This is a genomic window from Streptomyces sp. NPDC048644 (genome assembly GCF_043199105.1).
Taxonomy (GTDB): Bacteria; Actinomycetota; Actinomycetes; order Streptomycetales; family Streptomycetaceae; genus Streptomyces.
Genome location: NZ_JBICVO010000004.1, coordinates 289,718 through 401,742 on the forward strand (window position 1 = coordinate 289,718; position 112,025 = coordinate 401,742).

100 protein-coding genes, 2 tRNA genes, 1 pseudogene and 1 riboswitch (1 of these 104 cut by a window edge) are annotated in these 112,025 nt (G+C 72.1%); of the genes and pseudogenes, 44 read left to right on the forward strand and 59 right to left on the reverse strand.

What is annotated here, in order from left to right:
* On the forward strand, positions 1-517 hold the 3' portion of the coding sequence (locus ACGFNI_RS10915) for a CGNR zinc finger domain-containing protein (protein ID WP_393682556.1). The gene continues 113 nt to the left of window position 1, outside the view; the window shows 517 of its 630 coding nt (coding positions 114-630); its start codon lies off the left edge, out of view; it ends in the stop codon at positions 515-517.
* Here the strand turns inward: ACGFNI_RS10915 and sodX are convergent.
* Positions 421-867, reverse strand: a complete 447-nt coding sequence (gene sodX / locus ACGFNI_RS10920; protein ID WP_393683028.1) for a nickel-type superoxide dismutase maturation protease — start codon at positions 865-867, stop codon at positions 421-423. The genes ACGFNI_RS10915 and sodX overlap by 97 nt on opposite strands.
* Positions 868-1,047: 180 nt before the next feature.
* On the opposite strand from sodX, the gene sodN reads away from it, so the two are divergent.
* The 4 genes from sodN (at position 1,048) to ACGFNI_RS10940 (ending at position 4,609) form a co-directional block, all read left to right on the forward strand.
* Positions 1,048-1,443: a superoxide dismutase, Ni gene (gene sodN / locus ACGFNI_RS10925; RefSeq protein WP_393682557.1), complete on the forward strand. Its 396-nt coding sequence runs from the start codon at positions 1,048-1,050 to the stop codon at positions 1,441-1,443.
* A gap of 323 nt (positions 1,444-1,766) precedes the next feature.
* Positions 1,767-2,048 carry a hypothetical protein gene (locus tag ACGFNI_RS10930; RefSeq protein ID WP_393682559.1) on the forward strand — a complete coding sequence of 94 codons (282 nt, stop codon included), beginning with the start codon at positions 1,767-1,769 and terminating at the stop codon, positions 2,046-2,048.
* Positions 2,049-2,063: 15 nt separating this feature from the next.
* The gene (locus tag ACGFNI_RS10935; protein ID WP_393682560.1) at positions 2,064-2,294 is read left to right on the forward strand and encodes a hypothetical protein; all 231 of its coding nucleotides are present in this window, start codon (positions 2,064-2,066) and stop codon (positions 2,292-2,294) included.
* A gap of 92 nt (positions 2,295-2,386) precedes the next feature.
* Positions 2,387-4,609 (forward strand): HAD-IIB family hydrolase, encoded by a 2,223-nt coding sequence (locus tag ACGFNI_RS10940; RefSeq protein WP_393682561.1) that lies wholly within the window; start codon positions 2,387-2,389, stop codon positions 4,607-4,609.
* A gap of 72 nt (positions 4,610-4,681) precedes the next feature.
* Here ACGFNI_RS10940 and ACGFNI_RS10945 read toward each other — a convergent pair whose 3' ends face one another.
* Entirely contained in the window at positions 4,682-5,641 is a 960-nt protein-coding gene (locus ACGFNI_RS10945) for a LysR family transcriptional regulator (protein ID WP_393682563.1), read from the reverse strand.
* 214 nt (positions 5,642-5,855) lie between these two features.
* Between ACGFNI_RS10945 and snpA the strand changes: the two genes are divergently transcribed.
* The 3 genes from snpA (at position 5,856) to ACGFNI_RS10960 (ending at position 8,724) form a co-directional block, all read left to right on the forward strand.
* Positions 5,856-6,515 (forward strand): snapalysin, encoded by a 660-nt coding sequence (gene snpA / locus ACGFNI_RS10950; protein ID WP_393682565.1) that lies wholly within the window; start codon positions 5,856-5,858, stop codon positions 6,513-6,515.
* A gap of 189 nt (positions 6,516-6,704) precedes the next feature.
* Complete coding sequence (locus ACGFNI_RS10955; RefSeq protein WP_393682566.1) at positions 6,705-7,463, forward strand: FadR/GntR family transcriptional regulator; 759 nt, start codon at positions 6,705-6,707, stop codon at positions 7,461-7,463.
* A complete protein-coding gene (locus tag ACGFNI_RS10960) occupies positions 7,456-8,724 on the forward strand; it encodes a CynX/NimT family MFS transporter (RefSeq protein ID WP_393682568.1) in 1,269 nt (422 codons plus the stop codon). The genes ACGFNI_RS10955 and ACGFNI_RS10960 overlap by 8 nt, the downstream gene beginning before the upstream one ends.
* Positions 8,725-8,765: 41 nt before the next feature.
* On the opposite strand, the gene ACGFNI_RS10965 is transcribed toward ACGFNI_RS10960, so the two are convergent.
* Positions 8,766-9,854, reverse strand: a complete 1,089-nt coding sequence (locus ACGFNI_RS10965; RefSeq protein ID WP_393683030.1) for a magnesium and cobalt transport protein CorA — start codon at positions 9,852-9,854, stop codon at positions 8,766-8,768.
* A gap of 137 nt (positions 9,855-9,991) precedes the next feature.
* Here ACGFNI_RS10965 and ACGFNI_RS10970 point away from each other — a divergent pair, with 137 nt between their 5' ends.
* The 5 genes from ACGFNI_RS10970 to ACGFNI_RS10990 all read left to right on the forward strand — a co-directional run bounded on the left by ACGFNI_RS10970 (position 9,992) and on the right by ACGFNI_RS10990 (position 15,243).
* Positions 9,992-11,011: a helix-turn-helix transcriptional regulator gene (locus ACGFNI_RS10970; protein ID WP_393682569.1), complete on the forward strand. Its 1,020-nt coding sequence runs from the start codon at positions 9,992-9,994 to the stop codon at positions 11,009-11,011.
* A 103-nt stretch (positions 11,012-11,114) separates the two neighbouring features.
* Positions 11,115-11,300, forward strand: coding sequence for a hypothetical protein (locus tag ACGFNI_RS10975; RefSeq protein ID WP_393682570.1), 186 nt, complete (start codon positions 11,115-11,117; stop codon positions 11,298-11,300).
* Positions 11,297-13,645 (forward strand): heavy metal translocating P-type ATPase, encoded by a 2,349-nt coding sequence (locus tag ACGFNI_RS10980; protein WP_393682571.1) that lies wholly within the window; start codon positions 11,297-11,299, stop codon positions 13,643-13,645. The genes ACGFNI_RS10975 and ACGFNI_RS10980 overlap by 4 nt, the downstream gene beginning before the upstream one ends.
* Positions 13,646-13,805: 160 nt before the next feature.
* The gene (locus ACGFNI_RS10985) at positions 13,806-14,744 is read left to right on the forward strand and encodes a beta-ketoacyl-ACP synthase III (RefSeq protein ID WP_393682572.1); all 939 of its coding nucleotides are present in this window, start codon (positions 13,806-13,808) and stop codon (positions 14,742-14,744) included.
* Between the two features lie 94 nt (positions 14,745-14,838).
* Positions 14,839-15,243, forward strand: a complete 405-nt coding sequence (locus tag ACGFNI_RS10990; RefSeq protein WP_393682573.1) for a VOC family protein — start codon at positions 14,839-14,841, stop codon at positions 15,241-15,243.
* A gap of 45 nt (positions 15,244-15,288) precedes the next feature.
* On the opposite strand, the gene ACGFNI_RS10995 is transcribed toward ACGFNI_RS10990, so the two are convergent.
* The 3 genes from ACGFNI_RS10995 to ACGFNI_RS11005 form a co-directional block, all read right to left on the reverse strand.
* Complete coding sequence (locus ACGFNI_RS10995; protein ID WP_393682575.1) at positions 15,289-15,510, reverse strand: hypothetical protein; 222 nt, start codon at positions 15,508-15,510, stop codon at positions 15,289-15,291.
* Positions 15,511-15,598: 88 nt separating this feature from the next.
* Complete coding sequence (locus tag ACGFNI_RS11000) at positions 15,599-16,516, reverse strand: glutaminase (RefSeq protein ID WP_393682577.1); 918 nt, start codon at positions 16,514-16,516, stop codon at positions 15,599-15,601.
* A 10-nt stretch (positions 16,517-16,526) separates the two neighbouring features.
* Complete coding sequence (locus ACGFNI_RS11005; RefSeq protein WP_393682578.1) at positions 16,527-17,273, reverse strand: helix-turn-helix domain-containing protein; 747 nt, start codon at positions 17,271-17,273, stop codon at positions 16,527-16,529.
* A gap of 78 nt (positions 17,274-17,351) precedes the next feature.
* Between ACGFNI_RS11005 and ACGFNI_RS11010 the strand changes: the two genes are divergently transcribed.
* The 3 genes from ACGFNI_RS11010 to ACGFNI_RS11020 all read left to right on the forward strand — a co-directional run bounded on the left by ACGFNI_RS11010 (position 17,352) and on the right by ACGFNI_RS11020 (position 19,329).
* Positions 17,352-17,585 (forward strand): hypothetical protein, encoded by a 234-nt coding sequence (locus ACGFNI_RS11010; protein WP_393682580.1) that lies wholly within the window; start codon positions 17,352-17,354, stop codon positions 17,583-17,585.
* A gap of 182 nt (positions 17,586-17,767) precedes the next feature.
* On the forward strand, positions 17,768-18,358 hold the full coding sequence (locus ACGFNI_RS11015; RefSeq protein WP_393682581.1) for an N-acetylmuramoyl-L-alanine amidase: 591 nt from the start codon (positions 17,768-17,770) through the stop codon (positions 18,356-18,358).
* Between the two features lie 50 nt (positions 18,359-18,408).
* Entirely contained in the window at positions 18,409-19,329 is a 921-nt protein-coding gene (locus ACGFNI_RS11020) for a 1-aminocyclopropane-1-carboxylate deaminase/D-cysteine desulfhydrase (protein WP_393683032.1), read from the forward strand.
* 39 nt (positions 19,330-19,368) lie between these two features.
* Here ACGFNI_RS11020 and ACGFNI_RS11025 read toward each other — a convergent pair whose 3' ends face one another.
* Complete coding sequence (locus ACGFNI_RS11025) at positions 19,369-20,967, reverse strand: Na+/H+ antiporter (RefSeq protein ID WP_393682582.1); 1,599 nt, start codon at positions 20,965-20,967, stop codon at positions 19,369-19,371.
* 77 nt (positions 20,968-21,044) lie between these two features.
* On the opposite strand from ACGFNI_RS11025, the gene ACGFNI_RS11030 reads away from it, so the two are divergent.
* The 4 genes from ACGFNI_RS11030 (at position 21,045) to ACGFNI_RS11045 (ending at position 23,568) form a co-directional block, all read left to right on the forward strand.
* Positions 21,045-21,305, forward strand: a complete 261-nt coding sequence (locus tag ACGFNI_RS11030) for a UBP-type zinc finger domain-containing protein (protein WP_393682583.1) — start codon at positions 21,045-21,047, stop codon at positions 21,303-21,305.
* 43 nt (positions 21,306-21,348) lie between these two features.
* Positions 21,349-21,822, forward strand: coding sequence for a GNAT family N-acetyltransferase (locus tag ACGFNI_RS11035; protein ID WP_393682585.1), 474 nt, complete (start codon positions 21,349-21,351; stop codon positions 21,820-21,822).
* A 308-nt stretch (positions 21,823-22,130) separates the two neighbouring features.
* Positions 22,131-22,544 carry an anti-sigma regulatory factor gene (locus ACGFNI_RS11040; protein WP_052860744.1) on the forward strand — a complete coding sequence of 138 codons (414 nt, stop codon included), beginning with the start codon at positions 22,131-22,133 and terminating at the stop codon, positions 22,542-22,544.
* A 43-nt stretch (positions 22,545-22,587) separates the two neighbouring features.
* The gene (locus tag ACGFNI_RS11045; RefSeq protein WP_393683034.1) at positions 22,588-23,568 is read left to right on the forward strand and encodes an RNA polymerase sigma factor SigF; all 981 of its coding nucleotides are present in this window, start codon (positions 22,588-22,590) and stop codon (positions 23,566-23,568) included.
* Positions 23,569-23,635: 67 nt separating this feature from the next.
* Here ACGFNI_RS11045 and ACGFNI_RS11050 read toward each other — a convergent pair whose 3' ends face one another.
* Positions 23,636-24,100: a hypothetical protein gene (locus tag ACGFNI_RS11050; RefSeq protein WP_393682587.1), complete on the reverse strand. Its 465-nt coding sequence runs from the start codon at positions 24,098-24,100 to the stop codon at positions 23,636-23,638.
* 118 nt (positions 24,101-24,218) lie between these two features.
* Between ACGFNI_RS11050 and ACGFNI_RS11055 the strand changes: the two genes are divergently transcribed.
* Both ACGFNI_RS11055 and ACGFNI_RS11060 read left to right on the forward strand, forming a co-directional pair.
* Positions 24,219-25,202 (forward strand): diacylglycerol/lipid kinase family protein, encoded by a 984-nt coding sequence (locus ACGFNI_RS11055; protein ID WP_393682589.1) that lies wholly within the window; start codon positions 24,219-24,221, stop codon positions 25,200-25,202.
* Positions 25,203-25,523: 321 nt separating this feature from the next.
* Positions 25,524-25,781, forward strand: coding sequence for a WhiB family transcriptional regulator (locus ACGFNI_RS11060; RefSeq protein WP_003983230.1), 258 nt, complete (start codon positions 25,524-25,526; stop codon positions 25,779-25,781).
* A 128-nt stretch (positions 25,782-25,909) separates the two neighbouring features.
* Here ACGFNI_RS11060 and ACGFNI_RS11065 read toward each other — a convergent pair whose 3' ends face one another.
* Both ACGFNI_RS11065 and ACGFNI_RS11070 read right to left on the reverse strand, forming a co-directional pair.
* On the reverse strand, positions 25,910-27,379 hold the full coding sequence (locus tag ACGFNI_RS11065; RefSeq protein ID WP_393683036.1) for a sensor histidine kinase: 1,470 nt from the start codon (positions 27,377-27,379) through the stop codon (positions 25,910-25,912).
* Positions 27,380-27,727: 348 nt separating this feature from the next.
* A complete protein-coding gene (locus ACGFNI_RS11070; protein ID WP_393682591.1) occupies positions 27,728-28,342 on the reverse strand; it encodes a TetR/AcrR family transcriptional regulator in 615 nt (204 codons plus the stop codon).
* A gap of 156 nt (positions 28,343-28,498) precedes the next feature.
* Here ACGFNI_RS11070 and ACGFNI_RS11075 point away from each other — a divergent pair, with 156 nt between their 5' ends.
* Together ACGFNI_RS11075 and nagB are read left to right on the forward strand one after the other, a co-directional pair.
* The gene (locus tag ACGFNI_RS11075; RefSeq protein ID WP_393682593.1) at positions 28,499-29,260 is read left to right on the forward strand and encodes an SDR family oxidoreductase; all 762 of its coding nucleotides are present in this window, start codon (positions 28,499-28,501) and stop codon (positions 29,258-29,260) included.
* A gap of 163 nt (positions 29,261-29,423) precedes the next feature.
* Positions 29,424-30,206: a glucosamine-6-phosphate deaminase gene (gene nagB / locus ACGFNI_RS11080; RefSeq protein WP_393682595.1), complete on the forward strand. Its 783-nt coding sequence runs from the start codon at positions 29,424-29,426 to the stop codon at positions 30,204-30,206.
* A gap of 165 nt (positions 30,207-30,371) precedes the next feature.
* Here nagB and ACGFNI_RS11085 read toward each other — a convergent pair whose 3' ends face one another.
* The 4 genes from ACGFNI_RS11085 to ACGFNI_RS11100 form a co-directional block, all read right to left on the reverse strand.
* Positions 30,372-31,925, reverse strand: a complete 1,554-nt coding sequence (locus ACGFNI_RS11085; protein WP_393682597.1) for a glycoside hydrolase family 3 protein — start codon at positions 31,923-31,925, stop codon at positions 30,372-30,374.
* An 8-nt stretch (positions 31,926-31,933) separates the two neighbouring features.
* Complete coding sequence (locus tag ACGFNI_RS11090; protein WP_393682599.1) at positions 31,934-32,764, reverse strand: carbohydrate ABC transporter permease; 831 nt, start codon at positions 32,762-32,764, stop codon at positions 31,934-31,936.
* The gene (locus ACGFNI_RS11095; RefSeq protein ID WP_393682601.1) at positions 32,761-33,750 is read right to left on the reverse strand and encodes a carbohydrate ABC transporter permease; all 990 of its coding nucleotides are present in this window, start codon (positions 33,748-33,750) and stop codon (positions 32,761-32,763) included. The genes ACGFNI_RS11090 and ACGFNI_RS11095 overlap by 4 nt, the downstream gene beginning before the upstream one ends.
* Before the next feature lie 90 nt (positions 33,751-33,840).
* Positions 33,841-35,109: an extracellular solute-binding protein gene (locus ACGFNI_RS11100; RefSeq protein WP_393682603.1), complete on the reverse strand. Its 1,269-nt coding sequence runs from the start codon at positions 35,107-35,109 to the stop codon at positions 33,841-33,843.
* Between the two features lie 241 nt (positions 35,110-35,350).
* On the opposite strand from ACGFNI_RS11100, the gene ACGFNI_RS11105 reads away from it, so the two are divergent.
* The 3 genes from ACGFNI_RS11105 (at position 35,351) to mctP (ending at position 38,309) form a co-directional block, all read left to right on the forward strand.
* A complete protein-coding gene (locus tag ACGFNI_RS11105; RefSeq protein WP_393682605.1) occupies positions 35,351-36,112 on the forward strand; it encodes a GntR family transcriptional regulator in 762 nt (253 codons plus the stop codon).
* A gap of 269 nt (positions 36,113-36,381) precedes the next feature.
* The gene (locus tag ACGFNI_RS11110; RefSeq protein ID WP_393682607.1) at positions 36,382-36,642 is read left to right on the forward strand and encodes a DUF3311 domain-containing protein; all 261 of its coding nucleotides are present in this window, start codon (positions 36,382-36,384) and stop codon (positions 36,640-36,642) included.
* Complete coding sequence (mctP, locus tag ACGFNI_RS11115) at positions 36,639-38,309, forward strand: monocarboxylate uptake permease MctP (RefSeq protein WP_393682609.1); 1,671 nt, start codon at positions 36,639-36,641, stop codon at positions 38,307-38,309. The genes ACGFNI_RS11110 and mctP overlap by 4 nt, the downstream gene beginning before the upstream one ends.
* A gap of 30 nt (positions 38,310-38,339) precedes the next feature.
* On the opposite strand, the gene ACGFNI_RS11120 is transcribed toward mctP, so the two are convergent.
* Positions 38,340-38,528: a hypothetical protein gene (locus tag ACGFNI_RS11120; protein ID WP_393682610.1), complete on the reverse strand. Its 189-nt coding sequence runs from the start codon at positions 38,526-38,528 to the stop codon at positions 38,340-38,342.
* Positions 38,529-38,644: 116 nt separating this feature from the next.
* Positions 38,645-38,805: riboswitch (cobalamin riboswitch) on the forward strand.
* Between the two features lie 157 nt (positions 38,806-38,962).
* Between ACGFNI_RS11120 and ACGFNI_RS11125 the strand changes: the two genes are divergently transcribed.
* A complete protein-coding gene (locus ACGFNI_RS11125; protein WP_393682612.1) occupies positions 38,963-41,401 on the forward strand; it encodes a ribonucleoside-diphosphate reductase subunit alpha in 2,439 nt (812 codons plus the stop codon).
* Positions 41,401-42,522: a ribonucleotide-diphosphate reductase subunit beta gene (locus ACGFNI_RS11130; protein ID WP_393682614.1), complete on the forward strand. Its 1,122-nt coding sequence runs from the start codon at positions 41,401-41,403 to the stop codon at positions 42,520-42,522. The genes ACGFNI_RS11125 and ACGFNI_RS11130 overlap by 1 nt, the downstream gene beginning before the upstream one ends.
* A gap of 72 nt (positions 42,523-42,594) precedes the next feature.
* Here ACGFNI_RS11130 and def read toward each other — a convergent pair whose 3' ends face one another.
* The 6 genes and pseudogenes from def to ACGFNI_RS11160 form a co-directional block, all read right to left on the reverse strand.
* On the reverse strand, positions 42,595-43,239 hold the full coding sequence (def, locus tag ACGFNI_RS11135; protein ID WP_393682616.1) for a peptide deformylase: 645 nt from the start codon (positions 43,237-43,239) through the stop codon (positions 42,595-42,597).
* 111 nt (positions 43,240-43,350) lie between these two features.
* Entirely contained in the window at positions 43,351-44,337 is a 987-nt protein-coding gene (locus tag ACGFNI_RS11140) for a tetratricopeptide repeat protein (protein WP_393683038.1), read from the reverse strand.
* Between the two features lie 322 nt (positions 44,338-44,659).
* Entirely contained in the window at positions 44,660-45,922 is a 1,263-nt protein-coding gene (locus ACGFNI_RS11145) for an HD-GYP domain-containing protein (RefSeq protein WP_393683040.1), read from the reverse strand.
* A gap of 305 nt (positions 45,923-46,227) precedes the next feature.
* A pseudogene (locus tag ACGFNI_RS11150) lies at positions 46,228-47,598 on the reverse strand (HD-GYP domain-containing protein); the annotation flags it as partial.
* Between the two features lie 160 nt (positions 47,599-47,758).
* Positions 47,759-48,199, reverse strand: a complete 441-nt coding sequence (gene rsrA, locus ACGFNI_RS11155) for a mycothiol system anti-sigma-R factor (RefSeq protein ID WP_393682617.1) — start codon at positions 48,197-48,199, stop codon at positions 47,759-47,761.
* A complete protein-coding gene (locus ACGFNI_RS11160) occupies positions 48,196-48,888 on the reverse strand; it encodes a sigma-70 family RNA polymerase sigma factor (protein WP_227047275.1) in 693 nt (230 codons plus the stop codon). The genes rsrA and ACGFNI_RS11160 overlap by 4 nt, the downstream gene beginning before the upstream one ends.
* A gap of 410 nt (positions 48,889-49,298) precedes the next feature.
* Here ACGFNI_RS11160 and ACGFNI_RS11165 point away from each other — a divergent pair, with 410 nt between their 5' ends.
* Positions 49,299-49,886 carry a helix-turn-helix domain-containing protein gene (locus ACGFNI_RS11165; RefSeq protein WP_393682619.1) on the forward strand — a complete coding sequence of 196 codons (588 nt, stop codon included), beginning with the start codon at positions 49,299-49,301 and terminating at the stop codon, positions 49,884-49,886.
* A gap of 13 nt (positions 49,887-49,899) precedes the next feature.
* On the opposite strand, the gene ACGFNI_RS11170 is transcribed toward ACGFNI_RS11165, so the two are convergent.
* Both ACGFNI_RS11170 and ACGFNI_RS11175 read right to left on the reverse strand, forming a co-directional pair.
* Positions 49,900-50,547 (reverse strand): alpha/beta family hydrolase, encoded by a 648-nt coding sequence (locus ACGFNI_RS11170; RefSeq protein ID WP_393682621.1) that lies wholly within the window; start codon positions 50,545-50,547, stop codon positions 49,900-49,902.
* Positions 50,548-50,592: 45 nt separating this feature from the next.
* Positions 50,593-51,426: an SOS response-associated peptidase gene (locus tag ACGFNI_RS11175; protein ID WP_393682623.1), complete on the reverse strand. Its 834-nt coding sequence runs from the start codon at positions 51,424-51,426 to the stop codon at positions 50,593-50,595.
* A gap of 35 nt (positions 51,427-51,461) precedes the next feature.
* Here ACGFNI_RS11175 and ACGFNI_RS11180 point away from each other — a divergent pair, with 35 nt between their 5' ends.
* The 4 genes from ACGFNI_RS11180 (at position 51,462) to ACGFNI_RS11195 (ending at position 55,205) form a co-directional block, all read left to right on the forward strand.
* On the forward strand, positions 51,462-52,220 hold the full coding sequence (locus tag ACGFNI_RS11180; protein WP_393682625.1) for a M50 family metallopeptidase: 759 nt from the start codon (positions 51,462-51,464) through the stop codon (positions 52,218-52,220).
* A 182-nt stretch (positions 52,221-52,402) separates the two neighbouring features.
* Positions 52,403-53,770, forward strand: a complete 1,368-nt coding sequence (aroA, locus tag ACGFNI_RS11185) for a 3-phosphoshikimate 1-carboxyvinyltransferase (protein WP_393682627.1) — start codon at positions 52,403-52,405, stop codon at positions 53,768-53,770.
* 14 nt (positions 53,771-53,784) lie between these two features.
* Positions 53,785-54,792, forward strand: coding sequence for a ribosome small subunit-dependent GTPase A (gene rsgA / locus ACGFNI_RS11190; protein ID WP_393682629.1), 1,008 nt, complete (start codon positions 53,785-53,787; stop codon positions 54,790-54,792).
* Between the two features lie 89 nt (positions 54,793-54,881).
* Positions 54,882-55,205 carry a DMT family transporter gene (locus ACGFNI_RS11195; RefSeq protein WP_393682631.1) on the forward strand — a complete coding sequence of 108 codons (324 nt, stop codon included), beginning with the start codon at positions 54,882-54,884 and terminating at the stop codon, positions 55,203-55,205.
* 78 nt (positions 55,206-55,283) lie between these two features.
* Here the strand turns inward: ACGFNI_RS11195 and ACGFNI_RS11200 are convergent, their stop codons facing one another.
* Positions 55,284-56,045 (reverse strand): TetR/AcrR family transcriptional regulator, encoded by a 762-nt coding sequence (locus ACGFNI_RS11200; RefSeq protein WP_393682633.1) that lies wholly within the window; start codon positions 56,043-56,045, stop codon positions 55,284-55,286.
* Between the two features lie 164 nt (positions 56,046-56,209).
* Here ACGFNI_RS11200 and hisN point away from each other — a divergent pair, with 164 nt between their 5' ends.
* Positions 56,210-57,016, forward strand: a complete 807-nt coding sequence (hisN, locus tag ACGFNI_RS11205) for a histidinol-phosphatase (protein WP_393682634.1) — start codon at positions 56,210-56,212, stop codon at positions 57,014-57,016.
* Between the two features lie 152 nt (positions 57,017-57,168).
* Positions 57,169-57,570 carry a cyclic nucleotide-binding/CBS domain-containing protein gene (locus tag ACGFNI_RS11210; protein ID WP_393683041.1) on the forward strand — a complete coding sequence of 134 codons (402 nt, stop codon included), beginning with the start codon at positions 57,169-57,171 and terminating at the stop codon, positions 57,568-57,570.
* Positions 57,571-57,709: 139 nt separating this feature from the next.
* On the opposite strand, the gene ACGFNI_RS11215 is transcribed toward ACGFNI_RS11210, so the two are convergent.
* Complete coding sequence (locus tag ACGFNI_RS11215; RefSeq protein ID WP_393682636.1) at positions 57,710-59,173, reverse strand: catalase; 1,464 nt, start codon at positions 59,171-59,173, stop codon at positions 57,710-57,712.
* A gap of 158 nt (positions 59,174-59,331) precedes the next feature.
* Between ACGFNI_RS11215 and ACGFNI_RS11220 the strand changes: the two genes are divergently transcribed.
* On the forward strand, positions 59,332-59,751 hold the full coding sequence (locus ACGFNI_RS11220) for a Fur family transcriptional regulator (RefSeq protein WP_393682638.1): 420 nt from the start codon (positions 59,332-59,334) through the stop codon (positions 59,749-59,751).
* Between the two features lie 261 nt (positions 59,752-60,012).
* On the opposite strand, the gene ACGFNI_RS11225 is transcribed toward ACGFNI_RS11220, so the two are convergent.
* The 4 genes from ACGFNI_RS11225 to ACGFNI_RS11240 all read right to left on the reverse strand — a co-directional run bounded on the left by ACGFNI_RS11225 (position 60,013) and on the right by ACGFNI_RS11240 (position 65,276).
* Positions 60,013-60,086, reverse strand: a tRNA-Met gene (locus ACGFNI_RS11225).
* A 117-nt stretch (positions 60,087-60,203) separates the two neighbouring features.
* A complete protein-coding gene (locus tag ACGFNI_RS11230) occupies positions 60,204-62,057 on the reverse strand; it encodes a sel1 repeat family protein (RefSeq protein ID WP_393682640.1) in 1,854 nt (617 codons plus the stop codon).
* A 223-nt stretch (positions 62,058-62,280) separates the two neighbouring features.
* Positions 62,281-62,354: transfer RNA gene (locus tag ACGFNI_RS11235), tRNA-Met, on the reverse strand.
* A 105-nt stretch (positions 62,355-62,459) separates the two neighbouring features.
* Positions 62,460-65,276: a UPF0182 family protein gene (locus ACGFNI_RS11240; protein ID WP_393682642.1), complete on the reverse strand. Its 2,817-nt coding sequence runs from the start codon at positions 65,274-65,276 to the stop codon at positions 62,460-62,462.
* Between the two features lie 214 nt (positions 65,277-65,490).
* Between ACGFNI_RS11240 and ACGFNI_RS11245 the strand changes: the two genes are divergently transcribed.
* Positions 65,491-66,045: a PPA1309 family protein gene (locus ACGFNI_RS11245; protein WP_393682644.1), complete on the forward strand. Its 555-nt coding sequence runs from the start codon at positions 65,491-65,493 to the stop codon at positions 66,043-66,045.
* Between the two features lie 95 nt (positions 66,046-66,140).
* On the opposite strand, the gene ACGFNI_RS11250 is transcribed toward ACGFNI_RS11245, so the two are convergent.
* The 4 genes from ACGFNI_RS11250 to ACGFNI_RS11265 all read right to left on the reverse strand — a co-directional run bounded on the left by ACGFNI_RS11250 (position 66,141) and on the right by ACGFNI_RS11265 (position 69,419).
* The gene (locus ACGFNI_RS11250) at positions 66,141-67,226 is read right to left on the reverse strand and encodes a PDZ domain-containing protein (protein WP_393682646.1); all 1,086 of its coding nucleotides are present in this window, start codon (positions 67,224-67,226) and stop codon (positions 66,141-66,143) included.
* 84 nt (positions 67,227-67,310) lie between these two features.
* Positions 67,311-67,481, reverse strand: a complete 171-nt coding sequence (locus ACGFNI_RS11255; protein ID WP_393682647.1) for a hypothetical protein — start codon at positions 67,479-67,481, stop codon at positions 67,311-67,313.
* A 191-nt stretch (positions 67,482-67,672) separates the two neighbouring features.
* Positions 67,673-68,155 carry a molybdenum cofactor biosynthesis protein MoaE gene (locus tag ACGFNI_RS11260; RefSeq protein ID WP_393682649.1) on the reverse strand — a complete coding sequence of 161 codons (483 nt, stop codon included), beginning with the start codon at positions 68,153-68,155 and terminating at the stop codon, positions 67,673-67,675.
* 112 nt (positions 68,156-68,267) lie between these two features.
* On the reverse strand, positions 68,268-69,419 hold the full coding sequence (locus ACGFNI_RS11265) for an SDR family oxidoreductase (RefSeq protein WP_393682651.1): 1,152 nt from the start codon (positions 69,417-69,419) through the stop codon (positions 68,268-68,270).
* A gap of 191 nt (positions 69,420-69,610) precedes the next feature.
* Here ACGFNI_RS11265 and ACGFNI_RS11270 point away from each other — a divergent pair, with 191 nt between their 5' ends.
* Both ACGFNI_RS11270 and ACGFNI_RS11275 read left to right on the forward strand, forming a co-directional pair.
* Positions 69,611-71,113, forward strand: a complete 1,503-nt coding sequence (locus tag ACGFNI_RS11270) for a zinc-dependent metalloprotease (protein ID WP_393682653.1) — start codon at positions 69,611-69,613, stop codon at positions 71,111-71,113.
* Positions 71,110-71,640 carry an NUDIX hydrolase gene (locus ACGFNI_RS11275; protein ID WP_393682655.1) on the forward strand — a complete coding sequence of 177 codons (531 nt, stop codon included), beginning with the start codon at positions 71,110-71,112 and terminating at the stop codon, positions 71,638-71,640. The genes ACGFNI_RS11270 and ACGFNI_RS11275 overlap by 4 nt, the downstream gene beginning before the upstream one ends.
* Before the next feature lie 40 nt (positions 71,641-71,680).
* On the opposite strand, the gene ACGFNI_RS11280 is transcribed toward ACGFNI_RS11275, so the two are convergent.
* From ACGFNI_RS11280 to ACGFNI_RS11295, 4 genes are all read right to left on the reverse strand, one after another.
* The gene (locus tag ACGFNI_RS11280; RefSeq protein WP_393682657.1) at positions 71,681-72,439 is read right to left on the reverse strand and encodes an AIM24 family protein; all 759 of its coding nucleotides are present in this window, start codon (positions 72,437-72,439) and stop codon (positions 71,681-71,683) included.
* A gap of 20 nt (positions 72,440-72,459) precedes the next feature.
* On the reverse strand, positions 72,460-73,143 hold the full coding sequence (locus ACGFNI_RS11285) for an AIM24 family protein (protein WP_393682659.1): 684 nt from the start codon (positions 73,141-73,143) through the stop codon (positions 72,460-72,462).
* A gap of 13 nt (positions 73,144-73,156) precedes the next feature.
* Complete coding sequence (locus tag ACGFNI_RS11290; protein WP_393682660.1) at positions 73,157-74,833, reverse strand: TerD family protein; 1,677 nt, start codon at positions 74,831-74,833, stop codon at positions 73,157-73,159.
* Positions 74,834-74,945: 112 nt separating this feature from the next.
* Positions 74,946-75,572 carry a M48 family metallopeptidase gene (locus tag ACGFNI_RS11295; RefSeq protein ID WP_393682662.1) on the reverse strand — a complete coding sequence of 209 codons (627 nt, stop codon included), beginning with the start codon at positions 75,570-75,572 and terminating at the stop codon, positions 74,946-74,948.
* Positions 75,573-75,793: 221 nt separating this feature from the next.
* Here ACGFNI_RS11295 and ACGFNI_RS11300 point away from each other — a divergent pair, with 221 nt between their 5' ends.
* Together ACGFNI_RS11300 and ACGFNI_RS11305 are read left to right on the forward strand one after the other, a co-directional pair.
* Positions 75,794-76,930: a ThiF family adenylyltransferase gene (locus ACGFNI_RS11300; RefSeq protein WP_393682664.1), complete on the forward strand. Its 1,137-nt coding sequence runs from the start codon at positions 75,794-75,796 to the stop codon at positions 76,928-76,930.
* Positions 76,931-76,964: 34 nt separating this feature from the next.
* Positions 76,965-78,341 carry an ABC1 kinase family protein gene (locus ACGFNI_RS11305; protein WP_393682666.1) on the forward strand — a complete coding sequence of 459 codons (1,377 nt, stop codon included), beginning with the start codon at positions 76,965-76,967 and terminating at the stop codon, positions 78,339-78,341.
* 80 nt (positions 78,342-78,421) lie between these two features.
* Here ACGFNI_RS11305 and ACGFNI_RS11310 read toward each other — a convergent pair whose 3' ends face one another.
* The 5 genes from ACGFNI_RS11310 to ACGFNI_RS11330 all read right to left on the reverse strand — a co-directional run bounded on the left by ACGFNI_RS11310 (position 78,422) and on the right by ACGFNI_RS11330 (position 82,226).
* On the reverse strand, positions 78,422-78,631 hold the full coding sequence (locus tag ACGFNI_RS11310) for a hypothetical protein (RefSeq protein WP_393682668.1): 210 nt from the start codon (positions 78,629-78,631) through the stop codon (positions 78,422-78,424).
* Between the two features lie 102 nt (positions 78,632-78,733).
* Positions 78,734-79,051 (reverse strand): hypothetical protein, encoded by a 318-nt coding sequence (locus ACGFNI_RS11315; RefSeq protein WP_393682670.1) that lies wholly within the window; start codon positions 79,049-79,051, stop codon positions 78,734-78,736.
* Positions 79,048-79,401 carry a WhiB family transcriptional regulator gene (locus ACGFNI_RS11320; RefSeq protein ID WP_393682671.1) on the reverse strand — a complete coding sequence of 118 codons (354 nt, stop codon included), beginning with the start codon at positions 79,399-79,401 and terminating at the stop codon, positions 79,048-79,050. Before ACGFNI_RS11320 ends, ACGFNI_RS11315 begins: the two co-directional genes overlap by 4 nt.
* Positions 79,402-79,521: 120 nt before the next feature.
* Positions 79,522-79,842, reverse strand: a complete 321-nt coding sequence (locus ACGFNI_RS11325; protein WP_393682672.1) for a hypothetical protein — start codon at positions 79,840-79,842, stop codon at positions 79,522-79,524.
* Positions 79,843-79,985: 143 nt separating this feature from the next.
* Positions 79,986-82,226 carry an ATP-dependent DNA helicase UvrD2 gene (locus ACGFNI_RS11330; protein WP_393682673.1) on the reverse strand — a complete coding sequence of 747 codons (2,241 nt, stop codon included), beginning with the start codon at positions 82,224-82,226 and terminating at the stop codon, positions 79,986-79,988.
* A gap of 449 nt (positions 82,227-82,675) precedes the next feature.
* Between ACGFNI_RS11330 and ACGFNI_RS11335 the strand changes: the two genes are divergently transcribed.
* Positions 82,676-82,933, forward strand: a complete 258-nt coding sequence (locus tag ACGFNI_RS11335; protein ID WP_393682674.1) for a glutaredoxin family protein — start codon at positions 82,676-82,678, stop codon at positions 82,931-82,933.
* A gap of 97 nt (positions 82,934-83,030) precedes the next feature.
* Here the strand turns inward: ACGFNI_RS11335 and nudC are convergent, their stop codons facing one another.
* The 5 genes from nudC to ACGFNI_RS11360 form a co-directional block, all read right to left on the reverse strand.
* Positions 83,031-83,966, reverse strand: a complete 936-nt coding sequence (gene nudC, locus ACGFNI_RS11340) for an NAD(+) diphosphatase (protein WP_393682676.1) — start codon at positions 83,964-83,966, stop codon at positions 83,031-83,033.
* A 77-nt stretch (positions 83,967-84,043) separates the two neighbouring features.
* Positions 84,044-85,444, reverse strand: coding sequence for a dipeptidase (locus ACGFNI_RS11345; RefSeq protein ID WP_393682677.1), 1,401 nt, complete (start codon positions 85,442-85,444; stop codon positions 84,044-84,046).
* Between the two features lie 10 nt (positions 85,445-85,454).
* Positions 85,455-89,159 (reverse strand): UvrD-helicase domain-containing protein, encoded by a 3,705-nt coding sequence (locus ACGFNI_RS11350; protein WP_393682679.1) that lies wholly within the window; start codon positions 89,157-89,159, stop codon positions 85,455-85,457.
* 99 nt (positions 89,160-89,258) lie between these two features.
* The gene (locus ACGFNI_RS11355; RefSeq protein WP_393682680.1) at positions 89,259-92,648 is read right to left on the reverse strand and encodes an ATP-dependent helicase; all 3,390 of its coding nucleotides are present in this window, start codon (positions 92,646-92,648) and stop codon (positions 89,259-89,261) included.
* Between the two features lie 290 nt (positions 92,649-92,938).
* Positions 92,939-93,463, reverse strand: a complete 525-nt coding sequence (locus ACGFNI_RS11360; RefSeq protein ID WP_393682682.1) for an MGMT family protein — start codon at positions 93,461-93,463, stop codon at positions 92,939-92,941.
* A 305-nt stretch (positions 93,464-93,768) separates the two neighbouring features.
* Here ACGFNI_RS11360 and ACGFNI_RS11365 point away from each other — a divergent pair, with 305 nt between their 5' ends.
* Positions 93,769-96,708 carry a lysylphosphatidylglycerol synthase domain-containing protein gene (locus tag ACGFNI_RS11365; protein WP_393682684.1) on the forward strand — a complete coding sequence of 980 codons (2,940 nt, stop codon included), beginning with the start codon at positions 93,769-93,771 and terminating at the stop codon, positions 96,706-96,708.
* 116 nt (positions 96,709-96,824) lie between these two features.
* On the opposite strand, the gene moeZ is transcribed toward ACGFNI_RS11365, so the two are convergent.
* The 12 genes from moeZ to ACGFNI_RS11425 all read right to left on the reverse strand — a co-directional run bounded on the left by moeZ (position 96,825) and on the right by ACGFNI_RS11425 (position 112,010).
* On the reverse strand, positions 96,825-98,003 hold the full coding sequence (gene moeZ, locus ACGFNI_RS11370; RefSeq protein ID WP_393682686.1) for an adenylyltransferase/sulfurtransferase MoeZ: 1,179 nt from the start codon (positions 98,001-98,003) through the stop codon (positions 96,825-96,827).
* 73 nt (positions 98,004-98,076) lie between these two features.
* Positions 98,077-98,871, reverse strand: a complete 795-nt coding sequence (locus tag ACGFNI_RS11375) for a spherulation-specific family 4 protein (protein ID WP_393682688.1) — start codon at positions 98,869-98,871, stop codon at positions 98,077-98,079.
* Entirely contained in the window at positions 98,859-99,809 is a 951-nt protein-coding gene (locus ACGFNI_RS11380; protein ID WP_227050743.1) for an NAD(P)-dependent oxidoreductase, read from the reverse strand. Before ACGFNI_RS11380 ends, ACGFNI_RS11375 begins: the two co-directional genes overlap by 13 nt.
* Positions 99,810-100,254: 445 nt before the next feature.
* On the reverse strand, positions 100,255-101,460 hold the full coding sequence (locus ACGFNI_RS11385) for a hypothetical protein (protein WP_393682689.1): 1,206 nt from the start codon (positions 101,458-101,460) through the stop codon (positions 100,255-100,257).
* Entirely contained in the window at positions 101,457-103,214 is a 1,758-nt protein-coding gene (locus ACGFNI_RS11390) for a DUF3492 domain-containing protein (protein WP_393682690.1), read from the reverse strand. The genes ACGFNI_RS11385 and ACGFNI_RS11390 overlap by 4 nt, the downstream gene beginning before the upstream one ends.
* A gap of 240 nt (positions 103,215-103,454) precedes the next feature.
* Positions 103,455-105,182 carry a dipeptide ABC transporter ATP-binding protein gene (locus ACGFNI_RS11395; RefSeq protein ID WP_393682691.1) on the reverse strand — a complete coding sequence of 576 codons (1,728 nt, stop codon included), beginning with the start codon at positions 105,180-105,182 and terminating at the stop codon, positions 103,455-103,457.
* The gene (locus ACGFNI_RS11400) at positions 105,179-106,168 is read right to left on the reverse strand and encodes an ABC transporter permease (protein WP_393682693.1); all 990 of its coding nucleotides are present in this window, start codon (positions 106,166-106,168) and stop codon (positions 105,179-105,181) included. The genes ACGFNI_RS11395 and ACGFNI_RS11400 overlap by 4 nt, the downstream gene beginning before the upstream one ends.
* A complete protein-coding gene (locus ACGFNI_RS11405) occupies positions 106,165-107,157 on the reverse strand; it encodes an ABC transporter permease (RefSeq protein ID WP_393682697.1) in 993 nt (330 codons plus the stop codon). Before ACGFNI_RS11405 ends, ACGFNI_RS11400 begins: the two co-directional genes overlap by 4 nt.
* A 16-nt stretch (positions 107,158-107,173) precedes the next feature.
* On the reverse strand, positions 107,174-108,922 hold the full coding sequence (locus tag ACGFNI_RS11410; RefSeq protein ID WP_393682699.1) for an ABC transporter substrate-binding protein: 1,749 nt from the start codon (positions 108,920-108,922) through the stop codon (positions 107,174-107,176).
* Positions 108,923-109,121: 199 nt separating this feature from the next.
* Positions 109,122-109,214 (reverse strand): Ms4533A family Cys-rich leader peptide, encoded by a 93-nt coding sequence (locus ACGFNI_RS11415; protein WP_393682701.1) that lies wholly within the window; start codon positions 109,212-109,214, stop codon positions 109,122-109,124.
* Between the two features lie 148 nt (positions 109,215-109,362).
* Complete coding sequence (locus ACGFNI_RS11420) at positions 109,363-110,988, reverse strand: DUF3152 domain-containing protein (protein WP_393682703.1); 1,626 nt, start codon at positions 110,986-110,988, stop codon at positions 109,363-109,365.
* An 8-nt stretch (positions 110,989-110,996) separates the two neighbouring features.
* Positions 110,997-112,010 (reverse strand): alpha/beta fold hydrolase, encoded by a 1,014-nt coding sequence (locus ACGFNI_RS11425; protein ID WP_393682705.1) that lies wholly within the window; start codon positions 112,008-112,010, stop codon positions 110,997-110,999.
* Positions 112,011-112,025 lie beyond the last annotated feature (15 nt).

A 112,025-nucleotide genomic window follows, 5' to 3' on the forward strand; every position in this document is an offset into this window, starting at 1 on the left:
GGCCCAGGGCGCCGCCCGCCGCGCCACCGACAGCGACGTCACCCGGCTGCGGGCGGTCCGCGCCCGGCTGCGCGCCGTCTTCGAGGCGGCCGACTCCGGGGACGAAGTGCTGGCCGTGGACCTGCTCAACGCCCTGATGATGGAATTCCCGGTCAGCCCGCAGATCTCAGGACACGAGTACCGGGACGAGGACGGCCGCCCCGACTGGCACATGCACATCGCCGACCAGGCCGCCAACGCCACCGCCGGCTTCACCGCGACCGCCTGCATGGGCCTGGCCTTCCACCTCACCGAACTCGGCGTCGACCGGCTCGGCATCTGCGAGGCGCGGCCCTGCCGCAACGTCTACCTCGACACCTCGACCAACCGCTCCCGGCGCTACTGCTCCGACCGCTGCGCGACCCGCGCCAACGTCGCCGCCTACCGCGCCCGCAAGCGCCTGGAGACCGAACGGTCCGCCCGCAGCGGTCGCACCGCCGACAGCGCCCAGGCGACCACGCCGAGCGGCGAGCGCTGAATCCCGCGCGGTGACCGCACCCGCACCCGGGCGCGCGCGATGACCAGCTCGTCAGGCACCGCGCCGAACTCCCGGCTGTCGTTGACGACATACGGGTTGTCGCCCCGCACCCACCAGCCGCCGTCGCGACGCTCCACGGCCCGCTTCACGATCAGCAGGTCCTGCCGGAACGGGTGCCGCACCACCACCACGTCACCCGGCCGCACCGCGGCGCCGTACTGCACCACCAGGTGGTCACCCGGCCGGAGGGTCGGCACCATCGACGGGTTGTAGACCTCGGCGAGCCCGAACTTTCCCACCGGCCCGCGGCGCCCGCGCCCCGCCCCGCGCTCCCGCACCGCTTCCGGCACCCGTGCCTCCCGCCCCGGCCCGTTCACGGGCCCGTCGTTCCGCCAGCTCACCGTTCCATCCTCCATCAGTCCCGGCCGCGTACCGGACTTTCGCCCTAAGCCCCCCGGGCCGCCCGAGAAATCCCTTCCCGCACCGAGTAATCTCGCACCTGAGAAGACGATCACGAGGAAGGACTGAACATGCTTTCCCGCCTGTTCGCCCCCAAGGTGAAGGTCAGCGCCCACTGCGACCTGCCCTGCGGCGTGTACGACCCCGCCCAGGCCCGCATCGAGGCCGAGTCCGTCAAGGCTGTCCAGGAGAAGTACCAGGGCAACGAGGACGCGGACTTCCGCACCCGCGCCGTCCTGATCAAGGAGCAGCGCGCCGAGCTGGCCAAGCACCACGTTTCGGTGCTGTGGAGCGACTACTTCAAGCCGCCGCACTTCGAGAAGTACCCGGAGCTGCACCAGCTGGTCAACGACACCCTCAAGGCCCTCAGCGCCGCCAAGGGTTCGAACGACCCGGCCACCGGCCAGAAGGCCCTGGACTACATCGCCCAGATCGACAAGATCTTCTGGGAGACCAAGAAGGCCTGATCTCCGGCCAGGCCGTCCGCCCGCGGTTTCGCGGGCCGGATCGCCTCCCTGTCCGCACCCGGTCCACCGGTCGCCGAGCACGGCGTCCGTCGTGGACCGGGTGCGGTCGTCTCCGCCGCCTGTAGCACCCGGCAAGCGCATTCCACTCACCCTTCCAGCGACGGCAGTTGAGGGTCTCGCCCTCCTCCCTCGTGAAGAGCCACTCCTTCCCCTCTCTCCGGGTGCCTGAAGTTGCGCCCCGTGATAGGGGGTGCAGACTGGATAGGGGAAATACTTCGGAACATGGCACGAAGACCGAGCCGAAATGCAAAGAAGCGTGCGTCATGTCAGATGTCTACCGCGTCAGCTACCCGAACCTCTTTCTCGCCAACAACGCTACGAGTTGGTTCATCTACGAATGGAAGGACGCCGGTGCCCAGCCCAGCCATTGGGCGCGCCCTTCCGTCGGCCACACTCCGTTCAGCTCACGGCAGGCGCAACTGCGGGTCGTGGAAGAACGCTACTTCTGGGACTGGGATGCGGCCAGGCCACCGGCGTGGGGCCTCTTGCTCCAGTCTCTCGGGGATTCGCAATTCGCCTTCACCATAACCTTGGTGACGAACTGACAGAAAGGCAAGCACGTGCGAGTCTATGCAGCATACGAGCCGGACGGCCGCATTGTGGCCTTGGCGGAGATATCCGAGTCCAGCGCCGACGGTGAACCCACGATGCGCATCCTTCCCTACGAGCAGCAAAAGGTGGCCGAACTCGAAGTTCCGCAGGGTTTCGAGGAAAGGCCACTCGCCGAAATTGCGGCGCAATATACCGTGGACAGCAGTTCGGGGGAGGCTCGGCTCGTCCCGTCTTCGTGATTCCTGGCCGCATCCGGAGGTGGAGCGAAACGTTTCGGCCAAGTGCCGTTCCCACGGCGGCCGTTCGCGCGTTGCCCCCTTAAAGTCACGTTATGGAAACATGTGGTGACGCGCCTTCTCGTCCAGGGGCGGACGCGGAGCCGGTCCGCCGATGGCAGGACGCGGGCCACGGCGCGCTGCGGGCCGACGGGCGCCGCACCACGGGGGCCGCGCCGGGGGACGGCGAAAGCCGGGTGCTGGTGACCGACCTGGACGGCACGCTGCTGGGCGGCACCGCGGCGGACCGCCGTCGGCTGCGTGAGGCGCTGGAGCGGCATCCCGAGATCACCCTCGTCTTCGCGACCGGCCGCGGCCTGCCGTCCGTCCAGCAACTCCTGGCGGACGACCCGTTGGTCCCCGCGCCGCGGTGGATCATCTCCGACGTCGGGGCGAGCGTGGTGGACGCCACCGACCTGGCCCACGTCGACGCGCTGGAGAGCCGGCTGCGCAACGGCTGGCCGGGGGCGGCGCGCGTCCGGGCGGCCCTGGCCCGTTTTCCCGGCCTCGTCCACCAGAGCGAGGTGGTCCAGAGCGGTCGCTGCTCGTTCTACCTCAGGCCCCAGGACCTCACGCGGGACCTCACCGACGCGGTGACCGAACTCGGCTGCGCCTGGGGGTACTCGGCCGACCGCTACTTCGATGTGCTGCCGCCCGCCGCGGACAAGGGCAACGCCGTGCGGCTGCTGGCCGACGCACTCCGGTGGCCGATGGCCTCGATCCTGGTGGCGGGCGACTCGCTGAACGACCTCTCGCTCTTCGGGATCGGCGCCCACGGTGTGGTGATGGGCAACGCAGAACCGGCGCTGGAGGCGCAGGTCGCGCACCGTCCCGGCGTCCACGCGCCCCGCCTGGAGGGGGCGGCGGCGATCCTGGACGCGCTGCACCGCCTGGGCTGGGTGATGCGCCGCTCCCCGGTCGTGATCGGCTATCACCGCCCGCCCGTGCGCTGGGCCGACGGGCGGTGGCAGCAGCCGCTGAGCCCCAACGGGATACTGCCCACCCTGTGCGGCCTGTTCGCCGCTGACACCGATCCGCTGGATGCCGTCTGGGCCACCGCGCTCGTCGGCGACGAGGGCAGCGGACCCCGTCCCACGGCGCAGCCGTCCGCGGTCCCGCTGGCGTTCCTGCCCGTCCCGCCCGACCGGTGGGCCCGCTATTTCCACTCCGCCTGCAAGGAAACCCTGTGGCCCGTGCTGATGTCCCAGCCAGGACGGATGCGCGACGATCCGGGGGCCTGGGCCGACTACGAGGCGGTCAACGCGGCGTTCGCGCAGCACATCGGCGTCCACGCGGAGCAGGGGGCGACGGTCTGGCTGCACGACTACAACCTGTGGCTCGTCCCCGGCATCCTGCGCGCCGTGCGGCCCGACCTGCGCGTGGGCCTCTTCCACCACACGCCCTTCCCGCCGCCCGCCACGTTCGCCCTCCTCCCCCACGCCGCGCAGCTGCGCGCCTCGCTCGCCTGCCTGGACTGGGCCGGCTTCCACACCGCCGAGTTCGCCCGGCACTTCGAGCAGACCCTCGCCCCCGGCGGACGCGTCCCCCGCACCGGCGTCCACCCGCTGGGCGTCGACCGCCGCGCCATCGCGGACCTCGCCCGCTCCCGTCCCCGGCCGGCCCCGCGCGACGACGGATCGCTGCTGGTGCTGTCCGTGGAACGGCTCGACTACGCCAAGGCACCGCTCCAGAAGATCCACGCCCTGAACGCCCTGTTCGCCGGCCATCCCGGCATGCGGGGGCGGGTGCGCTTCCGTCTCGTGTGCCCGGCGCCCGAACCGGGGCTCCGCGCCCACGACGGCACCCGCGCCCGCCTCGAAGACGCCGTCGCCGAGCTGAACCACGCCTGGCGCACGCCCGGTTGGGAACCCGTCGAATTCCTTCCCCGGTGCCTCCCGTTCCCCGACGTCGTCGACCACTACCTGGCGGCCGACGTGTTCTGGGTGACCTCACTGGCCGACGGCATGAACCTCACCGCCAAGGAATTCATCGCCGCCCAGGACGCCACCGGGCGGCACGGCGTCCTGGTCCTGTCCCGGCACGCCGGGGCCGCCCGCCAACTCGGCCCCGCCGCCCTGCTCACCGACCCCCGCTCCCCTCAGGACCTCACCCGCACGCTCCACCGGGCGCTCACCATGACGGCGGAGCAGCGCGCGTCCCACATGGCGCGGCTCGCCGGTCTCCTCGACCCGGAGGAGCCCGACCGGTGGGCCCGGCGGATCATCACCGCCATCCATGCCGCCGCCGTCCGGGAGCCGTCGCCGGGCGACGCCCGCTGAGCCGACGTGGCTCGCCCGGCGCGGCGCGGTGGCTCCAACAGGGGTGATCCGGCGGGGAGTTGACGCCCCGCGTCAGGTGGCGACCGGCAGCGGCCCGTCGTGCCGGCCGAGCCAGGCGCGGTAGGCCGCGCTCGCCCAGGCGATCTCCATGTACGAGGCGGTGAGGTCGGCGAAGAGGGCTTCGGCGGGGGCGGCGAGCACGGCGTCCCGGCGGCAGGCCATGAACAGCCGGACGGCCAGCGGGTCGCCGCGCAGCGGGCGGATGTCCATGCCGTGCCGGGGGCGGGAGGTCGGCTGGCAGGGGGTGACCACCTCGCCGGCGGCGACCAGGTCGGCCGCGGTGAGGTAATCGCCGTGCACCACCCGGGGGTTGACGCCGGCCGCCGCCCAGATGCGGCGCAGTCCGGCCCATTCACCGTCCACGGTCGGGTCGACCATCCACGGGTCGCCGGCCAGATCGGTCAGCTCGACGATCTGCTTCGCGGTGGCCGGATGAGTCTCCGGCAGGGCGATGAACTGCGGTTCCCTGGCGATCAGTTCGTGTTCGACCAGGTTCGGCGGGACGCGCAGCGGGGCGCCCTCGACCTCGTGGACGAAGGCGACGTCGAGCTGCCCCGCCGCGACCATCTGCAGCAGCGCGTTGGCCGAGACGTCGGTCCGTATGGTGGGTTCGGTGCCGGGCAGCCGCAGCCGCAGGCGGCGCAGCCAGCCGGCCACCGCGCGGCTGCTGGTGCTGCCGATGTGCAGCCGGGCGCCGCGGTCGCTGACGGATGCCGAGGCGATCTCGTCGACCAGGGCCCGCATGTCGGCCACTATCGGGCGCGCCCTGGAGAGCACCACGTGCCCCAGCGGCGTCGGCCTGCTGCCGGTCGACTCGCGGAAGAACAGCTGGCCGCCCAGGGCCTTTTCGATCCGGTGGAGCTGGGTGGTCAGGGAAGGCTGGGTCATGCCCAGCTGCCGGGCGGCTTTCCGTACGCTGCCGTGGTCGGCGACGGCGCACACTGCGCGAAGGTGCCTCACCTCAAGCTCCACGCCGGGAGCATAACGATGCATGGACGCGTCACACCAGCCTTCCAAAACGGCAGGAACTCCCCTATTCCCCAGGGGTATTGACCGGCGCTATCGCCACCTGGCATCTCCGCCCCGTGGGTGAACTGCCCCCAGACTCAGCGGCACCAAGAAATCCGGGGCCCCGGCCGCCGCCCCACACGGCGGCCGTAGCCCTCGGAAATTAAGGAGCCCCCACATGAGATCTCCCAAGACGGCGCTGTCGGCAGCGCTCGGCCTGGGCCTCGCCGCCGCACTCACCGCCGCGGTGCCGGCAGCGGCGACCACCGCCTCCCCCTCCTCCCACAGCACCCGCGCCTCGATCGCGGCCTACACCGGCTCGGCCGCGGAGAAGGCCGACACCAAGGCGTTCTTCGATGCCGTCATGAAGTCGGCCAAGGCCAAGATGAAGGCGCACCCGAACGCGGCGTCGGTGACCGTCACTTATGACGCGAGCGCCGCCCCGACGTTCAAGGGCCAGATAGGCGAGGCCGCGCAGATCTGGAACAGCGCGGTGAGCAACGTGAAGCTCCAGGAAGGCAGCGGCGGCGACTTCCAGTACAAGGAGGGCAACGACCCGCGCGGCTCGTACGCCAGCACCGACGGCCACGGCAGCGGCTTCGTCTTCCTGGACTACCAGCAGAACCAGGAGTACAACTCCACCCGCGTCGTGGCGCACGAGACCGGCCACGTGCTGGGCCTGCCGGACCACTACGAGGGTCCGTGCAGCGAGCTGATGTCCGGCGGCGGCCCCGGCCCGTCCTGCACGAACACCCAGCCGGACGAGAACGAGCGCGCCCAGGTGAACCAGCTCTGGGCGAACGGCCTGGCCGGCCTGCACTTCGGCAAGGCCGCCTGACCTACCGCGCAGAAGCACGCGGCGGGGCGCTTCCCGGGCCCCGCCGCGTACGCGTGCGCCGAGTTCCGGGGCAGGTCGCGGGAGCCCGGGTCGTTTGACAGCCGCAAACATGGGATGTTCCCATCTTCGGGAGAATTCGGTGAGCGTCCGCTGATCCGTGGGGCGCCGTGACACGGAGGACGGCGATCCATGCCCCTGCGCAGCACCGCCAGGACCAACCTGGTGGATCTCGTCATCGAGCAGATGGAGACGCTGATCGCCGACGGCGAATGGCAGGTCGGGACGAAGATCCCGCCGGAGCCCGCCCTGGTCGAGCAGCTCGACGTCGGCCGCAACACCGTCCGCGAGGCGGTCCGCGCGCTGGTCCACACCGGGATGCTGGAGCCGCGCCAGGGCGACGGGACCTACGTCCGCGCCAGCAGCGACTTCGGCGCCGCCGTCCAGCGCAGGCTGCGCAGGGCGGAGAGCCTGGAGGCGTACGAGGTGCGCGCCAGCCTGGAGCGGGACGCGGCGCGGCATGCCGCCCGGCGCCGCACGGACGAGGATCTCGCCGCGCTGCGCGCCGTGCTGGACGAGCGCCTGGTGGCCTGGCGCGGCGGCGACACCGCCGCCTTCATCGACGCCGATGTCCGCTTCCACCAGACGATCGCGCAGGCCGCGCACAACACCGTGCTGGCCGAGCTGTACGCCCATCTCACCGATGCGCTGCGCGGCACGCTGGAGGCGGTGCTCGGCGCGCATCTGCCCGACGCGGTGCACTACCAACTCGACGCGCACACCGCCCTCGTCGACGCGATCGAGGCGGGCGACGCCGAGGCCGCCGAGCGGGTGGCGCTGGCGCATCTCACCGAAGCGATGGACGCGCTGCGGGGCGCGGCGGGCGGCGCCGATGCCGCGCCCGGCGCCCCGCGGACACCGCACGACACAGGAGACGACGACCATGCCTGATCCGGGCCCGACGGCCACCGAAGGACCGATAGCCACCGCCGCGGAAGCACCCGCGGCGCCTGCCACGCCCGCGCCCGGCGTCACCGGCAGGCGCGCCCTGTACGTCGCCGTCGGCGTCGTGCTGCTGGCGCTCAACCTCCGCCCGGCGCTGGTGGCGGTCTCCCCGCTGGCCGGGACGATCCGCGAGGACAGCGGGATGTCGGCCGCGGCCACCAGCCTGCTCACCGCGCTCCCGCTGCTGTGCTTCGGCCTGCTGGCGCCCGTCGCGCCGCGGCTGGGCCGCAGGTTCGGCATGGAGCGTTCGCTGCTCGGCACGATGGTGCTGATCTGCGCCGGTACCGCGCTGCGGCTGGTGGACTCGGTCGTGGCGCTGTTCGCGGGGACGGTGGTGATCGGCGCCGGCATCGCGGTCGCCAACGTGCTGCTGCCCGGCCTGATCAAGCGGGACTTCCCCACCCGTTCCGGGCTGATGACCGGCCTCTACTCCATGTCGTTGTTCGGCGGCGCCGCGCTCGCCGCAGGTGTCACGGTCCCGGTCCAGCAGGCCGCCGGGCTCAGCTGGCAGGCCACGCTGGCCTGCTGGGGCTCGCTCGCGGTCCTGGCGATCGTCTTCTGGCTGCCGCAGCTGCGCTCCCGTACCCGCGTTTCCGCCGCGGCGGCCCGGCAGGCGGCGCACCCGGTGCGCGGTCTGTGGCGTGACCCGCTGGCCTGGCAGGTCACCGGCTACATGGGCCTCCAGTCGCTGAGCTACTACGCGGCGGCTGCCTGGCTGCCGACCGTCCTGGAGGACGCGGGGATGTCGGCGGGCGACGCCGGCTGGATGCTGTCCTTCTCGTCCCTGCTGGGCATCGCGGGCTCGTTCCTCGGCCCCGTCATCGTCGGGCGGCGGCTGCGCGCCGGCGTGCTGGCGGGCATCGGCGCGCTGCTGTGCGCGGCCGGTTTCGTGGGGCTCCTGGCCGCGCCGGTCGGCGGGGCGTACGTCTGGATGACGCTGCTGGGGCTCGGCCAGGGTGCCGCGATCAGCCTGGCGCTGCTGTTCATCGTCCAGCGCGCGCCGGATGCCCGGCACACCGCGCAGCTGTCGAGCATGGCGCAGTGCTTCGGCTATGTCCTCGCGGCCACCGGACCCGCCGTCCTGGGCGCCGTGCACGACGCGTCGGGGAGCTGGACGGTGCCGATCGTGGTGCTGCTGGTGCTGCTGGTGCCGCAGATCGTGGTCGGCTGGGGCGCGGCACGGCCGCGGCACGTCGCGGGGCGGTAGCGCCCGGAGCCGGGGGGGGCGGCGGCTGCGGCCGTCGCTCCCTACAGCCAGCCGTTGCGCTTGAAGCCGCGGTGGATGGCCCAGCAGAGCAGCAGGGTCACGCCCACGACCAGCGGGTATCCGAAGGTCCAGTTCTTTTCCGGCATGTAGGTGAAGTTCATGCCGTAGATGCCGCAGACCATGGTCGGCACCGCGAGGATCGCGACCCAGGCGCTGATCCGGCGCATGTCCTCGTTCTGCGCCACGGTGACCTGCGCGAGGTGCGCCTGGAGTATGGAGTTGAGCAGTTCGTCGAAGGACGTGATCTGCTCGACGACCCGGTCGAGGTGGTCGGCGACGTCCCGGAAGTACGTGGTGATCCGCAGGTCGACGAAGGGTGTCGACCGGGTGGCCAGCGACTGGAGCGGCCGGTCCAACGGGGCGACCGCGTGCTTGAGTTCGAGCAGCTCGCGCTTGAGCTGGTAGATCCGCCCGGCCCCGCGACCGCCCCGCACGGCGGCGAAGACCTCGCTCTCGACGTCGTCGATGTCGTCCTGGACCGCGGCGACGGCGTCGAGGTAGTCGTCCACCACGAGGTCGGCGATGGCGTGCAGCACGGCCGACGGGCCGATCGCCAACTGCTCGGGCTCGCTCTCCAGTTGCTCGCGCAGCGGCCCGAGCGAACCGTGCCCGCCGTGCCGGACGGTGATCACGAAGTCGGCGCCGGTGAAGACCATGATCTCGCCGGTGTCCACCACCTCGCTGGTGTCGGTGAGCTGGTCGTGCTCGACGTAGCGGACGGTCTTGAAGACGGTGAACAGCGAGCCGTCGTACTGCTCCAGCTTGGGCCGCTGGCGGGCGTACACCGCGTCCTCTACGGCCAGCGGGTGCAGCCCGAACAGCTCGACGATCCCGGCGAATTCGCTCTCCGACGGCTCGTGCAGGCCGATCCACACGAAGCCGGAGCCGGATTCCCGCACCCGCCGGATCGCCACGTCGGCCGGGTGGTCGCCGCGCTGGCGCACGCCGTCCTCGTACACCACGCAGTTGACGACGGCGGAGCCGAGCGGCGAGCGGGCGGGGTGGCTGAGGTCGACTCCGCGGGTGCGCGGCTGCGGCAGCCGGACGGCCCGGCGGAGGTTGCTGATCATCGACACCGGGACAGTATGGCGCGCGGCGCCTGCCGTGGGTACGGCGCAGCCCGGGATTCCCCGGCCCGCCCGGGGCGCCCGCGACGGCGTGGGACGCCCGGTCCTGACCCCCGCGCCCCACGCGCATCATGGACGCCATGAGTGAGACTTCGGCACGGCTGCTGCGGCTGCTGTCCCTGCTCCAGACCCCCCGCGAATGGCCGGGCAGCGAGCTGGCCGCCCGGCTCGGCGTGACCGCGCGGACCATCCGCCGCGACATCGAGCGGCTGCGCGATCTCGGCTATCCCGTGCATGCGACGCGGGGCGCGGTGGGCGGCTACCGGCTGGCGGCCGGCCGCGCCATGCCGCCGCTCCTGCTGGACGACGAGGAAGCGGTGGCCATCGCCGTCGGGCTGCGCTCGGCGGCCACGCACACCGTGACGGGGATGGCAGAGGCGTCGGTACGGGCGCTGGCCAAGCTCGAACAGGTGCTGCCCGCCCGGCTGCGGCGGCGGGTGGGCACGCTCGGCACCGCGACCGTCCCGATGCCGGCGGACGGCGCCCCGACCGTCGCCCCCGGCCACCTGACCGCCCTGGCCGCCGCCATCACCAACCGGGAGCGGCTGCGCTTCCGCTACCGGACCGGCACCGGCGAGGCCACCGCCCGCCTCGTCGAACCGCACCGGCTGGTCGCCGCCGGCCGGCGCTGGTACCTCGTGGCGTACGACAACGACCGCGAGGACTGGCGGATCTTCCGGGTGGACCGGCTGGCCGAGCCCTTCCCCACCGGGGTGCGCGTCCCACCGCGCGAGCTGCCGGCCGCCGACGCGGTCGCCTACCTCCAGGAGCGAATGCGGGGGCCGGCGTCGGGCCACCGGGCGGTGGCGACGGTGTACGCACCGGCCGACGAGGTCACCGCGCGTCTTGGCGGCCCGGCGGCGGGCGACGTCGAGCCGCTCGGCCCCGGTTCCTGCCGGGTGCGCCTGACGCCCGACACGCTGGAGTGGCTGGCGCTCCGGCTGGCCCTGCTGGGCTGCGAGTTCACCGTGCACGAGCCGCCGGAGCTGGCGGCGTACCTGCGCGAGATGGGCGCTCGGGTGACCCGGGCCGCGGGGGCGGACGGGGCGGCGGGGACGGAGCCGGACGGGCCAGGCGAGGTGGCGCGGGGCGACGGATGAGGGCCGTGCGGGAATACCCCTAGGGGGTATAAGGTTGTCCCTGATGGACGCCGGACACCGCCGTCGTCCCCGCCTTCCGGGAACCCCCGATGAGGAGAACGCCATGACGCCCCCGACCACACCGGTCACGCTCGGCGGCTACGCGCTGGTCCTGCTCGTCGTCCTCGCCGCCGGCTTCGGCATCGGCCGCGCGGCCGGCACCGGCCCCGCCCCGCAGCGGGCACCCGCGCCGCACTCGCAGACATCCCCGCAGCACGCCCCGCACGCGCACCCCGAGGAGCAGTCATGACCACCGCGGTCGGAGAGCAGCACATCGAGCTGGAGATCGGCGGCATGACCTGCGCCTCGTGCGCGGCCCGCGTCGAGAAGAAGCTCAACCGCATGGAAGGCGTCACCGCCACCGTCAACTACGCCACCGAGAAGGCGAAGGTGGAGATCGCCGACGGCAGCGAGCTCGACACCGCCGACCTGATCGCCACCGTCGAGAAGACCGGCTACAGCGCCGCCCTGCCCGAACCCCCGGCCCCCGCGCCGTCCGCCCCCGGCGACGACACCCACACGCCGGGCCAGGAGGCCGACGCGCTCGCCCCGCTGCGGCAGCGGCTGCTCACCTCGCTGGTGCTGTCCGTCCCTGTGGTGCTGATGGCGATGGTGCCGGCCCTCCAGTTCACCAACTGGCAGTGGCTGTCCCTGACCCTGGCCGCCCCGGTGGTGGCGTACGGGGCCTGGCCGTTCCACCGCGCCGCGTGGACCAACCTCCGCCACGGCGCGGCCACCATGGACACCCTCATCTCGATGGGCACCCTCGCCGCGCTCGGCTGGTCGCTGTGGGCCCTGTTCTTCGGCACCGCGGGCATGCCCGGCATGACGCACCCCTTCGAGCTGACCATCGCCCGCACCGACGGCAGCGGCAGCATCTACCTGGAGGCCGCGGCCGGCGTCACCACCTTCATCCTGGCCGGACGCTACTTCGAGGCCCGCTCGAAGCGGAAGGCGGGCGCCGCGCTGCGCAGCCTGCTGGAACTGGGCGCCCGGGACGTCGCGGTGCTGCGCGAAGGACGGGAAGTCCGCATCCCCACCGCACAGTTGGCCGTGGGCGACCACTTCGTCGTACGCCCCGGGGAGAAGATCGCCACCGACGGCCGGGTCCTGGAGGGCTCGTCCGCCGTGGACGCGTCCATGCTCACCGGCGAGTCCGTCCCCGTGGAGGTCTCCCCCGGCGACACCGTCACCGGCGCCACCGTCAACGCCGGCGGCCGGCTGGTCGTCGAGGCCACCCGGGTCGGCGCCGACACCCAACTCGCCCGGATGGCGCGGCTCGTGGAGGACGCGCAGAACGGCAAGGCCGCGGCCCAGCGGCTCGCCGACAAGATCTCCGCGGTCTTCGTGCCGGTGGTCATCGCCCTGGCCGTCGGCACCCTCGGCTACTGGCTCGGCAGCGGCGCCGGCGCGTCGGCTGCCTTCACCGCGGCGGTCGCGGTGCTGATCATCGCCTGCCCGTGCGCCCTGGGCCTGGCCACCCCGACCGCCCTGATGGTCGGCACCGGACGCGGCGCCCAGCTCGGCATCCTGCTCAAGGGCCCCGAGGTCCTGGAGAGCACCCGCGCCGTCGACACCATCGTCCTGGACAAGACCGGCACGGTCACCACCGGCGTGATGACGCTGACCGGCGTCCACCTCGCCGACGGCGTGACGCGGGACGAGGCGCTGCGGCTGGCCGGCGCGCTGGAGCACGCGTCGGAGCACCCGATCGCCCGCGCCATCGCCACCGCCGCCGAAGAGGCAGGCCAGGGCCGCCCGCTGCCGGTCCCCGAGAACTTCGCGAACGTACCGGGCCTCGGCGTCCAGGGCGTCGTCGACGGCCGGGCCGTCCTGGTGGGCCGCGAGCGCCTGCTCGACGACTGGAGCCTGCCGCTGCCGCAGGAGCTGGCCGCGGCCAAGGCGGAAGCCGAGGCGGCGGGGTCCACCGCGGTCGCCGTGGCCTGGGACGGCGCGGCGCGTGCCGTGCTCGTCGTCGCCGACGCGGTCAAGCCCACCAGCGCCGAAGCGGTCCGCAGGCTGCGCGCGCTGGGCCTGACCCCGGTGCTGCTGACCGGCGACAACCGGGCGGTCGCCGAAGCGGTCGCCGCCGAGGTCGGCATCGACGAGGTCATCGCCGAGGTGCTGCCGCAGGACAAGGTGGCCGTCGTCGAGAGGCTGCGCGCCGATGGCCGCTCGGTCGCCATGGTCGGCGACGGCGTCAACGACGCCGCGGCCCTCGCCACCGCCGATCTGGGCCTGGCCATGGGCACCGGCACGGACGCCGCCATCGAGGCAGGCGACCTGACCCTGGTACGCGGCGACCTGCGCACCGCCGCGGACGCCATCCGGCTCGCCCGCGCCACCCTCGGCACCATCCGCACCAACCTCTTCTGGGCCTTCGGCTACAACGTCGCCGCCCTGCCGCTGGCCGCCGCCGGTCTGCTCAACCCGATGATCGCGGGCGCCGCGATGGCCTTCTCCTCGGTCTTCGTCGTCGGCAACAGCCTGCGCCTGCGCCGCTTCCGGCCGCTGGCGGAAGGCCACAGCGTACCCGCGGAGCCCGCCCGCCGGACGGCACGGACCGACCGGATGACCGCCGAGACCCCCCGGTAGGGTGTGGCGTCCCTCCGGCCGGGGAGTTAAAGGATCACAGTGCGGCGGTCGGATGTCTCCAGTAATGCGGCCAGAAGATTGGCAGATCACGCAACCACCGGCCGCCCGCCAGGGGTGAGACTTGTCGGATACCCATCGACCACGTACAGATCGGGAATTCATGACCGGGTCACGTGTCCTGGCTCTCGGCCATTACCAGCCATCGGGCGTGCTCACCAACGAGGATCTCGCCAAGATCGTCGACACCGACGACGCCTGGATCCGCAGCCGGGTCGGCATCCGCACCCGCCATGTGGCCGCACCCGACGAGAGCGTCGACGCGATGGCGAGCGAGGCCGCCGCCAAGGCGCTCGCCGCCGGCGGTCTGGCCGCGGACGACATCGACCTGGTCCTGGTCGCCACCTGCACGGCCACCGACCGCAGCCCGAACACCGCGGCCCGGGTCGCCGCCAAGCTGGGCCTGCGGGCCCCCGCGGCGATGGACATCAACGTCGTCTGCTCCGGCTTCACCCACGCGCTGGCCACCGCCGACCACGCCATCCGCGCGGGGTCGGCGACCCACGCCCTGGTCATCGGGGCCGAGAAGTTCACCGACGTCGTCGACTGGACGGACCGTTCGACCTGCGTGCTGGTCGGCGACGGCGCGGGCGCGGCCGTCGTCTCCGCGTCCGACGAGCCGCTGATCGGCCCCGTCGTGTGGGGCTCGGTCCCGCAGATGGGCAACGCCATCCGCATCGAAGGGGAGCCCACCCGCTTCGCCCAGGAAGGCCAGACGGTCTACCGCTGGGCCACCACCCAGCTGCCCGCCATCGCCCGCACGGTGTGCGAACGCTCCGGCATCCTCCCCGCCGACCTGGCAGGGGTCGTCCTGCACCAGGCGAACCTGCGGATCATCGAACCGGTCGCCGAACGCATCGGCGCGGTCAACGCGGTCGTCGCACGCGATGTCATCGACTCCGGCAACACCTCGGCAGCCTCGGTGCCGCTGGCCCTGTCGAAGCTGGTCGAACGGCGCGAGATCCCCTCCGGCGCCCCGGTCCTGCTCTTCGCCTTCGGCGGCAACCTCTCGTACGCGGGCCAGGTCATCCGCTGCCCGTGAGCCGCCCGGCCCTCGGGCGGCACGGAGGGCAGGCGGGCCCGCGATGTCCGAAACGTTCAATACCCCGGCGGGGCACCCTGCCTACGCTTCCCGTATGAGCACTTCGACACCGCACCTGGCAGCCATCGGCATGACCGTCGCCGACATGGCCGCATCCCTCGCCTTCTACCGCCGCCTCGGCCTGGACGTCCCCGCCGCCGCGGACACCGCCCCGCACGCCGAGGCCACGCTGCCCGGCGGGCTGCGGCTCATGTGGGACACCTACGAGACCGCGCGCGCCATCGACCCGGTCGGGGCGCCGCCGCAGGGCGGCACCCCGACCGGGCTCGCCTTCGCCTGCGAAGGACCGGCCGGCGTCGACCGCACCTACGCCGAGCTGACCGCCGCAGGGCACACCGGCGAGAAGGCCCCCTGGAACGCCTTCTGGGGCCAGCGCTACGCCGTCGTCGCGGACCCGGACGGGCACGGCGTGGACCTGTTCGCACCGCTCGACGGCTGACCGGGCGCGGGCGGGCCGGGGCGGACGGGAGTCCGGCGACCGGACCTACGGCACCTCACGCAGGTAGACCGCGCCGCACAGGAAGCAGAACGGCTCCCCTTCCGGAGAGCCCCAGACGTCGGACGGCTGGGTGGCGGCGGACTGCTCCAGCATGCGCCCGCACATCGCCTTCACCCCGTCCCGCCGGACCATGTGCCAGACCTTGACCGGGGCGCCCGCCTCCGGCGTCACGCCTTCCTCGTACTCCGCGCGCATCTCGTGCTCCATGGCACTGCACCTCCCCTCCCACGATGCGCCCAGCGGATCGCCGCCACAACGTGGCAGGTCGGGGAGAGGTGCCCCGCGGCGCGCCGTCTCAGAACACCGACCAGCCGGTCAGCGTCGTGAAGTGGTCCAGCGCGGCGGCACCCGCGACGGAGTTGCCCCGGCGGTCCAGACCCGGACTCCACACGCACAGCGTGCATCGGCCCGGCACCACGGCGATGATCCCGCCGCCGACGCCGCTCTTGGCCGGCAGCCCGACGCGGTAGGCGAACTCCCCCGCCGCGTCGTAGGTGCCGCAGGTCAGCATCACCGCGTTGATCCGTTTCGCCTCGCGCGCCTGGAGCAGCCTGGTGCCGTCGGCGCGCACGCCGTGCCGGGCGAGGAAGCCGCCTGCCGTCGCCAGATCCCGGCAGCTCATCTCGATCGAGCACTGCCAGAAGTAGTGCTCGATGACGCTGGGAACCGGATTCTCCAGGTTCCCGAAGGACGCCATGAAGTGCGCGAGCGCCGCGTTCCGGTCACCGTGGTCGGCCTCGGAACCGGCCACGGCCTGGTCGAACGCGAGATCCGGGTTGCCGCTCTCCTCCCGCAGGAAGTGCAGCATCGTGGTACTGGCGTCGCCGGTGAGGGACTGCAGCCGGTCGGTGACGACCAGCGCGCCCGCGTTGATGAACGGGTTGCGCGGGATGCCGTTCTCCCACTCCAGCTGGACCAGCGAGTTGAACGGCGTCCCGGAGGGCTCGCGGCCCACCCGCTTCCAGATGTCGTCTTCGCCGTGCGCGTGGGCCATCACCAGCGCCAGCGAGAAGGTCTTGGAGATCGACTGGACGGAGAACGGCACCTCCCAGTCGCCCACACCGTGGACCGCGCCGTTGATGTCCGCCACCGCGATCCCGAAACGGTCGGCGGAGACCCGTTCGAGCGCCGGAATGTAGTCGGCGACCTGTCCTTGTCCCGCGAACGGCCGCGCGAAGGCCGCTACCTCCTCGAGAACGGCCTGGTAGTCCATGGTCCACACGCTAACCCGGCCCCGGCAGGCTCCCCAGGGGAACCCCCGCGAGCGACCGCACCTCGCGTGCCAGGTGCGCCTGATCCGCGTATCCGGCACGGGCCGCCACCTCCGCGTACGGGACGCCGGCCCGTGCCAGTTCGAGCGCCCGCACCAGCCTGAGCACCCGGGCCAGCGTCTTGGGACCGTAGCCGAACGCGTCCAGGCAGTACCGGTGCAGCTGCCGGACCCCGAGCTGCACACCGTCGGCGGTCTCGGCCACGGAGCGGCCCTGCGCCAGGGCGCGGGTGATGGCGGCGCTGCGGGCGGACCGTCCCGCCCGTCCCGGGGGCAGGCGGTCCGACGCCTCCCGGACGCGGGCCGCCGCGATCTCCTCCAGGAGGCGGCCCGGCGCGCCGGTCGCCGCCAGCCGCCCGGTCAGCTCCCGCACCCGCGCCTCGGGCCACAGATCCGCCGGCGGGACGCGGCGGTCACGCAGGTCACGGGCGGGTACGCCGAAGACGGCCGGGCCTTGTCCCGGCGCGAAGCGCAGCCCGGTGAAGCGGGTACCCGGCCCGCCTTCCGCCATGTGCGGGCGGGTGTCGGGTCCTGCCACCAGCAGCCGCCCCGCGCCCCAGATCACGTCCATGCAGCCGTCCGGCAGCACCGCACCGCCGACCGGGCGCCGGCCGCTCGTCCACAGCACCGCGCCGTGCAGCCGGGACGCCCGCTCGCGGTACGCACCGGAAGGACCACCCGTCTCGCGCTCCGCGTCCACGTCCTCCAGCCTGGCACGGGAACCCGACGGCCGGGTGCGCCGTTGACCTTTATGACACCGATCTTCACGGAGGCAGCGATGGCAGGGTTTCTCGACCGCGCCAAGGAGCAGGCACAGAGTGCCTTCGACCAGGGCAAGCAGAAGGTCGACGAAGTACAGCAACAGCGAGCGGGCAACGACCTGCTGAAGAAGCTGGGCGCGGCGTACTACGCCGAGCGCAGCGGCAGCGGTTCCCCGGAGGCGACGCGGAACGCACTGAGCGCTCTGGAGGCGCACATCAGCGCCCATGGAGACGGCTTCCTGCGGTCCTAGATCCGACAGGGCCTGGGGCGGGGCCGCCGGGCCGCGGCCCGGCGGCCGGAAACGCTCGCACAGGAGACGAACGACCGGTCCGTTAAATACCGTTCCGGCCCGTCGAATGCCGGTCATCCCGTAGAAGCGAGGGATGAGGCGGTGCGCGGTCGGCGACCGCCGCGCACCGATCGGAGTCGGCCATGTCCGCACCGCTGTTCGCATCCCGTCTCCTCGCCGCCCTCAAGGACGAAGGGCTCGACGTCGTCGAGGTCGGCGACTGGCGGCACCACGACCGCAACGACAAGGGACCGTGGGGCCCGGTGCACGGCGTGGTCATCCACCACACCGCGACGTCCGGGGCGAAGTCGACCGTCCGGACCTGCTACGACGGCCACCCGGACCTGCCGGGACCGCTGTGCCACGGTGTGATCACCAAGGACGGCAGGGTTCATCTGGTCGGCGCCGGGCGCGCCAACCACGCGGGTCTGGGCGACGCCGATGTGCTGCGCGCGGTCATCGCGGAGAAGCTGCTGCCGCACGACGACGCGTCCGACGCAGACGGCAACCGCGCCTTCTACGGCTTCGAGTGCGAGAACCGCGGCGACGGCCACGACCCGTGGCCCGCGGTGCAGCTGACGGCGATCACGAAGGCCGCGGCGGCGGTGTGCCGGGCGCACGGCTGGAGCGAGCGCTCGGTGATCGGCCACCTGGAGTGGCAGCCGGGCAAGGTCGACCCGCGCGGCTTCCCCATGGGCCGGCTCCGCGAGCTGGTCGCCGAGCGCCTGAAGTGACCTCAGGCTGACCGGGCCGGGCGCGGCGCGCCCCGGTGGCGGTCGCGACAATGGACGGTGTGACCAGCCCCGTTTCCGGCCCCGACGCTCTGCGCCCGCTGCTGCCCTCACCGCTTCGTGAGGTCGAGGACCCGGCGTTCGCCCGGCACGGCATACGGCTGCTGCTCAAGCGGGACGATCTGATCCACACCGCGCTGCCCGGCAACAAATGGCGCAAGCTGGCGCCCAACCTGCGTGCCGCGGCGGACGCCGGCGAGCGGACCCTGCTCACGTTCGGCGGCGCGTACTCCAACCATCTGCGCGCCACCGCGGCGGCCGGCCGGCTCCTGGGCTTTGCCACCATCGGCGTCGTACGGGGCGAGGAGCTGGCCCACGCGCCGCTCAACCGGTCGCTGGCCCGCTGCGCGGCCGACGGTATGCGGCTGCACTTCATCGACCGTGCCACCTACCGCCGCTCCGGTGACCCGGAGGTGCTGGCCGCGCTGCACGACCGGTTCGGCGCGTTCCGCGTCATACCGGAGGGCGGCAGCAACGCGCTCGCCGCGCAGGGCGCCGCGGAGCTGGGCCGGGAGCTGCGCGGGGCGGCCGGCACGGCGGCGGTGCCGTGCGGGACGGGCGGCACCCTGGCGGGCCTGGCCGCGGGGCTCGGGCCGGGTCAGCGGGCCATCGGCTTCGCCGTACTCAAGGGCGGCAGCCCGCACTTCCTCCAGGGGACGGTCGAGGGGCTCCAGCGCGCGGCGTTCGGCGGGCCGCGCGGCGACTGGCGGCTGGAGGACCGGTTCTGCTGCGGCGGCTACGCCCGGCGCACCCCCGAGCTTGATGCCTTCGCCGACGCGTTCGAGGAGCGGCACGGGCTGCCGCTGGAGCGGATCTACGTCGCCAAGATGCTGCTGGGCCTGGCGGCCCTGGCCGGTGAGGGCGCCTTCGCCCCCGGCAGCGCGGTGGCCGCAGTGATCACCGGCACGCCCTGAGCCACCTGCCGGGCCGCTTCTCCTGGTGGACCCGCACAATCAGGCGCCCTCCCGATAGGCGGCGGCCTCCTCCAGGTCGAGCCGGCGCAGCAGCGTCCGCAGCATCTCGTCGTCGATCCGCCGGCTGTCGCGCAGCCGGACGAAGACCCGCCGCTCGGCGTCGATCATTTCCCTGGCCAGCCGCCGGTAGGTCTCGTCGGCCGATTCACCGGTCTCCTCGTTCACCGCGCCGAGCCGCTCCCAGACGGCGTTGCGGCGCCGTTCCATGACCGTACGCAGCCGGTCGGAGAGGGGTCCTGGCAGGGCGTTGCGCCGGTCGGCCAGCAGCTCGTCCAAGCGCGCTTCGGCGGCCCCGGATGCCTCGTTCTGCGCCTGGGCCTCGGCGAGCGTCTCGGCCTGCACGTCCCTGGCGGGGAGTTTCAGGGCACGGATCAGCGGCGGCAGCGTCAGACCCTGGACGACCAGCGTGGCGATGACGGTGGTGAAGGTCAGGAAGAGCACGAGGTTGCGGGCGGGAAACGGGCCGCCGTCGTGCACGGTGGCGGGGATGGAGAAGGCGATGGCCAACGACACCACGCCGCGCATCCCCGCCCAGCCGACGATGAGGGGCGCCGCCCAGGTCGTGTCGGGCTCCCGGTCGCGGATGCGGGACGACAGAACGCGCGGCAGGTACGTCGCGGGATAGACCCAGACGAACCGCGCCAGCACCACCACGGCGAAGACGGCGAGCGCGTACCAAGTGGCCTCGACGCCGCCGAACTCACCGAGTCCGCGCAGCACGACGGGCAGTTGGAGGCCGATCAGCGCGAAGACCGCGCACTCCAGGATGAAGGAGACGACGTTCCAGACGGCCGCCTCCTGGAGCCGGGTCTCGAAGTCGACCTGCCAGGAACGGTGCCCCAGGTAGAGGGCGACCACGACGACGGCGAGCACTCCGGAGGCGCCGACCTGCTCGGCGGCGGCGTACGCCACGAACGGGATGAGCAGCGTCAGGGTGTTCTCCAGGAGCGCCGACGCCCGCAGCCGGCGGCGCAGCCAGTGCAGCGGCACCATCAGGACGAGGCCGATCCCGATGCCTCCCAGGGCGGCGATCGCGAACTCCTCGATCCCGCGGCCCCAGGTGATGCCCACCCCGACCGCAGCGCCGAGCGCCACCTTGTAGGCGGTGATGGCGGTGGCGTCGTTCACCAGGGATTCGCCCTGGAGGATGGTGGTGATCCGGTGCGGCAGGCCGAGTTTGCGGGCGATGGCGGTGGCCGCGACGGCATCGGGCGGCGCGACGACGGCACCCAGCACCAGGGCCGCGGCCGGCGGCAGGCCGGGGATGAGGAGGTAGGCGGCGGCGCCGACGGCGACGGTCGCGAAGAGGACGTAGCCGACCGACAGCAGCGCCACGGGGCGCCAGTTGGCGCGCAGGTCGAGGTAGGAGCTTTCGAGCGCGGCGGTGTGCAGCAGCGGGGGCAGCACCAGCGGCAGCACGATGTGCGGGTCGAGGGTGTAGTCGGGGACGCCGGGGATGAAGCCGGCGGCGAGCCCCGCCGCGACCAGCATCAGGGGCGCCGGTACGGGCGTACGCCGCGCGAGCGCCGCGACCGCCGCGCTCCCCGCGATCAGCAACAGCAGCGGCATCACATCCATCGGGCCGCACCCTCCGCACCTCGTCCGTCGGCGCCGGCACACCCCGCCGCCCGTTCCGGCGATCTAACCTGGCCATCATGAGCGAGTGCACGCATGTCCTTGAGCTGCCGCGCGCCGAGCCCGCCCCGCGCAGCGCCACCTGCCTGGAGTGCCTGGCGGCTGGCAGCCACCCGGTACAGCTGCGGCTGTGCCTGGTGTGCGGGCACGTCGGCTGCTGCGACTCCTCGCCGTTCCGGCACGCCACGGAGCACTTCGAGGAAACCGGCCATCCCGTGATGCGTTCGTTCGAGCCGGGTGAGACCTGGCGGTGGTGTTTCACCGACCAGCTCCTGGTGTGAGGCTGCCGCACGGCTCCCGGCGGGCACCTCTTAGCCTGGCGGCATGATCCGCGATGCGACCCCCGCCGACGTCCCCGTCATCCTCACCATGATCCGCGAACTGGCCGCCTACGAACGGGAACCCGAGGCCGCGCGGGCCACCGAGCCGCAGTTGGCCGAGGCCCTTTTCGGCGACCGGCCCGCGGCCTTCGCGCTGATCGCGGAGACCGCCGAAGGGCCGGTGGGCTTTGCCCTGTGGTTCCAGAACTTCTCGACGTGGACGGGCACGCACGGTGTCTACCTGGAGGACCTGTACGTCCGCCCCGAGGCGCGCGGCGGCGGGCACGGCAAGGCGTTGCTGGCGGCGCTCGCCGAGCTGTGCGTGGCCCGCGGGTACGCGCGTTTCGAGTGGTCAGTCCTGGATTGGAACGAACCGTCCATCGGCTTTTACCGGTCGATCGGTGCGCAGCCCATGGACGGATGGACGGTCTTCCGGCTCACTGGAGATGCGCTGCACAACCTCGCGAAGACCTCGTGAGTCAACGGAGCGTAATCGGGAATGATTTGACTGTGCAGACCCCTAGCCACTGTGCGTACCCGTGGCCTTACAATAAGTGACAACGTCGGCCATGGGTGACCACGGGCCGGATCGTTGCCCGGACGGCAACCGTGCTCCCTCCTGGCGACACCGGCCCGGAGATCGCGATAGCGTCGCAGCCGAACCATGTGCTGCGCCGCGTCGTTCTCCTTTCACCTGACAGGAGAGACGGCCGGTACAGATGCGCCGAAACCGCACAAAAGTCACGCATACCAGCTCAACCATCTTGTGCCACCTTGGAGGTGAGGGTGTCCCAGATCGCAGGCGAGCCCGGGAATCAGGACTTCGTGGAAGTCCGTCTGCCCGCTGCGGGTGCCTACCTGTCTGTGCTGCGTACGGCCACGGCCGGACTCGCAGCCCGTTTGGACTTCACCCTCGACGAGATCGAGGATCTGCGCATCGCGGTCGACGAGGCGTGCGCCATCCTGCTCCAACAAGCCGTCCCCGGCTCCGTGCTGAGCTGCGTCTTCCGCCTCATCGACGACGCGCTACAGGTGACCGTCTCGGCGCCCACCACCGACGGGCGCGCACCCGAGCGCGACACCTTCGCCTGGACGGTGCTCTCCGCACTGGCCGGCAAGGTCGACTCCACCGTCGCCGAGGACCGTACGGTCACCATCAGCCTGTACAAGGAGCGCGGCGCCGGTCCCGGACCGTCATGACCGAACAGGGGGCCCCGTGAAAGATCTCGAACGCGGTACGGGGATGGCGCCCGGTGCGACCATCCCCGACCAGCATTCCCGGCCGCGTCCGACGGGCGCAGACGACCACGGCGGCCGGTTGGACGCGGCGGAGCAGGCGGATCACATGGACCACAGCGAGCAGCAGGGGCAGCAGCACGACCCGCGCCCACCTCAGGCACAGGACCCCCAGGGGCCGCAGGACGCCCAAGAGCCCCAGCACGCCGTGGAACCCGCGCACACCCACGATCCGCACGACCGCAACGGCGCGCGGGCGCTCTTCCTCGAGCTGCGCAAGCTCCCCGACGGCTCCGCCGAGCGCGCGGAACTCCGCAACACCCTGGTGCGGATGCATCTCCCGCTGGTCGAACACCTGGCCCGCAGGTTCCGCAACCGCGGTGAGCCCCTGGACGACCTCACCCAGGTCGCCACGATCGGTCTGATCAAGTCCGTCGACCGCTTCGACCCGGAGCGGGGCGTGGAGTTCTCCACCTACGCCACCCCGACCGTCGTCGGCGAGATCAAGCGGCACTTCCGTGACAAGGGCTGGGCGGTCCGCGTCCCGCGCCGCCTCCAGGAACTGCGCCTGTCCCTGACCACCGCGACCGCCGAGCTGTCCCAGCGCCACGGCCGTGCCCCCACGGTCCACGAACTGGCCGAGCACCTCGGGATCTCCGAGGAGGAGGTCCTGGAGGGCCTGGAGTCGGCGAACGCCTACAGCACCCTCTCCCTGGACGTCCCGGACACCGACGACGAGTCCCCCGCGGTCGCCGACACCCTCGGCGCCGAGGACGAGGCGCTGGAGGGTGTGGAGTACCGCGAATCCCTCAAGCCGCTGCTGGAGGACCTTCCGCCGCGCGAGAAGAAGATCCTGCTGCTGCGGTTCTTCGGCAACATGACCCAGTCCCAGATCGCCCAGGAGGTCGGCATCTCCCAGATGCACGTCTCGCGCCTCCTGGCCCGCACCCTGGCCCAGCTGCGCGAGAAGCTCCTCGTCGAGGAGTGAGCGCCGGCCAACGGCAGAACAGGAGGGGCGGGGCCCGCACGGACCCCGCCCCTCCCGCACGTCTCTCCTAGGAGCGCTGTTCCCGGGGGCCGATGCCGAGCGCCTCGGTGGCCGTCGGGTTGACCAGCAGGCCGAGTACCACCAGCGCCGCCACGGCGAGCACGACACCGGCCGCGATGAGGACGCCACCGCCGTTGACGAGCGTCCAGGCGACCGGCAGCGCGACGATCTGCGTGATCAGCGAAGGCCCCCGGCTCCAGCGGCGCAGCAGCCACAGGCCGCGGGCGGCGAGCAGCGGCAGCACGGCGAGCACGATCACCGTCAACGCGCCCGTCACCGCCTGCTGCGGGCTGTCGGGCGAGCCGACCAGCCCCTCGACCAGCATGAAGATGCCGAGCGCGGCCAGGGCCACCCCTTCGACCGCGGTGAGCGCGGCGGCGGCGGTCAGCCGGGCCGGCCGCGGCCCGGTCGGCTCGGGCGCCGCGGCGGCGCCGGCGGCTCGGTTCGCGGACTGTTTCTGCTGACTGCTCACCCCAGCAGGGTAGCGCCGCCGCGACGGCCGGCCCGCTCCCCGGCCCACACCCCCGTCGGCGGCCCGTTGCGGAGGTGGGCGTGCGGGCGAGTACCCGCAGGTAGGTACGCTGGCGCACATGCGCGCACTTCTCGTGGTCAATCCCGCAGCTACCACCACCAGTGCCCGCACCCGTGACGTACTGACCCACGCGCTCGCCAGCGACCTCGATCTGGAGGTCGCCGAGACCCGTTACCGCGGCCACGCCCGGGACCTCGCCCGGCAGGCCGCCGAGGACGGCAGAACCGAGCTGGTGGTGGCGCTCGGCGGCGACGGCACGGTCAACGAAGTCGTGAACGGCCTGCTGACCCACGGACCCGACCCCCAGTCCCACCCCCGCCTGGCCGTCGTACCCGGCGGCTCCACCAACGTCTTCGCCCGTGCGCTCGGCCTGCCGAACGACGTCGTGGAGGCCACCGGCGCCCTGCTGGACGCCGTGCGGGACGGCAGCGAGCGCACGGTCAGCCTGGGGCTCGCCTCGGGGACACCCGGAAGTGAGGACGAGGGCGTCCCGGCCCGCTGGTTCACCTTCTGTGCCGGCTTCGGCTTCGACGCCGGCGTCGTCGGCCGGGTCGAGCAGCAGCGCGAACGCGGCAAGCGTTCGACCCACGCCCTGTACGTGCGACAGGTCGTACGGCAGTTCCTGGGGGAGCCGAACCGCCGGCAGGGCACCATCACGCTCGAACGGCCGGGCGAGGAAGCGGGCTCGACCGAGATCGTCGAGCATCTGGCGATGTCGATAATCTGCAACACCTCTCCCTGGAGCTACCTGGGCAATCGCCCGCTGTACCCCTCCCCGGAAGCGTCGTTCGACACCGCCCTGGATCTGTTCGCACTGAGCAAGCTCTCGCCCCCCGCGGTGACCCGGTATGCCACCCAGCTGCTGACGTCAACACCGGAACGCGGCCCCCGCGGCAAGCACGCGGTGTCCCTGCACGACCTGACGGCCTTCACCTTGCATTCCCAGGTGCCTTTGCCCTTCCAGATGGACGGCGACCATCTGGGACTGCGCACGAGTGTGACGTTCACAGGCGTACGCCGTGCACTGCGTGTGATTGTGTGAGCAGTAGGGCCTAAAGTCCTTCCACTCGAACGTTTAGGCTGACTCCCACCCCCTAGAAGTACGGCTGTGACCTAGGCGACACCAAGGAATCAAAAAAAAGTTTCCAGTAGGGGTTGTATCCGTCGCCGAGGTTTGCGAGTCTCTTCATGGCGATCGGGACGGCCACTTCACCGGCCCCCTTGAGAGCCCGAATCCTTCTCCTCATCCCACAGGTCCGCACCAGTTTGCGAACTGGCACTCGGCCCTTCCCGTGCGGAGGGATTCGTGAAAGCGTTCACATTCACAAGCAACGTTCCCGTCATACGAGGAGATGGAGCAGCCATGGACTGGCGTCACCGCGCCGTTTGCCGCGAGGAAGACCCCGAGCTCTTCTTCCCCATCGGCAACACCGGTCCTGCGCTCCTGCAGATCGAGGAAGCCAAGGCCGTCTGCCGCCGCTGCCCCGTCATGGAGCAGTGCCTGCAGTGGGCGCTCGAGTCCGGTCAGGACTCCGGCGTCTGGGGTGGTCTGAGTGAGGACGAGCGCCGCGCAATGAAGCGCCGTGCAGCTCGCAACCGGGCGCGCAACGCCAGCGCCTGACACAGACTCCCCGTGGCCCCCGAGCCGCAGCGCGCAGTACCCCCGATGCGCAGAGCAACGTGAGCTTTGAGCCCCGGACCTGATGGGTCCGGGGCTTACTGCTGTCCAGGGGCGCCGCCCCTGGCGCCCTAGTTCTTCTCGGCGCGGACCGGCACGTCAAGGATCACCTGCGTGCCCCCTTCCGGCGCCGGCACCATGTCGAACGCGCCGCCCAACTCCCCCTCCACCAGGGTCCTTACGATCTGCAGCCCCAGGTTTCCGGCGCGCTGCGGGTCGAATCCGTCGGGCAGCCCCCGGCCGTTGTCCTGGACGGTGACCAGCAGTCGCGGTTCCGTACGGCTGCCGCCGCGTACCGCGCCGACCTCGACCGTGCCGTGTTCACTCTGGTCGAAGGCGTGCTCCAGGGCGTTCTGCAGCACCTCGGTCAGCACCATCGACAACGGGGTGGCGACCTCGGCGTCCAGGATGCCGAAGCGTCCGGTGCGGCGGGCGGTCACCTTGCCGGGCGAGATCTCGGCGACCATGGCGAGGACCCGGTCGGCGATCTCGTCGAACTCGACCCGTTCGTCCAGCGTCTGGGACAGCGTCTCGTGCACGATCGCGATCGAACCGACCCTGCGTACCGCCTCGTTGAGTGCCTCGCGGCCCTGCTCGGAATCCATCCGGCGCGACTGGAGGCGCAACAGCGCGGCGACGGTCTGCAGATTGTTCTTCACCCGGTGGTGGATCTCCCGGATGGTGGCGTCCTTGGTGATCAATTCGCGCTCGCGGCGGCGGAGTTCGGTGACGTCCCGCAGCAGGACCAGCGAACCGATGTGCGTGCCCTTGGGCTTGAGCGGGATGGCGCGCAACTGGATCACGCCCTCCTCGCCCTCCACCTCGAACTCCCTGGGCGCCCAGCCGCTGGCGAGTTTGACCAGCGCCTCGTCCACCGGGCCCCGGGCCGGGGCGAGTTCGGCGGTCGCCTGGCCGAGGTGGTGTCCTACGAGGTCGGCGGCGAGGCCGAGCCGGTGGTAGGCGGAGAGCGCGTTGGGGCTGGCGTACTGGACGACGCCGTCCGCGTCGAGGCGGATCAGGCCGTCGCCCGCGCGCGGGGACGCGTCCATGTCGACCTGCTGCCCGGGGAAGGGAAACGTTCCAGCAGCGATCATCTGGGCCAGGTCGGACGCGCTCTGCAGGTAGGTGAGCTCCAGCCGGCTGGGGGTGCGCACCGTGAGCAGATTGGTGTTGCGGGCGATCACTCCGAGTACCCGGCCCTCGCGGCGGACCGGGATGGACTCGACGCGGACCGGCACCTCCTCGCGCCATTCCGGGTCGCCCTCGCGCACGATCCGGCCCTCGTCCAGCGCGGAGTCCAGCATCGGACGGCGGCCACGGGGCACCAGGTGGCCCACCATGTCGTCCTGGTAGGAGGTGGGCCCGGTGTTCGGGCGCATCTGGGCCACCGATACGTACCGCGTGCCGTCGAGAGTGGGAACCCACAGCACGAGGTCGGCGAAGGACAGATCGGACAGCAGCTGCCATTCCGAGACCAGCAGGTGCAACCATTCAAGGTCGGAATCGCTCAGAGCGGTGTGCTGGCGTACGAGATCGTTCATGGAGGGCACACAGGGGAGCCTACCGGCGTACGGTGTATCTGTTCTCCTGCACGGGCATGGACAGATCAGAATGGTCTAGTCCACAATATCTCTGGTAAAGACCTCCGTTCTCCCCGCACAGGAGAGCGGATCGAGGCCGACGCGCTCTCTGCCCTGACTGCGCCGAGGTCTCCGATCGACCGGTTCCCGGACGGGCGCTCCCCTACCGCACTTGGGGTGCGCACTCCGCCCTACGGAACCGGCCGATGAAGCTCCGGGCTGCGGTGCCGGACAGGTTGAGGGTCCTGTCCCGGCGCCGCGGCCCGCGGGTGTTTCGGGGCCCGGCCCGCCCTTCGGCCCGCGCCCGGCTCAGGGGCCGTCCGGCCAGACCTTCATCGCCAGCCCGGCGATCGCCTCCAGCGCCGTACGCTCGGCGCCGTCCCTCGCCTGCTGTGACATTCCCTGGATCACCGCGCCCACGTAATGGGCCAGCGCGGGCGCGTCCGTGTCCACGGGGAGCGCGCCGGACGCCATGTCCGCGCGGATGCGGCTCTCGATCCCGTCGATGTTCGCCAGCCGCATCGCGCGCAGCTCGTCGGCCACATCGGCGGACGCCGGTGCGGTGTTCTGGGCGGCACTGATCACCAGGCAGCCGCGCGGGCGGCCGGGCAGGGTGTATTCGACCGCCGCCTCGCGCAGCGCCCGCTCGACACCCCGGCGGGCGGTCGGCTCCTCGGTCATCGCACGGTCGAGGAAGCCGCCGTGGAGCCGGCCGTACTCGGCCACCACCTCGCGGAAGAGCGCCTGCTTGTCGCCGAAGGCGGCGTACAGGCTGGGGGCGCTGATCCCCATCGTGCGGGTCAGATCGGAGATCGAGGTCGCTTCGTAGCCCTGCTCCCAGAAGGACCGCACCGCTTTCTCCAGCGCCGTCTCCCGGTCGAAGGACCGGGGCCGGCCGCGCTGCTTCGTTTCCTTGGTCGCCATGCCTTGAATTCTATAGCGGACGGTACGGAAGCGTGCTACGGTTTTTCTGTAGCGGGCGATACATAAAGTATGGCACGGCGCTCGCTGCAGTGATCGACGCTGACCGAGGGGCCGGGCGCGCGAGCGAACGGTCGCGACGACGAGGGGGCAGGAGCGATGAGCGCACGGAACGGCAGGACCGCGCTGGTGACAGGCGGCAGCAGGGGGATCGGCCGGGCCGTATCGGAACGACTGGCGCGGGACGGCGCGCGGGTCGCCGTGCACTACGGACACGACGCGACCGCGGCGAAGGAGACCGTGACGGCCATCGAGGCCGCGGGCGGCCAAGCCTTCGCCGTACACGCCGAGTTGGGCGTACCGGGCGGCGCCGAGGCATTGTGGGAAGCGTTCGACGCCCAGGCGGACGGCCTGGACATCCTGGTCAACAACGCCGGGGCCAACAGCAGGGCGGACGGCATCACGCGGGTCTCCGAAGCGGAATTCGACCGGCTCTTCGCGCTCAACACCAAGGCACCGTTCTTCCTCACCCGGCTCGGCCTGCCGCGGCTGCGGGACGGCGGCCGGATCATCAACACCTCCACGAGCCTGACGCGCGGCACGGCCAAGCCCGAGCTGATCGCGTATGCCATGAGCAAGGGCGCCCTCGACGTCTTCACCTCGACGCTGGCCAAGGAGCTGGGCCCGCGCGGGATCACGGTCAACGCCGTGGCGCCGGGCGCCGTCGACACGGAGATGAATGCCCACTGGCTGCGCGGGGAGGCGAATTCCGGGGCGCGGACGGCGACGCGGGCGATATCCCCGCTCGGCCGGGTCGCGGAGGCCGGCGATGTCGCGGACATCGTGGCATTCCTGGCCTCGGACGACAGCCGCTGGGTGACGGGCCAGTGGATCGACGCCACCGGTGGCGCCCAACTGTAGGGGCGGGAAGCCGGATGGCAGCGGGCGGGACGGGAGTCACCTCACGCCTCCGCAGGGGCAGGACGACTTCCATCGGGCCGCCTCACCACCGGGCCTGGCGGGCCTCCCTCTGATAGATTGGTCTATACCACATGAGTCCATTCTCCAGAACGGCAGGCCAAGCGTGGAAGTTGTCATCGTCCCGGACGCCAAGGCAGGCGGCGAACTCATCGCGGAGGCCATCGCCACCCTGGTGCGCCGCAAGCCCGACGCTCTGCTCGGCGTGGCCACCGGCTCGACCCCGTTGCCCATCTACGAAGCGCTCGCGGCGAAGGTCAAGACCGGTGCCGTGGACGCCTCGCGGACCCGTATCTGCCAGCTCGACGAGTACGTCGGCCTGCCCGCGGGGCACCCCGAGTCCTACCGTTCGGTGGTGCTGCGCGAGGTCGTCGAGCCGCTCGGCCTCGGCCAGGAGTCCTTCATGGGCCCCGACGGCTCGGCCGATGACGTCCAGGGCGCCTGCGAGGCGTACGACCGCGCGCTGCGGGAAGCCGGCGGAGTGGACCTTCAGCTCCTCGGCATCGGCACGGACGGCCACATCGGCTTCAACGAGCCGTGCTCCTCGCTCGCTTCGCGTACCCGCATCAAGACCCTGACCCAGCAGACCCGGGAGGACAACGCCCGGTTCTTCGACCGCCTCGACGAGGTGCCGCACCACGTCATCACGCAGGGCATCGGCACCATTCTGGAGGCCCGTCACCTGGTGCTGCTGGCCACGGGCGCGGGCAAGGCGGACGCCGTGGCGCAGTCCGTCGAAGGTCCGGTCGCCGCGCTGGTGCCGGCCTCGGCGCTCCAGTTGCACCCGCACGCCACGGTCGTCGTCGACGAGGCCGCGGCGTCGAAGCTGAAGCTCGCCGGGTACTTCCGTGCCACCTACGCGGCCAAGCCGGACTGGCAGGGCATCTAGGCACATCGGCAGAAAAACGCCGAAGCGGCCGGGTGCTCCTGGGAGGGGCACCCGGCCGCTGTGTGTGCGGTGGCGGGGCGGGCCGAGGCGGGCGAACGAGGAGGCTCGGCCTGTTCGGGCCGGGGCGGTGCGGTCGGCCCGCTCGGCGCGGGTCGACCGGCCCGGTCAGCCCGCCGGTTCGGCCGGGTGGGACGGGGCCGATTCCGTGAGGGCTTCGACGGCGGCCTGGGCGCAGACGCGGGCGGCGCCGTGGGTGGCGAGGTGGAGCGCACCGCACGGGGGTGCCTGCGGGACGCCCATCTCGACGACGACGGTGTCGGGGCGGGCAGCGATGAGGGCGTCGAGGGCGTCGGCCATCCAGGGATGGCGGTGGACGTCGCGGACGACGGCGACGATCCGGCGTCGGCCGGCGGCCGTGACCAGGCCGGCGACCAGGCTGCCGGTGCCGTCGGCGGCGGCAGCCTCGGCGGTGTAGGAGGCGGTGTCGGTGCCGGGCAGGAGGCGGGCCAGTTCGGCGGCGACGCCCCAGGGGGTTTCGTGACCCACCGCGATGTTCGCGAGGGGGGTGAAGGCGGCGACGTAGGCGGGGGAGGTGAGCGGGGTGAAGGGTTCCCTGGCGGTGCGGCGCAGTGCGCGGCGCGCGGCGGCCAGCCCGGCCTCGGGTGCGGGCGCGGTCCCCTCCCCCGCGCCCGCACGCCGGGTCCAGCGCGCCAGAGCGCGCACCCGTGCTGCGGCGTCGGCGAGCCGCTTCTCCGACAGCTCGCCGTCACGCACCGCCCTCACCAACGCGTCGCGCAGCCGCAGCACGGTGTCTTCGTCGGCCAGGCCGCCGCCGACACAGATCGCGTCGGCGCCGGCCGCGATGGCCAGTACGCTGCCGCGTTCGATGCCGTAGGTGGCCGCGATGGCCCGCATCTCCATTCCGTCGGTGACGATCAGCCCGTCGAAGCCGAGTCCGCCGTCGGCCGCCGGGGCGCGCAGCAGTCCGTGCAGGGCGGCGGCGCTGAGTGTGGCGGGGCGGGTGCCGTCCAGGGCGGGCAGCAGGATGTGCGCGCTCATGACGGCCTTGGTACCGGCTGCGATGGCGGCGCGGAACGGCACCAGTTCGCGTCCCTGGAGGGTGGTCAGGTCGGCGGCGATCCGCGGCAGGTCGTGGTGCGAGTCGACGGAGGTATCGCCGTGGCCGGGGAAGTGCTTGGTGCAGGCGGCGACCCCGGCGGACTGCATGCCGTCCACGTACGCGGCGGTGTGCCGGGCGACGAGTGCCGGGTCCGCGCCGAAGGAGCGGACGCCGATGACGGGATTGGAGGGGTTGGAGTTGACGTCGGCGGCGGGCGCCCAGTTGAGGTTGACGCCGCAGGCGGCCAGGCGGCGGCCGAGTTCGCGGGCGACCTGGCGGGTCAGCGCGGTGTCGTCGACGGCGCCGAGTGCGAGGTTGCCGGGGAAGGAGGAGCCGCCGCGGACTTCCAGGCGGGTGACGTCGCCGCCCTCTTCGTCGATGGCGACGAGGACGTCCTCGCGTTCCGCGCGCAACTGCGCCGTGAGCGCGGCGAGTTGTCCGGGGTCCGCGACATTGCGGCCGAAGACACCGACGGACGCCAGGCCCTCGTCGAGCCGGCGGAGCAGCCAGTCGGGGGCGCTGGTGCCGGTGAAGCCGGGCTGGAGGACGGCGAGTGCGTCCCGGGTCAGGGTGTCAGCGGAGGATACGAGGGTGGTCATGGGCTGCGTCATCCCTTCACTGCGCCGGAGGTGAGACCGCCGACCGCCTTGCGTTGGAGGAACAGGAAGAGGATCAGGATGGGGATGGCGAAGATGGACGCGGCGGCCATGGTGGCACCCCAGTCGTCACCGAACTGGCTCTGGAACTGCGAGAGCCACAGCGGCAGGGTGCCCTTGGCGGGTTCCTTGTTGAGGACGAGCACGAGCGGGAACTCGTTCCATGCCGTGATGAAGCCGAAGAGGGAGGTGGCCATCAGCCCGGGGGCGAGCAGCGGGAAGACGACCTTGACGAACGCCTGGCGCCGCGTGCAGCCGTCGACCATCGCCGATTCCTCCAGCTCCTTGGGGACGGCTGCGACGTAGCCGCGCAGGGTCAGGAGGGTGAAGGGAAGGACCATCAGCATGTAAAAGCAGGTGAGCGGTACGAGGCTGTTGAGCATGTCCGCGTCCCTGACGATCATGTAGATCGAGATGACCATGACCTCCCAGGGCGCCATCTGGGCGACCATGAAGGTCAGCAGGATGCCCTTGCGGCCCTTGAAGCGCATGCGGGTGATGGCGAAGGAGCCGCAGAGCGCGATCAGCAGGGAGAGGCCGACGGCGAGCACGGTCACCACGACGGAATTCCCGGCGAGGGTCCAGAAGTTGGGCGCGGAGACGGCTGTGACGAAGTGCTCGAAGGTGCCGTTGACGGGGAACCACACGGGTTCGTCGCTGATGATGTCGCCGGTCGGCTTGAACGCCGTGTTGAACATCCAGTAGACGGGGAAGACGAATCCGATGGCGAGCACGATCGCCGTCGCGTTGGGCCAGATACGGCCGGCGAGCGAGCGCTTCACAGCTCGTCCTCCTCTTGCTTGAGGGTCAGGCGCAGGTAGTAGGCGGTCATGCCGAGCAGCACGAGGATCGTCAGCAGCGAGATCGCGGCGCCCATGCCGAAGTGGAGGTTGCCGACACCCTCGGTGAAGGCGTAGATCGGCAGCGTCTCGGTGAGGCGGTCGGGGCCGCCCTTGTTGATCGCGAAGATCTGCGGGAACGCCTTGAAGACCCAGATGATTTCGAGGAACGTCGTGGCGAGGAAGAAGGGCTTGAGGAAGGGGAAGGTCACCGAGGTGAAGACCTTCCAGGTGCCGGCGCCGTCCATGCGTGCGGCTTCGTACAGCTCCTTGGGGATCGTGGTGGTGGCGGCGTAGAGGTTCAGTGCCACGAAGGGCAGGGACATCCACACGATCAGGAGGGTGATGACGAAGAAGGTGGAGAGCTGGGTGCCGACCCAGTCGTAGTGGGCCATGGAGTGCCAGCCGAGCTTGTCCAGCACCCAGTTGGCGACGCCGTAGCGGGAGTCGAAGAGCCACTGGAAGACGGTGGTGGCGGCGACGACGGGCATCGCCCAGGCGAGCACCAGCGCGACGGACAGGGTCAGCCGCATCTTCTTGCCGAGGCGGGCGAGGAGCAGCCCGATCAGCACGCCGATGACCATGATCAGGACGACGTTGACGGCGGTGAAGACGATGGTCCTGAGGGTGACCCGCCAGAACTCCTCGTTGCCCAGGACCTGTTGGAAGTTGTCGGTGCCGTTCCAGACCGTGAGGTGCTGGATCAGCTCCTTCATGTTGAGGGTCTGGAAGGAGAGCAGGACGTTGCGCACCATCGGCCAGCCCAGGAAGGCCGCGGTGGCGAGCAGAGCGGGGAGCAACAGCAGGTAGGGCGCGCCGCGGGCGACCCGCGAACGTCGGCTGCCGGTACTGCGGCCGGCCGGCGGGGCGCCGCCCTTGCCGATCCGCGGCGCGGTCTTCTCCACCGCGTCGTCGAGCTGCACTGCCATGGCCCTCTGCTCCCCTTTTCCCCGTAGGTACCGGTGTCGCACACGCTGCGGTACGGGCCGGGGACGACCGGCCCGTACCTGGCAGGGTGGTTACTGCTGGGCCAGCCGCTTGTTGATCTCCCCGTCGACGGCCTTGGCCGCGTCGGACGGCGTCTTACCGCTGAGGACCGCGGTCATGTAGTTCTTGATCGGGTTCGGCACGTTCTCCACGGCGGCCCACTGCGGGATCAGCGGCGTGGTGCCGCCGGCCTTCGCCGCCGCGGGGGCAGCCGCCTCGGCCGCCGGGTTGCCCTTCGCCGCGTCCGCCAGGTCGGGCGACTTGGGGGTCCAGCCGACCTCCTTGACCATCTGGGCGTCGGCCTTCTTCGAGAGGGCGACCTTGAGGAACGCCTTGGCGAGTTCCTGCTTCTGACTGCCGCCCGCGACCGCGAAGTTGGAGCCGCCGAGGAAGACGCCCTCGGGCTTGTCCTCGGTCTCACCGGGGATGGTGAAGAAGCCGATGTCGTCCTTGATCTTCGGGTTGGCCTTGACGGCGGTCGCGGCCTCGTAGCCCATGGCGATGACGGCGCCGGTCTTGCCCTTGGCGAAGACCTCGGCCTGCTGGGGCGTGGCCTCGTCCTTGTTCTTGGGGGCGGAGCTGAAGGACTGGTACGTCTTGTAGATGTCCATGGCCTTGGCGACCTTGGGGTCACCGAGGTTGGAGACCCACTTGCCGCCCTCCTGCTTCACCAGCTTCGCGCCGGTGCCGATGGTCAGGCCGTCGAAGAAGTACCAGTTCTGGCCGGGCAGATAGAGCGGCTCGGCCTGGGTCTTCTTCTTGATGGTGTCGAGGTCCTTGAAGAACGCGCTGCGCGTCTTGGGGGTTCCCTCGATGCCCGCGTCGGCCCAGACCTTCTTGTTGTACATGACGACGCGGTTGCCCGCGTACCACGGAAGGGCGTACTGCTTCCCGTCCGCCATCGCGGCCTTGTTGAAGGTGTCGCTCCAGTCGGAGCCGATCTCCTTCTTGAGGTCGCCGAGGTCGAGCAGGGCGCCGGCCTTGGCGTACGCGGCGGTCTGGGTGTTGCCGATCTCCACCACGTCCGGCGGGGTGTCCTCGGAGAGGGCGGTGGTCAGCTTCTGCTGGATTCCCTCCCACTGCTGGACCTTGAAGTCGACGGTGGCGCCGGTCTTCTTCTTGAATTCCTTGGAGACCTGCTCGGTCCACTGCGCCGGGTTGGATCCGTCCATCACCCAAACGGTGAGCTTCTGCCCCTTGAAGCCATCGGCTCCGTCCGTGCTGTTGCCGCTGGACCCACAGGCAGCGACACTCACCAGCATTCCCGCGACCGCCGTCGCTGCTATGAGCCCACGCTTCATTGCGCTCTCCCCTAAAGGCCGGGTGTGGTCTTTAATGGTTTAGACCAGTGCCCGCAGCTTGGCCTAGACCTTTTGGGGTGTCAAGGGTGTATAAGAGTCGCTGTCGGCTCCGTTACCGGACCGACATCTGCCGGGCGGGGACCTGCGAGAGAGCACGCGGATCCCACCCGTGCCACGATGTGAGCCGCAATGTACGGAGGAGCCGGTGACGGCAGCGCGACAGGGGTCGGAAGGGCGGGTCATGGAGACCGACGGGGGCAGCGCGGAGAGCAGTGGAAGCGCCACGCGCACCGCTCGTGTACCCAAGTACTACCGCCTCAAGCGGCACTTGCTGGAGATCACCGAGACCCTGCCGCCCGGCACCCCGGTCCCGCCCGAGCGTGCGCTCGCCGCGGAGTTCGACACCTCCCGCACGACCGTCCGCCAGGCACTCCAGGAACTGGTCGTCGAGGGCCGCCTGGAGCGTATCCAGGGCAAGGGCACCTTCGTCGCCAAACCGAAGGTTTCGCAGGCGCTGCAACTGACCTCCTACACCGAGGACATGCGCGCCCAGGGTCTCGAACCGGCCTCGCAGCTCCTCGACATCGGCTATGTCACCGCCGACGACCGGCTGGCCGGGCTGCTGGACATCGCCGCGGGCGGCCGGGTGCTGCGCATCGAACGGCTGCGGCTGGCCAGCGGCGAACCGATGGCCATCGAGATCACCCACCTGTCGGCCAAGCGGTTCCCCGCGCTGCGCCGCAACCTCGTCAAGTACACGTCCCTCTACACCGCGCTGGCCGAGGTCTACGACGTGCGCCTCGCGGAGGCGGAGGAGACCATCGAGACCTCGCTGGCCACGCCCCGCGAGGCGGGTCTGCTGGGCACCGACGTCGGCCTGCCGATGCTGATGCTGTCCCGGCATTCCCGTGACGCCCAGGGGCAGCCGGTGGAGTGGGTGCGCTCGGTCTACCGCGGCGACCGCTACAAGTTCGTCGCCAGGCTGCGCCGCCCGGCCGACTGAAACCCCGCGGTACGGCGGGGTTTCGGCCACCGCCGTACCGCCAGGGCCGCACGGAATCCGGACGGGCCGCCGCGCGGGTCCATGACCTCCGGCTTCCCGTACGCGCGGGCCCGCGGGCCGGCCGCGCGCGCACCCGTCGCCCAAGTCCCTTTCACCCGGCGGAAGATGTCGTTGCCGTACCGATATGCGGACAGCTAGTGACGCCTGCCACGGCGCTGCCATAGATTTCCAGCCTCGTACAGGAGATCGCCAGGGACGGAGCCACGGTCATGACAGAGCAAGCCGAAACGCCGGATTCCAGACAGGTCGTCACACCGACGCGTGTGGTGGCCGGGCTCTGCCTGATCGCTCCGTTCGTGGCGATGCTGTGGGTGAGTTCGTACGCCAAGGTCGAGCCGAGGCTCATCGGGATCCCGTTCTTCTACTGGTACCAGATGCTGTGGGTGCTGATCTCGACCGTGCTCACGATGACCGCGTACAAGCTGGTCCAGCGTGAGCAGCGGATCCGCAAGGGCGGTGCGGCGACATGACCACCACCCCATCCGCCGCCCTGGCCGCGGCCGGCACGGACGGCGTCAACGGCATCGCGCTGGCCGTCTTCATCTTCTTCTTCGTGGCCGTCACGGTCATGGGCTTCCTCGCCGCCCGCTGGCGCAAGGCCGAGCAGTCAGCCAACCTCGACGAGTGGGGCCTGGGCGGCCGGAGTTTCGGCACCTGGGTGACGTGGTTCCTGCTCGGCGGCGACCTCTACACCGCTTACACCTTCGTGGCCGTCCCGGCGGCCATCTACGCCGCGGGCGCGGCCGGCTTCTTCGCCGTCCCCTACACGATCCTCGTGTACCCGCTGATCTTCACCTTCCTGCCCCGTCTCTGGTCGGTCTCGCACAAGCACGGCTACGTCACCACCTCCGACTTCGTGCGCGGCCGGTTCGGCTCGAAGGGCCTGTCGCTGGCCATCGCGCTCACCGGCATCCTGGCGACGATGCCGTACATCGCACTCCAACTGGTCGGCATCCAGGCCGTCCTGGACGTGATGGGCGTCGGCGGCGGCGAGAACACCAACTGGTTCGTCAAGGACCTGCCGCTGCTGATCGCGTTCGCGGTGCTGGCCGCGTACACCTACTCATCGGGCCTGCGGGCGCCGGCGCTGATCGCGTTCGTCAAGGACGGGCTGATCTACCTGGTCATCGCCGTCGCCATCATCTACATCCCGATCAAACTCGGCGGTTTCGACGCCATCTTCGACGCGGCGGGCAAGGCGTTCGCCGAGCCGGGGCCGACCGGCAAGCCGCGCGGTGAGCTGGCCAGCGGCCCCCATAACCAGTGGGCGTACGCCACTCTGGCGCTCGGCTCGGCGCTCGCGCTGTTCATGTATCCGCACTCGATCACCGCGACGCTGTCGTCCCGCAGCCGTAACGTGATCCGCCGCAACACCACCATCCTGCCGCTGTACTCGCTCATGCTGGGCTTCCTCGCGCTGCTCGGCTTCATGGCGATCAAGGCGGGCACGGACACCCACGGCAACGCGCAGCTGGCGATCCCGCAGCTGTTCGAGGACATGTTCCCGAGCTGGTTCTCCGGCGTGGCGTTCGCCGCTATCGGGATCGGCGCGCTGGTGCCCGCCGCCATCATGTCCATCGCGGCGGCCAACCTCTTCACCCGCAACGTCTACAAGGACTTCATCAAGCCGCACGCCACCCCGGCGCAGGAGCACAAGGTCGCCAAGCTCGTCTCGCTGCTCGTGAAGGTCGGCGCGCTGATCTTCGTCCTGGGCATGGACAAGACCGTGGCGATCAACTTCCAGCTGCTGGGCGGCATCTGGATCCTGCAGACCATGCCGTCGCTGGTCGGCGGCCTGTTCACCCGCTGGTTCCACCGCTGGGCGCTGCTGGCCGGCTGGGCGGTCGGCATGGTCTACGGCACGCTCGCGGCATACGGCGTGGCCAGCCCGACGCAGGCGCACTTCGGCGGCTCCAACGCCGAGATCCCCGGCATCGGCCAGATCGGCTACATCGGCCTGACCGCGATCGTGCTCAACGTCCTGGTGACGGTCGTGCTGACCTTCGTCCTGCGGGCCCTGAAGGCACCTGACGGCGTCGACGAGACCAGCCCCGGGGACTACACCGCGGACGTCGGCGACAAGGCCGTCAGCCCCGAACTGCCGCCCGCAGCAGTGGGTTCGGCGAGCGGCCACTGACCCCGGCCCCTCCGGCACCCGCACGGGCCGTCACGTCCCTCCGGACGCGGCGGCCCGTCGCCGTACCGGGGCGGACGCGACGGGCCGTCCGCCCGAGGTCAGCTCTATCCCGCCGATGAGTTCCAGCCGCACGCCCTCCTCCGCCCGCTCGACTATCCGGGCGGCCTCTTCGAAATGCTCAGGGAGCGTGATGTGCGGCCGGTCGGCGAGCGCGGCCATGGGGCCTCCTCCTGCTGTCGTCGCAGTGCGGGGAACGTGGGAACGACGATAGCGGGGGCCACTGACAGACACCGCGCGATCACACACGACTCACTAGATGTGGGGGTGCGCACGAGGTGGCACCCCCACATGTATGCTCGTGCTCGCTGTCGCCGCAGGGGAATCCGGTGTGAGTCCGGAACTGTCCCGCAACGGTGTACGTATGCGCAGACATCGCTTCACCGCCTGTCGTGCGCACCTGTGAGTCCGAAGACCTGCCGACAGTACGCCCGCGCCGCCATCGGCGCGGACGTCGATACGTCCGGGCCCCGAGGGATGGGCCGGTGGACGCCGCGCGGTGTGCCCGCGCCCCGTGTGTCCGGGGTGCCGCATGCCCGCGTGCGGCCGTCGCGCACCGCCCCTCCCGGCCCCCGCCGAGTGAGGGAGAGCACCACGTGACCATCGCGCCAACGGAGTCCGCGACAGCCGCCGAGGCCGGATCGCCCGAGGCGGCCACGCTCCCCACCGCGGACGGCCGCCCCCAACACGCCGACGACGCCCCTGGCACCGCCCTGCTGCGCACCCTGACCGAGCTGACCGCCGACCTCACCGCGACCGACCCCGGCAAGGTGGCCGCCGCCGCGCTCCGCGGCCGGCACCCCGGCTCCGACGAGGCCGAGCTGCGCACCCTGGCCATCGACGCGGCGGCCGGCCTGATCGGCGACGAGCCGCAGTACTCCAAGCTCGCCGCGCGGCTGCTCACCCTCGCCATCGCCGAAGAGGCCGCGGGCCAGGGCTCCGTGGCGTTCTCCGCCTCCGTCGAGGTCGGCCACCGCGAGGGCCTGATCGCCGACCGGACCGCCGCGTTCGTCCGCAGCCACGCGGCCCGCCTGGACGCGCTGGTCGAGAAGGCGCTCGCGGACGGTGCCGACGACCGCTTCGGCTACTTCGGTCTGCGCACCCTGCACTCGCGCTATCTGCTGCGGCACCCCACCACCCGCCAGGTCATCGAGACCCCGCAGCACTTCCTGCTGCGGGTGGCCTGCGGTCTCGCCGAGAACGACTCGGTGGCGGCGCTCGACGACGTCGCCGAGCTGTACCGGCTGACCAGCTCGCTGTCCTACCTCCCCTCCTCCCCCACCCTCTTCAACTCCGGCACCCGCCACCCGCAGATGTCCTCCTGCTACCTGCTGGACTCCCCGCTGGACGAGCTGGACTCGATCTACGACCGCTACCACCAGGTCGCCAGGCTCTCCAAGCACGCCGGCGGCATCGGCCTCTCCTACTCCCGTATCCGGGCGCGCGGTTCGCTGATCCGGGGCACCAACGGCCACTCCAACGGCATCGTGCCGTTCCTGCGGACCCTGGACGCCTCGGTGGCCGCCGTGAACCAGGGCGGCCGGCGCAAGGGCGCGGCCTGCGTCTACCTGGAGACGTGGCACGCGGACATCGAGGAATTCCTGGAGCTGCGCGACAACACCGGCGAGGAGGCCAGGCGCACCCACAACCTGAACATCGCGCACTGGATCCCGGACGAGTTCATGCGCCGGGTGGAGGCGGACGCCGACTGGTCGCTGTTCTCGCCGTCCGACGCGCCGGAGCTGGTCGACCTGTGGGGCGACGCGTTCGACGCCGCGTACCGCAAGGCGGAGGCCGACGGCCGCGCCCTGAAGCAGATCCCGGCGCGGGTGCTCTACGCCCGGATGATGCGGACCCTCGCGCAGACCGGCAACGGCTGGATGACGTTCAAGGACGCCGCCAACCGCACCGCCAACCAGACCGCCGAGCCCGGCAAGGTCGTGCACTCGTCCAACCTGTGCACCGAGATCCTGGAGGTGACGGACGACGGGGAGACCGCGGTCTGCAACCTCGGGTCGGTCAACCTCGCGGCTCACCTGGGTGAGAACGGCGAGATGGACTGGGAGCGGCTGGACGCCACCGTCCGCACCGCCGTCGCCTTCCTCGACCGGGTCGTGGACATCAACTTCTACCCGACCGAGCAGGCCGGCGCCTCCAACTCCCGCTGGCGGCCGGTCGGTCTGGGCCTGATGGGCCTCCAGGACGTCTTCTTCCGGCTGCGGCTGCCCTTCGACTCCGCCGAGGCGACGGAGCTGTCCACCCGGATCTCCGAGCGCATCATGCTCGCCGCCTACGAGGCGTCCGCCGATCTCGCCGAGCGGCACGGCCCGCACCCGGCGTGGTCCGCGACGCGTACCGCCCGCGGAGTGCTGCACCCCGACCACTACCCGAACGCCGAGCCCCGCTGGGCGGACCGCTGGGAGGCGCTGCGCGCCCGGATCGCCACGACCGGCATGCGCAACTCGCTCCTCCTGGCCATCGCGCCGACCGCGACCATCGCCTCCATCGCCGGCGTCTACGAGTGCATCGAGCCGCAGGTCTCCAACCTCTTCAAGCGCGAGACCCTGTCGGGCGAGTTCCTCCAGGTGAACGCCTACCTGATCGAGGAGTTGAAGGCGCTGGGCCTGTGGGACGCGCGGACCCGTGACGCGCTGCGCGAGGCCAACGGCTCGGTGCAGGACGTCGCGTGGATCCCCGAGGAGATCCGCGCGCTGTACCGCACCGCCTGGGAGGTCCCGCAGCGCGCGCTGATCGACATGGCCGCGGCCCGTACGCCCTACCTCGACCAGAGCCAGTCGCTGAACCTCTTCATGGCGTCGCCGACCATCGGCAAGCTCAGCTCGATGTACGCCTACGCCTGGAAGCGCGGCATCAAGACCACGTACTACCTGCGCTCCCGTCCGGCGACCCGGATCGCGCAGTCGGCCCGCGGCACCGCCGCCGTCACCCCCGTCCCCGTACCGCAGCAGGCCACCGACCCCGACGCGGTCGCCTGCTCCCTGGAAAACCCCGAGTCCTGCGAGGCCTGCCAGTAATGCCCAACCCGTCGCCCGACCACCGCCCCTCAACGACGGCGCTGCGCGCCGAAAGCCCCACCACCCCCGAAACCACCGCTCCGGAAACCACCGCCAACGGCAACGGCCCCGCCACCGGCACCAAGAACCTCCTCGACCCGGGCTTCGAGCTGACGCTGCGGCCCATGCGGTACCCGGACTTCTACGACCGCTACCGCGACGCGATCAAGAACACCTGGACCGTGGAGGAGGTCGACCTCCACTCCGACGTCGCCGACCTGGCGAAGCTCTCGCCGGGCGAGCAGCACATGATCGGCCGGCTGGTGGCGTTCTTCGCGACCGGCGACTCGATCGTCGCCAACAACCTGGTGCTGACGCTCTACAAGCACATCAACTCCCCCGAAGCGCGGCTGTACTTGTCGCGGCAGCTCTTCGAGGAGGCCGTGCACGTCCAGTTCTATCTGACGCTGCTGGACACCTACCTCCCCGACCCGGAGGACCGCGCCGCCGCCTTCGCGGCCGTGGAGAACATCCCGTCCATCCGGGAGAAGGCGCAGTTCTGCTTCAAGTGGATGGACTCGGTCGAGAAGATCGACCAGTTGGAGAGCAAGGCCGACCGCCGCCGCTTCCTGCTGAACCTCATCTGCTTCGCCGCCTGCATCGAGGGGCTGTTCTTCTACGGGGCGTTCGCCTACGTCTACTGGTTCCGCTCGCGCGGCCTGCTGCACGGCCTGGCGACCGGCACCAACTGGGTGTTCCGTGACGAGACCATGCACATGAACTTCGCGTTCGAGGTCGTCGACACGGTCCGCGCCGAGGAGCCCGACCTCTTCGACGACGCGCTGGAGCAGCAGGTCACCGACATGCTCAAGGAAGCCGTCGAGGCGGAGCTCCAGTTCGGCCGCGACCTGTGCGGCGACGGGCTGCCCGGCATGAACACCGAGTCGATGCGCGAGTACCTCCAGTGCGTCGCCGACCAGCGCCTCCAGCGGCTCGGCTTCCCGCCCGTCTACGGCTCGGAGAACCCGTTCTCCTTCATGGAGCTCCAGAACGTCCAGGAGCTGACGAACTTCTTCGAGCGCCGGGCGTCGGCCTACCAGGTCGCCGTCGAGGGCTCGGTCTCCTTCGACGACGAGTTCTAGGAGTCCGCAGACACCGATGCCCTCCTGCCGCGGCCGTGCGGCAGGAGGGCATCGCGCTGCTGGGCGCGGGGCTCAGTCGTTGGCGACGACGGGGTAGCGCGGCTCCTGCTCGGCCATCTGCTTGAGCGCGTCCTTGCGGTCCCGCTTGGACAGCCGGTCGATGTAGAGGTAGCCGTAGAGGTGGTCGGTCTCGTGCTGGAGGCAGCGCGCGAAGTAGCCGGTGCCCTGGACCGCGATCGGGTTGCCCTGGGCGTCCTGGCCGCGCACCACGGCGTAGTCGGGGCGGGCCAGCTCGGCGTAGGCGCCGGGCACGGACAGGCAGCCCTCGTTGGAGTCGTCCAGCACCCGGCGCGGGGCAGGCAGCTCGTCCAGGACGGGGTTGCAGACCGCGCCGACGTGCCGGACGCCGCTGTCGTCGAGGCAGTCGTAGACGAAGACCTTCAGGTCCACGCCGATCTGGTTGGCGGCCAGGCCGACGCCCTCGGCGGTGCGCTGGCTGGCGAACATGTCGTCGATCAGCTGTGCCAGCTCGTCACCGAACTCCGTGACGTCCTTGCACTCCTTGTGGAGCACCGGATTGCCGACGACCGTGATCGGCCGCGAGGTGCCACGCTCGCGGTGGGCGCTCTCCCGCTGCTCCGCATCCGTCGTGTCATCGATGAACTCGTCGTCCACGCGCTGCTCACCGTCTTGATCAAACACAGGCTGCTGGGCCATCTCCGCCGTACGCCTTCCCTAAAACCTTGACTGGTCGCCCTGAGGCAGGGCCGCGAGCCCGGCAGGACGTCGCGACACGCCCTACAGCCTACGGGGAGGCGCCCTGTGCCCTCAGCAGACCTCTTCGAGATCCCGCCACTCCCGGCTGTCCGGGCTGTCCGCGACCCAGCCGTCCAGCAGCCCGCGCACCAGCGCGGCGGGCGCCGCTATGCCGCATTCACGCTCCGGTACCCACAGCGAACCGGAGCCCGCGGTCCGGTGCCCCAGCGGCCCGGGATGCCCCGGTTCGCTGTGGTCGTGCGGATCGAGGTGCTCGCCGTCGCCCTCGTCGCTCGGCATCCGGCTCTCCGAGCAGGTACGGCACAGCAGCCGCACCGACGACGACCAGTCCTCGGCGGCGAACCCCGCGTCGGCGGCAAGCCGCTCCAGGGCGTCCCGGTCCGCCTCGGTGGCCGCCTCCAGGAGGACGACCCAGGTGGGCACCGGCGACGGCGCCCACAGCTCGATCTCGTCGAACACCGGGTAGGAAGGCCCGGCCGCGGTCGTCCGCTCGCCGTGCGGGACGCCGTCGTGCAGCACGACCTCGCCCCAGCGCCGCCCGGAGGACGGCAGCGGGATCGACAGCACCTCGATGCGCGCCGGATCCAGCCGGCGGCCCCAGACCACCTCGGCCTCGCCCTCGGGCGAGAGGCGGACGGCTGCGCTGCCCAGGGCCATACCGACCGGTTCGCCGGACGGTGAGCCGTCGGCGGGCACCCGCAGGCCGTACGCCTGCCAGGCGCGGCGGGCCAGCGGCCAGTCCTGGAGTGCGGTGGCGGCGATGCCGACGTTCCACCAGTCGGGCGCCCCGGTGCCGCGGTCGAGCAGCGCGACGGCGCGCAGCCCGGCGGCCCTGGCGCCTTCCCAGTCGTGCCGGAACTTGTGCAGCAGGGCGAGGTTGAACCAGGACTCCGACAGCCAGGGCTCCATGTCGGCGGCGCGGGTCAGCAGGGCGCCCGCGTCCTCGTAACGGCCGTCACCGATCAGCGTGAAAGCGCGGTCGGTCGCCTGCCGCCACGAGGCGGATGGGCGGTGCCGTACCTTGCCGAAGATCCTCACGATTCCCGCCTGCTGGTTGCTCTTGATGCCGCTTTCGGATGTGTCCCGAGCGGCGCCCGGGGCCGTCTGGGGGCCCACTCGACAACCTGCCACAGTTTGCCGTCGGGCTCAGCCTGATCTGCTGTGCCCCCTGCGGCTCCTTGCCCTGCACGTTCCCCCTGAACCCCTTTCGGGGTTCCCTTCGCATCCAACCATGCCCATCTCGGCGGGCGCTCATTACCCATGGGTTCCACGGACTGCCGGGCGGGCCGGGGCCGCCCGGCGCGTTCCGCGTCCGGCGAACAGCCACCCGCGCGCGCCCTCCCTCCGCAAGGGCGCGCCCTCACGCCGTCCTGCCGCCCCTCGCCAGGACCCGGGCGAGTGCCTCCACCACCCGCGGTTCGTGGTCCTGCGCTCCGGACAGCCGCAGCCGCTCCAGGGCGCGCAGCGGCCCTCCGGGGTCCTCGGCGCCGCCCGACCAGTCGTCGTAGGCGTTGACCGTGCGCACGATGCGCGCGGTGACCGGCTGGTCGCGGTACGGATCCGCCTGCCGTTCGACGATCACGGCGACCTCGGCGGGCACCCCGGTACTGCGCACCACGGCGCCGCCCAGCAGGGCGATCCGGCGCTGTTCGCCGGACGGCAGCAGGGCGGTGGCACCGGCGGGCACCGGGTCGAGCAGCGAGAGCTGGCCGATGTCGTGCATCAGCGCGGCGTACTCCAGGACGTCCAAGTCCGGTGCGGTGAGCCCGAGTTCCCTGCCGACCGCCCGGCTGAGCGCGGCGACCCGGCGGGCGTGGCCGTGCGGGGTGTAGCCGGCGATCTCGGTGGACCGGGCGAGTGAGGCGATGGTCTGCCGGTAGGTGGCCCGTACGGCGGCGAACCTGCGGAACGCGTACTGGGTCAGCAGCAGCGGCAGGCAGAACACCGGCAGCGCCCAGAGCCCGGCGACCGCGGTGGCCAGCGACATCACCACGCCGGTCGCGCAGATCGCCGAGCCGATGCCGGGCAGCGCCCGCAACTCGTCGCGCAGCAGCGGCCCGTACGGCCAGCCGGTGCGGCCCCGGGCGAGCGCGGCGGCCAGGACGGCGTCGCACAGCGCGGTGAGCGCCAGGACCGCGAGCATGACCAGCGGATGGCCCGGACCGTCGCCCGTCCACGCGCGCAGCGTGCCCGTGGTGTAGAGGGGCTGGAAGCAGGTGGCGGCGAAGCCGGTGGTCAGCAGGCCGCGCGCCAGGTGGTCGAGCGCGGGTCCGCGGCCACGCGCGAGGTGCGGGACGAGTCCCACCAGACCGGCCGCGGCGACGACCGCCAGGGTCTGCGCCACTCCGTGCGTGGTCGGCCGCCCGCCGACGTCACCGAGCAGCGCGTACGCCAGCGCGCCCGCGGCGCCGAGCGGCGCGCACTCCCGCTCACCTGGCGCCCGGCCCGCCACGCAGGTCCTGGTGGGACCGAGCCGCACCAGTTCGCCCACGACGATCAGCAGTCCGAAGGCCAGCACGACGCGGGGCTCCGCCACGCCGTTCCGGAGAGTGCTCCCGAGCGCCCAGACCGCCGACGCCGCGGCGGCCACGCAGACCGCCACGACGAGCGCTCCGGACCGCAGGCCCCGCGGCGCGGACTGCGGGCCCGCCCCCGGCGCCCGGCGGCCCTCGCCGTTCACCGCTCTCCTGACCTTCGCGCGGGGCCCGCCGGGCCGCACCACCGCTTCGCCGCGGCCTGCACGCGGCCGATTCCGGGCGCCGCGCGGTGGCCGCCCGAGCCGCGCCCGGCCCGGGGCGCGGCGGCCCCGGCACCGGCCGCCTGCTCCGGCCCGCCCGCGTCGGCAGCAGGGACGTTTCCGCTACCCGGGGCCGCCGACGCGGAGACGAACGGCGGCAGGGTCTGCGTACGCGCCGGCGCAGGCCCGCCGGGGCCTTCGCCCGCCTGCGTCCGGCACCGCGCGGCGGCCGGATCCGTCCCGTCCGCCCCGTCATCGACCGTCACCGCCGCCACCGGATCCGCGTCGGCCGCCATGATGAGCCCGGGATGCCAGCCGTGCCGTTCGAGCGAGGCCGCCAGGGCCCGCACCATCCGGGGGTCGAACTGCGCCCCGGCGCAGTTGCGCAGCTCCGCCACGGCGGCGGCCACCGGACGGGCCCTGCGGTAGGAACGGGTGGAGGTCATCGCGTCGAAGGCGTCGGCCACCGCCACCACCCGGGCACACTCCGGGATTTGACGCCCTGTCAGCCCGTACGGGTAGCCGCGGCCGTCCAGCCGCTCGTGGTGGTGCAGGATCGCCGCCCGCGCCTCCCCCAGGAAGCCGATGCCCCGCACGATCTCGTGGCCGTACTCGGGATGCAGTTCGATGACGCGGCGCTCCTCGGGTGTCAGCGGCCCGTCCTTGCGCAACAGCCGGGTGGGCACGCCGAGTTTGCCGACGTCGTGGAGGATGCCGGCGAACCGCAGCACCTCGACCCGGTCCTCCGCCATGCCCAGTTCCCGCGCGATCATCACCGAGGCCCGGCCGACCCGTTCGCTGTGCCCGCGGGTGTAGCGGTCCTTGATGTCCACGGCCTGCACCAGCGCCCGGATCGTCGCCCGATGGGCGGCCCGCTCCCGGTGGTACTGGGCGAGGACCCAGCAGGAGAGGTACATCGGCAGCAGCACCAGCAGCGCGGCGGGCGGCCCGTACGGACTGCGCCACAGGACCGCCATCATCAGCCCGGCCAGACCGTGCACCAGGTACGGCGGCAGGGAACGGACCGGTCCGCCGCGCCAGGCGGTGCGCGGCGGGTGCCGTTCGGCGGCGACCAGCACCCCGCCGTCCAGCACGGCGATCACTCCGCAGAACGCGGCTGCGGTGGCCGCGGCGGGCAGCAGCAGGGCGGGGAACTGCGGTACGGACAGCGGGTGATGGCCCGTCGCCTGGCAGACGTGTGCGGAAACCCAGCAGGCCAGGGCCAGTTCGGCGGCGTGCCAGAGCCTGCGGGCGGCGGCGGACCGCGCCTCGGCGGGGGCGGTCAGCCCGCCCGGTACGGCGGCCAGCGCGGCGAGCGGTGGCGGCAGCAGGAAGACCCCGGCCAGCAACACGGGGAAGAACGCGGTGCCGCCGATCGGCTCGCGGCGGCCCTGCACCGGGCAGTGGCGCGCCCGCTCGCACACCGCGTAGAGGGTGGCGAGGGCGGCGGCGTCGCCCCAGGGCGCGTCGGCGCCGAGTCCCGCGGCGGGGGCCGCGCACAGCGCCGCGGCGAGCACGGCGCAGCCGATGAACCCCTGCGCGGTCACCGGCAGTTCCCGCATCGCGCCCTCCTCCCCGAAGCCACAGCGTGTCCCCGCACAGGGGTGTCCCGTGCGCGGGGATTCGGTGAGGATAAAGGGGCCGAGAGGCGCGCGACGGCGCATCGGCGGATCGGGCGGGACGAATCGCCCCGTCCCTCACCCCTTAGGGTGACGCGGTGCCTTATTCGGCGCGTGCGGCCTCGGTACGTGCTGCGGCGGAGTCGTCCTGGCCGGCGGCGGCCGGTGCGTCCGCGTCGCCGCAGGCAGCCGGGGTGTCGCCGCTGTCCGCGCCCGGGGCGGCGGCGCGGTTCCGCTGTGCCTGTTCGTGCTTGGCCTGGTCGAGGACGCTGACCTCGGGGACGGTCTCGCCCGCCCTGATCAGGTCGATCCGGCCCATGACCTTCGAGCGCAGGTCGGTGGGCACGTCGTCGTGACCGCAGCAGCGCTTGACCAGCTTCTTGACGGCCTGTTCGAGTCCGTACTTCTCCAGGCACGGCGAGCACTCGTCGATGTGCACCTGGAATTTCTCGCACTCGCCCGCGGGCATCTCACGGTCGAGATACTCGTAGAGGTGGTCGAGAACCTCGGAGCAGTCCTTGTCGTGCGGATCTCCGCAGCTCATGATCCCGAGCCTTTCCGGTCGTGCGGCTGCGGTGCCTCCGCCGCAGCCCCTGCCCCGGCCGGGACCAGCCCGCGCTCACGGGCGTAATCCTCCAGCATGCCGCGCAGTTGGCGTCGGCCTCGGTGCAGGCGGGACATCACCGTGCCGATGGGTGTCCCCATGATGTCGGCGATCTCCTTGTACGCAAACCCCTCGACGTCCGCGAGATACACCGCGATACGGAATTCCTCGGGAATGGCCTGGAGCGCGGCCTTCACATCCGAATCGGGCAGGTGGTCGAGCGCCTGCGACTCGGCGGAGCGCAGCCCCGTCGACATGTGCGACTCGGCGCGCGCGAGCTGCCAGTCCTCGATCTCCTCGGCGGCACTGCGCTGCGGCTCCCGCTGCTTCTTGCGGTAGGAGTTGATGAAGGTGTTGGTGAGGATGCGGTACAGCCACGCCTTGAGGTTGGTGCCCTCCCGGAACTGGTGGAAGGACGCATACGCCTTTGCGTACGTCTCCTGCACCAGGTCCTCCGCGTCGGCCGGATTGCGCGTCATGCGCAGCGCGGCGGAGTACATCTGGTCCAGGAAGGTGAGGGCGTCACGCTCGAAGCGGGCGTTGCGCTCGGCGTCGCTCTCCTTCCGGGCCCCGGCGTGCTCCTCAGCCGTGCCGTCGGTCCCTGCGTCGGTCCCAGTGACCGGACCCACCTCCTCCACCACCGTGACGGATCCGGATGCGGACCCACTCGATTCGGAGAATAGACGACGATCCGGTGCCACCGCCGCTCCAGCCAGAGCGGGCTGCGATACCTGCACCTGCGACCACTGTAGATCGGCGGCCGGACGGGCCGGGCAAGCGATTCCCATGCGGCGGGCTCCCATTCCTCACGATGCGCTGGATGTACTCGGGCGTCGTACGCCTTGGTCAACAGCCGGACCGCCGCGGCCATTCCCGCCCCGCCGCCCCCGTTCCGCCGGGGCCGGACAGCGGGCGCACCGGCCATCGGAACCGCCGCGTACGCCCTCTCGACAACTGCCGCACCCGGCCCTTCATTCCCGCCCCGCCCTCCGCTCCCCCAGGGCTTGACAAAACACATTGCCGCTTCAGCAATGGAGGGGTGACGGACAACGCGTACGAACAGGTGCTCTCCGAGGTCGGACCGCGGCTGCGCCGCCTGCGCCAGGAACGGTCGGTGACCCTGGCCTCGCTCTCGGAGGCCACCGGCATCTCGGTCAGCACCCTCTCCCGGCTGGAATCCGGCGGGCGCCGGGCCACCCTCGAACTGCTGCTGCCGCTGGCACAGGCCCATCAGGTGCCGCTGGACGAGCTGGTGGGCGCGCCGGAGGTCGGCGACCCGCGGGTGCGCGCGGTGGCACAGCGGCGCGAGCACATGACGTTCGTGCCGCTGACCCGCCAGCCGGGTGCCCTCCAGGCGTTCAAGCTCGTCATCGACCCGGTCAAGGGCCCGCCCGAGCAGCGCACCCACGAGGGCTACGAGTGGCTCTACGTACTGTCCGGCCGGCTGCGGCTGCTGCTGGCCGACCGCGATGTCCTGCTGAAGGCGGGCGAGGCGGCGGAGTTCGACACCCGGCTGCCGCACTGGTTCGGCCCGGCGGACGACGAGCCGGTGGAGCTGCTCAGCCTCTTCGGCAGGCAGGGCGAGCGGATGCACGTACGCGCCCGGCCACACGGCCGGACGGAGTGAGGCCCGCCGGGGATCAGCCGAAGAGCCCGTCCAGCCACTCCACCACCGCGGCGGTGAGCCGGTCCATCGACTCCGCCTCCGTCACCCCCGCCTTCTTGGGCACCGCGAATCCGTGATCCCCGTGTGCCACCTCGCGCAGTTCCGTGCCGTCCGGGAACTCGCCAGGCCCGCCGAACGGATCCCGGCCGCCCTGGACGACCAGCGTCGGCACCCCCGCACCGGCCAGTTCGTCGGCCCGTGACTTCTCGGGCCTGCCCGGCGGGTGCAGCGGGAAGCTGAGGGCGAGGACGGCGTGCGCGCCCAGTTCACGTGCGGTGCGGCAGGCCACCCTGGCGCCCGCGCTGCGGCCACCCGCGACGACCGGCAGCCCCGGCTTCTCCAGCGCGGGCCACAGCGCCGTCCATGCCACGTCCAGGGTCTTGGGCGCGGGCGCCACCTTCTTGCCCGCGACCCGCCACGGCTGCTCGACCAGTGCCACGGTGTAGCCACGGCCCGGCAGCGCGGCGGCCAGGGCCCGCAGGTCGCGCGCCTCGATCCCGCCGCCTGCGCCGTGCCCGACGGCCACCACGGCCCGCGCCGGCACCGGCGCCCGGTACCAGCTGATCCGCGCGTCCCCTGCCGGTGTCGCCACCGTCTCGCTCTCGTTCGCCCCTGTGCTCATACCCCCATCCTGCCGGGCGTGCGCGCGGGGAGCGGGTGCGCCGCTTCAGAAGAGGGTGGCGGCCTCGGGCCCTTCGAGTTCGGTGAGCAGCTCGGGTCCGTTGTTGCGGACGTTGCTGACGTCCGTCGGGACGGGGTAGGCGCGCATCAGCCCCGGGGGCGGCGGCGCGAGGAGTCCGCGCAGCCGGTCGAGTCCTGTGGGTGCCGGGTCGAGCCAGGCGTCCCAGCGGTCCGGGGGCATGACCAGCGGCATCCGGGGGTGGATGTCGGACAGCGACTGCGGACCTTCGCCGCCTTCGGCTCCGGCCAGCGGCGTGGTCTCGGCCTCGGTCGTGAGGACCGTGCAGGTCACCCACCACGCCTGCGGGTGGTCGCCGGGCAGGGTGGTGTCCCGCCAGAACTCGTAGAGCCCGGCCATCGCCATCACGGAGCCGTCGGCCGGCGTCACGAAGTACGGCTGTTTCCGCGCCCGCTTCTTCCTGCCGCGCTCCTCCAGCTCCCGCTCCTCCGGTGCGGTCACCCACTCGTAATAGCCGTCCCCGGGGAGCAGGCAGCGGCGGGCGGCGAACGCCTGCTTGAAGGACGGCTTCTCGTGCACCGTCTCAGACCGCGCGTTGATCATCTTCGCGGCGCCTTCGGGTGACTTCGACCACGACGGCACCAGGCCCCACTTCAGCGTCCGCAACTGGCGCACCGGCGCTCCCGGGGGGAACGCGGCAGCCGCCTCGCCCTTCAGGGGACGTTCGAGCACCGCGTGCACGTTGACCGTCGGGGCGATGTTGAAGTCGGGCGCCAGGGTCTCCTCCGGATCCCAGCGCCGGACGCCGAAAACTCCCACCAGGTCCTCGGGCTTGCGACTCGCTGCATACCTTCCGCACATGCGTGCCACACTGCCATGCCACACGAAGGGACGACATGGACACCGATCACCTCACGGACGTATGGAGCCGCGTCTTCGGGATCCAGCCCGATCCACCGGCCTGGCTGGTGATCGTCACGGCGGTCGTCGCGCTGGCCGCGGTCGCCCCGCACCCCGCCTGGCGACTGTCCCGCAACGCCGTCACCATCGCGCACGAGGGCGGCCACGGCCTGCTCGCGCTGGTCACCGGGCGCCGCCTGGAGGGCATCCGGCTGCACTCGGACACCTCCGGGCTGACCGTCTCGCGCGGCAAGCCGACCGGCATCGGCATGATCCTCACCGCGGCGGCCGGCTACATCACGCCGTCCCTGCTGGGGCTCGCGGGCGCCGCACTGCTGGCGGCCGGGCACATCACGGCCCTGCTGTGGGGCGCGACGGTGCTGCTGATCGCGATGCTGGTGATGATCCGCAACGCCTACGGCGTGCTCACCGTCGTCCTGGCGGGCGCCGCGTTCGTCCTCGTCTCCTGGCTGACCACACCGGACGTCCAGGCCGCGTTCGCGTACGTGGTGGTGTGGTTCCTGCTGCTGGGCGGCGTACGGCCGCCGTTCGAGCTGCAGCGCAAGCGGCGGCGGATGGCCCGCCCCGCCTTCGTGAGCCCCTCCGGGATGATGGCCGAGCGGCGGGAGGGCGACTCCGACCCCGACCAGCTGGCGCGGCTGACGCACGTCCCCGCGGTCGTCTGGCTCGGCCTGTTCCACGTCGTGACGCTCTGCTCGCTGATCGGCGGCGGACGCTGGCTGCTGGGGATCTGACGGGCGGGGCGGCCCGCCTCCGGGAGGCCCGGAACACCGGCCCGCCCCTTGGCCCTGTCCCCCGAACGGGCAAGCCACGAACCGGATTCGGGCCCACACGCCCTACCAGCGTCATGTTTCGTGAGAGTTGCACCGTTTTTGATCAAGATCGGCACCCTTGCCCAGCGATTAAAGTGAGGGGCATGACCGAGCGCCCAGCACTTCCCGCCCTCTGGCCCGCCCCCGTCGCCTCCGGGGCGGTCGATGCGACCGTCACCGTGCCAGGCTCCAAATCGGTCACCAACCGCGGACTGGTGCTGGCCGCCCTCTCGTCCGAGCCGGGCTGGCTCCGCCGCCCGCTGCGCTCCCGGGACACCCTGCTGATGGCCGAGGCGCTGCGCACCCTGGGCGTCGGCATCGAGGAGACCGCGTCCTCCAGCTCCGCGGGCGGGCAGCCGCCGGGCGGCGGCGGCGAGGCATGGCGGATCATCCCGGCCGGACTGCGCGGCCCGGCCACCGTCGACGTCGGCAACGCCGGCACGGTCATGCGCTTCCTCCCCCCGGTCGCTGCCCTCGCCGACGGCCCGATCCGCTTCGACGGCGACCCGCGCTCCTACGAACGTCCGCTGGGCGGCGTGATCGAGGGGCTGCGCGCCCTCGGCGCCAGGATCGAGGACGACGGCCGCGGCGCCCTCCCGATGACGGTGCACGGCAGCGGCGCCCTGGACGGCGGCCCGGTCGAGATCGACGCCTCCTCGTCCTCCCAGTTCGTCAGCGCCCTGCTGCTGTCCGCCCCGCGCTTCAACCAGGGTGTCGAGGTCCGGCACATCGGCTCGGCGCTGCCGTCCATGCCGCACATCCGGATGACCGTCGACATGCTGCGCAGCGCCGGCGCCCAGGTGGACACCCCCGAGTCGGGCGGCGAGCCGAACGTCTGGCGGGTCACCCCTGGCGCCCTGCTCGGCCGCGACCTGGTCGTCGAACCCGACCTCTCCAACGCCCAGCCGTTCCTGGCCGCCGCCCTGGTGACCGGCGGCCGGGTCACCATCCCTGACTGGCCCGAGCACACCACCCAGCCCGGTGACGCGCTGCGCGAGATCTTCACCGCCATGGGCGGCTCCTGCGAGCTGACCGACAGCGGCCTGACCTTCACCGGCGGCGGCGCGGTGCACGGCATCGACGTCGACCTCAGCGAGGTCGGCGAGCTGACCCCCGGCATCGCCGCCGTCGCGGCGCTCGCCGACTCGCCTTCCACCCTGCGCGGCGTCGCCCACCTGCGGCTGCACGAAACGGACCGGCTGGCCGCGCTCACCAAGGAGCTGAACGGCCTGGGCGGCGACGTCACCGAGACCGCCGACGGCCTGCACATCCGGCCGCGCCCGCTGCACGGCGGCGTCTTCCACACGTACGAGGACCACCGCCTGGCGACCGCCGCCGCCCTCATCGGTCTGGCCGTCCAGGGCGTCGAGGTGGAGAACGTCGCCACCACCGCCAAGACGCTCCCCGACTTCCCCGCGATGTGGACGGACATGCTCACCCCCGCGTCCGGCCCCGCCGCCCGGAGAGCCTGAGGGTTTCCGCCGCCATGCGCCGCTACGGCAAGAACCCCGACGAGGACGACATCCGTGTCCGCCCCAACCGCAAGGGCAACCGTCCCCGCACCAACATCCGCCCCAAGCACGAGGACGCGTCCGAGGGCCTGGTCCTGACCGTCGACCGGGGCCGTCTCACCGTCCTCATCGACGACCGCACGGTCACCGCGATGAAGGCCCGCGAACTGGGCCGCAAGAGCGCGGTCGTCGGCGACCGCGTCGCCGTGGTCGGCGATCTGAGCGGCGCCAAGGACACCCTGGCGCGCATCGTCCGGGTCGAGCCGCGCACCTCCACGCTGCGCCGTACGGCCGATGACGACGACCCGTACGAGCGGGTCGTCGTCGCCAACGCCGACCAGCTCGCCATCGTCACCGCACTCGCCGACCCCGAGCCGCGCCCCCGGCTGATCGACCGCTGCCTGGTCGCCGCCTACGACGCGGGCCTCGACCCGCTGCTGGTGCTGACCAAGTCCGACCTGGCGTCGGCCGACAGCCTCCTGGAGTCCTACGGCGCGCTGGGCGTCCCCTACCTGGTCACCAACCGCGACGAACTCGCCGACGGCGCCGCCGCCGACCGGGTGCGCGAGCGGCTGACGGGACGCATGACGGCCTTCGTCGGCCACTCGGGCGTCGGCAAGACCACCCTGGTCAACTCCCTGGTGCCGAACCGCCGTCGGGCGACAGGGCATGTCAACGCGCACACCGGCCGCGGCCGGCACACCACCACATCCGCGCTGGCCCTGCCACTGCCCGGCGACTCGGGCTGGGTCATCGACACCCCTGGCGTACGGTCCTTCGGGCTGCACCACGTCGATCCGTCGCGGGTCATCCTGGCCTTCCCCGACCTGGTGCCCGGCACCACCGAGTGCCCGCGCGCGTGCAGCCACGACGAGCAGGACTGCGCGCTGGACGCCTGGGTCGCCGGTGGCCACGCCGACCCCGCCAGGCTGTATTCACTGCGGCGCCTCCTGTCGACCCGTGAGCGACGCGAGGGCGACTGATCACCGGAGTTCGCCCGCCGCCGCCCGAGGTAAAGGCATAATCACACCAAGGCAGGCGGAGCGGTCAGGATCTGACGGAGGCATGGGATATGGCGTGGCTGCTCGTCGTGGTGGCAGGTCTCCTGGAGACCGGCTTCGCGGTCTGCCTCAAGCTGTCGCACGGCTTCACCCGCCTGTTCCCGACCGTCGCCTTCGCCGCCTTCGCACTGGCCAGCTTCGGCCTGCTGACGCTGTCCCTGCGCAAGCTCGACGTCGGCCCCGCGTACGCGGTCTGGACCGGCATCGGCGCGGCCGGCACGGCGATCTACGGCATGGTCTTCCTCGGCGACGTGGTCTCCACGCTGAAGCTCGTGTCCATCACCCTCGTGATCATCGGTGTCGTCGGGCTGCAGCTGTCGGGATCGGCCCACTGACCGACCGGCCCCGGGAGACCGCGGGCACCCGCAGCCCCGCGGCGAACACGTCCCGCCGCACCCAGCCGTGACCCTCGCTCAGCCCGCGGCCCGGCCCCCGTCGGACACCGCGCTGCCGGACGTTCCACGGGCCTCGGGAAGGCGGGCGAACGCCCCGCGCACCAGCCGCGCCACCGCCTCGGTCTCCGCTTCCCGCCTGCCTCCGGCGCCGGAAGGTGCCGCGCCGGGTCTCTGCGCTCCCCGCCGCCCCGGGGCCCGCACGGGCGGGCCGGTCTCGGGGGCGACGACACAGGACAGGGTCAGCCGGGCGGCGGCCTCGCAGGCGGTGCCCAGGGCGGGCAGTTCCTCGGCGGGCCAGTCCGGCTCCAGGGCGGCCACCGCGCGGTCGCAGAACCTGCCGACCCATTCGGCGGGCCCCGGCAGCGGCGCGTCACCGGCCGGCCGACGCGGCGCGGGGACACCGGACCGCGCGCCACGGACCGGCGGCGGGGCCGGCAGCCGGTCGCTCCAGCAGCCCGTCAGCGCGGCCCGCACCAGGGGGTTGGCGCGGGCGGTGCGCAGCGTCCAGGCGGCAGCCGCGACGACCCGGCCCGCCGCGTCGTCCCCGGTGCGCGCGGGCCGGCCGTCGGCCAGGGCCCTTTCGACACCCGCGAGATAGCTGTCGGTCTCGCGGCGCACGAGCGCGCGGGCGAGCCCTTCCTTGCTGCCGAACTCGTTGTAGAGGGTCTGCCGCGAGACCCCGGCGCGGGCCGCCACGTCCACCATCCTGACCGCCGTCCAGGGGCGGCTCGCCAGCGCCGTGTACGCGGCATCGAGCAAGGAATCACGCGCTGCAGGCATCGTCGCCTCCCCGGCCCACCGGCCCAAATGACCGGCGTGCGGACAGAATTGACGTGGCGCCAGGGACTGTCAAGGGTCGCCGCACAGCGGGCCCGAACCGTCGTACACGCCCGGCGGACCATGGCCGTGTGGCTCCTGCGTATACCAGTCGATACTGTTCGCACATGCCCGACTATCACGATGATCTCCGTCTCGGCCACGTCCTGGCGGATGCCGCTGACGCCGCCACCATGGACCGGTTCAAGGCACTCGACCTGAAGGTCGAGACCAAACCGGACATGACCCCGGTGAGCGAGGCGGACAAGGCCGCCGAGGAGCTGATCCGCGGCCATCTCCAGCGGGCACGGCCACGCGACTCGGTGCTCGGCGAGGAGTTCGGCAGCACCGAGGGCGCCGGACCGCGCCGCTGGATCATCGACCCGATCGACGGCACGAAGAACTACGTCCGCGGGGTGCCGGTCTGGGCCACCCTGATCGCACTGATGGAGCGCGGCGAGGGCGGCGACCGCCCGGTGGTCGGCATCGTCTCGGCCCCCGCGCTCAACCGCAGGTGGTGGGCGGCCGAGGGCCTCGGCGCCTTCACGGGGCGGAGCCTGACCTCCGCCAGCCGGCTGCACGTCTCGGAGGTCGGCAGCATCCGGGACGCCTCGTTCGCGTACTCGTCGCTGGCCGGCTGGGAGGAGCGCGACAAGCTGTCCGGCTTCCTGGAGCTGGGCCGGGACTGCTGGCGCACCCGGGCCTACGGCGACTTCTGGCCGTACATGATGGTCGCCGAGGGCTCGGTGGACATCTGCGCGGAGCCGGAACTCTCCCTGTGGGACATGGCGGCCTGCGCCGTCGTGGTGCAGGAGGCCGGTGGCCGGTTCACCGGCCTGGACGGCAAGCCGGGCCCGCACAGCGGAAACGCCGCGGCCTCCAACGGCCTGCTCCACGACGACCTGCTGGCCTACGTCGGCGACGCACGGCACTGACCTGCGTGGTGACGGGGGCCGGGCAGACGTCCGGCCCCTGCCCCTTGTGACCCCGCCGGAGCGCATGTGAACATGAGAATCCCCACGTTTGTGAACTTGTGAATTCCTTCTCGAGTTCACATCCGCCAAGGAGGTGGCTCTCTTCCATGCCCCTGCTCGTCAAGGACGCCATGAGCACGCTGGTCCTCACCATCGGGCCCGCGCACACCCTCCGTCAGGCCGCCCAGCTGATGGCGGCCCGCCGCGTCGGCGCGGCGGTCGTACTCGACACCGACACCAGCGGCCTCGGGATCCTCACCGAGCGCGACATCCTCAACTCCCTGGGAGCGGGCGAGAATCCGGACCGGGAGACCGCCCAGACCCACACCACGTCCGATGTGGTCTTCGCCGCGCCGGACTGGACCCTGGACGACGCCGCGGACGCCATGGTGCGCGGCGGCTTCCGGCATCTGATCGTCCTCGACGACCGCGAGCCGGTCGGCGTCGTATCGGTCCGTGACATCATCCGCTGCCGCTCGGCCGCCATCGTGAGGACCGACGCGGTACCCGCCTGAGGCCGCGGGCACGAAGAGGCCGGAGCCCCATGGCATCCGGCCTCTTCGGCTGGTACGGCAAGCAGCCGTCGCGCGCCGCCCCCGGCCGGGCCACCGCTGCCGCGTGGGCAGTGGCGGCCCGGCCGGGGGAAACCGCTCGTCAGCCGCGCAGGGCCTGGACCGCGGCTTCCAGCCGCTTGCCGTAGTCCGCGTCCGCCTTGCGGAAGTTCTCGATCGCCCGCTGGCGGATGTCCTCGCGGGACACCTCGGAGATGGTGCCCGCCAGGTTGTTGATCAGACGCTCCTTCGCGTCCTCCGGCATCAGCCGGTAGAGGTTCCCCGCCTGCACGAAGTCGTCGTCCTCAGTGTGCGAGGGCGCCGCGCTCTCGCCGCTGGCGCCGGACACCTCGACCGACTGCCACAGCGCCCGGCCGGTCTCGACCGGACCGCCGAAGCTGTTCGGCTCGTAGTTCTTCCGGCCCGCGTGCCGGCCGTCGTAGAGGAAGCCGTCCCGCCCGTAGGTGCGGGCCTCGGTGGCCCGGGGGCGGTTGACCGGCAGGTGGTCGGCGTTGATGCCGACGCGGTAGCGGTGCGCGTCCGCGTAGGCGAAGAGCCGGCCCTGGAGCATCTTGTCGGGGGACGGGCCGATGCCCGGCACGAAGTGGTGCGGGGAGAAGGCCGACTGCTCGACCTCGGCGAAGATGTCCTGCGGGTTGCGGTTCAGCTCCAGCTTGCCGATCTCGATCGGCGGGTAGTCCTCGTGCGGCCAGACCTTGGTCAGGTCGAACGGGTTGAAGCGGTAGTTCGCCGCCTCGGCCGCGGGCATGATCTGCACCTGCACGGTCCAGCTGGGGAAGTCGCCCCGCTCGATGGCCGTCCGCAGGTCACGCTGGTGACTGTCGGCGTCCTCGCCGGCGACCTTGTCCGCCTCGGCCTGGGTGAGGGTCTTGATGCCCTGGTCGGTCTTGAAGTGGTACTTGACCCAGAAGACCTCGCCGGCCGCGTTGTTCCACTGGAAGGTGTGCGAGCCGAAGCCGTCCATGTGGCGCCACGAGGCCGGGATGCCACGGTCGCCGAACAGCCAGGTCACCTGGTGAGTGGTCTCCGGCGAGAGGCCGAAGAAGTCCCAGACGTTCTCCGCCTCCTGCGAGCCGGTGTACGGGTCGCGCTTCTGGGTGTGGATGAAGTCGGGGAACTTCATGGCGTCCTTGATGAAGAACACCGGGGTGTTGTTGCCGACGAGGTCGTAGTTGCCCTCTTCGGTGTAGAACTTCAGCGCGAAGCCCCGGGGGTCACGCACCGCGTCCGCCGAACCGAGGCTGCCCGCGACCGTCGAGAAGCGCAGGAACGTCTCGGTCTGCTTGCCGATCTCCGAGAGGAACTTCGCCCGCGTGTACTTGGTCACATCGGCGGTGACGGTGAAGGTGCCGTACGCACCGCCGCCCCGCGCGTGAACGATGCGCTCGGGAATGCGCTCGCGGTTGAAGTGCGCGAGCTTTTCGATCAGGAGCTGGTCCTGGATCAGACCCGGTCCGCCGACGCCGGCCGTCTCGCTGTTCTGGTTGTCCGCAACCGGAGCCCCGGACTCCGTGGTCAGCGGTCCCGTAGTGCTCTCTACCGACACGTGCGCCTCCTGATGTCTCTACACCTGCCCTTGGCTTGTGCCGTTGCCGATCCTACATTGGACATTGTCTAAGTCAAGAAGCACCCGAAAGCCATACCCGATCCGGTGATGGACCGGCCGCTGCTACCCTGGCTTTATCTGACTGATAGGTGAATGGCATGAGTGACCTGCTGGAACGACTCCGGGAACGCGGCTGGCGTCTGACCGCACAGCGGCGCGTGGTCGCCGAGGTGCTCGACGGCGACCACGTCCACTACACCGCCGACGAAGTGCACGCACGCGCGAGCGACCGGCTCCCCGAGATCTCCCGCGCCACGGTCTACAACACGCTCGGCGAGCTGGTCTCGCTCGGCGAGGTGCTGGAGGTCAGCACGGACGGCCGGGCCAAGCGCTACGACCCGAACGCCCACCACGACCACCAGCACCTGGTCTGCTCCCGCTGCGGCACGATCCGGGACGTCCACGTCCAGGGCGACCCGCTCACCGCGCTCCCCGAGCCCGAGCGGTACGGCTTCCAGGTCTCCGAGGTAACGGTCACCTACCGGGGCATCTGCCCCACCTGCAACGCCGCCACCTGACACCCCGGGCGCGCCCCGTCCGGGCCGCTCGCATCCCCTTGCCGACCCGCGCCCCTGACGGACGCGGGTCCGTTCGCATGCCTGGACGCAACGACCCCACGCCCCACCAGAGGGCACAGCGGCACCGGGCAGAGAAAGCCAGGGGAAGGGCACGCACCGGCCCGAGGATCGCACCGACCCGAAGAACCCCGAGGAACGAAGACCGGCCGCGCATACGACGAAGGCCCGGATCCTCAAGGAATCCGGGCCTTCGTCTTGCAGTAGCGGGGACAGGATTTGAACCTGCGACCTCTGGGTTATGAGCCCAGCGAGCTACCGAGCTGCTCCACCCCGCGCCGTTGTGTCTTTACTCTAACCCCAGGCCGACGACCAGCGCAAATCCCTTCCGCAGGCCCCGGGCCCCGCCTCAGGGACCGGCCTCGGGGACCGGGCCCCCGAAGCCGCCCCGGGGCTCAGGCGCTGAGTTCCTCCTGGAGGGCCGCCCGCAGCCGCGCCGCCCGCTCGGCGACCTCAGGCGGCCCCAGCTCCACGGCCCGCGCGCACCAGGTCTGGGCCTCGGCCAGCGCGCCGCGGCGGGCGGCCAGCAGCGCCAGCCGCAGCGCCGCCCGTCCGTGCCCTTCCGCGGCGGCCCGCTGCCACCACAGGGCGGCCTCGGGCAGGCTGCCCTCGCGGGCCAGCAACAGGCCGAGGTTGAAGGCGCCGTTGCGGCTGCCGGCTTCGGCGGCGGCCCGGTACCACTTCGCGGCCTCGACCACCTCACCCCGAGCCGCCGCGAACATGCCAACCCGGACCTGGGCGCGACGGTGCCCCTCGCGCGCGGCCTTCTCGTACCAGCGGGTGCTCTCGTCGTCCGGCGTCCGCGCCTCGTCGGGCAGCCGGCCGCGGCCCGATTCCACCGCCCTGCGGTCCAGCAGGTCGGCGAGCCGGAACGCCGCCTCGGCGCTGCCGCCCTCCGCGGCGCAGCGCAGATTCCGCTCCGCGGCGGCGTCCTCGCCACCGCGCTGCTGGACGATCGCGACCTGGAGAGCCGCCTCGGTGTGCCCGGCGGCGGCGGCCCGCTCGTACCAGGTGTGCGCGATGCGCTCCTCGCCGCGTCCGGCGAACAGGATGCCGAGGTTGAACGCCGCGTCCACGCTGCCGGCCTCGGCCGCCTTGGAAAACCACGGTTCGGCACCCGACGCGTCGCCGCGCTGGAGCAGCAGGATGGCGAGCGCGTTGGCGGCCTCGCGGTGCCCGGCGTACGCGGCCCTGCGGTACCACTGCTCACCGCGCCCGGCCCGGCCCTGCTCGGCGCAGAGCAGCCCGAGGTTGTAGGCGCCGTTGACGTCGCCCGCGTCCAGCGCGGCGCGGTACCAGCGCTCGGCGGTCTGCAGCTCGCCGCGGTCGGCGTGCAGCGCGCCGAGGGCGTTGGCGGCGTTGCCGTCGCCGTCCTGGGCGGCACGCCGCCACCACTCGGCCGCGCTTTCCACGTCGCCCGCGTCGCGCAGCAGGAAGCCCAGCGCGCAGGCGGCCTTCGCCTCGCCGTCCTTGGCCGCGGAGAGGTACCAGCGGCCCGCCTCCTGGACGTCGCCGCGCTCCTCCAGCAGCGTGCCCAACTGGAGGGCCGCACGCCGGTGTCCGCGCGCGGCGGCCTGGCGGTACCACTGCTCCGCCTCGGCTTCCTGGGTCAGTTCACCGTAGGCAGGTGCCGTGCGGCGGTCCGCGCCGCGGCCCTCTTCGACGAGCCGGGCGATGCGGTACGCGGCCTCGCGGTGGCCGCGCTCGGCGGCGGCCCGGAACCAGCGCTCGGCGCCGACGTCACCGCGGTGTTCGAGAAGGTCGGCGAGGGCGTAGGCGCCCAGGCAGTGGCCGGATTCGGCGGACTGCCGCAGCCAGTACTCGGCCGCCGGCTCGTCGCCGCGCTCCCGGTGGTAGCGGCCCAGCGCGTGCGCCGCCGCCGCGGATCCGGCGACGGCGGCGATCCGCCACCAGCCGGACGCCTCGTCCACGTATCCCCTCTGGTGCAGCAGCACACCGAGGTTGTTGGCCGCCGCGCGGTCGCCCGCCACGGTCGCGGAGCGCAGATACGGCTCGGCGCCGTCGAGGTCACCTCGGCGCAGCAGCAGTGCGCCGAGCACACTCATGGCCGCGGTGTCACCCGCTTCGGCAGCCCGGCGATGACCGGTTTCGGTCATCGCGTCGGACGCTTCGGCGGCCTCCGCGGCCTCCATCTCGTCCATCGGCAACTCGGATTCGCGCCCGTCATCGGACGCATACGCAAACCGGTCCGTCTCCAACAACCTTGCCTTGTCCCCCATAAGAGCCATCGTCGCACCACCCGTAACCCTCGTACACCTGGTATACCGCAGCCAGTGAGGTCACTTCAGCGGTTTGTCGACTTCCCGACACAACGACTTGCCAAACTCAAGCACACAGGTTCCCCACATCGGCAGTCCGACGCGGCCGAACCCGCCGCGAGCCTTGCCCAGAGGGGCCGCATCCATGACGAAGGCCCGGATTCTCAAGGAATCCGGGCCCTGGTCTTTTCCGTAGCGGGGACAGGATTTGAACCTGCGACCTCTGGGTTATGAGCCCAGCGAGCTACCGAGCTGCTCCACCCCGCGTCGTTGTGAACTCAAGGTATCACGCTGCGGGGACGGCCCTTGACCACCTCCGCGGTGCGGCCACCGGTGGCACCGGTGGCCGCACGCGCGTCGGCCGTGGCCTGCTCAGTCCCCCGAACCGCCGCCCTTCTTCGCGGACTTCTCCTCGGCCGCCGCGGCCCGGTCCAGCGCCTCCTTGAGCTTCTTCTGCGCCTGGCCGTAGCCGGCCCAGTCACCCGAGACGCGGGCCTTCTCGCCGGCTTCGTACGCCTTCTGGGCGTCGTTCAACGCCTCCTGGACCGTCTGGTTCACGGGAGGCTGCGTCGTCTGGCCCTCGCCCGGTGGCGCCGTGCCGGTGCTGGGCGCCTTCTTGCCGAAGACCACGTCCAGCGCGTCCTCGAGGGAGTTCTCCAGGACCGGCTTGTTGTCGCCGTAGCTGACCAGGACCTTCTTCAGCAGCGGGTAGTTGGTGTTCGCGCCGCGCAGATAGACCGGCTCGACGTACAGCAGTCCGCCGTCCAGGGGCACGGTCAGCAGATTGCCGTACTCGATCTCGGAGTCGCCGAACTTCTTGAGGATGTTCAGCTCGTTGGCGATCTTCGGATCGGAGTTGAACTTCGACTGCACCAGTTGCGGGCCGGGGACCGGTGTCTCCGACGGCAGTTTCAGAATTCTGATCTTGCCGTAGTCATCGCTCTTCGCGTTGGCATCGACGGCCATGAACGCCCCGAGGTTGTCTCTCTTGTTGGGCGTGAACGTCGTCGTCAGCGAGAAGGTCTGATCCTTCTGGTCCGGCATCTTCATGCTCAGGTAGTACGGCGGCACGGAGTTGCCCGACTTGTTCGTCGGATCGTTGGGGATCTGCCAGCGCTCGGAGCCGGTGTAGAACGTGCCGGGGTCCGTGACGTGGTACGTCGTCAGCAGCTGCCGCTGGACCTTGAACAGGTCCTGCGGATACCGCAGATGCTCCTCCAGCGACGAGCTGATGGCGTCCTTCTTCTCGACCGTGCCGGGGAACGCCTTCATCCAGGTCTTGAGGACCGGGTCCTTCTTGTCCCACTGGTAGAGCTTGACCGAGCCGTCGTACGCGTCGACCGTGGCCTTCACGGAGTTGCGGATGTAGTTGACCTGGTTCTGCTGGGCCATCACCGCCCGCTGCCCGGTGGTGAGCGAATCGGCTGTGGTGTCGCCGAGCGTGGTGCGCGAGGCGTACGGGTAGCCGTTGCTCGTGGTGTAGGCGTCCACGATCCACTGGATCCGGCCGTCGATGACCGCCGGATAGGCGTCACCGTCGATGGTCAGCCAGGGGGCGACCGCTTCGACGCGCTCCTTGGGCGTGCGGTTGTACAGGATCCGCGAGCCGTCACCGATCGCCCCGGAGTAGAGGATCTGCGGCTCCCCGAACGCCACCGCGTACGCGGCGCGGTTGATCGGGTTGGAGAGGTTGACGCCGCTCTTGCCCTGGTACGTGTAGCTCTTCTCGCCGTTGTCGTCGGAGTAGTCCAACTCCTTCTGCGGACCGCCGACGATGGAGTACTGCGTGGTCTTCTCGCCGTAGTACACACGCTGTTCGTACGGGCCGAACTGGCCCTTGGCCGGCAGCTTCGACTCGGTGTACTTCGGGCCGCCGCCCTCCGCCGTCTCGGTGCCCTTCGCGGCCACCGCGCCGTATCCGTGGGTGTACTTGAAGTGGTCGTTGATCCAGTTGCGCTCGGGGATACCCGCGATGTTCAGCTCGCGCAGACCGATGACGGTGTCCTGTTCGGCGCCGTCCTTGTCCTTGTAGCGGTCGACATCGAGGGTGGAGGGGAACTGGTAGTAGCCGCGCGCCTGCTGCTGTTGCTGGAACGCCGGGGACACCACGTTCGGGTCGAGCAGTCGCATGCTGGCGGTGGTGTCCGCGTTGTCCCGCAGCTTCTGGCTCTCCTCCTTGCCGACGGGCTTGTAGTTGCCCTTGTAGCCGGTGATCTCGGAGTCCTGGATGTCGTACGCGTCCCGGGTCGCCTTGATGTTCTGCTTGATGTACGGCGCTTCCTTGGCCTGCTCGTTCGGCTGGACCTGGAACTTCTGCACGATCGCCGGGTACAGGCCGCCGATCAGCACGGCGGAGAGCACCATCAGGCCGAAGCCGATGACCGGAAGCTGCCACGTACGGCGCCAGAGGGTGGCGAAGAACAGCACCGCGCAGATCGCCGCGATGAAGAACAGGATCGTCTTCGCCGGGAGGTAGGCGTTGGCGTCGACGTACCGCAGGCCCGTCCAGCCGTCGGCCGACTTCAGGCCGCTGGACTTCACCGCCAGGCCGTACCGGTCGAGCCAGTACGCGATGGCCTTGAGCGACACGAAGATGCCCAGCAGCACGGACAGATGGCCGGTGGCCGCCGCCGTCGCGCGCGAGCCGGGGCTCGTCAGCCGCAGTCCGCCGTAGAGGTAGTGCGTCAGCGCGGCGGCCACCAGGCACAGCACCGCCGCGGCGAAGCCGAAGCTCAGCAGGAAGCGGTACCAGGGCAGATCGAAGGCGTAGAACGCGATGTCCTTGCCGAACTGCGGGTCCTTCTGGCCGAAGGGCACGCCGTTGACCCACTGGAGCCACGTGCGCCACTCACCGGACGCGGAGGCACCGGCGATCAGGCCGACGACCGCGGCGATCGCGAGGAGCGCCCACTTCTTGAACGGCGCGAGGCCCATGCGGTAGCGGTCCAGGCTCTGCTGCTCCATGGACATCGCGCTGAGCGGCGGTCGCAGCCGGTGGGCCAGCCAGACGTTGATGCCGACGGCCACGGCCATCAGCACGCCGAAGAAGACGAAAAGACCGATCTTGGTCCACAGAGTTGTGGTGAAGACCGATGAGTACTTGACCGAGCGGTACCAGAGCCAGTCGGTCCAGAACCCCGAGAACATCACGAAGAGCATGGCCAGCACGGCCAGTACGCCCAATGTCATGAGCAGGGTCCGGGCCCGCCGCGACGGTCGGCCGACTCTGATCCGTGGCCCGGAGGGGCCTCCGCCGCGGTCCGGCATCTGGAAAGCCAAGGTGCGCACCTCGAAGTTCGCTGTCGTGTGGAACAGGCCCGGCGATAGTAGGACCCACTGATGCAACTTACGAAGGCTTTACTCGGTTCCCGATTTCCGGGGTGTACAAGGCACGATGTGAAACATGACCAACCTCCCCGTTGACGGCACCCCTCTCGCCTCCGATCCACTGACCCGCGCGGTACTCGAAATCGACGAGTACAGCGCCGGGCTCGGCTGGGACCAGCCCGCCCGCCTGTTCGCCCTCGTCGATTCCGCGAAACTGCGTGACCAGGAACCTTCGCTCGCCGAGCAGCTCGGTATCGATGACTCCACCACCGCGTCCCTCACCCCCGTCGAGCAGGACGAGATCCCCGCGGGGGCGCCGCTCGACGAATTCCTCGCCACCATCGCCTGGCCGGAGGCGGTCGTCGGCTGCGCGCTGACCGTGGAGCGGCTGATGCTGCCGCCGTCCGCCGAGGATTCCGTGCCCGACGGCATGGACGAGGCGCAGCTCGCCAAGTGGGTGGCCGGACATCCGGACCGTCAGGAGGTCCGCATGACGGTGGCGGTCCTGCGGGACGGTTCGCGGGAGTCCGCGCTGCGGCTGCGCGAGAAGGACTCGACCTCCGAGGTTCTCACGGGCGCCTCACTGGTGCCGGGCCTCGCGGACGCGCTGGCCACGACCTTCGAGTCCTGACCGGCCGACACCCGCGCCCCGGGCGGCCGGTACTGCCGGTCCGCCCCGGGGTGCGGGCGGGTGTGGCCTCTGCCCGAGTGGCCGCGCTGCGGTCGCTACTTGGCGCAGCTGGGCAGGCCCGCCGTGTCCCCGCTGCTGATCTTCTTCAGTGCCTTCACCGCGTCACCGATGGTGTCGACCTTCACGAGGGTGAGGCCGTCCGGGATGTCCTTGGCCGCGGTGGCGCAGTTGTCCTTCGGCGTCAGGAAGTACTCGGCGCCCTTGGCCCGCGCGCCGACCGTCTTCATCGAGATGCCGCCGATCGGCCCGACCTTGCCTTCGTCGTCGATGGTGCCGGTGCCCGCCACGAACTTGCCGCCGGTCAGGTCCTGCGGTGTGAGCTTGTCGACGATGCCGAGCGCGAACATCAGGCCGGCGCTCGGACCGCCGACGTCGGCCAGCTTGACGTCGATGGGGAACGGGAAGGTGTGGTCGACGCCGGCCTGGATGCCGACGACGGCACGGCCGTCCTCCGCCTTCTCCGTCGTGAGCGTCACCTGCTTCCGGCCGGCCTCGGGGCGCTTGCCCTTCTTCTCGTCCGCGGCGGCGGCCTTGGCGGGGATGACCGTGAAGACGACCTTCTCGCCCGCCTTGTGCCGGGTCACCAGCTTGGCGACGTCTCCCGTCGCCTTGACCGGCGTGCCGTCCACAGCCTTGATCACGTCCCCGGCGTGCAGCCGCCCGTCGGCCGGCTTGTCCTTGACGACGGAGCCGACGACGGTCTGGGAGGCGACGGGGATGTTCAGCTGCTTGAGCGCCGCGACCTTGGCACTCTCCTGGGACTGGCTGAACTCCTCGGCGTTCACCTGGTCCGCCTGCTCGGCCGTCTGTCCTTCGGGATAGAGCGTCTTGTGCGGGACCACGGCGTTGTCGTGGTCGAGCCAGCCGTAGACCGCCTCAAGGAGGTTCATGGTGTAGTCGGGGCCGGTGACGCGGACCGTGGTCATGTTGAGGTGACCGGTCGTCGGATACGTCTTCCGGCCGCCGATCTGGAGCACCGGCTTGCCGTCGTGATCGCCCAGGGTGTTCACCGTCGGTCCCGGTGACATCTCGGAATACGGCACGGGGATGAGCACCCCGGCGCAGAGCAGCGCGATCAGCATCAGTGTCGAGGCGAGCAGCGTCGCGGTGCGGCGTGGCATGGAACGACAGTACGGGACGGGTATGACAACCGGCCCGCGGGGCCGTCCGTACGAGGCTGTCGCTGACGGCTCCGCGAAGCGCGGTCAGGCCGCGTCGGGCCCGGAGTGTTCCTTCTCCATCGCAGCGCGGAACCGGGCGTATCCGGCCAGCTCGGCGACGTCCCCGCTCTTGCGGTTCCGCAGGGTCCAGGTGCTCCAGAGAGCGGCGGCGAGCGCGGCGAGGAGCGGAATCAACAACCAGAGGAGCGCACCCATAGCGGCCTCCCGACCCTTAGCACAACCACATTCGACGAATAAGCAGATTAACCATCTGACGGGTCAACGCTCACGCCAGGGGGCGGGTTACGCAACCGGAACGCAAGGCACCGGATCAGCCGAGCGTCCGGAAACCGTACGCAGACGTGGCGGGCCGTCAGGCGCGGCCCGCGGGGCCCCTCCCCCGTAGCTCACTGGGCGCCCACCCACTCCTCGGTGCCGTCCGAGAAGGTCTGGTGCTTCCAGATCGGCACCTCGTGCTTGAGGTCGTCGATCAGTTTGCGGCAGGCGTCGAACGCCTCGCCCCGGTGTGGGCAGGAGACCGCGACGACGACGGCGAGGTCGCCGATGGCGAGGTCCCCCACCCGGTGGACGGCGGCCAGCGCGCGGACGGGGAAGTCGGCGACGACCTTCTCGGCGACGCGGCGCAGCTCCGCCTCGGCCGTCGGGTGCGCGGAGTAGCCGAGACCGTCGACGTCGGCGCCGCCGTCGTGTGAGCGGACCGTGCCGACGAACAGGGCCGTGCCGCCCGCCGCGGCGTCACCGACGGCCGTGTGGACCTCGTCCACGGACAGCGGGGTGTCGCGGATCGCCAGGAGGCGGATCGGGTCCGCCGCGGCCTGCTCACCGGGGTGGTCGGGGCGCGGGGACGAAGAGAGGGGCGTGCCAGACATGCTGCCATCGTGCCGTACTCGGCGGGCGAACGGGAATGGCCGGTTCTGCCGGGTGCCGGGGCCGCCGTATGGAGGGTCCTCCAGGCCGGCCGCCCCGCCCGCCGTCCCCGGGTCAGATGCGGCGGCGGGCCTTGCGGGCGCGCCGGACCAGGGCCGCCGTGCCCAGGAGGGCGACGGTGGCACCGGCGGCGCCGGCCGCGGTGGCGTCCTTGCGGCCGAGCCTGCGTCCGGCGAGGGTGTGCCGGCCCGCGACTTCTTCCAGGAGTTCGGCGAGGACGTCCTCGTTCGTCCACCGGGGCCGCCAGCCCGCTTCGTGGAGCCGGCTGCCGCTGACCACCCACGGGTGCATCGTGTACGCGAGGTCGCCCGCGGGCGACGGGGTCAGGCCGATGCGGTGCAGGCGGGCGGCGGCGCCCAGGGCCACCGATGACGGCAGTTCCATCCGCCGGATCCCGGACAGCTCCTCGACCTCTTCCTGGTCCAGCCAGCCGTCGCAGCCCACGGCGAGTTCGCCGTCGACCTTCTCCAGGGCGGCGTACTCCAGGGCGCTGACCAGGTCGTCCACGTGGCAGAACTGCCAGGCGGGGCGGGATCCCGCGACGACCAGGAGGCGTGGCGACTCGAAGTAGCGGGTCAGGGCGGTGTCGGTGCCGCCCACCAGGACGGTGGGCCGCAGCACGGTGACGTTCAGGCCGGGGTGGGCGCGGGGCGCGCGGCGGGCGAGGTGCTCGATCTCCAGGAGGTCGCCGACTCCCGTGGCGTCGGCGGTGGCGCGCAGCTCGGCGTCCTCGGCGAGCGGCACGTCGTTGTCGGGGAGCGCGCCGTAGACCATGGCGGAGGTGCACAGCACGACGCGGTGGACGCCGGCCGCCGCGGCGGCGGTGAGCACGGTCTGGGTGCCGCGGACGTTGTAGGCGGTGCGGGCCGCGGCGTCGGTCTCCAGGTCGAGGTCGAGCGCCAGGTGGACGACGACGTCGGCGCCGCGCAGCTTCTCGGCGATGGCGGGGTCGCGTACGTCCAGCAGGTGCCAGTGCGCCTCGGGGACGTCGCCGCGCCTCTCGTCGATGGCCACGACCTGTTTGACCTCGTCGGATGCCACGAGGGCGCGGGTCAGCAGCTCACCGACCCCGGAGGCTGCTCCGGTGACGGCGACGACGGGGCGGCGGCCCGGCCGCGGGGCCGTGCGGTCTTCGGTGTGGCCTGCTTTCTCGGTCGGGGCGGCAGCGTTTCGCGCTGCGCGAACGGTCGGATCTGGGGAACTCACCGGGCGTCTCCAGCGGTTGTCTTCAGTACGCACGCGTACTGGCGCGTACGTACAGGTGGCGTCCATCCTGCCGCAGGCATCACGACAGCGAAGCACCGAGGCCCGAAGCTCTCGGGGTGTCTACGCTGGAGGGTGATGTCGGGCAGTCGCCGTCGGCCCCGGGCCGGCGGCCCTACGAGCCGAGGAAACCCGTGAGTGACACCCCATTTGGATTCGGCCTTCCGCCGGAGGAGCCGGAGGACGGCGACAACGGCGAGAAGAAGGGCGGCCAGGGAGGTGGCCAGGGCCCTGCGGACCCGTTCGGGTTCGGCGGCGGGAGTGGCGGCGCGGACAATCCGTTCGCGGCGCTCTTCGGCGGCATGGGCGGTCCCGGCGGCCAGATGAACCCTGGCGACCTTGGCGCCGCCTTCCAGAAGCTCGGCCAGATGCTCTCGTACGAGGGCGGGCCGGTGAACTGGGACATGGCCAAGGACATCGCGCGGCAGACCGTCGCGCAGGGCGCCGAGGACGGCAGCAAGGACGCGAGCCTGTCTCCCGGTGAGCGCGTCGCGGTCGAGGAGGCCGTGCGCCTGGCGGACCTGTGGCTGGACGGCGTGACGTCGCTGCCCTCGGGGTCGGGTTCGGTGGTGGCGTGGAGCCGTGCGGAGTGGGTCGAGGAGACCCTGCCGGTCTGGAAGGACCTGGTGAATCCGCTGGCGGAGCGGGTCGGGTCGGCGATGGGTGATGTGCTGCCCGGGGAGATGCAGGCCATGGCAGGCCCGCTCCTGGGCATGATGCGTTCCATGGGCGGCGCGATGTTCGGCACCCAGATCGGCCAGGCGCTGGGCGTCCTGGCGGGCGAGGTCGTCGGGTCGACGGACGTCGGGCTGCCGCTGGGTCCGGCGGGCAAGGCCGCGCTGCTGCCGGGGAACATCGCGCACTTCGGTGCGGGCCTTGGCGTGCCGGAAGAGGAGGTGCGGCTGTACCTCGCCCTGCGGGAGGCCGCCCACCAGCGGCTCTTCGCGCATGTGCCGTGGCTGCGGTCGCATCTGTTCGGTGCCGTGGAGGGCTACGCCCGCGGCATCAAGGTCGACACGTCCAAGCTGGAGGACGTGGTCGGCCAGATCGACCCGCAGCATCCCGAGGAGCTGCAGAACGCCCTCCAGCAGGGCATGTTCCAGCCCGAGGACACTCCGGAGCAGAAGGCCGCGCTGGCCCGTCTGGAGACCGCGCTGGCGCTGGTGGAGGGCTGGGTGGACGCGGTGGTGCACGCCGCAGCCGCGCCGCACCTGCCGTCGGCCGACGCGCTCCGGGAGACGCTGCGGCGGCGCCGGGCGACCGGCGGCCCGGCGGAGCAGACCTTCGCGACGCTGATCGGTCTCCAGCTGCGTCCGCGGCGTCTGCGGGACGCTTCGCGGCTGTGGGCGTCGCTGACGGACGCCCGTGGCCTGGAGGGCCGCGACGGCCTGTGGGAGCACCCGGACATGCTGCCGACCGCAGCCGACCTGGACGATCCGGACGGCTTCGTGCACCACGAGCAGATGGACTTCTCCGAGCTGGACAAGATGCTGGGTGACGCGGCGAGCGGCACGACGGACCTGCGCAAGCCGGACGCCCCGCAGGCGCCGGACGCCGCTCCGGAGACGCCCGGTGAGGGTCACGGGCCCGGCGACGGCAAGGACGAGGGCGGCGCCAAGGGTGAAGGTGACCGGTGAGTCTGCGTGACGAGGCGGCGCGGGCGCTCAAGGAGTGGCCCGCGCCGTCGCCCGCCCAGGAGGAGCTGCGGCTCGCGTACCTGGAGCACCTGGCGGCACACCAGGACGGCATGTGGAAGCCCTGCAAGGAGGGGCACCTCACGGCGAGCGCGCTGGTGATCGATCCGGCCGAGGGCCGGGTGCTGCTCACGCTGCACCGCAAGCTGGGGATGTGGCTCCAGATGGGCGGCCACTGCGAGCCGGAGGACGCCACCCTCGCGCAGGCGGCGCTGCGGGAGGCGCGGGAGGAGTCCGGGATCGCGCAGGGTCTGACGCTGCTTCCGGGCGGCCCGGTGCGGCTGGACCGCCATCACACGCCGTGTGCCTGGCATCTGGACGTGCAGTTCGCGGCTCTGGCACCCGCGGGCGCGGTCGCGGAGATCAGCGACGAGTCGCTGGATCTGCGGTGGTTCGGGTACGACGAGGTGGCGTCCGTCGCGGACGACTCGGTGGTGCGTCTGGTGGACCGCACCCGCGCGCTTCTCTAGAGGCGCGCGGGCGGGTCCGCCCCGGCGGCCGGCGGGGCCGTCAGTTGGTGAAGATGTTGCCCTGGTTGTGGCCGCGGGCGCCCTGTTGGCCCATGCCGAACTGGGCGGCCAGACCCGAGCCGATGTCGGCGTTCTGCGGCGGCAGCAGCTCGCTGGGCTGGACCAGCGCGTAGCCCTGGCCGAGGAAGCTGAGTTCCCAGCCCTCGCCGGTGCCTCCGCGGCGCCGCCACACGCCGGACGAGTGCGTCTGTGCCTGCATCTGGACGCGCAGCGAGGCGGACCAGGCGACGACCGCGTCGGCGTCGGCGTTGACGTACTTGTCGGGCGTGACCTGCATCATCAGCGGCTGGCCCGAGGTCATCAGGGCGACCTTGCCCTGTCCCGAGATGTTGATCTGGTACTTGCCGGTGCCGGAGATGCCGTACTGGCTGTCGACGGAGACGACCTCCCAGTGGAGGCCCGAGTCGAGCGCCAGGACGTAGCTGCTGTCGACGGTCAGGCCGTCGTGGTCGACGTCGACGACGTGGACGTACTGGCCGAGGTTGGCGAGGTAGACGGTGCCCTGCCCGGAGACGCGCATCAGCTCCAGGCCCTCGCCGGTCATCGCGCGGGCGCGGTGCTGGCCCTGGGTCTGGTAGTTGCCGTCGAATTCGAGGAGCCCCTGGTAGGCGACCATCGTGCCCTTGCGGGCGAGGATGTCCTCGTGGCCCTGGAGTGCGACGCGCAGCAGTTGTGCGTTCTGCAGCGCGTAGCGGTCCTGGGTCTGTGCCTCGGTGAAGGCGAAAAGCGGACTCTGCATGGTGTGTTCGGTCCTCCCCCTCAGCCCCGGGCCCGGAGCCGGTCGGTGCTGTCCTCGCTGGGCTGGACGACGACGAACCCCTCGCCGGAGAAGCCGAGTTGGTACGCCTCGCCGCTGCCGCGGCCGATCATCGAGGACGCCTTGAAGCTGCGCTTGCCCTTCATCTTCAGGTTGCTGGACCAGGCCACCAGGGCGTCGGGGTCCACGTAGGTCTCGTCATCGCCACGGCCGCAGTCGACGACGATCGGCGTGCCGCGGGAGGTGAGGGCGACCCAGCCGGTGCCGGAGACACCGACGTTGAAGAGTCCCTGGCCGGCGAATTTCGCCATGCCCTTGACGCGCTGGACGCTCCACTGGAGGTGCGCGTCGAGGGCGAGGAGGTTGGTGCCGTTGACGGAGAGCGAGTCGCCGTTGAGGTTGATGCAGACGACGTCGGCGCCGTAGTCGGCGAGGTAGAGGATGCCGTCGCCGCTGCACTTCATCAGCGGGGCGCCCTCGCCGGTGATCCACTGGGAGGCCATCTGGCGGACGGCGGGTGGGTTGGGCTCGTACTGGATGAAGCCTTCGTAGGCGACCATCGATCCGGTGCGGGCGAAGACGTCCTGGCCGCTCTGCATGGCGATCTTGGCCATGGCGCTGCCGTGGTTCTCCATGCGGGCGGCGGGCGGGGTCGGGGCGTAGCCCGACAGCTGCTGCTGGCTCATGTTCCGGGCTCCCTCAGACCTCGTAGGGCTGGACGATGATGAAGTTGCCCGGCGCGCCGCGGAACTGGAGGTTCACGGTCTCGCCGGAGTGGCCGGGGTAGGCGTGCCGTCGCAGGCTGACCTGGCTGGAGATGATCACCTGCGAGGCGGCGGACCAGGCGACGATGGCGTTGGCGTCGGCGAAGGTGGTCGGGGTGACCGGCAGCACGACGGGGCTGCCCTGGGTGGTGACGATGACCGTGCCGGTGCCCTGGAACTGCATGGTGAACAGGGCGCCGCCGGGGATGCCGTGGCCCTCGATGCGGCGCACTTCGTGCTGCAGCGACTCGTCGAAGGCGAGGACGCTCTCGGCGGACACGCAGATGGCGTCGCCCTGGAGCTCGATGGGGTGGACGTGCGCGCTGTTCTCGGCGAAGAACACCTGGCCCTGGCCCGAGCAGCGCATCAGCTGCATTTCCTGGCCGGTGGCGTTGCCCACGATGCGACCGCGGAAGCCGGCGCCCTTGTAGCTGAAGTCGACCTTGCCCTGGTAGAGCACCATGCTGCCCTGGCGGGCGAGCACCGGCTGGCCGTCGACACCGAGGTCGACGCGGACCAGCTTGCTGTTCTGCGGCGTCCACCGCCGGCCGGTGGGCGCTTCCTTGTACTTCTCCAGGACGACGCCGAGCCCGGGGCCGCCCTGCGCGGGCACGGCCGGGGCCTGCCCCGGGTAGGGCGCTCCCGGCTGTCCGTACGGGGCGGGCTGCCCGGGGACCTGTCCCGGCTGTCCCTGGAGCGCGCCGTACCCGCCGGGCGGCGGGGCGGGCTGTCCGTACGGGGCGGGCGGCGGGGGCTGCTGCCCGGGGAAGCCGCCGGGGGCGGGCTGCCCGTAGGGCGCGGGAGGCTGCTGGCCGGGGACTCCGGGGGCTCCCGGGGGCGGGACCGGCGCGGCGGGCGGTGCCATCGGCGCGGCGATGGTGGGCGCGTTGTGGACCTGCGGCGCGGCCGGCTGCGGCGTGGGAGCGGCGGGCGGCGCGCCCTGGGGCGGGCCGAAGTCGGGGGCGGGCTGCTGCGGTGCGGCGGGGGCGCCGAAGGACGGTGCGGGGGCCGCCCCGGAGGGCGGGGCGAAGCCCGGCACGGCCTGCGCGGCGGCGGGCGGGGCGGGCTCGGGGGCGGCTTCCTCTTCGGCGACCTCGCCGCCGAAGTTCTTCAGCAGCGCTTCGAGGCCGCCGTCGAATCCCTGACCCACGGCGGCGAACCGCCAGACGTCCTTCAGGTAGAAGTCGCCGAGCATGACGGCGCGTTCGGTGCTGAACTCGGAGCCGTTGAAGGAGTAGCGGGCGACTTCCTCGCCGCCTGCCACGATCCGGATGTAGCCGGGGCCGATCTGGGAGACCTGGCCCGCGCCGTCCAGAGCCGCGGTGAAGGACAGCTTCCTGATCTGCGGCGGGATGCGGTCGAGGGTGACCCGGAAGGACTGGGTGTCGCCTGCCTGCTCACCGAGCTGCTGGATCGACTCCTCGGGCGATGCCGGCTGGTTGAAGAAGATGAAGTACCGGTCGTCGGAGAGCCGTTCGTCCGCGTCGAGACCGAAGCAGCTGATGTCGAAGGTGAGGCCCGGTCCGCCGATCTGCACGCCGACGTACAGGTCCGTCCCTGCCGTCAGGTCACCGATCCTGGCTTTGTGGCCCCGCTGGAATTCCCTGGCCATAGGTAATGCCCGTCCCCCGCTCCGGCTGTGAGTTGGTAGTGCGCGCCAGGCTAACCGCTGGCGCTGACAGCGGGTGATGCCGGGGCTGTACAGGGGGCTTGCGGCACGGCCGCTATTCGCTGCGGGCGGCGGGCAGATGGGGCAGCCGGTCGGCGGCGACCACCCCTTCGAGGTATCCGCGGGCCCGTTCGGTGCGCGGATAGGACTCCAGCAGCTTCCAGAACCGGGGGCCGTGGCCGGGGACAAGGAGGTGCGCCAGTTCGTGCAGCAGGACGTAGTCGATGACGTATTCCGGCATGCCCTGGAGGCGGTGCGAGAGGCGGATGCTGCCCTCGGCGGGGGTGCACGATCCCCAGCGGGTGTTCTGGTTGGTGACCCAGCGCACGGACGCGGGGCGGGCGCGGGCCTGCAGGAACTGTTCCGAGAGCCGTTCGGCGCGCTCGGCCAGATCGCCGTCGCCGAGCATCCGCTTGCTCTCCTGGGCGGCGAGCTTGTCCAGCATGACGGCGATCCAGCGCTGTTCCTCGGCCTCGGACATGCGGGCCGGGATGAGGACGATGGTGCGGTCGCCCTCACGGTAGGCGGAGACCGTCCGGCGCCTGCGTGAGCTGCGGCGCACCTCCACCGCGCTGGTGGCCGGCCCCCGGGGCGAGGGGCCCGAGGCAGCCCTGCGGGACGTGTCTGCGGCGCGACGCAGGGGAGTCTCCCCAGCGACACGTGGGGAAGGGTCGGCGGGCACGCGCCCGACGTTACCTGCTGGCCCTGCGGGAAGTCCCGACCCGCGAACGGTCGGACCCGAAACACCCCCTGCGGGAACCGTTTGTATGACTGATCCGGGTGCCTGTGGATAACTCGGCGCACGAAATCCGCGTTCGGCGCATGCTGGTCCCGCAGGACGCAGAAGGCAGGCGCAGAGGGCAAGCGGACGGACGGAAGACGGGGGCGGATGTCATGCATCCGATGGTGAAGCCCGCGCTGCGGCGCGGCTGGCGGGACAGGTCCACGGTGCGGTTCGGGGTGACGCCGGCGCATGCGGTGGTGGTCGGGCCCGTGGACATGGCGACGGGCTATTTCCTGGACATGATCGACGGCAGCCGCACCATGGATCAGCTCGTCGCGGACGCCGCGGCGCTGGACCTGTCACCCGGTCATGTGCGGGGTGTGGTGGACCGGCTCGGTGCCGCCGGGCTGTTGGACGCCCCGGCGGCGGGCGGGCCCGCGGCGGACGCGGTCCGTGCCGACGGCCCGGCCTTCGAGCGGCTCCGGCCCGACCTGGCGTCCCTGTCGGTCCAGCACCCGGAGGCCACCGGCGCGTTGGGGCGAATGGGGGCGCGCCGGGCGGTACGCGCGCGGGTGCGGGGCGCGGGGCGGGTGGGAGCGGCCATCGCGGCGCTGTTGTCCTCCGGGGGCATCGGCCGGGTGGAGGTGCTGGACGGCGGGAAGGTCGAGCCGTGGGACGTGCTGCCCGGCGGGCATCCCGCGGAGCGCATCGGCGAGCGGCGGGACGCCTCCGCGCGGCGGCTGGTGCACGACACCTCGCCGTGGGCACGCAGGCCACGGCCGGTCGGCCCGGTGAGCGAGACGGGAGAGCCGGGCCTGTCCCTGGTGGTGCTCGCGCCGCGCGACGGCCTCGGGGCGTACGCGCCCGACCCGGTGCTGTCCGAACCGCTGCTGACGGCCGGCATTCCGCACCTGTACGCGGGGGTGCTGGAGGGCACGGGTGTGGTGGGGCCGCTGGTGCTGCCCGGCGGCTCCGCGTGCGCCCGCTGCGACGAATTACGGCGTACGGAAGCGGAGCCGGCCTGGCCGCGGCTGCTGGCGCAGTGGCGTTCGGGGCGCATCTCCCCCGCGGTGCCCGCCTGCGACGCGTCCCTGGCGACGATGGTCGCGGGGCAGGCCGCAGCGCAGGCGCTGGCGTTCCTCGACGGTGCGCTGCCACCGTGTACGGGCGCGCGGCTGGAGTTCGCCCTGCCCTGTGCGGAGCTGCGCACGGTGCGGATCGCACCGCATCCGGAGTGCGGCTGCGGCGCGGCGGAATCCTCCGCTGCGGCGGACACCTCGGATCCGTCGCCGCAACACGCCACAATGACGGAGTAACCCCGGTTGGGGACAGTGTGAGTTGGAGGGGCGCATGTCTGATCTTCCCCGCAAGGCGGTCACCCGTACCGCCAAGCTGGCCGCGCTGCCACTGGGGTTCGCCGGCCGCGCCACCTGGGGCCTGGGCAAGCGGATCGGCGGCAGATCCGCCGAGATCGTCGGCCGGGAGCTCCAACAGCGCACCGCGGAACAGCTCTTCAAGGTGCTGGGCGAGTTGAAGGGCGGCGCGATGAAGTTCGGGCAGGCGCTGTCCGTCTTCGAGTCGGCGCTGCCCGAGGACGTCGCCGAGCCATACCGTGCGGCGCTGACCAAGCTTCAGGAAGCGGCCCCGCCGATGCCGACGCGCACGGTCCACACGGTGCTCGCCGAGCGTCTCGGCGAGGACTGGCGGGAGCTGTTCGAGGAGTTCGACGACAAGCCGTCGGCGGCGGCCTCGATCGGCCAGGTGCACCACGCGGTGTGGCACGACGGCCGCGAGGTGGCGGTGAAGGTGCAGTACCCGGGGGCGGGCAAGGCCCTGCTGTCGGACCTGGCGCAGCTGAGCCGGTTCGCGCGGCTGCTGGGCCCGCTGATCCCCGGCATGGACGTCAAACCGCTGATAGCCGAGTTGCGCGACCGGGTGGCGGAGGAGCTGGACTACGCGCTGGAGGCCCAGGCGCAGCAGGCGCACGCGGAGGAGTTCGCCGGCGATCCGGACGTCCTGGTGCCGGCCGTGGTGCACCAGGGCGAACAGGTGCTGGTCACCGAATGGTTGGAGGGGCGGCCACTGTCCGAGGTCATCGCGGACGGCAGCCAGGAGGAGCGTGACCGGGCCGGGCAGTTGCTGGCCCGCTTCCTGTTCTCCGGCCCGGCGCGGACGGGCCTGCTGCACGCCGACCCCCATCCGGGCAACTTCCGGCTGCTCGGCAACGACGGCCCGGTGCACGAGTGGCAGTTGGGCGTACTGGACTTCGGCACCGTCGACCGGCTGCCCGAGGGACTGCCGCCGACGATCGGCACGTCGCTGCGGATGACGCTGGACGGCGAGGCGGAGGCGATCTACCGCCAGCTGTGCGAGGAGGGCTTCGTCAAGGACTCCATCGAGCTGGACCCCGGCGCGGTGCTCGACTACCTGCTGCCGATCATCGAGCCGGCGCAGGTGGAGGAGTTCACCTTCACGCGGAGCTGGATGCGGCAGCAGGCCGCCAGGATCGGTGATCCCCGCTCCCCCGCGCACCAGTTGGGCAAGCAGCTCAACCTGCCGCCGTCGTATCTGCTGATACACCGGGTGACGCTGAGCACGATCGGGGTGCTGTGCCAACTGGGCGCGACGGTACGGCTGCGCGACGAACTGGCGGCGTGGCTGCCCGGCTTCGTGGCGGAGCCCGTCGAGGCGCCCGACACCTTGGAGGTCGAGGAGTCCACGGCGTGAACCTCCTGCCGCGCATGCGTCAGGAGGCCGGGCCCCGGCGCCCGTAGCGGTCGTGCGGGCACGGCTCTACGGGCGCGCGCTCACCACCCGCTGGAGTCCAGGCGCCCTTCGATGGCGCGGAGGTTCTCCCGCGCGCAGCTGACGCAGAAGTAGCGACGGGTGCCGTTCTCGACGGAGCACGTCCAGGTCGGCGGGGTGCCCTCGGCGATCGTGCCGCAGCGGGCGCAGAGCGTGTTCTCGGCGGCGGATTCCGGCTGTTCATACGCCTTGTCATACGTGTTGCGTTCCACCGTCCGACGATAGCCCCGTCGGCCGCCCGAAAGCGGATACCACGCACCACGGGGCCCGCCCTGTCGGACGGACCCCCGTGTGGGCGGCACCGGTGTGCCGCTTTACTGCATCACTGCCATGGCCAGTGCCCGGCGGGCACGGAGCGACGCGCGTTCGGCGCGCCGCTGCATACGCCGCGCGGCGGCGAGCCGATGAGCCCTCCGTTCGGACTCGGCCTCATGCAGGCGTTCGTGCATATGAGCACGCGCCAGGGCTTCTGGGATGAGTTGCATTTCGAGGTTCCTGTTCTGGCGCGACTCGATCGCACCGGAGTTCATGGGGGCGGGCATGTCGGTGACTGTGGGGTTCATCGCTGGGTCCTGCTTCTGGGGATCCCGGGTGACGGGACGGTCGATCGTTCCTGTGCCGGAGGTGTTCATGCCGCAACCGGGTTCTTGCGCGGACGGCCACGCGGGCGCTTCCGCGCCACGACGACGCCCTGGACGAAGAGTTCCCCGCCCCAGACCCCCCACGGCTCGCGGCGGTCCTTGGCGCCGGCCAGACACGCCTCACGCACCGGGCAGGTCTGGCACAGGGACTTGGCGTACTCGACGTCGGCCGGGGACTCGGCGAAGAAGACCTCGGGGTCATAGGTCCGGCACGGTACGGCGGCGCCGAGACGGTCGATTTCGTTGTCGAGCTCGGTGAGGGGCAGCAAGGAGTTCTCCTGGGGGTCGGGCGGAGGGATCAGGTCGGTCGCTACGGACGGGGTGTGCGTCTGGAGTTGCACGGTGGTGTGTTCCTCGTCTGTGTGGCCCGGCTGGTGGCTGGGCTCTTGGGCAAAACAAAAGGGCCGCGGATCCCGGTGTGGGTTCCGCGGCCCTGGAAGGTGCCGACCTGATCGTGCCGATCAGGCTGGATCTCTCCAGGGTTCGAGGCTGCGGTAGGCCCACGTTTCATGCTGCTGCTGGTACTGCTTCGGGAATCCGGCACCATTGGCCGCCGCGTGGGCAAAGGCATTCGCCGCTGCCGCCGCTACCGCAGGTGCCTCGGTCGGTCGCGCGCTGCTCTCCTCGGTCGACAGGACCAGGAGGGACTCGGGACGCGCGACCTCGACGCCGGACAGGCGGCCGAAGCCGGACATACCGGTGCCAAGGAGCGAAGCGCCGAGAGCGCAGGGGGCGACGACCGAACGATCGGTCATTTTGTTCATCTCGATAATGCTGATCACTGGGCTCGCCTCCTCTCGGCGTCTCGGTGGACCGGGAATCCCGTTCCAAGCTCGTTCAAGTACAGCACGGATTCTACGGATCTCGGAAGGCCCGTTGTCACCGTGCTCCCGCAGGCTATGGGGATGCCGTCCGCGCGCGCAAACTATTTTTCCGACGAGTTTTCCGCGGCCTCCCCGGAACCCTCCCCAAGGCCGTCCGCGCAGCCGTCCTCCGGCTCCTCACCGGCACACAGCGCCAGCACATCCGCACCGAAACGGTCCAGCTTGCGCCGGCCCACACCCGAGATGCCCGCCAGCTCCCCCGCAGTCCCCGGCACGGCCTCCGCGATGGCCATCAGCGTCTTGTCCGTGAACACGCAGAACGCCGGCTGGCCCAGCCGCCCCGCCTGCCCGGCCCGCCAGTCCCGCAGCCGCTCGTACAGCGCCTCATCGACATCCGAAGGACAGTCCTCGCAGCGCATCAGCTTCATCTCGCCCGCGTCGGTCAGCGTCCTGCCACACACCCGGCAGCGAGCCGGAGAACGGTCCCTACGGCGCACGGAGCCCGCCGCACCGCCCGCGCCGCGCTCCACGCCTCCCGCCACCGCGCCCGCCGCACGACGGGCCGTGCCGCCGCCCGCACCGGGACGCAGACCGTTCAGGAACCGGCTGGCCCGGCGATTCGCCCGGCCGCCCGGGGAACGGGCCAGGGCCCACGACAGCCCCAGATGCCGGCGCGCACGGGTGACGCCGACATACAGCAGCCGACGCTCCTCCTCGACCTGCTCATCCGTCTTCGCGTACGTGATCGGCATCATGCCTTCGGTGAGCCCCACCAGGAAGACGGCGTCCCACTCCAGGCCCTTCGCCGCGTGCAGCGAGGCGAGCGTCACACCCTCCACCGTCGGCGCGTGCTGGGCATGGGCCCGCTCGTCCAGCTCCGCGACGAGATCGGCGAGAGAGGCCCCCGGCCGCGCCCCGGCGAAGTCCTCCGCGAGCCGCACCAGCGCCGCCAGCGACTCCCAGCGGTCCCGCACCGCCCCCGATCCGGCCGGCGGCTCGCCCGTCCACCCCTTGGTGCTCAGCACCGCCCTGACCTGCGACGGCAGATCCACGGCGTCGTCCAGCAACGCGTCATTGCCGCCGAACCTGGCGGCGCTGCGCAGCGCGACACCCGCCTCGCGCACCTCGGGCCGCTCGAAAAACCGCTCGGCGCCACGCAGCTGATACGGCACCCCGACATCCGCCAGCGCCTGCTCGTACACCTCGGACTGCGCGTTGATGCGGAACAGCACCGCGATCTCGCCCGCCGAGACACCCGACGCGATGAGGTCACGGATCCGGCGCGCGGTGCCCTCGGCCTCGGCGGGCTCGTCGGCGTACTCGACATACACAGGCTCCGGGCCCGCCTCGCGCTGCGACACCAGCTCCAGACGGTGCTCGGCGGCCCGGCCGCTCGCCTGGGTGAGCAGACCGTTGGCGAGATGCACCACCTGCGGCGTGGAACGGTAGTCGCGGACCAGCTTGACGACCGTCGCGCGGGGATGACGGGTACGGAAGTTCAGCAGGTGGTCCGGGGTGGCCCCGGTGAAGCTGTAAATCGTCTGGCTGGCGTCGCCCACCACACACAGCGCATCGCGCTCCCCCAGCCACAAGTCCAGCAGCCGCTGCTGGAGCGGGCTGACGTCCTGATACTCGTCGACGACGAAATGCTGGTACTGGGCGCGGATCTGCTCCGCGATGTCGTGCCGGTCCTGGAGCACCCCCACCGTCAGCAGCAGCACATCCTCGAAGTCGATCACGCCGCGATCGCGCTTGAGCTGCTCGTACATGGTGTATATCTGCCCGACCTCGGCCGGATCGCGGGGCGCCTCCCGGCCCGCCTTGGCGACCGCCGCCGGATAGTCCGCCGGCACCGTCTGAGTGACCTTCGACCACTCGATCTCCGCCGTGACGTCGCGCAGCTCATTGCGGTCCAACCGGATACGGCAACGCGCCGCCGCCTCCGCCACCAACTGGATCTTGCGCTCCAGCAGCCGCGGCACCTCACCGCCCACCGCCTTCGGCCAGAAGAACTGCAACTGCCGCAACGCCGCGGAATGGAACGTCCTCGCCTGCACGCCGCCCGCACCCAGCTGCCGCAGACGCCCGCGCATCTCACCCGCCGCACGCGCGGTGAAAGTGACGGCCAGCACACTCGCCGGCTGCAGGATCCCCGCCCGCACGCCGTACGCGATCCGATGGGTGATCGCGCGGGTCTTGCCCGTGCCCGCACCGGCCAGCACACACACCGGACCGTGCAGAGCCGTCGCCACCTCGCGCTGCTCCGGGTCGAGCCCGTCGAGCACCGCGTCGGCCGAATCCGGGACCTGCGGGAAAAGAGAGGAGTCCGATGCTGCTGTCACCCCGCCATGCTGCCAGGTCCACCGGGACACCCGGGAAAACCGTCCACAGCCGCCGCCTCCGGTCGTACCGGGGAACGCTTCTGGGGACGGCCGAACACATCGATCGCCGGTCTCTGCTTTCGTGGGGTGAGGCGGGGTCGCGGGAGGTGGTGGTGGGGTGATGGTGGGGGCGCTGGAGGGCTGGGGGGTGGGGCCGAGGGGGCGTTGAGAGCTTGAGGGGGCTGGGGTGGGGTGGGGCGGGGGCGGGCCCCCCGGGGGGGGAGGGCGGGGGAAGGAGAAGCCCAAGAACCCCCCGGGAATGGTCCAGGCATCACGGACGTTCTTTTGGTTGCCGCCTTCCCGGGGCGGGGCATGGGCCCCGGGCCGGTGGGGTCGGGTCCGGGCTGTAGGGGCCCGGCTCGGTTGTCGGGCGGCTTCTGTTCGAGACTTACCGAAGGAGCGCAGGACGCATGGCGGGCACTGTGACGATGTACAGCACGACCTGGTGCGGTTACTGCCGTCGGCTGAAGGGCCAGATGGACCGCGAGGGCATCGCGTACAACGAGATCAACATCGAGCTTGACCCCGAGTCCGCGGCGTTCGTGGAGAAGGCGAACGGCGGCAATCAGACGGTGCCGACCGTGCTGGTCGTCCCGCCCTCCGGCGGCGAGAACATCGTCATGACGAACCCGAGCCTGAATCAGGTGAAGCAGGCCCTGGCCGTCTGATTCCCACGGCGCTGCGCCCCCTCCGGCCGATGGTCGGAGGGGGCGCAGCGGTGTGTGCGGGATGGTCCGCGGCGGGGTCGCGGACCGGTGGTTCACCTCATGGCTTGGGCAGCGGCTTGCCGTACCAGGTCTCGATGAGGCGGGCGGCGATGGAGATGCCGTAGGGGGGCAGTACCTCGCCGGATTCGAAGGCGGCGCGGAGGTCCTCCCGGGAGAACCAGCGGGCCTCTTCGATCTCCTCGCCGTCGACCTGGATGTCGGATGAGGTGGCGCGGGCCATGAAGCCGAGCATCAGGCTGGAGGGGAAGGGCCAGGGCTGGCTGGCGATGTATTCGACGTCGCCGACGACGACTCCGGCCTCTTCGAAGACCTCGCGGGCCACCGACTGTTCGATGGGCTCGCCGGGTTCGACGAAGCCGGCGAGGGTGGAGAAGCGGCCTTCGGGCCAGTGGACCTGGCGGCCGAGGAGGGCGCGGTCCTCCTCGTCGGTGACGAGCATGATGACGGCCGGGTCGGTGCGCGGGTAGTGCTCGGCGCCGCAGGCGGGGCAGCGGCGGATGTGACCTGCGGCGGCGATGACGGTGCGTTCGCCGCAGCGGGAGCAGAAGCGGTGCAGTCGCTGCCAGTTCTCCAGGGCCACGGCGTGGACGAGGAGGCCGGCGTCGCGCGGGGAGAGCAGCAGGCCGGCTTCGCGGAGTCCTGCGGGGCGCGCGGACTGGTCCATGCGGCCGGGCAGGGAGTCCTTCTGGAGGGCGAAGTAGCTGACGCCTTCGTCGTCGGTGCCGAGGTAGTAGCGGTGTGCTTCGGTCATGGGCGCCTCGAAGGAGGGCGTCATGATGAGTTCGGTGCGGCCGTCGGGGGTGTCGTCGATGAGGGCCTGGCCGCCGGAGACCACGAAGACGCGCGTCGACGGGTGGCTCCAGGCCGCCGCGAGCCATGCCTCGTCGAGGCGGTGATGTGCGGAGCGGTCGATTCCGCTCGGCGCGCTGAAGGTGAGCGGCCGGTCGGCGCTGTGGTCGGTCCAGGTGGTCACTGCTGTTTCCAACTCCCCCTATGACGTGGGTGATTGCTGCGTACGGGCACGGTGCGGCACGGCGGTACGCGTGCGGGTCAAGCGGTGCGCCAGTTCTCCGCCAGGTCGCCCCACAGGTGGGCGGCGGTCTCGACGCCCTTCATCAGCAGGTCCAGTTCGACCTTTTCGTTCGGTGCGTGCCAGCCGTCGGAGGGGACGGATATGCCGAGGAAGAGGACCGGGACGCCGAGGACGTCCTGGAGGTCGGCGGCGGGCCCTGAGCCGCCTTCGCGGGTGAAGCGGATCCGTTGGCCGAAGGCGCGGCCCATGGCGCGGGCGACGGATTGCAGGGCCGGGTGGTCGAGCGGGGTGAGGCAGGGGCGGGTGGCGCCCCAGAAGGTGAGGTCGTGGCGGATGCCGGCGGGGAGGCGGGCTGCGACCCAGTCGCGTACGGACTGCTGGACGGCGTCCGCGTCCTGGCCTGCGACGAGGCGGAAGGAGAGCTTGAGCTGGGCGGTGGCCGGGACGATGGTTTTGCCGCCGGGGCCCTGGTAGCCGCCGGAGATGCCGTTGACCTCGGCGGTGGGGCGGGCCCAGATGCGTTCGAGTGTGGTGCTGCCGGCTTCGCCGAGTGCGGCGTGGGAGTGGGCGGTGCGCAGCCATTCCGCTTCGTCGAAGGGCAGCTCGGCGAAGAGTTCCCGTTCGCGGTCGGTGAGTTCGATCACGCCGTCGTAGAAGCCGGGGATGGCGACGCGGCGGTCGTCGTCGTGCAGGGCGGCGGCGAGGCGGGCGGCTTCGGTGGCGGGGTTGGGTACGGCGCCACCGAAGGAGCCGGAGTGGATGTCCTGGTCGGGGCCGTGGAGGTCGATCTGGCAGTCGGTGAGGCCGCGCATGCCGGTGCAGACGGTGGGGGTGTCCTTGGACCACATGCCGGTGTCGGAGACGATCACCGTGTCGCAGGCGAGGCGGTCGGCGTGCCGGGCGATGAGCGCAGGGAAGTTCGGGGAGCCGGATTCCTCTTCGCCCTCGATGAGGAGTTTGAGGTGGACGGCGGGGGTGCTGCGGCCGGTGGCGGCGAGGTGGGCGCGGACGCCGAGGGTGTGGAAGAACACCTGGCCCTTGTCGTCGGCGGCGCCGCGTGCGTAGAGCTTGCCGTCGAGGGTCTGCGGCTCGAAGGGGTCGGTGTGCCAGCCGTCACCGGGCGCTGCGGGCTGTACGTCGTGGTGTCCGTAGACGAGCACCGTCGGGGCGTCGGGGTCGTCGGAAGGCCAGTGGGCGTAGACGGCGGGGAGGCCGTCGGTTTCCCAGATCTCGGTGGTCGGGAAGCCGGTGTCGGCGAGCTTCGCGGCGAGCCATTCGGCGCTGCGGCGCACATCGCCGGCGCGGCCGGGATCGGCCGATACGGAGGGGATGCGCAGCCAGTCGGCGAGGTCGTCGAGGAAGGTCTCGCGGTGGCTGGTGATGTACGCGCGGACGGCGCTGTCCGGGGTGGTGCTCATGTGCCCGAGCCTATCGGCCTTCTGGGGGAACGCGGTCGGCGGTCTCGCCGATGAGGATGCGTTCCAGACCTGCACGGCCGGGGAGGCCGGCGGGTCTGATGAGGTCGCCGGTGCGGACGTGGAGGAAGGCGGCGTCGACCTCGGAAGGGTCGAGTCCGTGGCGCTCGGCCCAGGCGAGGCGGTAGACGGCGAGTTGGAGGGGGTCGGCGTTGCGGCCGTGGCCGGTTTTCCAGTCGATGATCTCGAAGCGGTCGCCATCGGGTCCTGGGTTCTTGTAGACGGCGTCGATGCGACCGCTGATCACGCGGCCGGCGAGGGTCATCCGGAAGGGTGTCTCGACGCGGTACGGGGTGCGGTGGGCGTACGGGGTGCGGGCGAAGGCGTCCTTGAGGGCTTCGAGGTCCGCTTCGTCGGCGATGTCGGCTTCTTCGTCGGCGATGTCGGCTTCTTCGTCGGTGCCGGGGAGTTCGTCGGGGCCGATGAGGGGGAGGGTGAGTTCTTCGAAGCGGGATTCGACCCAGGCGTGGAAGCGGGTGCCGCGGCGGGCCGCGGGCTGGGGCGCGCGGGGCATGGGGCGGGCCAGTTCGCGGGCGAGGCCGTCGGGGTCGGCGGCGAGGCGGAGGAGCTGGGTGGCGCTGAGGGCGTGTGGGAGGGGCACGTCGCGGACGGTGGCGCGGGAGCGGCGCAGTTCGGCGGCGAGTGCGTCGAGGTCGCGGTCCCAGGAGCCGATGGTGCGGCGTTCTTCGGGGAGGAGGGTGTGGGGGGTGGTGTCGGGGTCGGCGGCAGGGCCGGGGGCGGTTTCGGAACCGGCTTCGGCGGCGGGACGGGTGCCGGTGGTGGCGGGGTCGGCGGGATGACGGGGCTCGGGGATGGCCGGGTGCGGGGGGTGTTCCGGGGCGTGGTCGGGGGCCGCTGCGGGGTCGGCGGCGTGCTCGGGCTCGTCGGGCTCCGGGAAGTCGCCCTCCGGGTCGCCCTCCGGGTCGTGTTCCGGGGCGTACGCGCCCGCCGTGCCGTCGTCCCCCGGGCCGTACGTGTCGTCGTACGCGTCGTCGTACGCGTCGTCGTACGCGTCGAACGCCGGGTCGTCCTCCGGCGGCGGGGGCCAGTCGGGGGCGTCGGCGAACAGGGAGCCGGCGGGCGGGGCGGCGGGGGGTGTGTCCGGTGTCACCTGTGGTGTGGGGGGTGACTGGCGGCGGTGGAGGTGGGCGCGGACCGTGGCGGCGGCGGCGCGGCGGCGGGCGGTGGCGGTGGGGTCCAGGGGCAGCGGCCATTCCTGTTCGGTGGTGGCCTCGGCGAGTGCGGGGTTTTCCGCGCCGTCCTCGGGGGCGTCGGCCCATGCCTCGATGTCGCCGTGGCCTGCTTCGCAGTGGGTGCGCAGGGCTTCCAGGAAGGCGGACGGGCCGCGGGGGCGTTTCTGTTGCGGGCCCCACCAGTGGCCGGAGCCGAGCAGGAGGGAGCGGGGGCGGGTGAAGGTGACGTAGCCCAGGCGGAGTTCTTCGGTCTCCTGGTGGTGCTTCATCGCCTCCTTGAAGTTCTTGAGGCCGCGGGCGTCCCATTCCTCGACGTCGGGGAGGGTGGCGGCGTCGCCGCGGAGGGTGTGCGGCAGGACCTTGGGCTGGGTGATCCAGGACTCGCGGGCCTGTTCGCTGGGGAACTGCTTGGTGACCAGGCCGGGGACGGCGACGACGTCCCATTCGAGGCCCTTGGATTTGTGGGCGGTGAGCACCTTGACGGTGTTCTCGCCGCCGGGGAGTGAGCTGTCGAGGCCCTTTTCGTGCTGGACGGCGGTGCGCAGGAAGGCGAGGAAGGCGGGGAGGGTGGCCTCGCCGTCGAGGGTGCCGCTTTGTTGGGCGGCGAATCCCGCGGCGGTGTCGAGGAAGGTGCCGAGGGTTTCGCGGCGGCGGGCGGCGAGGGCGTGCGGTGAGGCGGAGAGTTCGACTTCCAGGCCGGTGGTGGCGAGGACGCGGTGCAGGACGTCCATCAGCGGGTCGCCGAGGGAGCGGCGCAGGTCGCGGAGTTCGGTGGCGAGGTAGGCGAAGCGGATCCTGGCCTCGGGTGAGAAGGGCAGGCCGTCGTCGGGGCCTTCGGCTTCGAGGAAGGTGTCGAGGGCGTCGGCGAGGGAGAGGGTTTCGGCGGGGTCGGTGCCTTCGACGGCTTCGGCGAGGCGCTGTCCGGGGTCGTCGGACGGGGTGCCGTGGTGGACGAGGGTGCGGGCGCGGCGGCCGAGGAAGGCGAGGTCGCGGGGGCCGATGCGCCAGCGGGGGCCGGTGAGGAGGCGGACGAGGGAGGCGTTGGCCGTGGGGTCCTGGAGGACGTCGCAGACGGCGACGAGGTCGGCGATTTCGGGGAGGTGGAGGAGTCCGGAGAGGCCGACGACCTCGACGGGGATGTCCCTGGCGACCAGTTCGCCCTGGATGCGGGCGAAGTCGCCTGCGGTGCGGCAGAGTACGGCGATCTCGCCGGGTGGGGTGCCGGTGCGGACGAGGTGAGCGAGGGAGTCGGCGAGCCAGGCCAGTTCTTCGGCGTGGGTGGGCAGCAGGGCGCAGCGGACCGTGCCGTCGCGTTCGGCGCCGGGGGCGGGGCGGAGCGCTTCGACTCCTGCGTGCAGGTGGCGGAGGGGGGCGGCGAGTCCGTTGGCGAGGTCGAGTAGCCGGCCGCCGCTGCGGCGGTTTTCGCTGAGTGCGTGGCGGTGGGCGGGGGTGCCGTCCTGGAGGGGGAAGTGGTCGGGGAAGTCGTCGAGGTTGGCGACGGAGGCGCCGCGCCAGCCGTAGATGGCCTGGCAGGGGTCGCCGACGGCGGTGACGGCGTGCCCGGTGGCGGTGCCGTTGGCGGCGCCGAAGAGGCCGGAGAGCAGGAGTCGCTGGGCGACGGAGGTGTCCTGGTATTCGTCGAGGAGGACGACGCGGTAGGTGTCGCGGAGGATGCGGCCGACTTCGGGGCGGGTGGTGGCGAGGGTGGCGGAGAGGGCGATCTGGTCGCCGAAGTCGAGGAGGTCGCGGCTGCGTTTGGCGGTGCGGTAGGCGCGGACGAGGCTGAGGAGTTCGATGCGCCCGCGGCTGGTTTCGGGGACTTTGCGCAGGTCGGCGTTGGTGAGGGGGGCGGTGTCGAGGGTGGTCAGCAGGTCGGTGTCGTGGGTGTGGAGCCGGTCGGGGTCGACGAGGTGTTCGGCGAGTTCGGCGTCGAGGGCGAGGAGGTCTTCGACGAGGGCGGGGAGGGATTTGGTGAGCGCCGGGTAGGGGCCGGGGGCGGCGCGCAGGACGCGGGCGGCGAGCTGGAAGCGGGTGGCGTCGGCGAGGAGCCGGGCGCTGGGTTCCAGGCCGATGCGCAGGCCGTGGTCCTTGAGGAGTTGTCCGGCGAAGGCGTGGTAGGTGGAGATGCGGGGCTCTCCGGGGGGCTGTTCGCCGCCGGGTGGGGTGTCGGGTCCTGGGGTGGGGTCGGTGACGCCGGCGGCGTGGAGTGCGGTGCGGACGCGTTCGGCGAGTTCACCTGCGGCTTTGTTGGTGAAGGTGAGTCCGAGTACTTCTTCGGGTGCGACCTGGCCGGTGCCGACGAGCCAGACGACGCGGGCGGCCATGACGGTGGTCTTGCCGGATCCGGCTCCGGCCACGATGACCTGCGGGGCGGGCGGTGCGGTGATGCAGGCCGTCTGCTCCGGTGTGAACGGGATGCCGAGGAGTTCTTTGAGCTGCTCGGGGTCGGTGAGTCGCGCTGGCACATCGAAAACCGTAACGGGCGGCACTGACATTCCCGCCCTGTCGGCTCTTGGCACGGCTCTCACCTGGGGCGATGTGGGTGGGATGGAGGTGGGCGTGGGTCATTCCACGACGTGTTTGCCCTCGGGTCTGGCGCTGCACGAGGCGCGGAAGGCGCAGTGGGTGCAGTGGGTGCCGGTGGTGGGGGTGAAGCGTTCTTCCAGGACGCGTCCGGCGGCGGTGGCGAGGAGTTCGCCGATCCATGCGCCGTCCAGGGGTGGCTGGGCCTGGACGGCGGGCAGGGCGTCGCCGCCTTCCTTTTTGGGCGCGCCGAGCCGCAGGTGGACGAGTTGGGCGCCCGCGGTGTCGGGGGTCTGTCCGGCGAAGGCGTCGTCGGCGGCGCCTTCGCGCAGTGCGAGCTGGTAGACGGCGAGCTGGGGGTGGCGTTCGACTTCGGGGCCTGTGGGTTTCTGTTTGCCGGTCTTGAAGTCGACGACGTAGGCGCGGCCCTGTGCGTCGCGGGCGACGCGGTCCATGCTGCCGCGGATCCGGACGGCGTAGGCGCCGGCTTCGAGGGTGACGTCGAAGCCGTGCTCGGTGGCGACGGTTTCGCTGCCGTGGGTGTCGCGTTCGTGGACGTGCCAGCGCAGGAAGCGTTCGAGTGCGGCGCGGGCGTGGTCCTTTTCCTGGCGTGATTTCCAGGGGGCGTCGAAGGCGAGGGCGTCCCAGACGGAGTCCAGGCGTTCCATGAGGACGGCCAGGTCGGCGGGGGTGCGGCCGGAGGCGACCTCGTCGGCGAGTACGTGGACGACGTTGCCGAAGCCCTGGGCTGCGGTGGCGGGGGCGTCGGCCTTGACCTCGCGGCCGAGGAACCACTGGAGGGCGCAGGTGTTGGCGAGCTGGTCGAGTGCGCTGCCGGAGAGGACGACGGGGCGGTCGCGGTCGCGGAGCGGTGTGCTGCTGTGGGTGGGTTCGTGCAGGCCCCACCAGTTGTCGGGGTGGGCGGCGGGGACGAGGGGGCGGTCTTCGTCGTCGTGCAGGGCGGCGAGTTTCGCGAGCCGTTCGGCGGCGGCCTCGCGCAGGGCGGGGGTGGCGGACGGGTCGACGGTGGTGGCGCGGAGTTCGGCGACGAGGGCGGCGACGGCCAGGGGGCGGCGGGGTCTGCCGGTGACGTCCTGGGGGGTGACGCCGAGTTCGGTGAGGAAGCGGGAGGGCTGGTCGCCGTCGTCGGCTGCGGCTTTGACGGCGGTGACGACGAGGCGGTCGCGGGCGCGGGTCGCGGCCACGTAGAAGAGCCGGCGTTCCTCGGCGAGCAGGGCGCCGGGTGTGAGGGGTTCGGCGAGTCCGTCGCGGCCGATCCGGTCGGCTTCCAGGAGGGAGCCGCGGCGGCGCAGGTCGGGCCAGAGTCCTTCCTGGACGCCGGCGATCACGACGAGGCGCCATTCCAGGCCCTTGGAGCGGTGTGCGGTCATCAGCCGTACGGCGTCCTGGCGGACGGTGCGGCGGGTGAGGGTGTCGGCGGCGATGTCCTGGGCGTCGAGTTCTTCGATGAAGTTGAGTGCGCCGCGGCCACCGGTGCGTTCCTCGGCGCGGGCGGCGGTCTCGAAGAGTGCGACGACGGCGTCGAGGTCGCGGTCGGCGTTGCGGCCTGCGGCGCCGCCGCGGAGGGCGGCGCGTTCCAGGCGCTGCGGCCAGGGGGTGCCGTTCCAGAGTTCCCAGAGGGCGGCCTCGGCGGTGCCGCCCGCGGCGAGGAGGTCGCGGGCGGTGCGCAGCAGCGGTCCGAGGCGTTGGGCGCCGCGGGCGTAGGCGGGGTCGTGGGCGACCAGGCGCTGGGGGGCCGCGAGTGCGCGGGCGATGAGGGTGTCGGACGGCGGGGGCAGGGGGTGTCCGGCGGCGCGTTCCTCCTCGCGCAGGGCGCGTCCCAGGCGGCGCAGGTCGGCGGAGTCCATGCCGCCGAGGGGTGAGGTGAGCAGGTCGATGGCGGTCTCGGGGTCGAGGGGGGCGGCTTGCGGTGCCTCGCCCTGCTCGTCGGGTACGTCTCCGGGCTCCGGCTCCTCGTCGGCGTCCGGCTCTCTCCGTAGTGCTGCCTGCGCGGCGGTGCGCAGGGCGGACAGGAGGGGGGCGACGGCCGGTTCGTGGCGCAGTGGCAGGTCGTCGCCGTCGATGTCGAGGGGGACTCCGGCGGAGGTGAGGGCGCGGCGGACGGCGGGTATCGAGCGGCCTCCGGCGCGGACGAGTACGGCCATCTCGTGCCAGGGCACCCCGTCTTCGAGGTGGGCGCGGCGGAGTATGTCGGCGATGTTGTCGAGTTCGGCGCCCGGCGTCGGGTACGTGTGGACGTCGACGCGACCGCCGTGCCGTACGGGGGCAGGGTCGCGGTGGGCGCGGACCTTCCGGGCGGGCAGGCGGGTGAGCGGCATCCGGTGGGCGAGCAGCCGGGTGGCGGCCAGGAGGTCGGTGCCGGAGCGGCGGTTGGTGGTGAGGACCGCCACCGGGGCGGGTGTGCCGTCGCCTGCCGGGAAGGTGTCGGGGAAGTCGAGGATGCCGTTCACGTCGGAGCCGCGGAAGGCGTAGATCGACTGGTCGGGGTCGCCGAAGGCGACGAGGGTGCGGCCGGGTGCGGTGTCGTGGCGGGGGCCGTGGTCGTGTCCCGCGAGTGCGTGCAGCAGCCGGATCTGGGCGGCGTCGGTGTCCTGGTACTCGTCGACGTAGACGGCGTCGTAGGTGCCGGCGAGTGCGGTGGCGACGTCGGGTTGTCCGGCGAGCAGTACCGCGCGGTGTACCAGTTCGGCGTAGTCGAGGACGCCCTGTGCGTCGAGTACGTCGAGGTATTCGGCGAGGAAGCCGGCCGCGGCGCTCCAGTCGGGGCGGCCGGTGCGGCGGGCGAAGTCGGCGAGTGCGTCGGGGCCCAGGCCCAGTTCGCGGCTGCGGGCCAGGACCGCGCGGACCTCGTCGGCGAAGCCGCGGGTGGTGAGGCAGGCGCGGAGTTCGTCGGGCCAGCCGAGCCGGGAGCGGTCGGCGCCTGCCAGTTCCGCCTGGCCTTCGAGCAGTTCGCGGACGACGAGGTCCTGTTCGGGTCCGGAGAGCAGTCGCAGCGGGTCGGCGAAGAGGTCGGCGTCCTGGTGGGCGCGGACCAGTGCGTAGCAGAAGGAGTGGAAGGTGGTGGCCTGCGGCAGGGTGGTGCCGCCGATACGGGCGGCGAGGCGGTCGCGGAGGGCGACGGCGGCCTTGCGGCTGAAGGTGAGGACGAGGATCCGCTCGGGGTCGGTGCCCTGGTGTACGCGGTGGGCGACGGATTCGACGAGGGTGGTGGTCTTGCCCGTGCCGGGGCCGGCCAGGACGAGCAGCGGTCCTTCGCGGTGCTGAACCACGGCGCGTTGGGCTGCGTCCAAGGCAGGGGGATCCACCGGCCCCGGGTCGGTGCGTACCAGGCGGTACGTACCGGGGGCGTCCCGCCGTGCCGCGTGCGGGTGTGGCCGCGTCGGCGGGATGTCCGAGAAGGAGGAGCTCACGTGGATCGCCGGTTCTGGTGGAGGTGCTGTTCGTGCTGCGGTCGGTGACGCCGTGCCGGGCGTCTTCGGGGGCGGTACGGGCCGGGCCCGCGCGTCCGGGGTGCGGCGGCGGGGCGGCGGTTTCCGCGCTGTCCGACGCTACGCCAGGTGGCGCACGGGCCGCAGCGCGTCCTGCGGCCGGATCCGCGATGCTGGCAGGTGTGCTGCCGGCCGGGGTCTTCGGCATCCCGCCGGGCGAGGTGCCCGGTGCGCGGGACGGTGCGTGGTGGGCGCCGCCGGGGCGGGTGGGGTCAGGGCTGTGCCTCCGGACGGTGGCCGTCTCCGGGCGGTGTGTCGTCCCACGCGTCTCCGGGCGGTACGCCGTCCCCCTCGCTGTCCTGGACCGGCCGGCCGTCCCACCGTGCCCGTCGCATGTCGAGTCGCGGTATGTGTCCTGCTGTGGCTCCGCGGCCCTTCGACGCGCCGCCGCGTGCGGTGTCGCGCAGTGGTGTGTCCTCGTCGCGGTAGTGCGCCAGGGCGCGCAGTTCGCTGCCCGGCAGCAGGGCGCCGTCCGCGCGGACCACGCGCCACCAGGGCACCGCGCCGCCGTAGAGGGCCATCACCCGGCCGACCTGTCGTGGTCCGCCGGTGCCCGCGGTGCCGGGCGGTGCCTCGCCCGCCAGCCATTCGGCGATGTCGCCGTAGGTCATCACCCGGCCCGACGGGATCAGCTCGGCGACGCCGAGTACCTGCTCCGCGAAGGCGGGCAGCTCGGCCGCCGCGGGCGGGGTGGTGTCGTCCGCGGGTGGCCGTGCGGTGTTTCCGGTACCACTCATTCGGCCCATACTGCCGCACCCCACCGACAACGGCACACGGCGCACGCGGGGGCGGGGTGCGGCGCTCCCGGAGTGCGCGCGGGGCGGTGCGCCCGGCCTGTTGCGGCGGCCTTCGTTCCGTTTCCCGCGTCCCCGAAATGCACCCTGATGCCCCCCTCCCCCGCACGGCCGTGCCACCATCTTCCCGGCGGTGACCGGTGAGACGAGATCGAGGAGAGCCAGCCGGGCAGCAGGGAGCGGGACCTCCGACGGGGGCCGGCGGCCCTGCCGCACCGGAGCCGGAGGCCGCTGCCACCGCACCGGAGGTGGCCGCGTCCAGCACGCGGCGCGGCCGGCGGCGGGTGGCCCAACAGGGGAAGCAGCAACGGAGGTCGGCGACGGCGTCCGCGACCGAAAAGGCGAGCACGATCGAGAAGGCCGAACGACCCGAGGCGTCCGAGAGGCCGGAAGGGCCCGCAGAGCCCGCGCACCGCGAGGGGCACGACGAGGACGAGCAGGAGCAGCGAAGGCAGCGGGAGCAGGGCACCGGGCCGCAGCCGGACGTGGAGCACGCGGGGCCCGAGCGTCCCGCCGGTGCGTCCGCGTGCGGCGCCGGTGCGCATGTGCCCGGGTCCGGGTCCGGGTCGCACCGTGCCGCGCCGGACGGCGGCGGCTGCGGTGAGATCCACGTCGACCGGGTATCGGGCGACGAGCCGTTGCTGCCCGCGCGGGTCCACCGGCCGTCCGATCTGCTGCGGCTGCTGCTCGGCATCGCGGGGATCGCGCTGGTCCTGGCGCTGGCGACGTTCGCGCACGCCACCACGCAGGGGCTGGCGGACGACATCGGCAAGGGCGCGGGCGCCGCCCCGCGGCTGCTGATCAACTTCGCCGGGCTCGCGTCGAGCGTCGCGGTGCTGATCGTGCCGGTGGCGTTCGCCGTGGAGCGGCTCATCAAACGCGACGGGCTGCGGATCGCCGACGGTGTGCTGGCCGCTGTGCTGGCGCACGGGGTGTCGCTGGCCATGGACCTGTGGGTGGCCGACGCGGCGCCCGAATCGATCCGGGTGGCGTTGACGCAGCGGATGCAGGACGGCTCGCTGACCGCCCCGGTGCACAGCTATCTCGCGCCCGTCATCGCGTACATGACGGCGGTGGGCATGTCCCGCCGGCCGCGCTGGCGGGTCGCGATGTGGTTCGTGCTGCTGCTGGACGCGTTCGCGGTGCTGGTGGGCCGCTACACCACGCCCTTCGCGATCGCCACGACGGTGCTGATCGGCTGGACGGTGGCGTACGGCACCCTCTACGCCGTGGGCTCCCCCAATGTGCGGCCCACCGGCCAGCATCTTCTGGCGGGTCTTCGCCGGGTCGGTTTCCGTCCGGTGTCGGCGCTGCGCGCGGAGGACGCCGGCAGTCCCGAGCACACCGACCGTGGCCGCCGCTATCTGGTGACGCTGGAGGAAGGACCGCCGATCGATGTGACGGTCGTCGACCGTGAGCAGCAGGCGCAGGGCTTCTTCTACCGGGTCTGGCGCCGGCTGTCGCTGCGCGGCATCAATCAGCGGCGCAGCCTCCAGTCGCTGCGGCAGGCCCTGGAGCAGGAGGCGCTGCTGGCGTACGCGGCCATCGCCGCGGGGGCCAACGCGCCGAAGCTGATCGCCACGTCGGAGCTGGGTCCTGACGCGGTGATGCTGGTGTACGAGCACATCGGCGGGCGCGGTCTTGACTCGCTGGCGGACGAGGAGATCACCGACGCGCTGATGCACAGTGCCTGGCGGCAGGTCGAGGCGTTGCAGTCGCGGCGGATCGCGCACCGGCGGCTGGTCGGGGACGCGCTGCTGGTGGATCGTTCCGGCAATGTCGTGCTGACGGAGCTGCGCGGCGGTGAGATCGCCGCGGGTGACCTGGTGCTGCGGATGGACATCGCGCAATTGCTGGCGACGCTGGGGCTGCGGGTGGGTGCCGAGCGGTCGGTGGCCGCGGCCGTCGAGGTGCTCGGCCCGGACACCGTCGCCGACAGCCTGCCGCTGCTCCAGCCGATCGCGCTGAGCCGGACGACGCGGGCGACGCTGCGGCAGCTGGCGCGGGAGCGCTCGGCGCGGGAGCGGGACGCGGTGCTGGAGGCGTCGCGGGCGGCGAAGGAGGCGCGTGAGGCGCGGACCGCGGAGGTGGCGCACGACCGCAAGGCGCTGCGGGCCGAGCGCAACGCCCTGAAGAACGCCGAGAAGCGGGCCCTGGACGAGGCGTCCCAGGAGGCGCGGCAGGAGGATCTGCTGGCCCAGATCCGGCAGCAGGTGCTGCTGATCCGGCCGACGGCGACGATCGAACCGGCGAAGCTGGAGCGGCTCAGCCCGCGGAAGCTGATCACCTGGATCGCCGGTGCGTTCGCCGTCTATCTGCTGCTGTCGCAGGTCAGCGACTTCAATCTGACGGATGTGGTGACCCGGGCCGAGTGGCCGTGGGTGCTGGTCGCGATGTTCTTCTCGGCGACGACCTATCTGGCGGCGACGATGAGCCTGCTGGGCTTCGTCACGGAGAAGGTGTCCTTCGTCAGGACGATGATCGCGCAGATCGCCGGCAACTTCGTGAAGCTGGTGGCGCCGGCCGCGATCGGCGGTGTGGCGCTCAACGCCAGGTTCCTGCAACGGGCCGGGGTGCGGCCGGGGTTGGCGGTGGCGAGCGTCAGCGCGTCCCAGCTGTTCGGTCTCGGCAGCCACATCCTGCTGCTGCTGACCTTCGGCTATCTGACGGGCACGGAGCACGCGCCGCAGCTGTCACCGTCGCGTACGGTCATCGCCGGTCTGCTGACCGCTGCCGTGCTGGCGCTGATCGTCACGGCGGTGCCCGCGCTGCGCAAGTTCGTGTCCACCCGGGTGCGTTCGCTGTTCGCGGGGGTGGTGCCGCGGATGCTGGACATTCTCCAGCGGCCCCGGAAGCTGATCACGGGCATCGGCGGGACGCTGCTGCTGACGGCGGCGAACGTGATGTGTCTGGACGCGTCGATCCGGGCGTTCGGCGGTGGCGACAAGCTGAGCTACGCGAGCATCGCGGTCGCCTTCCTCGCCGGGAACGCGCTGGGTTCGGCGGCGCCGACCCCCGGCGGAGTCGGCGCGGTCGAGGGCGCGTTGATGGGTGCCCTGACCTTGTCCGGGCTCACCTACGACACGGCGTTCCCCGCGGTGCTGCTGTTCCGGCTGATGGTCTTCTGGCTGCCGGTGCTGCCCGGCTGGGTGGCGTTCAACTACCTGACGAAGAAGGGCGAGATCTGACCCGCCCGCGTCCGCCGCTTCCTCGTCGGTGACGCCCCGCGTACCGAAGAGCCGGGATCTCCGCGCACCGTACGGCGTGCGGAGATCCCGGCTTCTGTCGCTGTGCGGCGGGGCCGTCAGTAGACCGGCTTCTCCGGCTCGACGGTGTTGACCCAGCCGATGACGCCGCCGCCGACGTGCACCGCGTCGGCGAAGCCCGCGGACTTGAGGACGGCGAGTACCTCGGCGGAGCGGACGCCGGTCTTGCAGTGCAGGACGATCTTCTTGTCCTGCGGCAGGTCCTGGAGGGCGGTGCCCATCAGGAACTCGTTCTTCGGGATCAGCTTGGCGCCGGGGATCGAGACGATCTCGTACTCGTTCGGCTCGCGGACGTCGATGATCTCGATCTTCTCGTCGGCGTCGATCCACTCCTTGAGCTGCTGGGGAGTGATCGTGGCGCCCATCGCCGCTTCCTGGGCTTCTTCGGACACGACGCCGCAGAAGGCTTCGTAGTCGATCAGCTCGGTGACGGTGGGGTTCTCGCCGCAGACCGCGCAGTCGGGGTCCTTGCGGACCTTGACCTGGCGGTAGGTCATCTCCAGCGCGTCGTAGATCATCAGGCGGCCGACGAGCGGGTCGCCGATGCCGGCCAGGACCTTGATCGCTTCGTTGACCTGGATGGAGCCGATGGAGGCGCACAGCACACCGAGGACGCCGCCCTCGGCGCAGGAGGGCACCATGCCGGGGGGCGGGGGCTCCGGGTAGAGGCAGCGGTAGCAGGGGCCGTGCTCGCTCCAGAACACCGACGCCTGGCCGTCGAAGCGGTAGATCGAACCCCAGACGTACGGCTTGTTCAGCAGCACGCAGGCGTCGTTGACGAGATAGCGGGTGGCGAAGTTGTCCGTGCCGTCCACGATCAGGTCGTACTGCGCGAAGATCTCCATGACGTTCGTGGAGTCCAGGCGCTCTTCGTGCAGGTTGACGGTGACGTACGGGTTGATGCCCAGGACCGAGTCCTTGGCGGACGCGGCCTTGGAGCGGCCGATGTCCGCCTGGCTGTGGATGATCTGGCGCTGGAGGTTCGACTCGTCGACCTCGTCGAACTCCACGATGCCGAGGGTGCCCACGCCGGCCGCGGCGAGGTACATCAGCGCGGGCGAACCCAGGCCGCCGGCTCCGACACAGAGCACCTTGGCGTTCTTCAGCCGCTTCTGCCCGTCCATCCCGACGTCGGGAATGATCAGGTGGCGGGAGTACCTGCGGACCTCGTCGACGGTGAGCTCCGAAGCGGGCTCGACCAGGGGTGGCAGCGACACGGAAGACCTCAACAAGGGGGTTGGTCGATGATTCAGTACGGTTGTTCTGCCAGTAACACTGCCACGCCCGTCTTCATTCCAAGACACCCGGTCCGATGCGCGAGACGAAATCGTCCCAGTAACCGGGCAGCGTCTCCCAGGCGTCGCCGCCCCGGTCCCTGCGGTCGGTGAAATACACCGTGCCGGCGCCCTGCCGGCGGGCGATCCGCAGCGCCTCGTCGAGGTGGGCGCGCGGCACGCCGTGCACGAGGTGGCAGAACCGCTCGGGCGGGTGGTCGGCGGTCCACTCGGCCGCCTGCGACCAGCGGTATTCGGCCCACGGCCCGGCGAAGGTGACGAGCTGGTCGGCGGATTCGGCGTAGCCGGGGAAGGGCTGTGCGCCGTGCCCGAAGACCACATAGGAGTGGTCGACGAGGGTGCGCAGGGCGGTGGCGGCCCTCCGGGATTCGGGCAGCATCGTCCGGTCCGTGGGACAGCGATCGAGCCAGAAGCCGTCGGTCTTGTACCACTCCAGGTAGCGGTGCGCGTCGGCCAGCAGTTCCCCGAAGGGCCTGGCCCCGTCCCGCATGTCGAGGTGTCCCAGCAGCCGGACACCCGTCTCACGCAGCCGGGCCGCGGCGGGCAGGCAGTGCGGGTCGGGGCGGGCGCCCGGCCCGTTCGAGACGTTGAGCACCGCCCAGTGCAGCGGCGCCACACCCGTGTGCCCGAACCGGGCGTCCCGGGACGGAACGAATCCCCGGGAGATCCGCAGCAGTCCGGCCCATTCGGTGGGCGCGACCAGTGGGTGGGCGATGCCCGGGACGCCGACCCCCAGCGGCGCCGCGCCGGTCGGGGCGCGGGCGGTGTCCACGGTGGTCAGATGCGGCATGCGGCCTCCATCCAGATGTCGGCGAGCGATTCCTCCAGTCCGATCCGTGGCCGCCAGCCGAGCCGGTCGCGCGCGGTGCGCACATCGGCCTGCTGCCAGGTGCCGCAGCCGTCCGGGTAGGGGTAGGTGGGCGCCGCGCCGCCGTGCTCGGGGGAAGGCCCCGGGATGACCAACCGGGTGGGCGGTGAGTCGAGTTCGTGCAGCGCGCCGCCGAATCCGGCGACCCTGGCGAGGACGGATGCGGCCTCGCGCAGCCGCACGGCGCGGCCGGTGCCGATGTTGACGACGCCCTGCGCGGCGGACAGCGAGGCGGCGTGCACGGCGCGGGCCACGTCGCGTACGTCGACGAAGTCCCGCTGGACGCCGAGGCCGCCGAGCTTGAGTTCGCTGTCGCCCGACTGCATGGCGCGGCGCATCGCCTCGGCGAGCCTGCCGAGCGGGGATCCGGCCGGGGTGCCGGGCCCGACGGGCGAGAAGACGCGCAGCACGACGGCGTCCAGACCGGATCCCAGGACGAGTTCGGTGGCGGCGAGCTTGCTGACGCCGTAGGGGCCGCCGGGGCGGGGCACGGCGTCCTCAGCGGTGGAGGATCCGGGCTGGGATGGACCGTATTCGGAGGCGCAGCCGAGGTGGACGAGGCGGGCGCCGCAGCCGCTGCGGCGCAGCGATTCGCAGATCGTGGCGACGGCGACGGTGTTGTGCCGGGTCAGGTCGCGGGCGCCGCCGCGGGTGGCGCCCGCGCAGTTGACGACGACGCCGGGGTGCACGGCGTCGAGGAAGCGGGTGAGCGCGCCGGGGCTGCCGGTGGCGAGGTCGAAGCGGACGTCGGCGTCGTCGCCCCGGCCCAGGACGGTGAGCTGGACGGCGGGGTCGGCGAGCAGGCGGTCGGCGACGTAGCGGCCGAGGTATCCGTTGGCGCCGATGAGCAGGACCCTCATCGTGTGACCCCCCGGTCCCCGTGGCGTGTGGTCGGGTGGACGTTCATGTGTGGTGCTCCTCAGGCAGGTTGGCGGGAATGCGTCGGGTTCGGCCGCGGACGGGCGGCCGTCCTGGGGACGGCGGCCCGGTGGGGGGCGGGGTCCGCGTCGAAAGGGGTGGCGCCGGCCGTACGTGGGGCGGCGGCGGGGTGTACCGGGGGCGCGGGGCCTGGCGGCGCGATGGGGGTGCGCGCCGGATGCCGGGCGCCTGGCGGGTGGGGGCGGATGCGCCCCCGGCCCAGGCCGGCCGGTCCTGTCGGCCCCGGGGCGCCCGGCGCGGCGCCGCGCGGCGGTGTCCCCGTACATGCGGTAGGCGGCCGGTGCGCCGTCGCCCCTGGCCGGTCCGGCGCTGACGGGGCACGGGGTGCGGGCCGCGGTGGGCGGGCGGGGGTGGATATCCGGAGGGTCACGGGCGGCCCGCCTCGGCGGGAAGGGAGGGGACGGGCGGGTGCGCGCAGGCGCCTGCCAGGGCGCGCAGGGCGTGGCCGAGCATGCCGAGCGCGGCGGCGGCGCAGGCCACGGCCGGGACGGCGGACGGCCCTGCGAGCGCGCTGAGTTCGGCGACGGGGCGGTCGGCGAAGCCGAGGCCGGGAAGCCTGGCGATGAGGGCCAGGGCCAGGGCCAGCGCTTCCAGGACGGCGGCGACCGCAGGTCCCACGGCCGCCGCCACGGGGAAGCCGTGGACGGCGAGCAGCCGGGAGAGGAAGAGCAGGACGCCGAGGGCCGCGGCGGCCGGTACGGCGGCGCCGGCGTCCGCGCCGGTGAGCCGTCCGGCGCCGAGCAGCAGCGCGCTCTGCGCGGCGAGGAAGAGCAGGGTGGCGGCGAGCAGCAACGGGCGTACCCGGGCGGCGAGTTCGCCGAGCCCGCGGCTGGCGGCGAGCCCCCGCCTGCCGCGTACCGCGAACCAGCGGGCGCACCAGGCGGCGGGCGCGACGGCGCAGGTCAGGGCCAGCGCGGTGGCGGTGGCCTGCGGCGGCGGCGCGAGGGTCAAGTCGGTTCCGCCGGAGAGGAGTTGGGGAAGCAGCAGGTCGCCGAAGAGGGCGTAGCCGGTGAGCCAGGCGGTGCACAGCACGGCGGCAGGTGAGCCGCCGTCCGGCTGCCGTGCGCGCAGCGGCCCGGTACGGACGCACAGCCGTACGGCGAGGACGACGAGTACGGCGCCAGCGGTGGCCGTCGCGGGGCGGACGAGCGGGGTGACGGGCCGGGCGGCGGCGGTGGCGGCGAGGGTGGCCGCGCAGAGCGCGCCGGGCAGCAGGTGGAGCGCCGCGCGGACGGTCAGGGACCGCTGGGCGGGCTCGGTCTGCGGCACCGGGGTGCCGGCCGCGGCGCGCGGTACCCGGGCGTACAGCTCTTCGGCGAGGGAGAAGACGTCGCGGTGCCGGAAGCGGGCGGCGGTGCGGTCGGTGACGCCGTGCGCCTCCAGGCGGGCCGCGATCTCCAGGGCGTCGACGGCGCGTTCGCACAGCGCGCGGTGACGGTGCATCAGGATCCGTACGGGGTCGGCGGGGCCGCGCCGCGGCGGGCGCGCGGCGTCGTCGGGGGCCGTGGCGTCCGGGGTGCGGGGGTTCCCGGTGTGCGGCGAAGCGGTGGGTTCCGTGCGCGGGGAGGTCATGTCCGGTCTCCTCTCGCCGCTGCCGCCGGGCGGTGCGGTCCCGGTGCGGCCCAGCTCGGCGTGCGGGCCGCGGGGCGGGCGGCGGTGCCGGTGGCGGCCCAGTGGCCGGGTACGTGGGCCTCGGCGGGCCGGGCGAAGGGCCGCGGCGCGACGGGCGGCCGGGCGGCGTGGGGTGCGGCGGGGCGGGCGGGCGCGCGGGAGATCAGTTCGAGGTAGATGCCGCGGAACGCCGCGGTGTTCCGCTCGGTGGTGAACAGTTCGAGCGCCCGCGCGCGGGCCGCGGCGCCGAGCCTGGCCCGGCGGGCGGGGTCGCGGAGCAGGGCACAGCAGGCGTCGGCGAGGGCGCGGGGGTCGCGGGCGGGGACGACGAGGCCGGTGCCGCCGATGACTTCGCAGACGGCGCCGACGTCGGTGGAGACCGTGGCGCGTCCGCAGAACATCGCCTCCACCAGGGGGCGCGGGAAGTCCTCGGCGCGGCTGGGGAGGACGAGGACGGTGCCGGACGCGTAGACGTCGGCCGGGGTCGGCGCCGCGGGGCCACCGGCCTCCTCGAAGCTGACCGGACTCCGGGCGGAGGTGCGGGCACCCGCGGCACCGCCGGGGAAGAGCTGCCCGGCCAGCGCCCGGCAGTGCGCGAGGTAGCCGGGCGCTTCCGGGTCGTCGGACGGCCCGCCGATGAGGCGCAGGGTGGCGTGCGGTACGGCCGTGCGGACGGCGGCGAAGGCGTGCAGGAGTCCGACGAGGTCCTTGGCGGGTTCGACGGCGCCGACCCACATCAGGGTCGCGGAGTCGTCGGCCGCGGCGTCGGGGACCGCGGCGAACGGCGCGGCGTCCAGACCGGGGTGGACGGTGCGCAGCCGGGCCGGGTCGGCGCCGCAGCGTTCCTGCCAGCGGCGGGTGCGGGTGTGGCCCGGGGTGATCAGCGCCGCCTGGGCGTAGGTCTCGGCGGCGAGTGCCTTGCGGAAGGCGGCGAGCAGGGCGCGTACGGGGGCGCTGAGGGGGGTGGCGGCGCGGGCGAGGTAGTGCTCGCGCAGCCGTGCGCCGTACTCGGTGACCAGGAGCGGGGTGCCGAAGAAGCGTTTGGCCAGCAGGCCCGGGAGGGCGGCGGGTCCGGTGGACGTGGTGTGGCAGAGGTCGGCGGCGGCGAGCCCGGGGGTGCCGTCGCCGCCGTACCAGTCGAGGGAGAGCGGGCGCAGCGCGCGGGAGACGTGGTCGGTGACGGCCAGCAGGTCGGGGAGCTGGGCGGCGTGCGCGGCGGGGAGTGCGCCGGGCGCGCGGCAGGCGCGCTCCAGGATGCGGAGGGTGTCTTCGGAGCGGAGCAGGGCGGCCAGGTGGGTGTCGCGTGCGAGGTCGGCGAGCCCGTAGAGACCTGCGGCGAAACGGTCCGCCTCACCGGTGGCGGGGTCCGTCGCGGCGGCGGCGCCGACCTGCGTGCCGGGGGCGGCGAAGGCGGCGGCGAGGTCGCCGAAGTGCTGGGCGAAGCGGCGGCGTTCGCGGCGGGCCGGGGGCCGGTGGCGGTCGTCGTGGCGGCGGTCCTGTCCGGTGGGTGCCGGGCCGTCCAGCGGGGCGCGGCGTACCCGGCGGACCTGCGGCGGCGGTGCGGGGCAGTGCCCTGCCGCCCGGTGGGTGCCGTCGGTGAGGGCGTAGATGTCGAACTCGTGGCCCGTGAGCCCCCGTACGAGCCGGTCGCACCACAGGTACGACTCACCCGGCGCGTAGGGATCACCACCCTCGGTGAGCAGTCCGATGCGCACGAGTGCACCCCCGTCCTCGATTTCGGCGTTTGCGGCCCGACGGCCCGGCCGTCAGCTCCAGGGAGACGCTATGCAAAAGGGCCGGTGGTGCGATGGACGGTTGTCCGTCGCACCACCGGAAGGGGTGAACGCTCGTAACTTTCCGCCCCACGAGGCGTTTCGGCGCGATAAAGCGGATCCGTACCGTCTGCCCGGCGCCGTGCGGGCGACCGCCGGACGGTACGGAGTCCGTCCCGCCCCTCAGGCGGCCACGCGGCGCGCCCTCCGGTCGGCGGCGATCCGCGGATCGAGGACCGGTACGGCCGCCAACAGCCCTTGCGTGTAGGGGTGTTGAGGATTGTCGTACACGGCGTCGACCGGCCCTTCCTCCACGATGTGGCCGGCCCGCATCACCGCGACCCGGTCGCTGGCCGCACGGACCACCGCCAGGTCGTGGGCGATGAACACCAGGGAGAGGCCCAGGTCACGGCGGAGTTCGCCGAGCAGGGCCATCACCTGGGCCTGGGTCGTCACGTCGAGCGCGGAGACCGGTTCGTCGCAGACCAGCAGCCGGGGCGAGGGTGCCAGGGCGCGGGCGATGCCGACGCGCTGGCGCTGGCCGCCGCTGAACTCGTGCGGGTAGCGGTGGTACCACGCCGGGTCGAGGCCGACCCGCTCCAGCAGCTCCCGTACCCGGCGCCTGATCTCGGCGTCGTCGGTGCCGCCCGCCGCGCGCAGCGGGTCGGCGACCGACTCACCGATGGTGCGCCGGGGGTTGAGCGAGGAGACCGGGTCCTGGAAGACCATCTGGAGGTCGCCGCGGAGCGGGCGCAGGGCGCGCTCGCCGAGACCGCCGATGTCGCGGCCTTCGTAGTGCAGGGTGCCCGCCGTGGGGTCCAGGAGGCGGACCAGCATCCGGCCGACGGTGGTCTTGCCGCTGCCGGATTCGCCGACGAGCCCGAGGGTCTCGCCCGCCCGTACCGTCAGCGAGACGTCCGCGACGGCGGTGGTGCGGCGGCCACCGCGGCCGAACTCCCGGCGCAGCTGGGCCGCTTCGAGCAGCGGCGGGGCGGCGTCCGGGGTGCCGGGAGCGGGAGCGGCGGCCGGCCGGTCGGTGGCCCGCAGGGCGGCGGTGCGCGGCGCGGGCACGGCCGCCGGTGTCCGCGCCCCTGCCTCCGCTCCCCCGCGCGCCGTCTCGATGCGGGGCACGGCGGCGAGCAGGTCCTTGGTGTACGGCTCCCGGGGCGCGCCCAGCACCTCGCCGACCGGGCCGTGTTCGACGGCCCGCCCGCCCCGCATCACCAGGACCTCGTCGACGCTGCCTGCGACCACGCCGAGGTCGTGGGTGACCAGCAGCAGTCCCATGCCGGTCTCGGCCCGCAGGGTGTGCAGCAGGTCGAGGATCTGGGCCTGGACGGTGACGTCGAGCGCGGTGGTCGGCTCGTCGGCGATCAGCAGGCGCGGCTCGCAGGCCAGCGCCATCGCGATCAGGGCGCGCTGCCGCATCCCGCCGCTGAACTCGTGCGGCCTGCTGCGGGCGCGCCGGGCGGCGTCCGGGATGCCGACCCGGTCGAGTGCGCCGACCGCGCGGGCCCGTGCGGCGCGGCGTGAGGTGCCGGGCCGGTGGATCCGGTGCACCTCGGCGATCTGGTCGCCGATGGCGTAGTAGGGGTCGAGCGAGGACAGCGGGTCCTGGAAGATCATCGCCGCGGTGCCGCCGCGCAGCGCGCGCAGGGTGGCGTCCGGGGCCGTGAGGACGTCGGTGCCGTCGACCCGTACGGTGCCTTCGACCCGGGCGCCGGTGCCCCGGTGCAGGTCGAGCAGGGCCGCGGCGGCGGTCGATTTGCCGGAGCCCGACTCCCCCACGATGCCCAGGGCGCCGCCGGGCGCGAGGGTGAACGACAGGCCGTCGACGGCCCGTACGCCGTCGCCGGTGTCCCCGGGGAAGGTGATCGCGAGGTCGCGGACCTCGACCAGGTCGGCGGTCATGACAGGGTCACCCTTCGGTCGGCGAGTGCGTACAGGACGTCGGCGATGGCGCCCGCGATGACGACGGCGGCGCCGATGCCGAGTACCGCGCCGACCACCACCGGGAGGTCAACGGTGCGCACCGACTGGACGGTGAGCCGGCCGATGCCCGGCAGCCCGAAGAGGGTTTCGGTGAGCATCGCGCCGCCGAACATGGTGCCGAGGTCGATGGCGTTGAGCGCGATGACCGGGGGCAGGGCGCCGCGCAGCGCGTGCTTGCCGATGACCGTGCGCTCGCGCAGACCGTAGGCGCGGAAGGTGCGGATGTGGTCCTCGGCCAGCGTCTCCAAGGTGGCGGAGCGGGTCAGCCTGGCGTACTTGGCGGATTCGAGCAGGGCCAGCGACGTCCAGGGGAGCAGCAGGTTCCAGGCCCACTGCTCGGGATCCTCGGTCAGCGGCACGTACGTGGGGAACGGCAGCCACTGGAGGGCGGCGCAGAACACCATCAGGAGCAGCAGTCCTGTGATGAAGACGGGGGTGGCGGTGCCGGCCAGTGTCAGCACGGTCAGGACCCGTTCGGTGGTGCCGCCGCGGCGCAGGGCGGAGAGCAGCCCGGTGCCGACGCCGAGCAGCAGCCACAGCACCATGGCGCCGAGCGCGAGCGAGGCGGTGACCGGCAGCCGGGACGCGAGGAGCGTGGTGACCGGCTGGGCGTTCTGGTACGAGAGGCCGAGGCAGGGGGCGTGGCAGTGCAGGACGCCGGTGCCGGTGGAGTAGTCGCGGCCGGCGACGAGGCCCTGGAGGAAGTGCAGGTACTGCTGGAGCAGCGGTTCGCCGAGGTGCAGTTGTTCGCGGACCTGGCGGATCTGTTCGGCGTTGCAGCGGGGCCCGCAGGCGAGCTTGGCGGGGTCGCCAGGCGCGACGTAGAAGAGGAGGTAGACCAGGGCGGAGAGCAGGAAGAGGACGATCAGTGCGCCGCCAAGTCGGCGCAGCACGTAGCCGGTCATCGGGCGGCACCCTTCGTCGTGTCCGGTGCCGCGGCGGCGGCCGGTTTGCGGGTCCGGCGCGGGCCGAAGCCGCGGACGCCCACCCGCAGGCGGGAGCGCTCGCGCGGGTCGAGCGCGCCGCGCACCGCGTCGCCCAGCACGGTGAACGCGAGCACGGTCACGAACAGGCAGGCGGCGGGCAGCAGGACGTACACCGGGTCGGCGCGGAACCACGTGGTGGCGGTGGACAGCATCTGTCCCCAGGAGGAGGTGGGGGGCTTGACGCCGATGCCGAGGAACGACAGGGACGCCTCGACGACGATGTTGGACGGCACCAGGATCGCCGCGTAGGTGATCACCGGCGCGGCGAGCGCGGGCAGCAGTTCGCGGCGGGCCACCCGCCAGGGCCCCGAGCCGCCGAGCCGGGCCGCCGCGACGTGGTCGAGCTTCTTCAGCGACAGCGTCTGGGCCCGCACGATCCGGGACATGCCGCCCCAGTTGAGCAGTCCGATGACGACGATCAGCAGCAGCGGGCGGGGGAATTCCTCGGGGACGACGGCGGTCAGCGCGACGGCGAAGACCAGCATCGGCAGCGCCACCAGCACGTCGGTGAAGCGGCTGAGGACGGAGTCGAGGAACCGGTTGCCGAGGCCGGCGGCCAGGCCGACGACGACGCCGATCACCACCTGCACGACGGTGGCGCCGAGCGCGACCAGCAGGGAGACCTGGGCGCCGTACAGCAGCCGGGAGAACAGGTCGCGGCCGGTGCCGGGTTCGACACCCAGCCAGTGGTCGGCGCTGATCCCGCCCAAGGAGCCGGTCGGGACGCCGCCGCGGGCGGAGTCGATGAGCTGGTCGTGGTAGGTGGTGGGGTCCTGGCCCTCCAGCGCCGACAGCAGCGGTGCGCCGATGGCGAGGAGGGCGAGGACCGCGAGCACGGCGGCGGCCACGACGGCCGACGGGCGGGCGCGCAGCCGCCGCCATGCTCCGGATTCCTGGGTGTCGCTCACGTTCTTCCTGCCGGCCTTACTTGACCGCGACCTGCGAGATGTCGAGGACGCCATCCCAGTCGCTGATCACGATGTTCTTGATGTTCTTGCCGTAGAGCCGCTTGTAGACGGGGTGGAAGAGCGGTACGGACAGCGCCTGTTCGCCGATCTTCTTGTCGAGGGCGCCCCAGCGCTCGGCCGCCGCGTCGAGGTCGGTGAGCTTGTTGATCTCGTCGATCTCGTGGTTGACCGCCGGGTCGTCGAGCCGGGCGTGGTTGAAGTTGTAGGCGTCCTTGACGATCTGCCGGCCGTCGTAGACGGGCGCGAGGAACGGGCCGCCGGAGGGCCAGTCGGCACCCCAGCCGCCGATGAACAGGCCGGGTTCGTCCTTGAGGGTGTGGACCTTGTCCTGGTAGTCGTTGTCCTCAAGACCGGCGAGCTTGACGGTGATGCCGGCCTTTTTGAGGGCTTCCTGGACGGCGGTGGCGATGTCCGGGCTGGTTTCGAAGTTCTTGGCCGTGGAGTGGGTGAGGGTGATGCTCAGCCCGTTCTTGTATCCCGCTTCCTTCAGAAGTTCCCTGGCCTTTTCCGGATTTCCGGTCCTTCCCGCGGGGAAGGGGTCGGCTCCGGTGTAGCCGAAGGTCTTCTGGTTCGGCAGGAAGGTGGTGGCGGGCTCGGCGAGCGAGGAGCCGCCCGCCGCGTTGACGACGCTCTGCCGGTTGACCGCGTAGGAAATCGCCTGCCGGACCTTCGGATTGTCGAAGGGCTTCACCTTCGGGTTGAAGGCCAGGTAATTGGTGTAGCCGAAGTGGCCGGTGCCGACCCGCTTCTGGAGGTCCTTGTCGCCGGCGATCTGGGCGAGTTCGGCGGGCCCGAGGTTGGTGTCGGTGGTGACCGCGGCGGCGTCGGCGCCGGCTCCGGTGGACAGCCGCTGGTTGATGACGGCGGAGTCGAGGCCGGACTTCACGTCGATGGTGTCCGGGTAGGCGTGCCGTTCCTTGTCGGTCTTCTCCGACCAGTGCTCATTCCGCTTCAGCAGAATGCGCTCGCCGTCCCCGGTGTTCTTGACGACCTTGTAGGGGCCGGATGAGATGGGGTGTTCCTCGTATTTCGTGCCGGTGTCCTTCTTCTTCGGCACCGGCGCGAACTGGGTCTGCGTCGCCAGTAGCGGGAATTCACCTTCGGGCTTCTTCAGGTGGAACACCAGGGTCTTGTCGTCCGGCGTCTCGATGGACTTCAGACCGTCCTTCGACGTGTCCTTGTAAGGCCCCTGGTATTTCTCGCCGCCGACCAGCCAGTCCCGCAAATAGGGGGCGCCGCCCGACAGTTCGGCGGCGAAGGACCGCTCGATGCCGTATTTGATGTCCGCGCTGGTGATCGGCGACCCGTCCTCGAACTTCAGGCCGTCCTTGAGGGTGTACGTCCACACGGTGGCGTTCTTGCTGGGCCGCCCGGTGTCGGTGGCGAGATCGGGCACGGCCTTGGCGCCCGCCGCACCGTTCTCGCGGTGGCGGGTGGTGAGCGTGCGGAACACCAGGGTCGGGACCTTGCCGCCGCCCGATGTGTACTGCCGGGCGGGGTCGAAGTCGCTCTGCGGCTTGGAGTTGAGGACGGTCAGCGTGCCGCCCTTCTGCGGCGCTCCTGCCTGCGCGCCGCCGTCCTCGGGGCCGCAGGCCACGGCACCGCCGGCCAGCGCGACACCCACCGCGGCTGCGGTGACGCGGCGCGCGGTGCGGGGAGCCCGGCGGGGCCTGGCTTCGGGATGGGGGTGGGCCGCTTCGGCCATGACGGGTTTCGCCTTTCACAGCGGGGCACCCGCAAAAGGCGGCAGGGAAGGCGCGTGACGCGCGAGGCCGCCCCTGCGGAGGCGTGGACGGATCGGTCACGCGGATACGCGGGGAAGGGGCCCCGGCCACAGAGGTGCCCGCCGCCGCGCAGGGTGAACTGCGTGGTTGCCGCGGTGCTCTGCGGAGCCGGGGAGGGCCTCAGCGACACTCGATGTCGGCGACGGACTGCACGGACACGCCGATCAGCGCCAGTTCTATGGCGGCGAGGGTGACGGCGTGACGGTGCGGCATGGGCAGATCATTGAACGAATTTGCGATTCCTGGCAAGGCATCTCGCGATGAGAGACACCTCGTCTCATACCCGCCCGGATGCCACCCCGAGGCGCGCCCCGCCGCCTGACGCCCGGTCACTCAACGGACGCGGCGCCCGACCGCCGGCTCACTTCCCGGTGGGATACGGCCAGGCGTTGGGCCGGCAGGTCACGCCGTCCGTCGTCAGGAACTTCGTCTGCTGCATCATCACCGGCGCCGGCGCGCCCGGCGCACCGCAGACCTCGTGATCGTGCCCGAGCCGGTGGCCGACCTCGTGGTTGATCAGCATCTGCCGGTAGGCGAACAGCTTGTCCGGGCCGTACGTCTTCGCGCCCTGCGCCCAGCGGTAAGCGTTGATCATCACACGGTCGGTCGCCGCCGAGTCGCAGGAGACGTTCTCCTCGGACGTGTCGAGTCCGGACTTCGCGCACCACTTCGCGGTGGTACCCGGGCTCGCCAGCGAGATCACGAAGTCGGCGTCGCCGGACGCGACCCGCTCGAAGGTCCGCGTCCCGCCGTGCGCCCAACTCCGGTCGTCGTTGAGGGTCTTGTGCACCGCATCGGCGAACAGCGCGCCGTCCAGCGGCATGCCGTCCTCGACGTCCACGCGATAGCGGAGCACCTTGCCGTGCCCGGGGGCCTTCGCGGCGCCGCCGGCCGGCGTGAAGCGCCCCGAAGCGGTCAGCTGCGCGTCCAGCGGGAAGGGCCTGGCCATCCGCTGCTCGTACGAGGCGGGCTTGGCGTCCTGCGGCGGGCGGGCCTGCGACCGCGATCCCGACGGGTCGGCCGGATCCTGGCCGCTGTTCGCCTGGGCACCGCCGCCGTCCCGCTGGTCGGCGACCTGGCCCGCGACGACCACGGCCAGCACCGTCGTCACGGCCGCAGCCGCCACACCGGTGAGCGTACGGCCCATACCGCCCTTCCTGCCTTCCTCGGTCCGCGCGGCCTCCCCCGCGCCGGCCGGTACCGCGACCCGCTCCGCTTCCTCGTCTTCGCCCCCGGGCCCCCCGTCCTGCGCCGTTCCGCCGTCCACGGTCCCGGCCCCCGGCCGGGGCGCGCCTGGCGCCTCCCGGTCGAAGACCACCGAACGCCCGGTGAACCGCCCGCCGTCCGGTATCCCGCCCGCCGGCAGCCGGCCGCCCGGCGCCGCCTCGTCCGGCGCCGCGCCGTCCGGCTCCGCCGTCGCTCCCCGGCCGCCGCCCGCGGTGTCCGTGCCCTCGTCGGCGGGAAACGCCTCCAGATACTCGCGCCGCGGTCCGGGCGTCCCCCCGTCCGCTCCCGGCGGCGTACCGAGCACGGGACGCCCGCCGAAACCGTCCGAACTCCCGCTCACGGAACCGCCGTTGACCGTCCCCGCCGCAGGCGCGCCGGGCATGCCGTCCGGTTCCGCCGCACGCGGACGCGGCACCCTCGGGGCGCCCTGCGCGGACCCCCGGCGGGCCGCGGGCGGCCCCGGCGCCGAGGCACCGGGCACCGAAGGCGGCAGCCCCCAGCCGCCGCCCGGCTCACGCTGTTCGGGATGGCCGCCGCGCACCGTCTCGCGCCACGGCCCACGGGGCGCCCGCACCGCGCTCTGCGGCCGGCCGCCTCCGGGGCGCGGCTGCTCGGCATCGTCGGGCCCGCGCCTGCGGCGGCCGGTGCCAGGACCCGCCGGCGCGTGGTCCTGCGGACCCACCGCCGCGGCGCCGTGCGGCCCGGCCGTCCCCGCGGTGTCGTCCCCGTTCTGTGCCCCTGTGCGGCTGTGGCGTCCCACCGGTCGTGTCAGCTCCTGCCCGCGTCGGCGGTCGTCTCGTCGAGCAGCTCGCGGATGGCACGCGCCACCGTCTTCGGGTATTCCATCATCGCCACGTGGCCCGCCTCCGGAAGTGTCAGCAGCCGCGAGCCGCCGAACGCCCTGGCCGCGCGTCGCGCCATCCGGCAGGAGACCAGACGGTCGCGCCCACCGTAGACGAGAAGGGTGGGCGCCAGTACCCGCTCGGCCTGACGCCACAGATTGTGCTGCCCGCCGAGCGTGTACGCGTTCACCAGACCGCGCGCGGAGCGCTCCATCACGTCCCAGAAATAGGGGAGTTCGAGCCGCCTGGCGTACTCGGTGACCGCGGCGCGGAACCCGTCGGGCGTGATCCGCCCGGGGTCGCCGTAGCAGAGCGCCAGCACTTCGCGGGTGCGGCGCTCGGGTGTCCATTCCCGGGTGAGGCGGCAGAAAAGACCGGCCGCGCCGGGGACCGCGAGCAGCGCGGTGGGCACGGCCGTCAGCTGCGGTCGCAGCTCCGGCAGCGCGGGCGAGATCAGCGTCAGGGTGCGGACCAGGTCGGGACGGGCCGCCGCCACCCGGGTCGCCGCCGCGCCGCCCATGGAGTTGCCGATGAGGTGGACGGGGCCGCGCCCGGAGGCGTCGAGGTAGCGGATGACGGCGCGCGCCTGCGCGAAGACGGAGTAGTCGCCGTCGTCCGGCGGCGGGGCCTCCCCGAAGCCCGGCAGATCGAGCGCCTCGCCGTCCAGCCGGTCGGCGAGCAGCGGCATCAGCGCCGACCAGTTCTGCGAGGAGCCACCGAGACCGTGGAGGTAGAGGGCGGGCTCCCGCGCGCCGCCGCCCGCGCCCGCCGCCTGCGGCGCGCCGCCCCCGGGGGCCGCGACCGGCGCGCGGACGGTCAGCGTCAGCCCCGGCAGGGTCACGGTGCGCACTACCTCGTCGGCCTCATCCGGTCCGCCGGGGCCAACTGGCGGCACCGGGAGGGCGGCGGTCCCGGTGCCCGGCGACTCGGTCGAAGACATGGTGTCGATGTTACG

Coding starts and splice junctions, on each gene's coding strand:
- sodN (WP_393682557.1), top strand. CDS start 1,048: ATGCTTTCCCGCCTGTTCGCCCCCAAGGTGAAGGTCAGCGCCCACTGC.
- ACGFNI_RS10930 (WP_393682559.1), top strand. CDS start 1,767: ATGTCAGATGTCTACCGCGTCAGCTACCCGAACCTCTTTCTCGCCAAC.
- ACGFNI_RS10940 (WP_393682561.1), top strand. CDS start 2,387: ATGGAAACATGTGGTGACGCGCCTTCTCGTCCAGGGGCGGACGCGGAG.
- snpA (WP_393682565.1), top strand. CDS start 5,856: ATGAGATCTCCCAAGACGGCGCTGTCGGCAGCGCTCGGCCTGGGCCTC.
- ACGFNI_RS10955 (WP_393682566.1), top strand. CDS start 6,705: ATGCCCCTGCGCAGCACCGCCAGGACCAACCTGGTGGATCTCGTCATC.
- ACGFNI_RS10960 (WP_393682568.1), top strand. CDS start 7,456: ATGCCTGATCCGGGCCCGACGGCCACCGAAGGACCGATAGCCACCGCC.
- ACGFNI_RS10965 (WP_393683030.1), bottom strand. CDS start 9,854: ATGATCAGCAACCTCCGCCGGGCCGTCCGGCTGCCGCAGCCGCGCACC.
- ACGFNI_RS10970 (WP_393682569.1), top strand. CDS start 9,992: ATGAGTGAGACTTCGGCACGGCTGCTGCGGCTGCTGTCCCTGCTCCAG.
- ACGFNI_RS10975 (WP_393682570.1), top strand. CDS start 11,115: ATGACGCCCCCGACCACACCGGTCACGCTCGGCGGCTACGCGCTGGTC.
- ACGFNI_RS10980 (WP_393682571.1), top strand. CDS start 11,297: ATGACCACCGCGGTCGGAGAGCAGCACATCGAGCTGGAGATCGGCGGC.
- ACGFNI_RS10985 (WP_393682572.1), top strand. CDS start 13,806: ATGACCGGGTCACGTGTCCTGGCTCTCGGCCATTACCAGCCATCGGGC.
- ACGFNI_RS10990 (WP_393682573.1), top strand. CDS start 14,839: ATGAGCACTTCGACACCGCACCTGGCAGCCATCGGCATGACCGTCGCC.
- ACGFNI_RS10995 (WP_393682575.1), bottom strand. CDS start 15,510: ATGGAGCACGAGATGCGCGCGGAGTACGAGGAAGGCGTGACGCCGGAG.
- ACGFNI_RS11000 (WP_393682577.1), bottom strand. CDS start 16,516: ATGGACTACCAGGCCGTTCTCGAGGAGGTAGCGGCCTTCGCGCGGCCG.
- ACGFNI_RS11010 (WP_393682580.1), top strand. CDS start 17,352: ATGGCAGGGTTTCTCGACCGCGCCAAGGAGCAGGCACAGAGTGCCTTC.
- ACGFNI_RS11015 (WP_393682581.1), top strand. CDS start 17,768: ATGTCCGCACCGCTGTTCGCATCCCGTCTCCTCGCCGCCCTCAAGGAC.
- ACGFNI_RS11020 (WP_393683032.1), top strand. CDS start 18,409: ATGGACGGTGTGACCAGCCCCGTTTCCGGCCCCGACGCTCTGCGCCCG.
- ACGFNI_RS11025 (WP_393682582.1), bottom strand. CDS start 20,967: ATGGATGTGATGCCGCTGCTGTTGCTGATCGCGGGGAGCGCGGCGGTC.
- ACGFNI_RS11030 (WP_393682583.1), top strand. CDS start 21,045: ATGAGCGAGTGCACGCATGTCCTTGAGCTGCCGCGCGCCGAGCCCGCC.
- ACGFNI_RS11035 (WP_393682585.1), top strand. CDS start 21,349: ATGATCCGCGATGCGACCCCCGCCGACGTCCCCGTCATCCTCACCATG.
- ACGFNI_RS11045 (WP_393683034.1), top strand. CDS start 22,588: ATGGCGCCCGGTGCGACCATCCCCGACCAGCATTCCCGGCCGCGTCCG.
- ACGFNI_RS11055 (WP_393682589.1), top strand. CDS start 24,219: ATGCGCGCACTTCTCGTGGTCAATCCCGCAGCTACCACCACCAGTGCC.
- ACGFNI_RS11060 (WP_003983230.1), top strand. CDS start 25,524: ATGGACTGGCGTCACCGCGCCGTTTGCCGCGAGGAAGACCCCGAGCTC.
- ACGFNI_RS11065 (WP_393683036.1), bottom strand. CDS start 27,379: ATGAACGATCTCGTACGCCAGCACACCGCTCTGAGCGATTCCGACCTT.
- ACGFNI_RS11070 (WP_393682591.1), bottom strand. CDS start 28,342: ATGGCGACCAAGGAAACGAAGCAGCGCGGCCGGCCCCGGTCCTTCGAC.
- ACGFNI_RS11075 (WP_393682593.1), top strand. CDS start 28,499: ATGAGCGCACGGAACGGCAGGACCGCGCTGGTGACAGGCGGCAGCAGG.
- ACGFNI_RS11085 (WP_393682597.1), bottom strand. CDS start 31,925: ATGACCACCCTCGTATCCTCCGCTGACACCCTGACCCGGGACGCACTC.
- ACGFNI_RS11095 (WP_393682601.1), bottom strand. CDS start 33,750: ATGGCAGTGCAGCTCGACGACGCGGTGGAGAAGACCGCGCCGCGGATC.
- ACGFNI_RS11100 (WP_393682603.1), bottom strand. CDS start 35,109: ATGAAGCGTGGGCTCATAGCAGCGACGGCGGTCGCGGGAATGCTGGTG.
- ACGFNI_RS11105 (WP_393682605.1), top strand. CDS start 35,351: ATGGAGACCGACGGGGGCAGCGCGGAGAGCAGTGGAAGCGCCACGCGC.
- ACGFNI_RS11110 (WP_393682607.1), top strand. CDS start 36,382: ATGACAGAGCAAGCCGAAACGCCGGATTCCAGACAGGTCGTCACACCG.
- mctP (WP_393682609.1), top strand. CDS start 36,639: ATGACCACCACCCCATCCGCCGCCCTGGCCGCGGCCGGCACGGACGGC.
- ACGFNI_RS11120 (WP_393682610.1), bottom strand. CDS start 38,528: ATGGCCGCGCTCGCCGACCGGCCGCACATCACGCTCCCTGAGCATTTC.
- ACGFNI_RS11130 (WP_393682614.1), top strand. CDS start 41,401: ATGCCCAACCCGTCGCCCGACCACCGCCCCTCAACGACGGCGCTGCGC.
- def (WP_393682616.1), bottom strand. CDS start 43,239: ATGGCCCAGCAGCCTGTGTTTGATCAAGACGGTGAGCAGCGCGTGGAC.
- rsrA (WP_393682617.1), bottom strand. CDS start 48,199: ATGAGCTGCGGAGATCCGCACGACAAGGACTGCTCCGAGGTTCTCGAC.
- ACGFNI_RS11170 (WP_393682621.1), bottom strand. CDS start 50,547: ATGAGCACAGGGGCGAACGAGAGCGAGACGGTGGCGACACCGGCAGGG.
- ACGFNI_RS11175 (WP_393682623.1), bottom strand. CDS start 51,426: ATGTGCGGAAGGTATGCAGCGAGTCGCAAGCCCGAGGACCTGGTGGGA.
- ACGFNI_RS11180 (WP_393682625.1), top strand. CDS start 51,462: ATGGACACCGATCACCTCACGGACGTATGGAGCCGCGTCTTCGGGATC.
- aroA (WP_393682627.1), top strand. CDS start 52,403: ATGACCGAGCGCCCAGCACTTCCCGCCCTCTGGCCCGCCCCCGTCGCC.
- rsgA (WP_393682629.1), top strand. CDS start 53,785: ATGCGCCGCTACGGCAAGAACCCCGACGAGGACGACATCCGTGTCCGC.
- ACGFNI_RS11195 (WP_393682631.1), top strand. CDS start 54,882: ATGGCGTGGCTGCTCGTCGTGGTGGCAGGTCTCCTGGAGACCGGCTTC.
- ACGFNI_RS11200 (WP_393682633.1), bottom strand. CDS start 56,045: ATGCCTGCAGCGCGTGATTCCTTGCTCGATGCCGCGTACACGGCGCTG.
- hisN (WP_393682634.1), top strand. CDS start 56,210: ATGCCCGACTATCACGATGATCTCCGTCTCGGCCACGTCCTGGCGGAT.
- ACGFNI_RS11220 (WP_393682638.1), top strand. CDS start 59,332: ATGAGTGACCTGCTGGAACGACTCCGGGAACGCGGCTGGCGTCTGACC.
- ACGFNI_RS11230 (WP_393682640.1), bottom strand. CDS start 62,057: ATGGCTCTTATGGGGGACAAGGCAAGGTTGTTGGAGACGGACCGGTTT.
- ACGFNI_RS11240 (WP_393682642.1), bottom strand. CDS start 65,276: ATGACATTGGGCGTACTGGCCGTGCTGGCCATGCTCTTCGTGATGTTC.
- ACGFNI_RS11245 (WP_393682644.1), top strand. CDS start 65,491: ATGACCAACCTCCCCGTTGACGGCACCCCTCTCGCCTCCGATCCACTG.
- ACGFNI_RS11250 (WP_393682646.1), bottom strand. CDS start 67,226: ATGCCACGCCGCACCGCGACGCTGCTCGCCTCGACACTGATGCTGATC.
- ACGFNI_RS11255 (WP_393682647.1), bottom strand. CDS start 67,481: ATGGGTGCGCTCCTCTGGTTGTTGATTCCGCTCCTCGCCGCGCTCGCC.
- ACGFNI_RS11260 (WP_393682649.1), bottom strand. CDS start 68,155: ATGTCTGGCACGCCCCTCTCTTCGTCCCCGCGCCCCGACCACCCCGGT.
- ACGFNI_RS11280 (WP_393682657.1), bottom strand. CDS start 72,439: ATGCAGAGTCCGCTTTTCGCCTTCACCGAGGCACAGACCCAGGACCGC.
- ACGFNI_RS11285 (WP_393682659.1), bottom strand. CDS start 73,143: ATGAGCCAGCAGCAGCTGTCGGGCTACGCCCCGACCCCGCCCGCCGCC.
- ACGFNI_RS11290 (WP_393682660.1), bottom strand. CDS start 74,833: ATGGCCAGGGAATTCCAGCGGGGCCACAAAGCCAGGATCGGTGACCTG.
- ACGFNI_RS11300 (WP_393682664.1), top strand. CDS start 75,794: ATGGTGAAGCCCGCGCTGCGGCGCGGCTGGCGGGACAGGTCCACGGTG.
- ACGFNI_RS11305 (WP_393682666.1), top strand. CDS start 76,965: ATGTCTGATCTTCCCCGCAAGGCGGTCACCCGTACCGCCAAGCTGGCC.
- ACGFNI_RS11315 (WP_393682670.1), bottom strand. CDS start 79,051: ATGAACACCTCCGGCACAGGAACGATCGACCGTCCCGTCACCCGGGAT.
- ACGFNI_RS11335 (WP_393682674.1), top strand. CDS start 82,676: ATGGCGGGCACTGTGACGATGTACAGCACGACCTGGTGCGGTTACTGC.
- ACGFNI_RS11345 (WP_393682677.1), bottom strand. CDS start 85,444: ATGAGCACCACCCCGGACAGCGCCGTCCGCGCGTACATCACCAGCCAC.
- ACGFNI_RS11360 (WP_393682682.1), bottom strand. CDS start 93,463: ATGAGTGGTACCGGAAACACCGCACGGCCACCCGCGGACGACACCACC.
- ACGFNI_RS11375 (WP_393682688.1), bottom strand. CDS start 98,871: ATGCCGCATCTGACCACCGTGGACACCGCCCGCGCCCCGACCGGCGCG.
- ACGFNI_RS11380 (WP_227050743.1), bottom strand. CDS start 99,809: ATGAGGGTCCTGCTCATCGGCGCCAACGGATACCTCGGCCGCTACGTC.
- ACGFNI_RS11385 (WP_393682689.1), bottom strand. CDS start 101,460: ATGACCTCCCCGCGCACGGAACCCACCGCTTCGCCGCACACCGGGAAC.
- ACGFNI_RS11395 (WP_393682691.1), bottom strand. CDS start 105,182: ATGACCGCCGACCTGGTCGAGGTCCGCGACCTCGCGATCACCTTCCCC.
- ACGFNI_RS11400 (WP_393682693.1), bottom strand. CDS start 106,168: ATGACCGGCTACGTGCTGCGCCGACTTGGCGGCGCACTGATCGTCCTC.
- ACGFNI_RS11410 (WP_393682699.1), bottom strand. CDS start 108,922: ATGGCCGAAGCGGCCCACCCCCATCCCGAAGCCAGGCCCCGCCGGGCT.
- ACGFNI_RS11415 (WP_393682701.1), bottom strand. CDS start 109,214: ATGCCGCACCGTCACGCCGTCACCCTCGCCGCCATAGAACTGGCGCTG.
- ACGFNI_RS11425 (WP_393682705.1), bottom strand. CDS start 112,010: ATGTCTTCGACCGAGTCGCCGGGCACCGGGACCGCCGCCCTCCCGGTG.